A 109,248-nucleotide genomic window follows, 5' to 3' on the forward strand; every position below is an offset into this window, starting at 1 on the left:
CGGCCGAAGCGGAAGCCGATCTCGGCGATCTCTATGACGAGAACGGCGATTTCAAGCCGATCAGGGAATGGCCCGCCATCTGGCGGCAGGGGCTGGGGCGATCTACTGGCCCTAGTTCCGGCCAATTGCGCCGATATTGGCGCCCGTGCGCTGATCCTGAACCCGCCGGTTGATGATCCGCGATCCGAATATATGTGAGGCTGCCCCAAGCGCCAGCAAGGCCAAAGATCCCCCTACTCCCGGCAGGAAGATGTTGGCGGCGCCTGCCGCCAGTCCGATCAATGGGTCGACGAGATCGGGACGCGGGCCTACTTGCGAGGTCTGTTGGGAGGAATTCGATTGGTTGTAGAGTTTCTCCAGATCCTCGATCTTGATCCTCGCGGCAGTGACTTGTTCGGGTCTGAGCCCAAAGAAATTCCTGTACTGATCGGAACTAAAGCCGCTGATCAAATGAGCGATCTGCTGATCGACGGAAATTGGAGAATTCGTTGTGGCAGTCTGCGCGGCCGTTGCCGAACCACTGGATCCGCCGGCTCCGCGATAGTCGCCGAGCGTCGCGCTTCCCAGCCCAAGCGCGCCAAACACAGATGTGAGGATCGCGACGATTTTCGTCCGATCGGCGTTAAGGACGATTTGAGATCCCATCCGCCGCAGATCGTCGGCGCTGGCGTTCAGCCGGTCCTCGGATAGGGGGCGATTGGCCGCATTGGCGAGCATGTCCCATGTCGGGCCATCGACGGTGCCGATATGATCCGTCGGCACGTTGTAATCGATCTGAAAGGCCGCGACCGCACCGACGGTCATCGAACCGTAAATGCCGTCGATCTTGCCCACCTGATAATTGCGGCGGCTGAGGGCTTCCTGCAGGGCCTGAACAGCCGGCCCGCGATCCCCTGGCTTCAGCGCCAGTTGCGGCATCGGCGATATGGCGATCGGGGTCGGAAAAGGCTGCGGGGTCGAAACGCCCAGCCTCTCCCACAGCGCTTCGAGGATCTTCGTAATGTCCCGCTCCTCGCGGGGAATCTCTATTTGCTTGTCGTCCTGACCTGCAAGAATCCCGTCATATGCAGCAAGAATGGCGACCTCGGACACCTTCTGAAGGCTGGCCCATTCTGCGCGAAGCCCGGGGACGCTGCGCCCGCGCCGATTGATGAGCATCGTGGCGAGGCGATCCTGCAGATCCGGCGAATAGAGCTCGTTGCCAGTCCGGCCCAGTTGCGTTCTGAGGCCGCGCAGCGTCTTGCGAACGATCTGATAGCGGCCCAATGCCGAAGAATTCCACTTGTTGTCTGGGTTCTTGAGCATCAGCGTCTGAAGCGCATCGATCTGATTGAGGGTCATGTTCGTGAGCTTCTTTTCGCCGCCGATCAGCGCCCCGAAAGCGAGCGATGTATTATATCCGCCACCCGGCTGCTGAGCCGTACCCTCATGGTTGGCGATAAAATCCAGCAATACCCGAAAGCGTTCAATATGTATTACATCGACCATTGTTTCGGTCTCCCCAAACATCTCTTCTTCAAGCACCGGATCGATCGGGACATCCGCATCGAAATTCTCATCGTCTTCATCCGGCTTTGGAGAGACCTCCTCCGGCCTTTTGACCGTTCTGTTATCAAGCCCCCTGGCGAGTTCTTCGGGCGACACATTGATAAAGAAAAAGCCGGCGCTCTTTTTGGTGGGCCTGTCGCCTCCCCAGCCGAAGACCCGCTTCTTGTCGAGCGTTCGCACTGCCCTGATGGCATCGATCATATCGGCCGACATGTCGGTGTCTGCGGCATTCTCCAAGACATCGTGAGCTCTCTCCACTTGTGTCAGCTTGGTCGAGAACCACACTTTCCGTTTGTCGGTCGTTTGCCTCTGTGGATTTGAAGCAGTGTTGACATTCACGGCAATTCCAAATGATCGAAGATCATTCACAGTCGAATTCGCGACTTTGGGAGTGTATCCCGACGTCTCGCTTGGGCTTATCCTGTAGTTAAAGGAGTGCATGATAGCTTCGAGAGCGTCCCATGCTGATACAGTCGGCCTCGCGACTCGTATCAAAGCATCACCGAAATATATCTCGGTCATGAGCTCAATGTTATCTTCATAATCACGCCAGAACCGGCGTTGCTTGCTCTCTATCAACATCGCATCGCCTTTGTACTCATCAGAATGTGATGATGTTGCTATTTACGAAAGATCAAACTGAAACGTCATGATCGAGCGGTCTTAATCTATAAAGATATAATTTAGCACATACTTATACGATAGTCAATTCCAGCGTGCGGGAACTCAGAAAATTCAATTTCTACAGCGTAGCGCTAAGATTGCCGGAGACGTTCACACAAATTCTGCCCTGCTCCTGCTCCGGCCTTTTGCCCGTTCACCGCCGCAACCTTCTGCCGGTTATGGCTGCTCGCAAACCGGGGTGTATGACATGACGGAACTGACGGCGCGCCAGCAGCGCTTCGTGGAAGAATATCTCGTCGATGCAGTTGGCGCGCACGCGGCGATCAGGGCCGGCTATTCGCCGCGCGGCGCCAAGAAGAGGGCCTGGCTGCTCTTGAAGAAACCTGAGATCGCCGCCGCCATCGAAACGGCGACGGCGGAGCGCTCGGAGCGCACGAAAATCGATGCGGACTGGCTGCTGACGCGGCTTGCGGCCGAAGCGGAAGCCGATCTCGGCGATCTCTATGACGAGAACGGCGATTTCAAGCCGATCAGGGAATGGCCCGCCATCTGGCGGCAGGGGCTGGTGACGGACGTCGAAATCTCCGCGCTCTATGAGGGCACCGGCAAGGAGCGCAGACAAGTCGGCCATGTGAAGAAGGTAAAATTCGCCGAGCGGCTGCGCCGGCTGGAGTTGATCGGCAAGCATATCCGCATCAACGCCTTCAAGGAGATCGTCGAGCACAAGGGCCTTACCGCGCTCGCCGAGCGGCTGGAGCGGGCACAAAAGCGCAATGATGGCGGGGCGGAGTAGCGACGATGCTTCAAAAACCCCTGCCCGCCGTCTCGGGCGAAAGCCGCGATCCCAATGACGAGATCATCGCGCTCGCCGCCTCCTGCCGCTTCAGCCCGAAGCGCTGGAGCCGGCTCGCCTGGGATTGGGGTGTCGGCGAACTCTCGGGTTACGATGGCCCCCGTCCCTGGCAGGACGAGATCAACGATCTGATAGGCGCCCATCTTGCCGACCCAGCTACCCGCTTCCAGCCGCTGCAGATATCGGTCGCCTCCGGCCACGGCATCGGCAAATCGGCCGAAATGGGCATGCTCTCCAACTGGGCGATGTCCTGTTTTGCAGACTGCAAGGTGGTCACGACAGCCAATACCGAGGGCCAGCTGCGCACCAAGACGGCGCCCGAGATCGGCAAGTGGTTCCGGCTCTCCATCACCGCCCACTGGTTCGATGTGCAGGCCATGTCCATCAAGTCGCGCGATCCCGAGCGCAGCGAAAGCTGGCGGCAGGATTTCATCTCCTGGAGCGAGCACAATACGGAAGCCTTCGCCGGCCTGCACAACAAGGGCCGCATCATCCTGCTGCTCTTCGACGAGGCCTCGAAGATCCACGACAAGGTCTGGGAAGTGGCCGAGGGCGCGCTGACGGATGAGGACACCGTCATCATCTGGATCGTCTTCGGCAACCCGACGAGGAACAGCGGCCGCTTTCGCGAATGCTTCCGCCGCTTCCGTCACCGCTGGATCGGGCGGCAGATCGACAGCCGCTCGGTGCCCGGCACCAACAAGCAGTTCCTTCAACGGCTCGTGGACGATCACGGCGAGGACAGCGATATCGTCAAGGTGCGCGTGCGCGGCCAGTTTCCGAGCCAGTCCGCCATGCAGTTCATCTCCGCGGATGATGCCGACCGGGCACGATCAGTCCACCTGCGCCCCGAGCAATATGGCTTCGCGCCCGTCATCATCGGCGTCGACCCGGCCTGGACGGGCGACGACCCGACAGTGATCATGCTGCGCCAGGGGCTTTACGCGAAGCGGCTGGCGACCATCGCCCGCAACGACAACGACATCGAGGTCGCCAATCTCATTGCCCGGCTGGAGGATGAATATCAGGCCGATGCCGTCTTCGTCGATGCCGGCTACGGCACCGGCATCGTCAGCGCCGGCACGGTCATGGGCCGCTCCTGGCAGCTCGTCTGGTTCGGCTCGACCAGGGTGTTGGACCCCGGCTATTACAATATGCGCGCCTATATCTGGGGGCAGATGAAACGCTGGCTGAAGGCCGGCGGCGCGATCGACCCGGCCAATGAGGCTCTCTATCAGGATCTCGTCGGGCCGGAGACCGTGGCGCGGCTGGATGGCAGAATCCAGCTCGAAAGCAAGGACGACATGAAGGAACGTGGGTTGCCTTCGCCCAACGAGGGCGATGCGCTGGCGCTGACATTCGCGCAGCCGGTGGCGAAGAAGCCGCGTCACCGGGCGGGCACAGGGGCGAAGGCGGCGGTGGATTATGATGTTTATGGGTAGGTGGGAATGGCACGATACGGCGGCAGGCGTGGTTGGGTGACATGACCGGTTTTGTGCCACCGGTGGTCATTGCGCGCTGATAGACCGCCCCTATAATCATTCTACTGCGAGAGGCTGCCGATTTGAAGCTGGTACGAGTATCGAACCAATCTGAATGGGAGGCGTATCATCAGATTCGACGGCATGTGCTGTTCGATCTGCGCGGATTGTCTGGATACGACGATCACCATCCTGACGACAGAGAGCCGGAGCATCTTCCGCTGATTTTTGTCGACGGCAATGAGTACGTCGGTGCCGTCCGTCTTGATCTCGATGGGAACGGGAATGGGGTGGTTCGCACGGTTGCAATCGTTGCGGAGCGCCAGCGGCAAGGTATCGGCCGAGCCATGATGACCGCCGTTGAGAGACTAGCCATGGCTCACGAGGCAGTCAGGCTGGAAACCCACGCAGCGCCCGATGCAGTGGGTTTCTATTATAAAATTGGCTGGGAAATTATCGATGCACACCGGCCTAATCCCCTTATGGCAAAGCTTTTGAAATGACCGCCTATGGGCCGAGTAGCAATGCATCAATGGTTAGGCGGTGCTCGCGGCCAAACTCCGCTGAGGCCGGCGGGCTGTCGAATGGGACTGCACAAAGATCGGGAATACTCACTGAGGGATGAGGCAATGGACGATTTTCATACGAGACGCATGATCCTTGAATTCCTGAGAAAGCACAGCTTGGCGGTCATTGCTACCAGCCATCGCAATGGAACGCCGGAGGCGGCTGTGATCGACTTCTCGGTGCGCGACGATCTTGAGGCCGTGTTCAGCGCTTTCAAGGAAACGCGAAAGTTCGACAATATCGCGGAGCGTCCCGGCGTCGCGTTCGTCGTCGGATGGAACGACAACGTCACGGTTCAATACGAGGGTGAGGCAACAAGGGTTCCTGCCGCGGAAATCGAAGAATACCAGGAGGCCTATCTCGACAGCGTTCCGACCGCGAGGGAGTTCATCGAGAGAGGGGCAGTGATGTTCAAGGCGACGCCGCGGTGGATTCGATATTCCGATTTCAACAAGGAGCCTCCCGAGCAAATCGTGATTCAATTCTGACAGACGCAACGGCTTCCGCCGCCGTCCGCGGGCGTCGGCTAAATCGTGACACCCGCCTTGAGGGCGCGCTCCGCGCGATTTCACATACCCGCCGACAGCGCTTTCAGCGCCTTGATCGCGCGCGGGGCATTTGCCGCCGGCATGAAGATGTGATCGTGGTAATACCCCGCAACAACATTGGCGCTGATCCCTTCTCGCGTCAGTGCCGTTGCAAAGGCGGCGGTCAGGCCGACCGCCTCCAGCGCAGAATGAACATTGAGGGTGATCCAGCGCATCGGCGTGCCGATGACAAATCCCCGTTCCAGCGCAACCTCGACCGGCAGGATCACCGTCACGCCCTCCGCCTCGCGAAACAGCCCCAGCGGCTGCAACGGCTGACAAGCGGCAAGCGCCTCTTCCGAAATCGTACAGAAGACGAATTCCCCCTCCTGCAGTACGGGGTCCATCGTTGCCAGCAATGTCGCAAGGTCGGTCACGGCCGCCATATTCTTCCCCTTCGAAAACTGACGCAGGTCGTGCGGGAAGGCATTCCCATGCCGTCTACACCCATCCGACCTTATCATGCTTTCCGGAACCCTAGGCACCGACAGTGTGCTGAGGCCGCTTACCGGGCGAGATCAGATAGTAATTGAACACGCTGAGTATGCTGGTAGTCGATGGGTCACGCCAATGAGCCTCTCTACCAGGATCTGGTCGGCCCGGAGACCGTGGCGCGGCTGGACGGCAAGATCCAGCTCGAAAGCAAGGAAGACATGAAGGAGCGTGGCCTGCCCTCGCCCAACGAGGGCGATGCGCTGGCTCTGACCTTCACGCAGCCGGTGGCGAAGAAGCAACGTCACCGGGTGGGGATCGGGGTGAAGGCGGCGGTGGATTATGATGTCTATGGGTAGCGTGGAGATGGCGGATCGATTGCTGGGCCTGTCAGGAACCGGTCATGCTTGCGCTTTGATATGAAGCAGCCATGTCTCCATCTCGGCGACGAACTTCCTGTCGTGCGGCCTGCCAAGGTATTTTTCGGCCCATTCGCCCGTGACCACATATCGGCGCAACCAGGCCTCAAGTGCTTGCGCGTCCTCGCCCGTCTTGTCGAAAAAGCCAGAGAAATAGTTGCCGGCCTGCGCGGCTAGCTGGGCCATCTCCTCGAGCACTGCCTTCATCAATGGTGCATCGAAGAACGGCCCCATGACGACTTGGCCGCCACCCGTCGGCCGCATCAGCGTAAAGCCCTGCCACGTCGCATGCGAGGCATACTCGCAGAATAACTTGTACGCAGCGCCGCGCTTGCCTTCCTTGAAGTTATCGAAATTGTCGAGGAACCTACGAATCTCGATCGGTGCAAAAATCTGCCGGCGCTTCTTGTCGTCCGATTCCCGCCATTCAGTTATCTTGGCAGGATCGCGGTCGAACCAGCCCCATAAAAAGACAATCTCCATAACGTCGCGCAGGGTGGCCGCTGCAAGCTGATAGTAGCCTCGAGTGAGCTGACCATAAGCCGACCCTAGGTCGTTGAATATCCGGGCGCCGAGCAGTTGGATGGTTTCTTGATCGAGGTCGTCGGCATCGAGCTTCGCAAAGAAATCGATATGATCCATTACCGCTTCAATGAGTTCGACATGATTCAGAAGCGCTTCATCGGCCTCAATCGCGGCAATTGACCGCTTGCGGATCAACTCCTCGCCCTCATTGAGCCGTACCATGTTCTCAGGAGTTTTGCGGCGTTGGGCGGTCATGGGCGGCACCTTTCCAGTTCAGCCGAAAGCGGCTAGCCTCTTCAACATCGTGGGGGCGACGAATTTGCGCAATGTAATCATGATCGGGTTGATCGGAATATTGGTTTTTGTGCTGTGGCGCCTAGGGATGTTGAACGCGAGCGATATGCGCTGATAGTCGGCATGTGTCGCGACAAGAGCACCGCAGGCATAGACCTTAGCTGCCTCGAAACCGTCGAACCACGTCAGAACCGCCTCTGGGACATTTTCTACGGGCTGGCAAAATAAGAGCTGCTATCAATTTCGTGGTGGTAATAGCCGCGAGCCTGCGAGCACATGGAATATCAACAATTCGCCTATGCACCCCGCCCAGCCGTAGCTCGGTTATTGCAGCCCAAGGGAAGACATGAAGGAGCGCGGTCTGCCCTCACCAACGAGGGCGATGCGCTGGCGCTGACCTTCGCGCAGCCGGTGATGAAGAAGGTTCGTCACCGGGCGGGGACCGGGGTGAAGGCAGCGGTGGATTATGATGTGTATGGGTAGCGTAGAGATGGCAATGCGGTGGCAGGTGCAGCTGGGTGGCATGACCGGTTTGCACTAGAAGCGGTCGTTACTGCATAATTCCTTAAATCGGAATCGATTTAAGGATAAAATTATACGGCTGTTTGTTGCCAGCGTCACAATGCGAAAGGTGGGCATGTTGCTCGATCTGGAGCCTCAGCCTCCATCAGGTGCGATCGTATGTGAACGATGTCAGCAGCGTGGTGACAAAGTTACTCGCCTTTTCCTTGACAAGTAATTCCGTCCATTCGTTCGTGCCGCGCAGCCGCAGGTCGGAATAAATGCTGTCGACCGCAGCCTCTTCAATGCGCTTGATGTTCGCCAAAAAGGCAGCCTCTCCGTCCGCATGATAGATGTCGCGGATCACCATCCGCAGGATTTCCTGAATAGCGATCTGCCAGGCCGTGTTGATTGCCTGGAGTTCGCCGGGGGTTTCTGGCATGGAGGCTCCTTTCGGTTTGATGGGGCTTTGGCAGCAGTTTACGCCGTGCCGGCGGTCGCAGATTGCAAGAGACCGGAGAAACCGCTTGCCGCGCCGGGCGAAGGCCCGGCGGGCCGGATGCGGCAAACAACGTGGGCTTACAGGTCCGATCGGATGTCCGAAACCTGGACGCTAGGACCGCCTCGCCTTACGGTTGGCATAGCGCCGGTCGCGCTCAGCCTTGCGGATAGCCTCGTCTTCAAGCACCCGGGCGATGCGATCTCTTTCCGCCACCTCGCGCGCTTCGGTTTCCGCGCGCGCCGCAGCATCGGCAGCCGCCTGCTGCTCCGCGGCCTCGGCCACCCGGCGTTCGGCCTCGTCGCGCTTTGACCGTTCGCGTTCAAGGCGCCGCTCTTCCCTGGCAGCGGCGATGGCCATGCGTTCCGCTTGCCTCGCCAATCTGGCGGGTTCGGCGACACTTCTTGCCGCATGATAGGCCTTCAGGAGAGCGGATTTTGCTTCCGCAGCCGCAGTACGGCGATCGGAAAGGTCGTTGTTTCTGGTGTTCTTCAAATCGTTGTCCTGCAAATCGTGTTGAACGAGTCAGGCCTTCCTGGCTCGTTTAGCGATGAGAGAGGCGGTCGCCGCCTCCCGGTCCTTCAGTTCTTTTGCAAGGCGGGCTTCACGAAGCCGCCGGGTCTTTTCGTCCCGGGCCAGAACGAGGGAATCGAGTTCCTCGACGGCGTTGTTGCGAGCGAAGAATTGTGATTGGGCATTGCCGAAGGCAATCTCCGCCTTCTGACGGGATTTGCTGTGTGTCTGTGACATGGTCTTTTCCGGATTGGAGGCCGCAAGGTACCGCGGGAACAAAAAAGGCCAGGCAACCTGCCTGACCTTGCTGGTATCATGCTCTCGACAGTGCCAGTACATCCGTGGTCAACGGAGAGCGGATACCGTGATGATTCAGGCGGCCTGCAGGTTGCAGGCCGACATCTTGCCCGACTTGTTGTCGCGCTCCAGCTCATAGCCGATCTTCTGGCCTTCCACGAGCTCGCGCATACCGGCGCGCTCTACGGCAGAGATGTGAACGAACGCATCGGCGCCGCCATTGTCAGGCTGAATGAAGCCGAAGCCCTTGGTCGAATTGAACCATTTAACTGTGCCAGTGGTCATGATGAACCCTTTCATAGCAAGAAGAGAACCACAACGCTCAAGGCGCTGCGGACGGTGATAGCGATTTTTGAAAGAAAAGGTTCGTTCAGGGAGCGGTGTCAGACGCGCGATAACCAAAGCTCAGCAAGCAAATATCGACTATTGGTATATGGACCCTCCCTGTCGGGTTGTCAACTTTTAGTTTTTTCTCTTCGACCTCATCGGCGTTTGGTTGTGATTCCGCAAATCCTTTTCACAACCGGGACTACAGAGCCGAGCTACAGCATCGGCCCGAAAACCGGGATCGATTTTCGGGAAGCCTGATGCGTAGATTCAAAGAGTTAGAGAGCGTCCTTCGTGCGTCCGAATGGACGCACGGCGCTCCAGAAGAGTGACCCGACACATGCCAGTCTGCTTCTCCACCCCTTACCCGACATTTTCAGACCAGCCTTCTCATGACCGGTTCGCGCCGATGGTAGTCATTGCTCAGAAGCATCAAAAGCTGACAGGGCCTCCAATTACGAACCTGGCGGTTTCACAAGGCTTGCAGCAAAGCCTCTTGCCCGTTCAGTGAAGTCAAGTTCCAGCTCGGATTGTGGATTGAGGCCTGCTACATAGTTCTCGATACCCGTCAGGGCGCGTCGTCGAATGCCCGGATCAGTTTGACTTGCATGGTCTACCAAAGCCTGGATCACGGTGTTGAGCGCGAGCCGGTACGCGCCTTCGGCCGTGCCAAATTTGTCCGACTGTTCATTCATCGGCATGTGATGGAACCTCGTCTGTTAAATCGCTGCTGGGTGGTGAGAGCGTTTCCAGCGGAACTGGGCTCGGGGTGCGTCCGGAATAGGTCTAGTATTCTCCACGTTTCCGTCTGATCTCGCGGAGCATCCTGAGGTTTTCCCTGGCCTGCTGCGAACTGATCAGGGCTCTTTCCTGGTTCATCAGCTGTTCGCGATCGCGATGGAACTGTTGCTGGTTCATACACGCGGAATAGTGTCGCGAACCGTAGCAGGCTCGGCTGTCTTCGTAGTGTTGATCTTGAGCGGATACGCAACCAGCAAGTGCAAGAGCGATGAGGCTACCTCCGCACATCGTCGCTACAGCTTTGAGCATAGGCTTATGAGATTTCGTCATTTTTCATTCTCCTTTTGATCAGTCATTCCGCAGGTGTGATCTTCAATCCCGTCCAGTACGCGGCAAATGCGTAAAGATCGGCGTTCTGCGCGACGGCCTTGTCGGTCGGAAGGCCGCTCCCATGCCCGGCACGGGTTTCGATGCGCACCAGCCGCGGCTTGGGGCCAAGGTCGGCGGCCTGCAGTGCGGCGATGTATTTGAAGGTGTGAGCAGGAACGACGCGGTCGTCGGCATCTGCTGTGGTGGCCAAGATTGCGGGATAGTCCTCGCCATCCCTGATCGTGTGATAGGGCGAGTAGGTCAGCAGGTTGCGGAATGATGCCTTATCGGCAGGATCACCGTACTCGCCTCGCCAGAGCGCGCCGCCGGTGAACTTGTCATAGCGCAGCATGTCCATGACCCCGACACCCGGAAGTGCTACGTCGAACAGATCGGGGCGCTGGTTCGTAACGGCGCCGACAAGCATGCCACCGGCGGACTCGCCCTGGATGGCAAGTCCCTTCGGTGTAGTGACGCCCACGCGCTTCAGGAATTCGCCACCTGCGATGAAGTCGTCGAACGTGTTCTGCTTATTCTCGAGCTGACCTGCGCGATGCCACGCCCGGCCATATTCCCCGCCTCCGCGAATATTGGCGATCGCCAGCACGCCACCCTGCTCGACCAAGGAGAGGTACATGGGGTTGTAGATGGGAATCTGGCTGATGCCGAACCCACCATAGCCATAGAGCAGGGTGGGAGCCGGCCCTTTGACATCTTTGCGCCGGCTGATGAACATCGGCACTTCAGTATAATCTTTCGAACGATAGAAGCGTTGCTCGACATGGAATTTGCTGAGGTCGATCGGCACTTTCGGCTCCACCCAGGTCGTCACCGTTTCGGAGGCCGTGTCGTAGTGATAGATCGCGATCGGTGCGTCGTAGCTGGTAAAGACGAAGAAGGCTTCACGGGCATCGCCTTCGAGAAATCGGGCGCTTCCAACACCCGGTAGATTCACGGTGCCGTCCGGCTTTCCATCGAGCGTGAAGCGCCGCAGCTCCGTCTTGACGTCGAGCTGATAGTTCACCAGCAGTGTGTCGCCCGCAAGAACCGCGCTGTCCAAGACTGCGCCATCGGCTGCCTCGGCGATGAGCTCCTTTGGCTTCGGGTTGTCTTCAGCTAGATCGAGCGAGACAATGCGAACGCGCTCGGCCTCGTGTGTCGTGGCCAACAGAAGCCTTTGCTCATCATTGCCGATCACATACCAAGCAGAATCCATGTCGGCCACGACCGTCCGCGGCTTCCAGTCGTCAGACTGAAGATCGACGATGGTTAGAGAGCTTTCGTTCGTCCCTGGTGTCGAGGAGATAGTGAGGTAGCGTCCGCCAGAAACCCTGTCGGCTCCGTGCAACAGTTCGGGGCGTTCAGGGGTGGCGTAGATGAGGCGATCCTCCGCCTGGTCTGTTCCTAGCCTATGGAAGTAGACGGCGTGGTTGGCAACGACCGCATCGGCCCTGCCATCCGCTGGCTTCGGAACGCGGGAATAGAAGAAGCCCGATCCATCTGGCGCCCACGCAATGCGCGTGAAGCGCGCCATTTCAACGACGTCATCAAGTATCTCGCCGCTGTCGACGTCCAGCACCCTAAGTGTCCGCCAGTCGCTACCGTTTGTCTGGATGCCGAAGCCAACGAAACGACCGTCGTCGGATGCGCTCCATATGGCCAAGGCGTCGGCGCCGTCCTCCGACCAGCTATTCGGATCGATGAGCAATCGGCTATCGCCGAAGACCCCTTCACGGACATAAAGGGACGGCTGATTTTCATTCCCTTTGATTACATTGAAGAAGTAGCGGTCTCCCCGCTTTCGAGGGACGGTGTAGCGCTCATAGTCGAGCAACTCCGTCATCCGCTTGCGGAAGTGGTCCCGTCCCGGAAGCGTGTCCAGATAGGATCGCGTAACGGCATTCTGTGCCTCGATCCATGACCGGACTGCGCGGTCCTCGGCAACCTTGTTTTCCAGCCAACGATACGGGTCCGCGATCGTCTGACCGAAATGCTCTTCGGTCACGTCAATGCGCTTCGTCTCGGGATAGATCATACTTGGCACATTGCCCTCCAGTTGGTCGGCGGAATGGCTGGTGGCACAGGTGAGCAAAAGGGCGACGAGTGTGGCGGGCGTTCGCATGGGCAACTCCAATTTCCGATGGGCGAATAGCATGAAAAATATTTAGTGGCACTAAGTGTCATTATTGTGACCTTCCAAAAACCGTTGATGGTCCCTACATGGAAGCTTGCTCACTATAGATACGGCACTAAATGCCGTTTATATCTGTGATTTGAAATGCTTTCAGGAGCACGGATGAGCAGAACGATCCCGGACGATGCACATATTGAAGTGGCGCGCAGCGCCGCTCGCTTATTTCTGCAGAAAGGCGTTGCCGACACGACTGGCGACGAGATTGCGGAAGCCGCCGGCATCTCGAAGCGGACGCTCTGGCGCTACTTCCGCACTAAAGAAAGCTGTGTCGAACCGCTCTTCGCGCTGGCGTCGCAACGCCTCGCAGTCAGATTTCGCAATTGGCCGACCGACATCTCGGTGGAGCAGTTCCTGGAGATTGCTTACGACATGACCAAGATCGGCGCGCAGGAAAAGATAGATACTGGGCTCCTCATCCATCTGATCGCTCGCTTGGATGAAGAACCGGCGCTTCTTGGCCCTTGGCATATGTCTACTCGAAACACTGAAGAGACAATGGCCGAGGTCATTGCTACGCGGCTCGATCTCTCGCCAAAGGATTTCGATGTGATGCTCTGCGCCGCAACGGTCGCCGCGGCGATGCGCATCGTCGACGAGACCGTCAGCCGAGGCGCGGTAAAATACGGGCAGGCACCGACCGTAGCAGAGACGAACGACCGACTGGCCCAAGCGATACGACGCGCAAGCACGCTACCATTCTGCGATCCCGTCACGCCAAGGCCGAGGTGAAGGATAAGCAATTTTGGCTCGGGCCAATTACGATCGGCTGCCGCGACTTCACCTTTTCAGTTAAGCGCGCCCATATGTCCGCAAAGGGCCAAAAGCGGTCGCGGACTTAAACGGCGGGATACGGCGGCTGGTGCGGCTGGCGGCGTGACACTTCGCGCCGAAAGCGGTCATCGGCCAGACCTCAGCGCACAGCCATCCCATCCATGAACACTCCCACGAGACGCGCGATGTGGGCCTGTGGCGAACTCTCCTGCCCTGTGGCGAGCGAGATGGCGGTTGCTATGCATACGATGTCGTCGAAGCCGATGTCGTGCCGGATAACCCCCGCCGCCTGCGCATTTTCCAGAAGCCGCAGACCTTCCCTGCTGGTTGCCGCGCAGCCGGGCGTGCCGACCTGCAACACTGTTCCGAGCGACGCGGCGAGGCCACGATAGACGTTGGTGTGCTGAACGAGTTCTTCCAGATAAGAGCGCATCGCGTTCAGCGGATCACGTCCCGTGTCTCTTGATCGGCTGGTTTCGGCAAGGGCCAAAAAGCGAGAGCTGTAGGCCGCGGCCAGAAGCTCCTCTCGTGTCGGGAAGCGACGGTAAAGCGTCCCGATGCCGACGCCGGCGCGTTTTGCGACATCGTCCAGGGACACGTTGGCCCCTTTCTCGAGAAAGACGTCTTCGGCGGCGGCGAGGATGCGTTCCCGGTTTCGCTGGGCGTCGGCCCGCAATGGGATTTCGTCAGCCAAAAGATTCGCCTCCAAAGATTTGCCTCAACACGACTTGCTAAGTGGAGCCTACCTCCATATAGAAAGTGGAGCAATCCTCCACTTGATCAGGAAGCGAGCAACGACATGGCAAAACGGTTTGATAAAAAGGTTGTGGTGGTTACGGGCGGCACGGACGGCATCGGCCTGGCCACGGCAAAGGCATTCGCAGCCGAGGGTGCCCATGTATATGTCACGGGGCGCCGGCAGGAGCGCCTGGATGAAGCACTCGAGGAGATCGCGAACGGTGCCATCGGCGTTCAGGGCGATGTCAGCGATCCCTCGGCCCTCGACAGGCTCTACGCTCGGATAAAGCAGGATCACGGTCGCGTGGATGTGGTCTTCGCCAATGCCGGCATATCCGAGTCCGCCCCGATCGGCGGTATCGAGGAGGACCATTTCGATCGCGTTTTCGATATCAACGTCAAGGGGACCGTCTTCACGGTGCAGAAGGCTCTGCCGCTGATGTCTGCCGGCGGTGCCGTCATATTGGCCGGATCGGGCGCCGGCAGCAAGGGCTTCGCCAACCTTTCCGTCTACAGCGCGACGAAGGCAGCGATCCGCTCGTTTGCACGAACCTGGACAGTCGATCTGAAAAGCCGCGGAATACGTGTGAACGTCGTCTCCCCCGGCATGGTCCTGACCCCGGCAATGCAGACCTACCTTCAAGACAATGCCGGTGCCGAGGAATGGATGAAGCAGGCCATTCCTTTTGGCAGGCTCGCCGAGACCGCAGAGGTCGCCAAGGCGGTATTGTTCCTGGCATCGGATGAAAGCAGCTTCGTTGGCGGCGAGGAACTGCTCGTCGATGGCGGCTTCGTCGCGGTCTGACGCAGCCGGTCAGAGCGTCAGGCGCGATCCGCCAATGCGCACAAACGTTCAAGACCGTGACGCGGCCCTCGTGTTTCTTCCGGGTCTCCAGTCTTCCGGGTCACCAGGCCACCGGTGAGCCCGGATCTATTTGTCAAAGGCGAGAAAAATGAAAACAGTCAATCTCGAGGAAAAGCTCGGCTGCTTCTCCAGTCACTGGGATCCCCACGTCATTGCGGATTACAACGAAAATGACGTGATGGTCGTGAAATTCCTGGGGGAATATCCCTTTCACAAGCATGAAACGACCGACGATTTCTTCCTCGTGCTCGAGGGTGAAATCGAGATCGATATCGAGGGGGAGCCTTCCCGAACGGTCCGGGCCGGCGAACTGTTCGTCGTCCCCAGGGGCGTCGTTCACCGGCCGCGCGCCGCAAAGGAAGCCAAGGTCCTGCTGATCGAACCCAAGGGAGAACCCAACTCCGGCAATTCCGACCGGGCGCCTTCTCCGAAACCGCGGATCTGATTGCTGCGCTGGCAGGCGCCGCTCAAGCGACGTCACCGCCAATAACGGGCGGTCGTCCCGAAACGCGGCGCCATCACGGAGGCAAGCCGGGTCCGCATCTGGTTGCGATGTCCGATCCTCATTCAGCCTGCGGAAGGCCAGCCTGCTTTCGCTCATCCATGCGCTGCACGAGAAGCGAGTAGGCCACGTAATATTTGTAGATATTGCTGACATACTGAACGGTCTCACGACCGACGATAGCCGCAGCGCCGTTCTCGACGTTGCCGAACCAGACATTCGCATCGAGCCCCATCACCTTCGCCTTTTCACGGAATTTCCGCAGATTGCCAGGTCCTGCATTATACGCTGCGAAGGCGAAGAGCTGCCGATCTTTCGGCGTGAGCGTTTCGTCGTCGATATATGTCCGGATCAGATGGCGAAGGTATTTTGCGCCGGCCTCGACGTTCCGGTCGGGGTCCTTGTCGATGCCGCTGATCCCGATCACCTTGTCCTTGGCCGTCGAAGGGAGCATCTGCATGATCCCGACCGCTCCTCTCGGAGAGCGTCGGGATTGGTCAAGCTGGGATTCCTGATAACCCTGGGCCATCAGCATCAGGTAATCGAAGGAATAGGTGCCGCCATACTTGCGAAAGATTTCCACGAGCTTCTGGAAGCGTTCGACATCCGATGGCGAATAGGCGCGTTTGACGATCTTGTCCTGCTTGAAATAGCTGTTTCGCAGGATGTTGCCGAAGGTGGTGCCGATCTTGTGGGTGGCGACGAAGGCATTCAGCTCGGCCTTCAGTTGCGGACTGTTCTTCCGTAGCGCCCAGGCTATCTTTCCCTGCGACGAGAGGACGACGTCGTGGCGCACCTTGATGTCGGGAAACACGTGCGACCAGATGTCGGCCTTATAGGCGTCGACAATCGTGAAAGGCAGCAGGTCGGCGTTGGCCATCTCCATCAGGTCTTCGTCTTCCAGGCTTTCATCCATCGGATCGATGATGATCTCCGGCTTGCCGGCGGATGCGAGCTCCTTGTTCCGTGCAAGAAGATGTTGGTGATAGCTGCTGGAAGGCCGCACGGCGACATGCTTGCCCGAGAGATCGTCAATGCTCGCAACGACGGGGCTGCCGGGGGCCGCGACAAGAACCTCCTCCGCATCGCTGTACAACGGATCGGTAAAATCGACCTCTTGAGACCTTTCGTCGGTGACGGTCAGGTTGGCCATGACGATATCGCCGAGGCCATCGTTTAGAGCGGCTAGCAGCTTGTCGCGCGGCATGGGCACGAAGACGATGGTGATGTGGTCGATCTGCTTCTTGCGGTCCTTGTTCAGAACCTTCTCCAGTTCCCGTCCGAATTCTACTGCTGTTCCGAACTGACGTCCCTTGTCGACGAAGTAGATCGTCTTGCTGAAGGGAACGAGAATGCGCACGATACGGCGCGCTTTCATCGCATCGAGATCGATGACGTGCTGTTCGATCAGCGCGGGCTTCGACACCGGCACGGGAACCTGGGCGATTCCGACCGCGGGGATGAAGGCCGGAGCCAGAAGACATGCCCGAAGAAGATAAGCACGTTGCATTGCCATGTCAGCCTCCCAGGCGGCGAGAGGCCCAGGCGCCAGGATGCCCAGGCCTCGATGTGTTGTCAGGTGACCTTGATTTTCGGCGGCTGCCATGACCCGTCGAGGATTGGGTCCTTTCCCCAGTAGGAACGGATGTAGAGCGAAAACTTGCCGTCCGGTGCGGGCAGCCAGTTCATCTCCTTGTCTTTGCCGGGAGATTTGGCTCCGACATAGAGCGTCAGCGCGCCGTCACTGCCGCGTTTCAGGTTCTTGTTCTTGGTGCCGAGCGAGTATCGCTTCAGGTCGTTGGCATGGAACAGGTGCTTGTCGTTGTAGAGCGTCAGTGACCAGAACCCGTTGACCGGCGGCTCCTGCCCTTCCGGGAAGGTGATCGAATAGCTCCCGCTTCCGGACAGCTGTTTGCCGGTTTCGTCGAAGTCCGTATAGAAATACTGTGTCTCGTTCGGCCGGTTATCGAACATGTTCGATTTCGAGGTTCCGGTCCGGTTGAAATAGTCGAGGCCGAATTGTGCGTTATTGGTCGACCGGTTCCAGCCGTTGCCGGCCGGTCGGCCATTGTGTTTCCACTCGAAGAATGGCCCGATAACATCTTTCTCGGTCTCGACGGCTGTCTGTACGAGCAGCTTCTTGAGGTCGGCGTCCTTTTCCGACGCGTCCATCAACAGTCGGAATTGGCCGTACATCGCCTCTTCGCCCGGCAGCGGATCGACCATGGAGAGAACTTCGCCGAACTGATCGAAGAATTTTTCAGGGATCACCCACTTCGTCTCTCCCCCGCCCCCATCGGAGTCGGAGGATTGCGGCACAGGGATGTCCTTCACGGTTGCCCACTCGATCGTCTTCATCTCGCCGGTAAAATCCTCGAGCGGGTAAAAGACGACCTGGTTGATGGCGGACTGGATCGCCTTCTTGTCTTCCGGCGTATCGTCCTGGAAGATTCGCGGGATTGCGTTTGCCAGCGTCGTCGGGCATCGGATGATGTCGGTGATCCCGTTCGGCTTCAGGCCGTTCCATCTCGGGCCGACAAGCAGGTAAAAGCCGGGCTTGGTGCCGTAGGGTTTGCCTATGCGGCCGAATTGGTCCGTGCGTTGGTCATACAGCGCATAGACCCAGAAGCGGTCGTCGAAATCCGGTACCTGGGCGACCACCGGCTCCTCGTCCAGCAGAAAGAAGCCCAGCCCGTAGACGACATCCTGGTTGGGGCAGGTCACGAAGGTTTCCGAGGGTTCTATATAGTCGTGCAGCATACCGACCTGGCCGCGCGGCGCGGCAGGCAGAATGCCTCCCAGCAAACCCGGATACGGTGCCTGCGTTATCTTCGCCTTGCGGTTCAGCATGTTCACCATGGGCCAGCCCCAGACATAGGCCATCCGGGCTATCGTCCTGGCGTAGCCCGGGTGCATGTCGATGCCGGTGGCGGGCATCGTGACGTCATCGGCGGGCGCGGCAGCTCGTGCCTGCCCACCGCCGGCGAGCGCTACGGCCGGCGCGGCTGCGAAAGCGGCGGGCACCGACAAGCGCGCACCAAGGGTTGCCAGCGCAGCAGCGCCGAGGCTCGCCCTGATCGCTTCACGGCGATTGAGTTCGCCGCTGTTTTTCAACTTCGTGCTCATGCGATTTCCTCCACTTCTCAGAATGATCGAACTGCTGCGGCGCTACTTCAGCTTCACGAGATCATCCGGCTTCCAGCTCTGGTCGAAAAATTCGGTGCCGGTGCCGTAGAGACGGAGCGCCGCGAGGAAGTTGCGTCCCTCAACCGTCTGTATCCAGTTGCTGTCGGCAGCTTCCGCTGGCTTGCTCGGTCCGAAATAGAGATCGATCGAGCCGTCGTCGTTGGTCTTCACCTTGTTGAAGCCATTGATCGAAGGCATGAGCTGCTCGGCCGCCGTCATCGTTCCGTCGGTGATATTATAGGCCGTCACCGCCCAGAAGAGTGCGGCTGGCGGATGCGGAGGCAGGTGCAGCTTGTAAGAATTCGAGCCGTTCAGGAAGTCGCCGTCGGCATCGCGTATTGCAAACGGGTACTTCGAGCCCGCATCGAGGGTGCGCATCACCATCGCCGGAGCTGAAGAGTAGGCGATCTGGAAATAGGATGCCCGCTGGATGACATCGAGATAGCTGTCCTGCATCCATTCGGCGGTGGCGCCCGCCCATGTATTCACATACTGCCGGTCCTTGTAATAGAGATCGCGCTTGTCGGGGCGTCCGAGCTGGCGACCTGCCAGGATCATTTTGGGCGCCGTCTCGACGGCCTTCTGCAGCGCCGCCGTCTGTTTGTCCGTCGGAGCGAAAGCTTGCCCCTTGATGATGCCGATCGACGCGAGCACGCCTCGCGTCACGGGATCGATCGATGCGACGGGCTCGTAGTCGACGAATTCCTTCAGTTTCGTCCAATAGGTGCTACCGGTCGGATACATCATGTTGACGGTTTTGCCGCTGCCGTCGGGGAATTCCATCGGCTTGACATCCTTCTCCGAAGCCCAGAGCGGGTAGACGCGGGTGCGCTGCGCATTGACAACCGCAGGCACCGGGTCAGGTCCGTTTTCGCCCTTCGCCATGATCGTTCGGAAAAACAGGAAAACATTGTAGGTCGGCGACTTGAAGGCGAAATATCCCTTCGGGATTTCACCATCGAAATCCGGTGGCAGGAGCAGGTAAAGCCCGCCACGGGCGCGATCCGGGCCGATCGCGCCGACATCGGTGATCGTGCGCTGATAAAAATCCGTGAACATCCCGATGACGTTCGGAGGCGCGGCAACGACCAGAGGCCCGTCCTTCTTCAGGTCGAGGTAGCTCATCGAGTAGATGACGTCGGCGTTGGGTGTCGGCACCCAGGTGCGGCTGTCCATCCTCTCCTTCCAGATCGGCAGGACATTATAGCCGCCACCGAACACTGCCTCCGACCCGTCCCGCATGCCGATCGTGTTCAGGGCCGGAATCGTCAGGATGTGGGCCTGAATGGCGTTCTGGTAATAGAGCTCGTCGCGAAGCTGCTCGGCCTCCTGTTCAGCCAGCCAGTTGCCATTGTTGATCTGCTCCATCAGCGGCGGGATTTTGGAACTGGTGTCCTGCGCAGCGGCAAGGTTGTAGGGCAACACGGAGCCTGAAAGGCATGCCGTCAGAGCGGCCGAATATGCGAATGCTGTCAGTCTGGTCATGACGTTTCTCCCGGAAGAAGGAAAGTCCATTCAGATAGATGACTGCGTATTCGATAGATTGCGGCGAAATATGCGCCTCTGGATTTTTACTGGCTATGCGATTAGTGCCAATCTCAGAGCCACGTTTGCGACAGCTCCCTTCGATGTCGGGCCACCAGCGTTGCGCTCGGCTGTTCTCCGAAGACGTCGCGATACCAGCCCGACATACGCCCATGCTCGCCGATGCCCCAGCGATTGCTGCTCGCTACGATCGTCGTGCGTTGGTCTGACAGGAGGTCGCGCCGGATGCGGTGCAGGCGCAGTCTGCGGACATAGCTGTTCGGCGTTTCGCCAAGAACTTCGAGAAAAGAGCGATAGACGGTACGAACCGAGACGTCGCAGGCCGCAGCAAGGTCTCGCACACGAATGGGTTCGACGAGGTGTTCGCCGACATAGTCCCGTGCGGACAGGATAACGCGTTCGTGGGGAGCATGCTCGATAAAAGCTGGAAACCCGTCGTCTCTTTCGCAATGAGCCAGCATCTCGCTCAGAATGGAACGGCCAATGTTGAAGCCGGGAATGGAGGCTTCTCCGCCGTGCAGACGCAGCATTGCCGACGAGATCGCTTCGATCGACTGGCCGCCCAACGGCCTGCGATGGAACCCGCCTCGCGAGAACCTTCCGACAAGCCTGTGCCCGGCCGCAACGGTCGCCGCCACGTAGAGCGTTCCCGGCGCAAACAGCATATCGACCTCGTCGCCCGGCCTGACGACTCCAACACAGCCGTTCCAGGCAGGGTGAAGGCAAACGCGCGATCCCTTCCCGCAAGAGAGCCCAAGCCCGATGGTAACGGCGTCCTCTGAGAGGACGCCCCTGACCCACGCGTTTCCCTCGATCAGGCCGCTGCTGAAGATGACGCCGTTGGCGGCCGAAAATGCCAACGATCCGCCAATCCTGCGGCCTGCCATCTGGAGGGTATCGAGCCGTGCGCCGAGCACGAGGTTCCGCAGGTCCTCAATCTCTCGCACTTGAAAAAGCTGCCAATGGTCCTCACGCGGTTCCACCGGCGGCTGCACCAGCACACCTGCCATGGCTGCCCCCAAGCTTCGTCGCAGTTCATGTGCAGTATGCCCGGAAATGGGCGGCGACCTCTATGCGCTTAGTGCCAATCTAATGGATGACCATGCGCGGGACCGTGCGTTGCGCCTGAGCCAGGGTTTCGCTCGGCAACTCGTCGAACATCTCGCGATACCAGCCAGCAAGCCGGCCCAGCTCGCTCACCCCCCACTGATTGGCGACGATTGCGATCGTGCAGGTCCGTTCGCTATCGCTGGCCAGTCCCTGCCTGATCCTGTGGAGCCGCAATCGTCGGACGTAGCCCTGCGGCGTATCATCGAAGATGTCTGCAAATGCCCGGAAGAGCGAGCGACGCGAGGTATAGGCAGCCGCGGCAATGTCATCGAGCGCAATGGGTTCCGCCAGATTCTCCACGATGAAGGTCCTGGCCCGCTCGACGATCTTGGCATGAAGGTTGCCGTTGGATCTGACGGCATGGTCGTGCGGCGGGCGCCCCAGATGCTCGATCAATGCCCTCAACAGCAGCGAACCGCTGTCCGTTCGCGACGATTGGCCGTCGTGGATTTTTGCGAACTGTTGCTTCAGCCCCGCGCGCACCTGCTGGGACAAAACCCTGCCGTGGACCCGCGTGCCTCCGAGCGTGGCCCGGTCGAGAACAAGTTCTTCCTTGGCCGCCTCGTGTTCCAACCGGTCCAAGGATATCGTCGCCGTCGCATAAAGGGCCCCTGCCGTATAATAGGCGTCATGTTCGTCCCCACCGTGGAAAACTCCGACAGCCCCGTTTTCCACCTCCCGCAGCCAATGTCGGCAAGCCCCCTCGAGGTGCAGGACGGCGCCGATCGTCAGGGCACTTGCAGACAGCGGCCCCCTGAGCGCAACCCGGCCCTGGATGCTGCCCCCGCTATACACAATGCCCTTGTGTTCGCAGAAGATCAGGCTTCCGGTCATCCTGCCTGCAGACATCTGGGTGGCCTCGATGCCAGCCCCGTGCACTGCGTCCCCGAGGTCCTCCACCCTCGAGATGGTCATGCGGTGCCACGGTGAAACGATCGACGGATTGCCTGTCATTGCAGCCCTCCCCATCTGCCGGCGTCGATTGAAGGATATAGGTCATGTGCTCGAAAGGAGAATGAGGTCCTGGGGCGCGCAGTAACCATGCCGGCAACCATGAATACGCCGCCCTCGGGATAGGTCATGACAACCGCCGGCGCCCGCCCCTGGCGGCTACCGCTGCAGCCTCCAGAGGAGGCAGAAAACGTGACCATCTTGACACGTGACTATTTAGTCACCTATTGTTGTCACATGGATGAAATCTTCAACGCCCTGGCGCATCCGCTCCGGCGCGAGCTTCTGGACCGCCTGCGCGAACGCGACGGCCAGACGCTGAGCGAGCTTGAGCGCGACCAGCCCGTCACCCGCTTCGGGGTGATGAAGCACCTCGGCGTGCTCGAAGACGCCCATCTCGTCGTGACCCGTAAGATCGGCCGGGAAAAGCTGCATTATCTCAATCCGCTTCCGGTTCAGGAGATCGCGGATCGCTGGATATCGCGCTTTTCTGCGCCCTTCGCCCGCACGATGAGCGACCTTAAAACCGCTGTCGAGAGAAGGGACGCGACCATGGCACCTGCTGCACCGAAACATGTCTGGGAAATGTTCATTCGCGCCACGCCGCAAGAGGTGTGGGCCATCCTGACCGATGACGAGACAACGCCGCTCTGGCAGCACTACAATATGACCTCGAAAACGGAATGGGTCGCAGGCGGCGCCATTACCTTCCATGTCGGCGACCGCGCGATGATCGTCGGAAAGGTCCTTGACATCGATCCGCCCCGCCGCTTCGTGCATTCCTTCAGCGCGCAATGGTCGCCCGATGTCGCCGCGGATCCAGCCTCGCGCGTGACCTGGCTGCTGGAACCCGTCGGCGACAAGGCCTGCAAGGTGACGCTGACCCATGACGATTTCGGCGGGGAAACCGCCACCAGCAAGGCCGTCGGCGGCGGCTGGCCGGAAGCGCTGTCGCGATTGAAGACGCTCGCGGAAACCGGCGAGCCTTTCTATGTGCCGGCCCCTGTGTCGGCCTGATCGGGAACGAACGGATGGTCGCTTCCGCTCTTATCGCGTCAAGCCTTCACTCGGCCGAGAATTTGACCGTCACCCCGCGCTGACGGAAATAGGCCTGCATCAGCTTCCTGCCGGACCGGTTGTTCTGCACGAGCCTGGCGGGGTCGAAGACGGCCTCTTTCAGACCCGCGCGCGCCAAGGCTGCCTTGAGAGCGGCAATATGCAGGTCGATATCCTCATTATCGGCCCGCAGTGACTCGTAAATGCGGTTCGTCGCATCTTCTACCGTCGGTTCGCTCACCGTTACTCTCCCTTTGTTTTCTGGCGCTTGCCGCCCATCTCGGCCCGATCCTATTAAGGCGAAAAATGCCTTCGTCAATCTGAGACCTGGCTGGAAAGCTGCGTTCGCCTCAAGAAGGCGGCACGCAAAGATGAAGGCGGGGTCATCTCCACGCGGCCTGCCCTCGCCCAACGAGGGCGATGCGCTGGCGCTGACATCAGCGCAGCCGGTGGCAAAGAAGCTGCGTCACCGGGCGGGACCAGGGTGAAGGCGGCGGTGGATTATGACCCGTATGCGTAGCGTGGGGGAATGGCGGATTTGGTGTGCGTTTGCGCGTGTGGCCCCCTCACCCTAACCTGACCGGGGTCGAAACCCGTGGCGGGGTGATCATTGAGCTTCGGTCATCTTTCAGGGTTCTCCAACCGTGCGCGCAAAGTCGCGTTCTCGGTTTCCAATCGCTGCGGTTGTTCACGGAGAGGAGCGACAGCTTGTTCAACCTGCTGTTCGTTGCAGCGCGGCATGATGTGCTGTGGGCAATTGGATAAGGCATGCCTGTTCTCCCTGCCCAGGCAGGCTCGCATCGTCGTCTCACGGTGCGAGCCCGGATCTATCTTTGGATAGCCGAAATCAGTGCTTGGCATTTATATCCTTGAGATCACCGAGAGCAGACATCAGTCCTGCAAGGCCCAGTCTGCGACCTGCCAACGCATCTCCCCACGATCGGCGACGACACGGCCGAGCCCAGGGAACGGCATGTGCGTGGCAGCGATGAGTGCGCCCTCCGACGCGGCGCGCGGAAAGAAGCGATCACGCATGGCTTTCGCAGCGGCACGGTCCTGCTCAAACAGGAAGAACACGTCGGTCGCGGCCGGATGGACGACCGGAAAGACCATATCCGAAACCATGATCATGCTCTTGCCGCCATCTTCGACCCGCACGCCGATATGGCCGGGTGTGTGGCCGGTCAGGTCGACGATCGAAACACCGCGCATGATCTCGCGCTCTCCGTCGATCGCTTGGAGCCTCGGATATAGCCGCACGACCTCCTCCGTCATCTTGAAGCTCGCCTGCAGGTAATCAGGCGCGCCGTTGCGCTTGGCCGGATCGGTCCAGTGAGTGATGTCGCGACGATCGATGTAAAGCTCGGCTCCGGGGTAGTTGTTCTTGCCTCCCAGAACCAGCCCGCCCATGTGGTCCTGGTGCATATGCGTCACGATGACCGCGTCGATCTTGTCGGGCTGCAGACCGAGCGCGGCGAGTGCCTGTGGTAACTGTCCGGTCTGCCCGATCGAACCTGCCGCACCGGCGTCGATCAGGATGCGGCGCTCACCATCCTCGACGAGATATTGGTTGAAGAGAAACCGAACCCCACTCGGCCGGGCCGTAAACTGTGCGCTTGCCGCCCTCTCGACCTCGGACGCTGAGCGCCCCGGAAAGTAGTCATAGGGCATATCGGCATACCCGTCCGTCAGTGCCGTCACGGTGAACCGACCGATGCGGATCTGTGCGAGCGGGTTCACCGCAACAGGCGCCTTGGCAGCTTCCTGCGTCGCCGCACGGGCGGTGGTGTCGCCGAGCAGGCCTCCACCGAGGAGGCTTCCCCCGATGAGGCCGAGAGGCAGGGCGCCGGCAAAGGCGCGACGTGAAAGTTGAGGCATGACATCTTTCTCCGGGATCAGTAGCACGATGGGAGCTACCTCGAGCCCCTTGACGACGCGGATGCTATGACATCCGCAAACAACGCGGTATCGTGGCAATGTGGAAACATTCTTCCCATTTTATGGAAGGCTTCGATGGATCGTCTTGATGCGATGGCGGTGCTATTGGCGGTGGTCGACGCCGGCAGTCTTTCTGCCGGGGCACGGCGGCTGAATACGCCGCTCGCCACGGTAAGCCGCAAAGTGGCCGATCTTGAACAGCATCTCGGCGTCTGCTTGGTCGTGCGCACCCGCCGCGGCCTCGCCTTGACGGAGGAAGGGCGCGCCTTCGTCGCCGCGTCGCGTCGTATTCTCGAGGACCTGGACGCGGCGGAGCGACAGGCCAGCGGCGATTATGGAGCGCTGCGTGGCGGGCTGCACGTGACCGCGCCGATTGCCTTCGGCGAGCGCCATCTGCTGCCAATTGCGCTCGAATTCCTCAAGGAGCAACCCGATATCAACCTGCGGCTGACCCTGAGTGATCGGCAGCTAAGTCTGGCGGATGAGCAAGTCGATGTAGCCCTACGGATCGGGCACCTGCCGGACAGCGCGATTATCGCAACACGGGTTGGTGTCGTCCGCCGGGTGATCTGCGCGAGCCCTGACTATCTCGCCCGCCGAGGAGTGCCGCGTCAGCCGCAAGACCTCGCCCCGCATGATGGCATAAGCTTCCAGGGCTTCGAGACCGCCCCGGAATGGCGATACCGCCGGGACGGCGCGGCCTTCGCCGTCGAGCCGCGCCTCAAACTCGCAGTCAACACGACAGAGGCTGCCATTCAGGCTGCGCTGGCCGGGATCGGCATTATTCGCGTGCTTTCTTACCAGATCAACGAACATTTGCGCTCTGGGGCTCTGCAGGAATTGTTGGCGGAGTTCGCACCGGAGCCGCTACCCGTCAATGTTATTCACGGACCAGCCGATCCGCTGTCGCTGAAGGTGCGATGCTTCCTTGACTGGATCGGCCCACGCCTGCGCGCGCGGATGGCATCCTAGCGTTCCGCCTATCAGACGCGCCTCCGTTGATGGCTGTCAGGCTCACTGATCGTCGATCGTCCTGCATGACGACGCGCTGGCGCTGGACTTTGCGCAAGCTATGTCACGGGGTGATGTCTATGGGCAGATGGGCGGTACCGGGAGAGGATTAGACCAGCGGCCGCAGCAGGCTAATCACAATATACGGCGCCGATTTTATCCACAGGTTTATTTCTGGATTCCAGGCGTAAAAAATCCCGCAGAAGCTGGATTTTTTGCAGCGAACAGCCAAACTAATCCAACTGGTCGAATTGCTGCGCTTCGTGCCCGGGCGTCTAATTGTGATGTCGCGGTGGAGGGCACAGATGAGACAAGCACCGGGGCTGGGGCTCGTCTTGGTGCTGGGTGGCGAGCCCCAATATCTTCGCCAGTGATCTGATAAACTGCGTTAGAAAAAAGACTGCCTCGGGGGACGCTAAAGGATGAACTCCATCTTCAGAAGGTCCGCCAATGCCGCCATTGCTCGATGCCGACGACCCAAACAGCCTTGATATCGTCTGCGATGTCATCCTGGTAGACTGGTATAACGCAGGCGTAGACACCTTCGATATCAGAGACTTCCGGGAGGAAATGGAGCTGCACTATCAAGAGGTGGGCAGGCCCGTCCCTGCAGAGATTGCCGATCCCCAAAAACTCGTTCCAACCCTGCGGCTGCTGCAGGCGCGCATGCACATCGTCAAGCCGACGCGGATTACCGGTATCGAGTGGCAATTCCTGCGAAATGGTAACGGTAACGGGGATTGAAGGCGCAAGGGTGTGACAATATCAAGACTCCCGTCGGTCACTCCGGCGGCTTGACTCCCAGACCGAACGGAACATAATAAGAACATCTTACAAGGTGAGCGGGTCGCGCGGCTACGCCCTTGTTACACGCCCATAAGCGTTGCGCGGTATGCCAGAAACGTCACCAGTGATCGAAAAGATCCGAAGATCGGCCTCATCGCTCCGGGTCTGGCAAAACAGCGGGCTTTAGATATGCGCACGCGTTCCAGATTAATTTAAGCTGTGGCAGCTAGACGGCATCACATTGGCTTAATGATGCGTTATCCTTTCTGGCCCAAGGTGGACTTAAGCGCGGGAGGTAGAATGTCCGACTTTCTTGAATATTCTTTCCGCATTATCGGACCGAAGCCCGAGACGATCGCTATGTCTCGTCTGGCCGCCTACATGACTGAGCTTGCGAAACTTATTGGCGCGTCCGAGCAGGTTCATTTCAAAGAAGTACGTGACAAGAGCGTTAGCATCGTTGCCCTGGCTGATGAAGAATTGGTCGCCTTCATATCCCCTCGGATCCGGGAGGCCGCTCTTAATGACAATGACACGGATGCAGCGGCTCCTTGGCGCAAACTCAACGAGTACCTCGCTGAAGACGGGTGGACGGCCGAGATGCCGTTGCCCAAAGGTGGAGAGTTGATTTCTTTCCCAGGAGTGTCAAAAGCATCGAAACCTATTCGTATCGTTAATCAGCACACGTCGGTGCAAGGCAGGCTAATTCGTATCGAAGGAGCCGGGGATAAAATTAAGGTCGGCCTCGAAATTGACGGTGACCTGAATGCTCGCATCTCCATTGACTCTGTCCACGCCATATCGTTGGCTAGGCTCTTTCATCAATATGTCAGGGTGAGTGGTGACGGGAAGTGGCGGCGCGATACATCAGGGAAATGGTTCCTTGACAACCTCGCAGCAACATCCTTTGACGCCCTCGATGATGAGCCGCTCGTCGATACTCTTGAAAAACTGCGGGAAATCCTGCCCGATGAGGGCGGAGAGAATCTTATCAAAGCGCTGAATGAGCTACGCCGAGCATGATTGTCGTTGATTCAGTCTTTCTAGTCCTGATGATCGACCCCGAAAGCACGCAAGACAACGGTCGCGTCGGCAAGGTAAGACATTTCGTGCAAGGGCTATCCAAGACAAATAGCGTCATAATGATCCCGGCACCGGCAATAGCCGAACTGGTCGCTGGACGAGCGCAAAAAATCGAAGAGGTTGTCGAGACGATCAGGCGTCTCAAGGGTTTTACAGTTCAGCCGTTTGACGAAGTTATTGCCATCGAGACTGGAGAGAGGATCGCTTTTCATCAGGCCAACTTGAAACCGCAGGATCGCGCCGCGCACTGGAAGGTGACGATGAAATACGATGCTATGATCGCTGCAACAGCCATCGTAAGAGGCGCAAGCGATCTATACACTGACGATCCAAATTTAGGAAAGTATCTTAAAGACACTTCCGTAACGCTGCGTCTTATCGACGACCTACCTTCTCCACCGGAAGACCCGCAGCAAAAGTTCGACTTATAAACGCTTGCCGATCTTGGATCATCATGCAGACCCCTCTTCCCTCAATTCTGCGGCCTCGGCCCAGCCCAAGGATGCCCCTGCCTCTCAGTTATTTCTGCAGATTCGACGTCAGGGCCGTGTCGTACCGTTTTCACAATTTCGCGATGGCGTCGGCATCCGGCGAACTGCTTTGCGCGATGAGATTACGAGTTTCTTGAGGTAATGTTCGTATCCGGGCAGTGAGGCTGTCATGATCATTTTCGCCGTCCTGCCGCGGACGCAGCCTGCTCTTCTCTATAGCATGCAATTTTCCTGCGTCGACTGCGAACCAGCCTTGTCGGCATCTTTCGGCATTTCGCTGGAAAGCGCGGGTCTGCCGCGATAAGAACTTCGAAAGTTCGGCGCCCCCATGTGGGTTCAAACCCTGCCCCGAAACCCGACGAAAACGGTGCGCCAGCGCCCTACCCTGAGACCTCGCCTACCCCGGCGAGACGTCAGGCCCTCCGGCGGCTCTTTGAACCAGGCGGGCGACCACTTCAGTGCGGTTCTGCGCCTGCAGCTTGCGCATGATATGTTGCAGATGCATCTTCACCGTATGCCCCGACAGATTGAGTTTTCCGGCAATCACCTTGTTCGAGCAGCCGCTCTGCAACGCTGCCAGCACATCCGCTTCCCGCGGCGTGAATTCGGCGATCGCCAGGTATTGCGTCCTGTCATCCAGGCGTTTTTCGGCCTCGCTTCTCGCCGGAACATGCTCGTTCGCGCCGTTTGTCACCGCGCCCAACAACTGCGGGAAGAATGTTCCTCCTGCCAGAACGAGACGAAGACCGGCAAGCGCGATGTCGATGGGAAGCGAAGTCGAGAAAAAGCCGCGGATACCCATCTTGAGCGCCTGACGGGCTATGTCGACGTCGTCGGTTCCTGAGAGCAACGTGATAGGTGCCTCGGGAAACCGTGCAGCAATTGCCGCGAGATCATCTCGCAGGCTGGGGCTCTCGACACTTCTGCCGGCCAGATCCAGTGCGATCAAACGCACCTCGGCTCCAAGAGCCCGATCAAGGCTCTCGGTCGAGATCAGGTCGATAAAGTTCCACCCCGCGAGCTCATGCTGAAGAAGCTTCACGACGGTGGTGCGAGCCAGTGTAGAATGCTCAATTATGATCACAGTTGGTGCATTGCGCCCCATACGGCGCTTAGATTTAGCACTGTCGGACACTTGCGTGCTCCCCACAAGATTTGCAACCCAACAGCTACTCACATTATTCCTGTTCTCGCTTCATGTCATGAGAAAAAACGAGTGTATTGCCAGCCTCAATAGTCTGATCTCGCATGATAATTCTTATAGTCTATAAGATTCAGGTGAGAGACAACTGGGCCTGTAGAGCACTTTGGAAAGCGTATCTGCGAGAACTTGCCGGTTCGACTTGTCGCTGCAGACTGTCCAGTCTTCGCCGAATTCACGTATGGAAAGCGCCTCAACAAAGCTTTCAAAGGCACTGAAAAGGCGAGCGATCTGCTTCAGATCCATTGGGGAATGAGACGTTGGATGGAACGCCCTGGCGATCCGTTCGGTTTTCTTCCCACATCTCATGTCAAAGCAGCCGCTGACCTCGACGCCGAAACGTCCAGAGCGAAAAGCAAAAACAAGCCCGAGATGCCTGGTAACCCTTTATGATTACTGAATAACTGGGGGCCATTGACGCACCAGGACGCATTAATACCAGCTGGCCTCGTTTTCACTCAGGCAACACTGCGCCGGCACCGACAGATGTCGGCCTCTTCTATGACAATGCGGATAAGGTCATGGTGGAATGTTCGGTATCTCGATGAGCCGGCCGTGCCATGTCGGCCCAAACGACGAAAGCCGGGGGCTGAACGGGCATCTCGCCGCGAGGCTAGAGCTGCACACCCGTCAACAGCATACGTTTTAATGAAATTTGTGAAGGACAATCAGGCGCTCACCGTCGCGGCCCGTCCACTCGGATGCACTGTAGAAGAAGCAGCTTGGGTAATCTTCCAAGTAAGGCTTCTCTGACACATGCAAGTTTGAGCGGATCGACTTCCAAAATTCAAAACGTTCATTCAGCGGTATCCAGCGCAGCGGCCTGCCGACGTTAACTTCTAGAAATCTGATAGGGGCTTCTCGAAGCAGGTCGCGGATATCCTCTTCAGTGACGTCGTCCCTCACGCACTGACCGAACTCTCCTTTGTCATCCCACAACTTGGTAAGCGGCCCGCCCACATACTTGCGTTCTACATTTGTCATCTCATTCCTGCGATTCCGGCTTCACCGTGTGCCACCTTGTCACTGCAGCGCAACCTCACCCGAAAATGTCCGCGAAGAAAAGGCCTACGACACTCTGTCAACAGAACCCAGAGTTCCATGTTGGAGGAAAAATGGAAATGCCCTAGCTGTGCAGGAAGCCCATGATATCGTCGACGAGAGCCGAATGGGCGTCCGTGAGGTTGCCCACTCCGCCGTGTCCCCCGATGCCTGCCATCTGGAGCGCATGCTGATCATAAAGAACATGATCGATCTGCTGGGCGTCTGCCGTCCCGCCGGCGGGAACCGCGATGTTGATGGGATGGAAATAGGCGAAATTGGCGTCGACCATGCTGCCGGTCGACGATCCGACCCCGCCACCGCCACCCGCATGGCTGCCGGTAAAAATCGTGTCCGACGACAGGTTGAAGCCACCGCCATTGCCGCCGATGCCGGCGATCTGCACAGCGCCCTGATCGAAAATGACGTTGTTGGTCTGATGCGCCTGCGCCGAGCCGCCCGCGGCGCCGATGGCGATATTGATCGGCGAGAAGATGGCGATACTCACGTCGACGATGCTGCCGACGAAATATCCATTGCCGCCGTGGCCCGCATAAAAGTCGCCGGTCAATGTCAGCGATGTTCCCGGGCTCAGCGAGTCATGGCCCGCGACATTATGGTCTCCGCCAGAGCCGCCCATGCCGCCGATCTGGGTTGCGCCCTGCAGGAACAGGGCGTTGTTCGATTGGTCGGCGTGAGCCACCGCACCAGGGCCTGCAGCCACGGCGGCATTCACGGGGACAAACAGCGCGGTTTCGGTGCTGACGAGGCCACCGTAGAAGACCCCATTGCCGCCGCTGCCGGCATGACTGCCGCCGTCGCCGCCGCCGATAGCAACATTGCCGCTTCCGCCATTCCCGCCGATGCCGGCCATTTCGGTGGCATGCTGATTGATGAGCGCATTGTTGCCCTGAACGGCGTCGACAGAAGAATGAGGTCCCGCAATAGCGGCATTGGACGGCATGAAGACAGCCAATGCGTTGCTGCTGATCACGCCCTCACTGATCCCGTTACCGCCGCTGCCGGCTGACGTGTAACTCGGACCGGAAGCGACATCCAGCGGAAGCCAGGTCGGCACCAGCGCCAGATGACCCGCGGCCACATTGGAGGCGAGGTTCTGATCGGTGCCTGTCTTGGGCACGTCTTCCGACAAGGGACGATTTTCCGTCATTACCGTCTCCGTTCCGCGGCCAACCACGCGTCCATCAAGCGTGCAGTCTGAATTATCCAGGCCCTGAATTATCGGAGACATTGTGCCTCTGAACGTCGCAAAAGCGGAGCCTGCAATTCGTCTACATCCCCTCGGCTAGGACCGTAGCCATTTGGCCGTCATGGCCGCAGCCTCCCCCTGTCCGGGTTCGAGAGCACCAGATCCGCCTCCGCACGAGAGGTCTTGCAGCTTGCATCCCCTTTCTCGCGGCGGGACATGAACGTTTTCGGCCGGCACCGGATCATCAGGCATCAATCCAAAGCAACGCCACGTCGTCTCGAAGTATACGCCCAAAGGAACGTCGCCGAATATCTAGATAGTTAGAAGTTTAAATCGAAGGCAATATTCGCTCGCGGTTGTATTGGCTGGCGGTGACATCGAATACCCACGCCGTAAGGGGGACGCCGTAAAAGATTCACGGACGAAACGAAGTAGAAGGAGTGACATCAATGCCTATTCCACAAATGTCTGACACGATCTATCTCAACAACCCGGATGCGGGCGACGCCAATGCCGGCAACGGCGGTGATGGCAACAACCACGGCAACATCAACTACAATCCGGTTGCCTATGTGGACCCCTCACAAACGGTCTACGGGGCAGAGACCCATCTGCACAACGGCGATCACGTCTGGCAGACGGCAGGTTGGGACGCCGGCGGTGGCGGACCCGGCGGCTTCAGCCAGGCCCAGAACGGCTTCCTGGCATCGCTCACCAGCGGCGCCGGCGGCGCGGGAGGAGAAGCACACTCCAACGGCGATCAAGGCAATACGAGCGGCGGCGACACGGCTACGGTGAATGCGGCGACGACCGCGACACAATATACGCAGCTCGTGGCTGACCAGCATGCCACCATCCTCGCAGGCGTCGGCGGCAACGGCGGCAACGGAAACAACGCTCTGGGCGGCGATATCGCATCGGCTCTGGTTCACACCGATCCCGAAACGACGACGGTGAACAATTCACTCGATCATTTCATCAACGCCTTCGGCCATATCGACGTCAGCCATCTCGGCTCATGACCTCAGTCCCTGAGGGTCGCCGGCTCCGGCTGGCGACCCTCCTATATTGCCGAACCAGCAGGCAGCCCCTCCTTGTCAGTATCAAATGCAGCGAGATCTGATAATGGCAACGATCTCTACAAAGCTATCGCGCCCGCAGACACACCTCGTTGTTGCGCTCCGAGCCTGTGCCGGAGCCTTCGGCCTGGTCTTCCTTTACAGCTGCGGCTACAATCTCTTTCTTCTGGCGCCTTCCGTCTATCTCCTGCAGATCTATGACAGGGTCCTGTCCAGCCGAAGCGTCGACACGCTGCTGATGCTGACCTTGATCATCGCCGTCGCCGTGCTGGTCGGGTCCATGCTCGATATCGTGCGCAGGGCGGCTCTCTCGCGCATCGGCAGCTGGCTGGACCACAGGCTGCGGCCGATGGTGCTGACCGCATCATTCGAATATGCCACTCTTGCCGATACGGGAGCCGCCACGGAATGCTACCGGGATCTCGCCGCGCTGCGCCAGTTCCTGGATTCACCGGCCAGCTCGCTGTTCTTCGACGTTCCCTGGGCGCCGCTGTTCCTGCTCCTGCTCTTTCTCGTTCATCCGCTGCTTGGGACCATCGGGCTTCTGAGCGCATGTGCGCTTCTGCTGTTTGCGTTCCTGACGGAACTGGCGACGCGGGAGCCGCTCGGCCAGGCCAATCTTGCCCTTTCGAGAAGCTATCTCAGATTTTCGACCGCCCTCAAGAACCTCGAGGTCATCAGGGCAATGGGCATGCAGGATGGCGCAGCGCAGATCGTCTATCGCGATGCGGAAATGGCAAGACGGTCGCAGGACATCGCGATGCATCGCACGGAGATCATTCTTGGATTCTCCAAATCGGTCCGCACGCTCGCGCAGATCCTCATGATGGGATCGGCGACATGGCTGGTGCTCGAAAACAACGGCAGCCCCGGAATCATTTTCGTTGCCAGCCTGCTGCTCGGGCGCGGGCTCGCGCCGATCGAGGGCGCGATCGGGGCATGGCGAGCCTTTACCTATGCGCGCAATGCCTTCAACCGCCTGAACAATATGCTGATATCGGTCGCATCGGGATCCGACCCCCGAATGGTGCCGGTGCCGGAACCCGGCGGCCTCGTTCTCGACAATGTCAGCTATATCAGGCCATCAGCCAATGAGCCGATATTGACCGGCATCACCTTGCGCCTGGCACCTGGCGATTGCGTCGCGCTCATCGGCCCCTCGGGATCGGGAAAATCGACGCTCGGTCGCGTCATGGCAGGCGTCGTGCCGGCAACGAGCGGATGCGCCCTTCTCGGCGGGGTCGATATCTCGGCTCTGCGCCTTTGCGGCGGGACCCGCCACGTCGGCTACCTGCCGCAGGACATCGAACTCTTCGGCGGCGCAATCAAGGATGTGATCGGCCGTCTGGACGGAGGCGATCCCGGCAAGGCGATCGAGGCCGCAAAGCTGGTCGGATTGCACGAAGCGATCATGCGCCTGCCCCGCGGCTACGAGACCGATATCGGCGAAGGCGGAAACCTGCTCCTGCGCGCCCAGCGCCAGCAGCTCGGACTGGCGCGCGCAGCCTATGGAAATCCGTCCCTGATCGTTCTCGACGATCCGAATTCGAGCCTGGATTATGACGGAGAACGCATGCTGTTCCACGCGATCGAGCGCATGAAATCCCGTGGGATGACCGTCGTTATCATAACGCACCGGATGGGGATCCTGCCGGTCACCAACAAGATCGCCATCATCCGCAACGGAACGGTGGCTGCCTTCGGCGACAGCGAGCGGATCTATGAAACCTATCTTCAACCGCCATCTCGAACAGGAACATAGGGAGGGACGCCGACATGACCCTTGTTCAACTGGAGGCAAAGCCGGCGAGATTTTCAAACTGGTCAAGGGCGTGCCGGCAGTTCGCGCAACGATCGGCGGCGGCAGCCAGGCGGCGGACGAATTTTTCGCCTGTCATCGAACAGAACCAGCGCGGCATCGCTCCCCCTTCCCCCATGCCGGGGCTCAGAGGCGTCGTCTGGACGGGTAACCTGTTGATCCTCGTCTTCATCGTCGGATTGGGCGGCTGGTCGGTTCTGGCGCCGTTGAAAAGCGCTGCGATCGCATCCGGTGTCATCGAGCCGGAAACCAGCCGCAAGACCATCCAGCACCTGGAGGGCGGCATTATCAGGCGGATCCTCGTCAAGAACGGCGACAGGGTCATGGGCGGACAGATCGTGATCGAACTCGACGACACGAAGTTCCGCGCCGAGCGCGACAGCATTCAAGGGCAGCTCTGGGACGCCGAAGGAAGCCGCGCCCGCCTGTTTGCGGAGCAGACGGGCGGCGACCGTGTCGTCTATCCGCAAGACCTCAGGGCCGCCATGGACAGATATCCTTCGGTCGGCGCGATCCTGACCGGGCAGCAGAAAATCTTCGAGGCCCGTCGCCGGGTCATGCAGGCCGAAATCCAGATCGCCAATGAAAAGATCGCGCAGGTGCGGCAGGAAATCATCGGACTGGGCGCGCAGAAGGCCGCACTCGCCGACAGGGCCGCGATCTCGAGACAGGAACTGGATCAGGTGACGTCCCTCAACGCCAAGGGACTGGAAAAAAAGAGCAGGCTTCTCAACCTCCAGCGGGAAAAAGCAGATCTCGATGGCCAGCAGGGTCAGGTCGAGGCGCAGATATCCCGCGCCCATCAGGTGATCAGCGAGACACAGGCCGATCTCGCAAAGCTCGAGAGCGACCGGTTGAGCGAAGTCGCCCAGGGCATGCGCGATACGGAAAGCCGGATCTTGCAGCTGCGCGAGCGCCTGCGGGCGATCGACGACCAGCTCCTGAGGACCGATATCCGTGCCCCCGAGGATGGGACGATCATGAACCTGCGCATCCACACGGCTGGTGGCGTGGTCGGCGCGGGCGAACCGCTCGTCGATCTCCTGCCGCGCTCCGATCGCCTCATCGTGTCCGTCCACGTCAGACCGGAAGACATGAATCTCGTCCGTGCGGGGCTCGAGGCCCAGGTTCATCTGCTTCCCTACAATCAGCGGCGCGTTCCGCTCCTGAAAGGTCGGGTCGAATATGTATCGGCCGACCGCCTCACCGATCCACAGACCGGCCAGCCCTATTTTGCCGCGACAATCCGTGTGACGGACGAGCGGCTGGCGAAAATGAGGGATGTCGAACTGATCGCGGGCATGCCCGCACAGACACTGATCGAAACGGGTCAAAGCAGCGTGGCGCTCTATGCTGTCAGGCCATTGCTCGACAGTTTCAACAGAGCATTTCGCGAGGACTGAAGCGGTGATGGGCAAGAGAAAATTCGACGACGACCAGATTACGGGCATTCTCAGGGAGCACAAAGCCGGTGTGACGGTGGCCGATGTTTGCCACAGGTACGGCATCAGCGAGCCGACCTTCTATCGATGGCAATCCCTGCAGGTGCGAAATGTCGGGCTCGATGCCAAAAGGGTGAAAGCGCTGGAGGAAGAGAACCAGAAGCTCAAGAAGCTCCTGGCCGAAGCCATGTTCTCGGCGGCAACGCTGAGCGAGATGCTGGCGAAGACATCGAAAGGAAGCTGACGTGGAGGTACCACCGGTCAAGGCTGTGGCGTTCATGGCAGCTTTGCGCCAACAGCCGTCATCGAACCAGTAAAGCACCTAATGCGCTGGAAGCAGACGAGCGGTGAAAAACCGTTCGCCCTGCGGGCAACCGTTCCTCCCTGCGCGACACAGCGTTCCGTTGGTTGGCACTACGAGAGGCAACCTGGTGCTCTCAGATATTGTCTGCCGAGCCTATGGGATTCATCCCCGAGCTCGACAAATCCAACAATCGAACGAGGAACAGATGATCAATCTTGAGGGCAAACTCGCATTTGTCACAGGCGGCTCGCGCGGGATCGGAGCGGCAATCGCGCTCGCTCTGGCAGAGAACGGCGCCGATGTCGCATTCACATACCAGAACTCGGAGGAGAGAGCCAAAAATGTTACCGAATCCATCCAGCGCACGGGGCGACGTGCCTTTGCGATCCAGGCCGACAGCGCCGATCCGAAGGCCATTCAGCGGTCTGTGAATGAGGCGCTCGATAAGCTTGGTGGGCTCGATATTCTCGTCAACTCGGCTGCGGTCGGGATGAATGGCACGATCGCAGACCTCGATGTGGAAGCCTATCAGAAGATGATGGATATCAACGTCCGCGCACCTGTGCTGTTTGCAAAAGCGGCAATTCCGTATCTGAAGGCAGGTGGACGCATCATTTCCATCGGGTCGGGTCTCGGTGAACGTGTACCCTTCGCAGGCGTAACGGCCTATGCGATGTCCAAAGCGGCTCTCACCTCCTTCACGCGCGGCCTTTCGCGAGAGCTGGGGCCGAGTGCAATCACCGTCAACCTCGTGCAGCCTGGTTCGACCGACACGGACTCGAATCCGGCAAGCGGTCCCGCCGCCGAATTCCAGCGAGGCATGACATCCTTGGGACGCTTCGCCGAGGCCCGCGAAGTTGCGAACGCAGTTGTCTTTCTGGCCAGTCCCGCGGCGAGCATTATAACCGGCGCGATACTGACAGCGGATGGCGGTGCGATCGCCTGATCAGATACTCGCAAGCCGGAACGGAATGCGACCTTTCTCGCGAGTGCAGGACCATGCACAGATGGCGGCAAGGCCGCCGCCATCGCTGGCGACTTGCTTCGACAATGTGGTCGCCTCTCGGGCTCCTTTGCTTTAGCCTCAGCCCTTATCCAAATCTTGTGGCACTTGCTCCATGATGCCGCAAAAAAGGGGCACCTCGCGGCACCCCTTTTTCGCCCCCCCAAGAGCCGGCATCCCCTCCCCGGACCCCGGCCCTCCCCAAACAACCCTCTCCCCCCTCATCTCTGTGTTCCCGGCCCAGCCCGAGTTATCTCACAGAGATCAAGCGCCCACCCTTTTGGCCGCGGTGACTCCTACGCAGTCACATATGAACCATCACCGCAGAGCCGACGCCTGAATTCCTGTGACTTCCTTTGCGCCAGCACGCGGGCACAGGAATGAGGAAGGAAAGGGAATGCGCCCGGCAGATGGTGGCGACAAGACACCGTCGCCGGACCGCATTTCGATACCGCCATTGAAGAAGGGCTTCGGTTCCTGAAGCCCTTCTTCCGGTTCAGGACGTCGGATCAGCCGCGGTTGTGTCCGCCCTTATCCGAATTGCCATTGTCGGAATTGCCCTTATCCGAGTTGCCCTTGTCGGAGCCATTGTCCGAGCCGCTGCTGCCACCCTTGTCGGAGCCATTGTCGTTGCCCTTGTCGGAGCCGCCGCTGCCGTCCTTGTCGGAGCCACCCTTGTCGCCCCGGTCGGAGCCACCCTTGTCGCCCCTGTCCGAGCCGCCCTTGTCACCCCGGTCGGAGCCGCCCTTGTCACCCCGGTCGGAGCCGCCCTTGTCACCCCGGTCGGAGCCGCCCTTGTCGCCCCGGTCGGAGCCGCCCTTGTCACCCCGGTCGGAGCCGCCCTTGTCACCTCGGTCGGAGCCGCCCTTGTCACCTCGGTCGGAGCCGCCCTTGTCGCCCCGGTCGGAGCCACCCTTGTCACCCCGGTCGGAGCCGCCCTTGTCACCTCGGTCGGAGCCACCCTTGTCGCCCCGGTCGGAGCCGCCCTTGTCACCCCGGTCGGAACCGCCCTTGTCGCCCCGGTCGGAGCCGCCCTTGTCGCCCCGGTCGGAGCCGCCCTTGTCGCCCCTGTCCGAGCCGCCCTTGTCGCCCCGGTCGGAGCCGCCCTTGTCACCCCGGTCGGAGCCACCCTTGTCGCCCCGGTCGGAGCCGCCCTTGTCGCCCCGGTCGGAGCCGCCCTTGTCGCCCCTGTCCGAGCCGCCCTTGTCACCCCGGTCGGAGCCGCCCTTGTCACCTCGGCCCTTGTCGCCGCGATCACCGTGATCCTTGTCACCACGATCACCACGATCCTTATCGCCATGGTCCTTATCGCCATGGTGGTCGCGATCCTTGCCGCCGCGGTGGTCGCGATCCTTGCCGCCGTGGTGATCACGGTCCTTGCCGCCGTGGTGGTCGCGATCCTTGCCGCCGTGGTGATCACGGTCCTTGCCGCCGTGATGGTCACGGTCCTTGCCGCCGTGGTGGCCACCATGATGACCACCGTGATGATCGCCGGGGCCATCCCCGTCACCATCGCCGGAGCCGCCAGTGTTGCCGTCACCGCCGCCGTTGCCGTCGTTGCCGCCGCTGTTCTGATCACCGGAAGGATTCTGGTTCGACGCCTGTTTGCCAGAGCCGGTGTTGCTGCCGGAATTGCTGCCGGAGCTACCGCCGAAGCGGTTGCCGCTGCTGTCGTTATTGACCGTGCGGCTGTCATTGTCGGTACGGATGGATTTCGTCGGCAGGCACAGCCTGGCCTCGATCGAGCCTGGCGCAGCCGTGGCGCAGTTGACAACTGCCGGTGCGGCCATCGTGAGGCTGCTGCTTGCCAAGAGGTAAGCAACGGCGACGCTATACTTCGCTGCTTTGCGGATCATCTTTTTTCTCCCAAAGTTAACAAACCGTTAACTGAGGGGAATTCCTATATTAGCAAAAAGTTAATTCCAAGAATAAACTGTGGATACTGACACAGGTTCTTAATCTATAGTTAATTACGCAAGTAATAATTTTTATTAAAGTTTTAGTATAAACCGTGTTACCTTCTCACATGAACAATAGAGGGGTGATTCATGCGACGGCTTGTTTGTCTTGTTTCCCTTGTGTTCTTTCCCATGCAATTTCAGGCATTTGCCGGACAGCTGCTGCCGGTCGGCAGAAGCATCGGCGCGCCGGTGGGATTCGCGTCCGCCTGTGCCAGTTACCGCTGGCTTTGCCGTGGGACTCCCTCGCGAGCGACAGCCGAGCAGGCGGGCATGCCGCTTCTTCGCAAGGTCACCCGCACCGTGAACCTGCGCGTCCGCTCGACGGAGGACCGCTCCGCCGACGACTGGACCCTGCCCGTCGGCGGCCGGGGCGACTGCGAGGATTACGCTTTGCAGAAGATGAAGGACCTGATCGACGCCGGTTTTCCGGCAAACCGCCTGGCGCTCTCGGTGGTGATCGGCCTGCGTGACGAGAACCACGTCGTGCTGATCGCCCGCATGGACGACGGCGATTACGTGCTCGACAATCTCAACAACGCGGTGAAACCCTGGAGAGCCACGCCCTATACGTTTCTGGCGACGCAGGATTTCCGGGCAAAATCGACCTGGCGGGTGACGCTTGCCGGGCCGCGGGCGAACGAGTTTTCGTGACGGAAGATGGCGGGTGCGGTAGGCGCCCGAAGCCCCCTCCGGATCCGCCGCCACGAATTCCAGCGGCCGGAGACCGACGCAAACACCGCATCGCCACGCGGGTATTTCTCCATCGCCGCACCCTTCCTGACGCATCTCCGCAATAATGCTAAAGTAAAATCCTCAACCAATCGTCTGGGGAGCCAAGTATCCGGAGGGGATAGAATGAAGCTGACAAGAAAACAGTTCGGCATCGGCATGGTCGCCGCAGGTTTCGGGGCGGGAATGACTGCGCAGGCAACCGAAGTGCCGGGCCAGGCCGCCAAGCCTCCGGCCGGGAACAAGCCTGCCGAAAACCTGCCGACGACGCCGATGGCGGCGCATCAGGCGAGCTATTTCTTCAGGAATTCTGCCTTCGAATATGTGCTCCTGACCAGCCTCGGGCGCGCCTATCACCAGGGCGGCAATGTCGGCAAGGTTCTCTATCTCACGCGCCAGATCGAGGATGGCAATTTCGACAGCGCCTATGGCGCGATGATCGCTGCCGGCGACGAGGCGCGCGTCATTGCCGAGGATTCGCTCTCCGGCGGCCACCGGGAGAGCGCCCGGCAGGCGCTGCTCTGGGCGCAGAATTATTATGACAGCGCCACCTATTTCGCCGATGGCACCGGCGACCCCGGCAAGATCACCGCCGCCTGGCAGAAGATGGACGATTGCTGGCTGAAATCGCTTCCGCTCTTCGATCCGCCGATCGAAGAGGTGAGCATTCCCTATGAGAATACGGCGCTGCGCGGCTTCTATTTCCGCGGCAAGGGCAATGCGCAGAAGCGCCCGCTGCTGATCCTCGTCAATGGCAGCGATGGCTCGGCTCTCGACATGTGGATGATGGGGGCGGCCGGCGGCACCGCGCGCGGCTATGATTGCCTGACCTTCGACGGGCCGGGCCAAGGTTATGCGCTATGGAAACAGGGCATGCCCTTCCGCCCGGATTTCGAGCATGTGGTGACCCCGGTCGTCGATTTCGCGCTGACGCTGCAAGGGGTCGATCCCGGGCGCATTGCGATCCAGGGCATCAGCCAGGGTGGCTATTGGGTGCCGCGCGCCGTCGCCTTCGAAAAACGCATCGCCGCTGCGATCGCCGACCCCGGCGTGACCGATGTCTCCGCCTCCTGGACGGCCACCCTGCCGCCGCCGATGCTGGCGCTGCTGGATGCCGGCAAGAAGGAAGAGTTCGACGGCTATATGGCCAGGATGCTGGACCCCGCAACGAAGAACGCGCTCGCCTTCCGCATGCGACCCTATGGCACCACCTCCTATTTCGACGCCTTCAAGGCGACGATGGCTTACCGGCTGGATGATGTGGCTGACAGGATCACCTGCCCGATGCTGATTACCGAGCCCGCCAACGAGGCCTTCTGGCCCGGGCAATCGCAACAGCTCTACACGATGCTGACGGGGCCGAAGACGATGGCGGCTTTTGCGGCATCCGACGGGGCCGATCTGCATTGCGAGCCGGGCGGATACGGGTTGAGGGATTTGCGGGTCTTCAACTGGCTGGACGAGGTTTTGGGGTGAGAACCGGGGTCTTTCAACCGATAGAGCCTCAAAACCGACATCACCACGCGGAACACCTGGCCACCCAGCGGCGTTTCCCCATCTCGACCACCGGAGGAGGGTTTCCCATGAGCATTTTCGACCGCATCAAGCACGCTATTTTCGGCGAGGCACAAGCCACCGAGGCCGCAGCGCCCGCACCGGCGCCCACCGCCCCCGCCACCTCGGCGCCCACGGCGAGCGCACCGGCTTCGGCCGCGCCCGCCGCCCCCTCGCCGGCGCCGACCACCAATCCCTCACCTGCCCCGGCCAGGACGCAGCCTGTCGATATCGAGCAGATGCTGAACGCAGCCGTGAAAAAATCCGGCCAGAAGCTCGACTGGCGCCATTCGATCGTCGATCTCATGAAGGCGCTTGGAATGGATGCGAGCATGGCGGAGCGCAAGGAACTGGCCGGCGAACTCGGCTACACCGGCGATACCGGTGACAGCGCGAAAATGAACATCTTCCTGCACAAGGCGCTGATGAAGAAACTGTCGGAAAACGGCGGCAAGGTGCCGGCCGATCTCCTGGACTGAGTGCGAGCCGGATCGAGCGGCAGATGGCGCCGACGCTCAAGCACGCGCCATCAGCTTCAAATCTGCCCGGCCCTTCGCAGGCTATCGTCTCCAAGATTTTAAGACGCAGATATTGTCATCGACAGGCGCCGGCGCAGAGCCTACATTAGCGTCAGGTATTACCTTTGACTAAAGAGGCCCGTATGGCATCGCCGACCTCGCTCAAGCTCGATGATGAACTGAAGGGCCGCGTCCAGCATCTGGCCGAGCTTCGCCGTCGCTCGTCCCACTGGATCATGCGGGAAGCCATTGCACAATATGTGGCGCGCGAGGAAAAGCGCGAGGCGTTGCGACAGCAGACGCTGGACGCCTGGGACGAATTTCAGGCGACCGGACTGCATGTCACAGGTGACGAAGTCGAGACATGGCTTTCCACCTGGGGAACTGACGACGAGCTGCCCGCACCCGAATGCCACAAGTAGTCTTTTCGCCGGCAGCGATCCGCGACCTGCAACGGCTGCGGGATTTGCTGACGCCGAAAAACCCCTCGGCAGCAAGGCGAGCGGGGGAAACGATCCTCGCAGGTGTCAGAACGCTCTGCCTGCATCCGCATATGGGCCGCCTGATCGAGGACCTGCCCGAGCAATACCGCGAATGGCTCATCGATTTCGGAGACAGCGGATATGTGGCCCGCTACCGCTTCGATCAGAACACAGTCACGATCCTTGCGGTGCGGCACCAGAAGGAAGCAATGTTCTGATACGGTTGCCGTGAAGAGGTTCGGCACGCTTGGCGACCGGTATTGATCTACATCAGCCCGTAGGCCTCGCGCGCCGTCAGGCAGGCTTCGTCGCCGGGAAGGCAGGCGCGGCACACATCCGGCCTGATATCATAGACCATGCACGAGACATATGAGCCGACCGTGCCCGAGAGCGCAGAGCAGCGCTCTCCATCGCAACGCATGCCCGTCTGATCCGCCCAAACGAAATGCGCCGGCAGCAGATCCAGGTCGGCGTCGCTCTCGGTGGTGAACCTCGGCCATTCGCTCGAATAGGAACAGCACGCGCCGCAGGCCTGACAGTCTAGTTCTGTTGATGGGGTCATGGCTGGCTCTTAACACTTTCCCTGCCGGGGATGCAAAACCATCCTTGCAGTGCCGGAGATTTCGCATCCGCCGCCCCAGCCGCGCGCGGGGAGCCGCGCACGATCGTTGCCGCCAGCAGGGGCCAGCACGCCTACCATCTCCAAGTAGAGCCGCCGCAACAGATCGGGCTTGCGGCTGAAAATCTTACGGCCGGCGAGAACTTATTCTTTGTCTCATGCGTTTCGATGTCGGCTTGTCCTGGCAGTAACCGGTCCTAATTTCTTGGAAAGACGGAGGAAACATGGACGAAATTTCGAGAACGAAGGCAAAAACCGGCGTCGCTGGGCTGGACGATGTTCTTGCCGGCGGTTTCACGCGCAGTCACGTCTTTCTCCTCGAAGGGTCTCCGGGCACGGGCAAGACGACGATCGCGCTGCAGTTTCTCGTGGAAGGTGCCGCCCTTGGCGAGCGCTGCCTCTACATCAGCCTTTCCGAAACCAGGGAGGAATTGTGCGAGAGCGCCAGGTCGCACGGCATGAAGATCGGCGAGGAGATCGAGATTTTCGAGCTCGTGCCGCCCGAAAGCCTGCTCGATGCCGACCAGCAGCAGAGCCTTCTCTACTCCTCCGATCTCGAACTCGGCGAGACGACGAAGCTGATCTTCGAGTCCTTCAAGCGCGTCAAGCCGCAGCGGGTCGTCATCGACAGCCTCTCCGAGATCAGGCTTCTGGCGCAAAGCTCGCTGCGCTATCGCCGGCAGATCCTCGCGCTCAAGCACTTCTTCTCCGGCTCCGATGCCACCGTGCTGCTGCTCGACGACATGACCTCCGACACTCTGGACAAGACGGTCCATAGCGTGGTGCACGGGGTCATCCATCTCGAGCAGCTGGCGCGCAGCTATGGGCCTGAGCGCCGCAGCCTGCGGGTCATCAAATATCGCGGCCAGTCCTTCCGCGGCGGCTATCATGATTTCATCATCAGAACCGGCGGTGTCTACGTCTTCCCACGCCTGCGCGCCATCGAGCACAAGACGAGCTTTGCCCGCGCGGTACTGAAGAGTGGCATCCGGGAGTTCGACGAGCTTCTCGGCGGCGGCATCGAACGCGGGTCGAGCACGCTCTTGATCGGGCCGGCGGGCACGGGCAAGAGCCTGTTTTCGCTGCAATTCGTCGAGGCGGCCGTCAAGCGCGGCGAAAGGGCCGCAGTATTCGTCTTCGACGAGGAACTGGGCCTGCTGTTTGCCCGCACGAAGTCGATGGGCCTCGATCTCCAGAAGATGAGCCATGACGGAATGCTCCATATCGAACAACTGGATGCCGCCGAACTGTCGCCCGGAGAGTTTGCCCAGCGCGTCAGGGAGCGGGTGGCAGACTACGATGCCAAGACCGTCGTCCTCGACAGCATCAACGGCTACCAGCAAGCGATGCCGGAAGAAAACGCCCTCCTCCTGCACATGCACGAACTGCTGCAATATCTGAACCGGCAGGGCGCCAACACTTTCCTGACCGTTGCCCAGCACGGCCTCGTCGACGACATGAAATCGCCCGTCGATGTCACCTATCTCGCCGATACAGTGATCCTGCTTCGTTATTTCGAAGCACATGGCATGGTCCGCAGAGCCGTCTCCGTCATCAAGAAGCGGACCGGCAAACATGAGGAAACCATCCGCGAATACAAGATCACCCATGAAGGGCTGATCCTGGGCCAGCCGCTAACCGGCTTCCAGGGGATCCTTCGCGGGCTGCCGACACTCGTCGATGACCGTAAGCCGTTACTGCAATAAAGCGGGCACGCGGATGGCGACGATTCCTAATAATGATGCCATAGCCCTGATCCACGCGCCGCTTGGGCGTGATGCGCAGATTGCGGTCGCGCTTCTGCGGGAAGCCGGCATTCCGTCACGGGCGGTATCCGACCTCACCTCGTTCGTCGCCTGTCTCGGCGACGACACGGCGCTCGCCATCATTACCGAGGAGGCACTGCGCTATGCCGACCTGCGCGCCCTCTCGGCGTGGATCGAGGCGCAGCCGAGTTGGTCCGACCTGCCCTTCATTATTCTCACCAACCGCGGCGGCGGCCCCGAGCGCAACCCCGCGGCGGCCAGGCTGCTGGAAGTGCTCGGCAATGTCAGCTTCGTCGAACGCCCTTTCCATGCCACGACCTTCATCAGCGTCACGCGCGCGGCCCTGCGCGGACGAAGACGCCAATACGATGCCCGGCTGCGCATGGAGGCGCTGGATGAAGGTGAGCACCGCTTGCAGACGGCGCTCGCCGCCGGCCGGCTCGGCGCCTGGGAACTCGACCTTGCCACCGGGATTCTAACGGCCTCGGCCGCCTGCAAGGCCATTTTCGGCCACAGCCCAGACGAGGATTTCACCTATCGGGACATGATAATGGCAATCCACCCTAATGACCGTGCCCGCATGCTGGCCGCCGTAGAGAAAAGCGTGGAGATGGGATCGGACTATTCAATCGAATACCGGACGGTCTGGAAGGACGGCACCGTTCACTGGGCCGAAATCCGCGCCCAGCTTCACCGGGATCGCGCCGGCAGAGGGATGAAACTCGTCGGCGTCTCGGCAGATATCACCGACCGGCTCGAGGCCGAGGAACATCAGCGGCGGCTCAACGAGATCCTCGAGGAACGGGTGGCCGAACGCACCCGCGAACTCGAACAGGCCCATGCGACGATGGTGGCGGAAATCGGCCAGCGCCAGCGGGCCGAGGAGCAGCTGCGCCAGGCCCAGAAGATGGAGGCGATCGGCCAGCTGACCGGCGGCGTGGCGCATGACTTCAACAACCTGCTGATGGCCGTGCTCGGCAATCTCGAACTGCTGCGCAAACATGTCGGCGACAATACCAAGGCGATCCGCCTCATCGACGGCGCGCTGCAGGGCGCCAGGCGCGGCGCATCGCTGACCCAGCGGCTGCTCGCATTCGCGCGCAGGCAGGACCTTCACATCGGCCGGGTCGACATGACCGGCCTCGTGCTTGGAATGGCCGATCTTCTGCAGCGCTCCGTCGGCTCCACCGTGACGATCGAAACCGTGGTTCCCGACGAGCTTCCGCCGGTTTCGGCCGATGCCAACCAAATCGAGCTGGCGCTTCTCAATCTCGCCGTCAACGGCCGCGATGCGATGCCCGACGGCGGCACCATCCGCATAGAGCTGAAAGAGGCCCGCCGGGCTGCCGCCACCGATGAACTCGCCGCCGGGGATTATGTCGTCCTCTCCGTCACCGATCAGGGACACGGCATGGACAAGGAGACGCTGCGAAAGGCGGTGGAGCCGTTCTTTTCGACCAAGGAACTGGGGAAGGGCACCGGGCTTGGCCTTTCGATGATCCATGGACTGGCCCTGCAGCTGAACGGCGAACTAAAGCTTGCAAGCGAGCCCGGCAAGGGCACAACGGCAGAGCTGTGGATACCGGTTTCGCCCGCGCCCGCTGCCGTGCCGGAGCCCGCCGAAGGGCCAGCGGAGAATGCAGAACCGGCTTCCGGCCCGAAACGCATCCTGCTCGTCGACGATGACGTGCTGATCGCCATGAGTTCGGCCGACATGCTGGCCGATCTCGGGCATGAGGTGGTGGAAGCCCATTCCGGCAGGGAGGCGCTGGAGTGCCTAAGCAACGGCGCGGCTTTCGACCTGATGATCACGGATTATTCGATGCCGGGAATGACCGGCGGCGAGCTCGCCAGGGCAGCCCGCGAGATCGCCCCGCGCTTACCCATCCTGATCGCCTCCGGCTATGCCGAACTGCCGCCGGGCCTCGACCTCGATGTCGCAAGGCTCGGAAAACCCTATACCCAGGCTCAATTGGCCCAGCAGATCGGCAAGCTGATGATATCGGCATAGCCCTCTAACAGCCGGGGAAGGCCATGCATCCTTTTCCCTCCTCGGATGTTTCAATTCCCGCCAGCTCCGTTTCGTTCGAGCGCACCGTTCCGTTTGGCTTGATATTCGTCACGTCGAGTTCGATCGGAACGGTGATCATCCTGTCCCGTAAAACCAGATGCACCCACCCATGCGGGTGATATCCATGCGATGACCCGAGGCGTAGAGTTTTCTCCGGCTCTGATATCAGGAGAAGCAAGAGGAGGACGCAATGCCAACCATCCTGGCTCATCACGACGTCAAGGACGTCAAACACTGGCTCGCCTCGCCCCGTCGCAAGGAAATTTTCGAACCGATCGGCTGCACGAACATTCGCACCTTCGTCGATCCGCAATCGTCCAACAAGGTTGGCCTCGTCATGGACGTCGCCGACATGGGCCGCCTGACGGAACTCATGAAAAGCAAGCAAGCGGCTGATGCGATGGAATATGACGGCGTATTGCCCGAGACCCTGGTGATCCTCGTTCAGTCCTAGCTGTCAGGGATCAACCCGGCCGGTACCAAGTGAAAGCCCCTCCCCACAAGGGGGCGGGCTTTTTTTCTCCGCGGAGAACGTGAAGCCGGCGTGCGCGATACCCGTAAAACCCATGCATCCTTTTTCCGCGTCAAACGTTTGAACTCCGTCAGCGAATGAGGAGACCGAGATGGCGGGCAGCACAGGCAGAGACACGATCGAAGGCAAGGACGAGGTGAAGGATGCGGGCGAGCAGCCGCCGGCCGACCGCATCACGCCGACCGACCACGCCGCCCGTCATGAGGGTTTCGAGAGTGAGGCGGAATACCGCGCCTATCTGGATGCGGTCGCCGAGGATGCGCCGGTGGAAGAGATCGTCGTCGATGTCGAGCGCGCCGCCTCGCGCGCGGAGCTCGAGCGGCAGATCGAGGACGTGCGTTACGAGATCGACAATCTGCGCGCCCGCCTGCATATCATCCGCCATCAGGCGGGCAACGTGGTCGAAGAGAATATCCGCTGGGCGGATGCGAGCGCCCATGCGCAGCTCGGCGATCATCCCTGGCTGAAGCTTTCCACCGCCATGGCCGCCGCCTTCCTCGTCGGCAAGGCCCTGCAGAGCCTGCCCTTCGGTCCGTTCACCACCGCCCTGGCGCCGCTCCTTCTGGCCGTGGCGCGCGAGAGAGGAAGGTAGCGGAACCGTGACGTGTGAACGCACAGCGCTTTGGAGCATTCATTGGGGCGGCGCCGCTACCTCCCTTGTGAGCCATGAGGCACGAGGCTTCCCTATCCTCCCTCATTCCTGTGCTTGTCACAGGAATCCAGCAGCCGCGTGTCCACGCGGCGGGGGACCCTATGTCTGCAATGACCTCATAAGCCTATAAAATGTAAGAGTCTTTTCGGCTTGCAGACGCAAGCCGGCTGGATTCCTGTGGCAAGCACAGGAATGAGGGGGGTTGGGGTGGCGCCTTCATTCAAAAGGGAAGCGTCGTGGCCAAAAGGTGGTCGCCTCTCTAGGCTATCCCACCCGCTACCGCCGAAACGTCCGCCTCGCCGCCCGCATCACGCTTTCGGCAAGGATAACAAGACAGCCGGCGACGAGCAGCACCGCCCCCGCGGTCGGGCCGATGAGCATGGTTTCGACCGCAAGGCCGACCCCGAGCACGAGAAGCAGGCTGAAAAGCGCCAGCGCCCCGTCATCGATGAACATGCCGATGAGTTCCCTAAAGGCGATTTTCAGAATGTTCATCGGGCGACGGGCTCCGCGTGCAGATCGTAATACTGGCGCAGCCACCGGACTGCGATGAAGGAGAAGATGGCAAGCCCGCCGAAGAGCACGGGCAGCGAGAGGTCTTCGCCCGGCCATGGCGTGCCGATGCCCTCGCCCACCCAGAAGATGCCGAAAGCCGTCAGCAGCAGCCCGACGATGAATTTCAGCGTATTTTCCGGCACTGAAGACAGCGGCTTGTGAACCGCCAGGCCGATGACGAGCACGGCGATGCAGGCCACCAGCGCGCCGATGGCCGCATAGGGCAGCATGCCGGGCCGCGCACCTGTCGCGATGACGATGAATACCACTTCGATGCCTTCGAGCAGCACGGCCTTGAAGGCGGCCGTACCGGCCAGAAAATCGGCCCGCCGATCCGTCGACTGGCGGGCAAGCGCATCGGTTTCCGAGGCAAAGGCCTTCTCCTCGTCATGCAGCGCAATGAAGCCCGCGGCCCTGAGGATCGCTTTTCTCAGCCACCGCATGCCGAACAGGATCAGGAGCGTACCGATGACGAATTGCAGGATGTCGATCGGGATGAGGCCGAGCAGAGGCCCGAAGACCAGCACCAGCACCGCAAGCAGGGACAGCGCCAGCCCCGCGCCGATAAAGGCCGACCGCCAGCTCCGTGTGACGCCGACCGCAAGGATGATGGTGAAGGCTTCCACGACCTCCACGAAGGAGCCGAGGAAGGAGGCCGTCATCGTCGAAGTAATGCTTGTGATCGTCGTCATCGTCACCTCGGTCTTCCGCAGTCGATCGGGACAGGCAGGCACCAGCAATGCTCCGACCGCGAAAAGAATGCCAGCGGAAACCCCGGCCTGTCCACTGCCCTCATTGGCCTGCGGAAGACGTGAGTTGCTTGGGAGGGATTGGCACCGGCTCCTATGGAGCGAGATCGCCATGCGGCATTATTCGCGCAGGCTAAGCATCCCGTGACAATGCGCTCAGCAAGTTGGCCAGTTGATCGCTTTGGGCGATGTCGAGCTTGTCGCCAAGATGACGCTTTATCGCGGGCGCATAGACTTTCCACATTCTCGCCTGCATGGCGCGGCCGGCGTCGGTGATAACAACCCATCGGCCCCGCCCGTCCTCGGCATAGAGTTCGCGCACCACAAGTCCGCCCTTTTCCATCCGGTCGAGAAGGCGGGAAAGATTGTGTTGCGCAAGAAGCGTGCGCTGCTCGATCTCGTAAGGGCGCAATCGGCCGCCCTCAGTCCGCGAGAGTTCCAGAAGCACGTCATACCAGCCGAGCGGCGGGAGATCGGCGGCTTTGAGATCGTTTTCGATCGCCTCGAGAACCCTCTGCTGGGCGCGCATGAGCAGCACCCAGGCGCGCGTGGCGGAAGGAGACGGTTGAGCATCGTCGGGAGCGCAAGGATCATCCATAGATGCAATTACATCTATATTGACGGGGCGCGCAAGGGCTTATATAGATGCAATTACATCTACCTTATTAAGGACATCCTCGATGAATCAGGAACGCATGACCGATTATGCCGTCACACTGCTGCGCGTGAGCCTCGGCGTGATGTATCTCGCCCATTCCATCGTGCTCAAGCTCTTCACATTCGGCCTTGCCGGCACGGCGGGCTATTTCGCTTCCATCGGCCTGCCGGGATGGCTGGCCTATCTGACATTTGCGGCCGAGGCCGTTGGTGGTGTGATGCTGGTGCTCGGCATCTATGCCCGCTGGGTTGCCCTCGCATTGATCCCTGCCCTGCTCGGCGCGATCATCTGGGCTCATTGGGGCAATGGCTGGGTGTTCAACGCGCCGAACGGCGGCTGGGAATATCCGTTCTATCTCATCGTGCTGTCGCTTGCCCAGTTCCTGCTTGGCGATGGTCGCCATGCGCTTCGTCCCGCCCCCGCGTTTTGAGGTGCCAGTCATGTCCGATGCACATCTGATCCTCGTCAGCCATCATCTCTGCCCCTATGTCCAGCGCGCCGCCATCGCCCTTGCGGAAAAGGGCGTGCCCTTCGAGCGCCGCTCTATCGATCTCTCGGCAAAGCCCGACTGGTTCCTGACCATCTCGCCGCTCGGCAAGGTGCCGCTGCTGCTCATCAACCAGGCGGATGGAACGCAGGCGGTGCTGTTCGAAAGCGCCGTGATCTGCGAATACCTGGAGGAAACCCAACCGGGATCGCCGCTCCATCCCGCCGATCCGCTGAAGCGGGCTCGGCACCGGGGATGGATGGAGTTCGGCTCATCGATCCTCTCGGACCTCTGGGGCTTCGAGACAGCCAGGGATGCCGCCGCCTACGAGGCCAAACGATCGGCCCTGATCGACAAATTCAGGCGCGTCGAGGCGGAACTCGGCGCGGGGCCATTTTTCGCCGGCGAGACGTTCAGTCTCGTCGATGCAGTCTTCGCGCCGATTTTCCGCTATTTCGACGTGTTCGACACGATCGCACCCACCGGAATATTCGATGGGTTGTCCCGCACGGCCCAATGGCGCGCAGCATTGACCGAGCGCCGCAGCGTGCGCGAGGCGGTCGGCGACGACTATGGCGACCGCCTGCGGACCTTCCTCAGGCAGCACGATGCCTGGCTTTTGAAACTATCGGCATGATCCGAACCTGGAGCCCGCGGGCTCCCCGGACGTTCTACCGAATTCCGGAACTATCCTCCCATTCAAACCTGTGTCGTCGCTGTTTTTCAAGAGTCCTCTCGGCTTGCGGACGCAAGCCGGCTGGATTCCTGTGACAAGCACAGGAATGAGGGAGGTTGGGGGGCCGCCCCTCTGTCCATCACACTCCAGGCATCATGGGAGTCTGCCCTGTGGCTCCCACCAAGACCTGTCCTGCCGCACAAAGCTCTCCTGTGGTACAGCCCCCCCTCCTCTCCTCATTCCCTCCTCGTGCCGGCGCGAGGGATGTCACAGGAATCCAGCAGCCGCGTGTCTCCCATTGGATGCCAGGAAATATCTGCGATTATGGAGCACATGCCGCGGCTGGAAGCGTTGCGAGCGAGACGGCACATCGGCGCAAGGCTGCTCTTGTGGACTTGCAGTCCGTTGCAATTGGCCCTCTCGCGACTAATTTTCATGGCGGAGAGACGATGAAGGAAAGCAGCGCATGTGCCGAAATATAAAACCCCTGTTCAATTTCGATCCGCCGGCGACGGACGAGGAAATCCATGATGCGGCGCTTCAATTCGTGCGCAAGCTGAGCGGAACCACCAGGCCGTCGAAACGCAATGAGGCCGCCTTCGAGACCGCCGTCTCGTCGATCGCGAGGTGCGCCCATGAATTGCTCAATTCGCTGGAGACGTCTCAACCACCTCGCGATCGCGAGGAAGTCGCTGCCAAGGCGCGGGCACGAACGGCGGCCCGCTTCGCATAGGAAACGCCCTACGGCTGCTGGTTTCGAAGTACGCCGACGAGCGCCTTTCCGTCGGTGAAATAGGGATCGCCGCCCCCGTTGCGACCGTCCTTGGTCGCTCCGATGCCATCGATCTCATAGGTCGACAAAACTTGTCCGGCCTTGAGAAGATCGCCGATGACAAGGTCTCGCTCCGCATCGACGTCAGGGCCGATATGATGCGTGATCTGACCGGTATCGTGGCTGAAGCCGACGCCCCGATCGAAGCTTGCCGAGCCCAGCCAGTGCGGGCGGTCATTCGGGCCGGTTTGTCCGGTCAGCCAGAAGCGGACATGGTTGCGTTCGTCGGCACTTCTGCCCACGGGCTTTTCGAAAGCCAGATCCTGTTTTCTGCCCTCGAACAGCAGCGGGCTGACCGGCGCATCGAGATCAGGCCGATCGAGCACCACGCTCAGTCCGATATCGATCGATGTGCGCAGGGTGATCTTATCGGCAGCATCCCACCCGGCAGCCGTAAAGGCCCGGATGACCTCCTCCTTCGAACCAACGAGACCGACATTGATCGGGTCGCCGGGAATCCCCTGCTCTGTCGTCGTCACCATGTTGCCGACTTTGGCAACGCGATCGGCATCGTGAAAAATCCAGATCTCGGGAATGACGAAATAGGCAAGCAGCAAATAGATGAACAGCAGGACAGCCACTGTTCTCGTCGCCGCGCGGATCTTCGTGCGATGAAGCATTGGAAATCCCCCCAGATTGCCAGGCAGGATCATACGCCGAACATGCGGCGGCGACATCCAGAATTTGCAGTCGGCTTCGTAAGAACTCGAAAGTGGCGGACACAATTCCGCGCCAATTGTGCGACGTGACTTTTCCGGGCTCCGAGGAAAAGCGGGAATGCTCCAGAGATGAGGAGTTGGACCGGTCATGCGCATTCTCGTCGTCGAGGACGATCAAAAAACGGCCGATTACGTCGCCCAGGGCATGAGCGAGGCAGGCCATGTCTGCGATATCGTCGAGGACGGGCGCGATGCGCTGTTCCAGGCGAGCCACGAACAATATGATGTGCTCGTCGTCGACCGAATGCTGCCGGGCCTCGACGGCTTGTCGCTGATCAAGGCGGTGCGCGCGGCAGGGATCGGCACGCCGGCGATCTTCCTGACCTCCGTCAGCGGCGTCGACGACCGCGTCGAGGGGCTGGAGGCCGGCGGCGACGATTATCTCACCAAGCCCTTCGCCTTTTCCGAACTGCTCGCCCGCGTCCATGCGCTGGCACGGCGCCCGCCCGTGCAGGACCAGAAGACGGTGCTGCGCGTTGCGGATCTCGAACTCGATCTGGTGCGTCGGCAGGTGACGCGCCAGGGCCAGGCGATCGAGTTGCAGCCGCGCGAATTCACCCTGCTCGAAGTGCTGATGCGCGACGAGGGCCGCGTGCTGACGCGCACCATGCTGCTCGAACGCGTCTGGGATTTCCATTTCGACCCGAAGACCAGCGTCGTCGAAACCCATATCAGCCGCCTGCGCGCCAAGATCGACCGGCCCTTCGACGTGCCGCTTGTCCATACCGTGCGCAATACAGGATATAGCCTGCATGCGCCGTGCTAAAGCATCGGACCAAAAAGTGCGAAGCGGTTTTTGGATAATCCGATGCTTCAAGCAAAAGCCATCGGACCGAACAGTGTATAGCGGTTTTCGGATAATCCGATGCTGAAGAAAAAATGGAGACTATGGAGAAGCACGCCCTTCCGGCTGGCGCTCGCTTTCGGGCTGCTCTTCATCCTCGCCTTTCTGGTGGCTGATATCATCACCTATCAGCTACTGAAACGCGACCTGGCGGAAGCGCTCGACGATTCCGTGCGCGATACCTATTCGGTCGTCGCCTCCACCTATTCCTCCGAGGACGCGGAAGACTTCGTTGCCGGGGTGGCAACCTATGCCCGCCTCAACATCCCCGAAGACAGCATCTTCCTGCTGGTCGACGAAAAGGGCGAGCGGCTTGCCGGCAATGTTTCGCTGTTTACAGCAAAGGACGGCCTCTCGACCATTCACGCCGGCGATATCGGCCTGAAAGGCAATGACCGCATCCGCATCCAGGCGGGCACGGTCAGCGGCAACCGGCTGATCGTCGGCGAGAGCTATTCCGACACCGACGATCTGGAACATGTCGCCTTTATGAGCTTCGTCTGGGCCTCCGGCGTCATCGTCATCCTCGCCTGCGGCGGCGGCGCCTTTTTCGCCGCCCGCGCCCAACGGCGGCTCGACGGCATCGAGCGCGCGATGAGCGACGTTTCGGCCGGCAATCTGACCCGGCGGATTCCGCTCGAAGGCAATGGCGACGATATCGATGTCGTCGCAGCCCAGATGAACGAGGCGCTGGACCGGCTGTCGGCCCTCGTCGAAGGCATGCGGCAGGTGAGCGCCGATATCGCCCACGACCTGAAGACGCCGCTCAACCGGCTGCGCATGACCATCGAGCAGGCAATGCAGCAGAGCGGGCGCGGCGTGGACATCCAGTCCTTCCTGCTCGATGCCCGCGCGGAGAGCGATCGCATCAATGCCACCTTCGAGGCGCTACTGCGCATCTCGCAGATCGAAGCCGGCGCCCGGAAGGCGCGGTTCCGGCCGGTCGACCTCGGGGACATCATGAGTTCGGTTGCGGAAATCTACGGCAGCGTCGCCGAGGACAATGGCCAGTCACTCGCCTTCGCCACCCGGCCGGCCTCCCCCTGCATGGTCAATGGCGACCGCGAACTCCTGACCCAGCTCTTCGTCAACCTGGTGGAAAATGCCATCACCCATTGCCCGCCGAAGACATCGATCACGCTCGGCCTTGAGGCCGGCGACGGCGGCTTTGCCGCCACCGTTGCCGATGACGGCCCCGGCATTCCCGAGGAAGAGCGCGACCTGGTCTTCCGCCGCCTCTACCGCCTCGACAAGAGCCGCACGACGCCGGGCAGCGGCCTGGGCTTAAGCCTCGTCAAGGCGATCGCCGATCTGCACGGCGCTGAGATCACGCTCAAGGACCGGCATCCCGGCCTCGGCATCATCATCAGCTTTCCTGCCCAACCGCAGGCATAAGGAGGCTCAGCACTAAGGACAAGCAATGAAAAGACGCTGGAGGTTGCCCGCCGATTGCAAACTCCAAAAGAACAGACGGGCAGCCCCTCCGGGCCACCCGTTGTCCTGACCCGTTCTCGATCAGTTGCCTGGCTTGTTCCTGATCGCTGCGTCTATCTGCCTCTTCACGGCATCCAGGTTGAAGGAGGCCGGATCCTGCATTGGCGGATAGTCGACCGCCGTGAGCGCGAGTTTGGCGACTTCCTGCTGAACACTCACGAAGCGCCAGAATTCGCGGGCAAAGAAGTCGTTCATGTAGCCTCCACCGCACATCTTCGCCTTCGCCGCCAGATTGAAGGCCCTCGTCGATACACTCCGATGTGATAGGGACCCCGGCCTCGGAATGATCATCAGCTTTCCCGCCCGACCGCAGACATAATGGCCCAACATCGGGGATAAGGAATGAAAAGACGCGGGAAATTCCCCTCCAGGCAATGCCTGGAGCGCTGATGGAGAGGGAGGCGGGCACTGCCCTACCCTCCCTCACCTGTGCTCGGGCTTGTTCCGGGGATCATCACAGGAATCCAGCAGCCGCGCGTCCACGCCGCGGAAGCCTCCTATCCTCCCGACAACCTCACAACCCCATCAGATGCCAGAAGATATCCTCCCATTCCGAATTGTTCTCTTCGATGAGATTGAGCTTCGACTGTCGCGGCCATTTCTTGATCGTCTACTCGCGCGTGATCGCCGCCGTCACGGATTGGCATCCATTGCGCTTGCCCAGAGGTGGCGCCCCATCCGACATATTTCCGGTACTGGGTAGCAATTGCCACCGAGGACCGCTTTCAGCCCTTTGCGGTGATCCGCTACGTGCGATCAACTGAGACAGTTGAACGTTGCAGCCGCTTGTCCCGATGCTGACCCGATCCAGGAAGCAGCACATACGGGTTTCTCGAACTCAGAGAAGACCGATAAATGGGTAATATGGCGGCAGACCGCATTTGCATCACCAGCATCGAAAAACTGATCGATTTGATCAGCCCGAGGAAGAGGAAACTCATAGGTCGCAATATACGCGAGCTGGCCGGGCTGAACTTCGACCGGCATGACCGATAAGCTGTCGGCGGTTACACTGCCAAGCCAAAGCCTGTTTTCCTCCAAGTCTACCAGACCACAAATTCGAGGCGTATCGTGCTGATCGAACTCGCGGTCCAGACCGACGAGGACGCTCACGATCGCATCTCGTGGGGTGTTGCCTGCCTTTAAACGCTCGTAAATCGGGCGTGTGTGGGTGCCGTTCCCTACAACGGCAAAACGAGAATTCCAAATGAGGCATTCGTAGGCGATGTAAGGACTCTCAGATGTTGCATCTTCACTTCCGGCCTGTGCGACAATCCGTATGGTATCGCCGAGCTTTTCCGCATTTCTGTTGGGAAACGATCTGCTCGAAACCCGATACGCAGCGACCAGGTCCCCTTTTCGATCCCGACCTACCCCAACAATGCGACCGACATACATTTCGATGATTCTCCGAACCAATATGAACGCTAGCCATAGTACGCCCGAAGGCCGTGATCTCAATGCCCGCAGGGGGCAAAGCAGCCTTTCCAGACTGGTGGCAGTTGCTACCGGATTGAGCATATTTCCTGAATCAACAGATGATCTGCGGCATCGTTTGCGGTTATACCGGGCGGCCCCAAACCGCGTAACACAGAGTCCGCCATGCCCCTTCCCTATCGCAATTCCAGGCTGCTTCGCCGTTCCCGTGTCATCTGGGGATCCTTTTCGCTCTGGCGGCCGCGGCTCGTCTTCTGGTGCGGGGCGCTGGCGATCGGGCTTGTCAGCGTCGGTTTTGCAAGGCTCGCCGATCTGGCGCAGAGGGCCTTCGGCAGTCTCACATCCTCGGGCGAATGGTCATTCCTGCTGCCGCTGATCCTGAGCCCGCTCGGCTTCATGCTCTCGGCCTTCCTCGCCGCCAGGCTGTTTCCCAATTCGCAGGGCAGCGGCATTCCGCAGGCAATCGCCGCCCGGCATCTGCGCCATGAGGAAGACCGCACGCGGCTGCTGTCGCTGCGGATCGCCGCCGGCAAGATTGCGCTCACCGTCCTCGGGCTCTTCAGCGGCGCCTCGATCGGCCGCGAGGGGCCGACGGTGCAGGTCGGCGCGTCCATTATGCTGGCGGTCGCCCGGTTCAGTGGCATGGCGCAGGCGCGCGGCCTGATCCTGGCGGGTTCGGCAGCCGGCATTGCGGCTGCCTTCAACACGCCGCTTGCCGGTATCGTCTTTGCCATCGAGGAAATGAGTCGCACCTATGAATCGCGCGCCAATGGCCTGGTGCTGACCGCCGTCATCCTCTCGGGCCTTGCCGCCCTTGGTCTTGCCGGCAGCTACAATTATTTCGGCGAAGCTTCCGTTTCGCCAGCAGGCCTGAGCGACTGGGGGCTCGTGATCGTCTGCGGCATCGGCGGCGGCGCGCTCGGTGCTGCCTTCAGCGGCTTTGCCCTGCATTTCGGCCAACGCATCCGCCGCTGGGCACAACCGCAGCCCTTGCCGCGCATGGTCATGCTTGCTGGCATTTGCGGACTTGCAGTCGCCGTGATCGGCATCGCCTCTGATGGCACGACCTTCGGCACCGGTTATGACCAGGCGCGCGGCGCGGTCGAAGGCCATGCGCTGCCGCCCTTCTTCTTCATCGAAAAACTTATCGCCGGTTTCCTGTCGATGCTGTCAGGTATTCCGGGCGGCATCTTCGCCCCTTCGCTTGCCGTCGGCGCCGGCTTCGGCAGCACGGTCGGCTCGCTGCTCGGCACCAGCATCGCGCTGGCCGCGATCCTCGGCATGACCGGCTATTTCTCCGGCGTCGTGCAGGCACCGATGACGGCCTTCGTCATCATCCTCGAAATGACCGGCGACCATCAGGCCGTCATCCCGATCATGGCCGTCGCCATGCTCGGCTATGTCACCTCCCGCCTCCTTTCGCGCGAGCCGCTCTATCACGGCCTCTCGCGCGTCTTCATCGCCGCCGCCGTCAGGGCGCGGCGGGCGATGGAACGGGAAGAGGCTGCGGTCTAGAGCACTTTCGTTTTCTTCGAATCGCGAAAGTGCTCTATCTGCTTGTTTTTACGCAATTCCGGACGCAAATCCGCTGCACACTTATGCTGGAATTGCCCTAGAGCCGTCACGACCGCTCGCTCTGCACCTCATCGGCCGTCCGCGCGATGAACCGCTTCGAGACCAGCCAGCACAACAGCGCCCAGAGCGCGCCGGCGACCCAGCCGGCGAGCACATCGGTCGGATAATGGACGCCGAGATAGATGCGGCTGAGGCCGATGATGACGGCAAGGAAAATGCCAGCCCCCATGACGAAGATGCGGGTCGCACGGAAGCCCTGCGTGCGCGCCAGAAGCGCCCCGAGCGTGAGATAGGTGACGGCCGAGACCATTGCATGGCCGCTCGGAAAGCTGAAATCGTTGACGTCGACGAGATGCGGCACCACGTCCGGCCTGGCGCGGGCGACGATGATCTTCAGCCCCGTGCTCGCCAGCCAGCCGCTGAAAACCGATAGGAACAGGAAGACGGCAATTGTGGTCCTGCGGTCGAGCAGCAGATAGACGGTGGCCAGCAGCGTCAGGATCGCCAGCACGGTGACGCCGCCGAGGCTGGTAATGTCGCCCATCGCGTGGACAAGCCATGACGGGCCGATCGGCTGGCCGAGATCGCCGGGCTGGCGCAGCCAGAGCAGGATCGTCTGGTCGAAGCCCTGCGTCTCGCCCTCCAGCACCTCGCTCGTCAGCTGCTGCAGCAGGAAAAGGCCGCCGGCAAGGCAGGCGAAGGTGATGAGCGTCATCGGCTCATATTGGTTCAGCCAGGTCTTGATACGCTGCTGCATTCTTCTCCCATCCGAGATATCACGCACCGGGAAAGCCCCGGCGCAGGAACTCATCAACTGTGTTCAGTGGTTTGATTTTGCAAGGGGGTCCAAAGGACGTGTCGAGACCCGTGGCTCGACCCCGGTCGCGTTTGGGCAGGGTTCCCAGCGTCATGCAGCACCTTCACCTTCGGTCGCCACCCCGCCGCCAGCGAACCGATCAAAGCCTGATGGCAGTCTCCTCTTTCGCCGTCCGGATAACGATCATGGTGAAATAGCGGGCAACGTTGTTCTCGTCGCGGAAAAGGCGTTCGCACAGGCTATCGAACTCCTCCATATCGCGCAGGCGCAGCATCAGGACGACATCGGTTGCACCCGTGACGGAATAGGCCTGCGACACGGCCTCCTCGGCGATGGCGATGTCGAGAAAGCGGCGCATATGCGCCTCGCCGTGCAGCTTCAGTTCCACGGTCACCAGCGCCTTGATTCCACGTCCGGCTTTTGCCGGATTGAGGATGGCGACGATGCGGTCGATGACTCCAGATTTGCGCAGCCGCTGCACGCGGCGCAGACAGCTGGAGGGCGCCAGCCCCACCTCGTCGGCCATCTCGATATTCGTGCGCGATGCGTCGCGCTGCATCAGGTTCAGAAGTTTTCGGTCGATACGGTCCATTCCCGCAGCTTATCCGCCAGACACGCCTTTGCAATAAAATTGCAAGACGCTGCAATCTTTGACCGAAAATTCGAAGCGAACGGGTTTAGCAGATGGAGACATCGCAAAAGGAGTCTCACATGTCGTTCCTGTCGTTCATCCGGCGCAACACCAGCCAGACGCTGGGTATCTACTGGGTGCTTGTCCGCATCACCGTTCCGATCGCCATCCTGACGGAGCTTCTGTCGCGGATGGGAGCGGTCAAGGCGGTTGCACCCGCCTTTGCCCCTGTGATGAACCTGATCGGCCTTCCCCCAGAACTGGGACTGGCCTGGCTGACGGGCATGCTGGTCGGGATCTGGGGCGCCATTCCTCTCGTCTTCACCCTGATTCCCGTTTCCTCGCTCAGCGTCGCCGACGTCACGGTTTTCTCGGCCCTCATTCTGTTTGCGCACGGTCTGCCGATCGAGCAGAAGATTATCCAGAAGGCCGGTCCCGGCATGATCGCGACGACGGTGCTGCGCATCGTGGGCGGCCTGCTCTATGCCTTCATGCTGCACCATGTTCTCTCGGCGACGGGCTGGCTGTCCTATCCGGTCGATCCTGTCTGGCTGCCGATGAGCGCGACGCCCGACTGGGGCGATTACGCCTGGGGCCTTGCCGAGACCATGGTCTGGATGCTCGTCATCCTTCTTGTCCTGTCCTGGGGCCTTGAAATCCTCAAGGTGACCGGGCTCATGGAATGGATGATGAAGGCTCTTTCGCCTGTGCTGCGTCTTGCCGGCATCCGCGGCGAGGCCGGACATCTGACGGCGATCGGCCTGTTTCTGGGCATTTCCTACGGCGCCGGCCTGCTGATCCGCGAGGCGCAATCGGGCTCGGTGGCGCCGCGCCAGATCTTTCTGTCCTGCGTGTTCATGGGCTTCGCGCACAGCGTGATCGAGGATACGATCGTGGTGATGTCGCTCGGCGCCAATCTGCACGGCGTCCTGACCGGCCGGCTCGTCTTCGCGGTCGCGGCATGCGCCGTCATTGCGGCCCTGCTTCGCCGCTTGCCCGACAAGGCGTTCTTTGCGCAAATGTTCCGGATGGGAACCATGGAGGCCGCGCGCCGATAGACACGATCACATCGGTCTCACCGAACTTTGTACTCACCTCTTCATCTACTGCTTTCTCGACCTTCGTATAGTTACAAATCCCGGCTAACCCGGTGATCCTGATGCGGCTGAAGAACAGTCGCCGCCTGTCGCCACGGGAGCCTCTCCTGTTCAGGCACGGAGCAGCGGCGGAAAGGACCAAAAATGTCTGGAATGACGAAAAGCCTCGTGATCTCGTTCGGCCTCGCCCTGATCTCCCTATCGGTTGCAGAGGCAAAACCCATGTCGCCTGCCACGGTCGTGACAAGCGGACAACACAAGCTGTTGGCGGACGATAGCGGCCGATCGCTTTACACCTTCGACAAGGACCAGCCCGGCAAGTCCGAATGCACACTGCTCTGCGCCCTCGCCTGGCCCCCCTTCGAAGCGCCGGCCGGCGCCAAGGCCTCCGGTCCCTGGAGCATTGTCACGCGGCCGACCGGGGTAACCCAGTGGGCCTACAAAGGCTCGCCGCTCTACACCTATCACTTCGATTCCAATCGTGGCGATATCCACGGCGACGGGGCCGAAGGCGTTTGGCATCTTGCCAGGCCGTGACGGCATAACGCGTATCGAACTGGCGACAGGGCAAGTCGAGTCTTCTATACTGCCTCCGACAAACTTGCCCTGCTGCGCGATTCGTTCCAATGATGGCAAGCTCATGTTTGCGCCAAAGGCGCTGTAGGTGAGCGCCTTTGCATCCTCCCAAATCAGAGCCTGCGGAAAAGGGAAGAGAATGAAAAAGGTACCCGCCGCCCTTGCATTTGCGATTCTTGCTTACGGCGCGGGCGCACGGGCCGACGATATGGCCCCGCCATCCTATGCCGATACGACACTGACCGGCGATTGGCACGGCTATCGCAATTGGCTGCGGGATCAGGGCGTCACCATCACGATGTCGCAGACCAGCGACGTGCTCGGCAATGTATCGGGCGGTGTGAAAAGGGGAACGGCCTATGACGGTCTTTTCCAGTTGCAGGGCGATTTCGACATGGGCCGGTTGGCAGGCTGGACCGGCGGCAGCATTCATATCTCCGGTTATGCGATCCAGGGTCAGGGCCTGTCGGGCAAGGATGTCGGCAATCTTCTGACCGCAACCTCTGTCGAGGCCGATCCCGGCTTCAGGCTGGGCGAATTCTATCTCTCGCAGAGCCTCATGAACGATAAGGTGACGGTGAAGCTCGGGCAGATTCTGGCGGACCAGAATTTCGCGATCAGCAGCACGGCCAGCCTTTTCGTCAACTCGACATTCGGATGGCCCGGCATTTTTGCCGCGGATCTTCCAGGCGGCGGACCGGCCTATCCCTTCGCCGTTCCGGGCGCCCAGATCATCGTCAAGCCTGACGATGCCTGGACCCTGCAGGCCGCCGTCTTCAATGGCAGCCCGACCGGATCGGACCCGGACGGCAATGCAAACGGATTGGGGTTTCCGCTTGGCGATGGCGTCTTTGCGATTGCCGAGGCGGCCTATGCCTATACGCCTGGAAATGGCGATTGGGGCTTGCCGGGCACCTACAAGATCGGCGCCTGGTACAATTCCGAAGAGTTCGACAGCCTGTCCACCGCATCGAACGGCGTTTCGCTCGCCGATCCCCTGTCGAGCGGCAGCCCGCGCCGGCTCTCGGGCAATTTTGCGGTCTATGCCGTTGTCGATCAGACGCTGTGGCAGGAGCCCGGCAGCACGGATAGCGGCCTGAATGGATTCTTCCGCGTTGCGGTCGCGCCGCAGCAGGACCGCAACAGCATGAACTGGTATTTCGACATGGGCCTTGCCTATAAGGGGCTTCTGCCTGGCCGCGACGATGACACCGCCGGCGTCAGCTTTGCCTATGCCAGCATGAGTTCGGGCATGTCGGATCTGGCAAAGGCCGAGAATGCCTTCTCCGGGACGTCGCAGCCGGTTCCGAGTTCCGAGGCGGTGATCGAAGCCACCTATCAGGCTGCGGTCACGCCATGGCTGTCGGCCCAGCCCTTCTTTCAATATGTCATTCGACCGGGCGGCAATGCAGCCGATCCCGACAAGCCCGGCTCGCGGATCGAGAATGCGGCGATCTTCGGGTTCCGGGCCGTTACAACCTTTTGAGAGGGCGGCGCCCTTTCAGGCGCCGCTCTCCCTTTACACCAGCGGCCTGCGGCTCGTCGCCACCAGATCCTCTTCCTCATCCCGCTGATGCCCGCCGAACGCGGCAGCCGCAGCGGCGATGAAGGCGCCGACCAGCAGCGACAGCGAGCCGATCAAGGCCGAGGTCGCCGCAGCCTTGCGGGCCTCGTCGGCGGCAGCCTGCGCTGCGACCTTGGCGTCTTCGATCTGCTTCAGCACGGTATCGACCCGGGCGCGGGCATCGGCTTCGGAAAGCCCGGTGCGGGCCGAGACGATGCCGGCAATATAGGTCTTGTCGCCATCCGGCACCGAGCCGTTGACCGCCCCCTGCAAGAGGATGCGGGAGATTTCGGCAGCAGCCGCGCCATTGTCCTCGCTGGCGCGATTGGCGATATTCTGCGGCCGCAGCAGCGCGTCGGTGAAATAGGCGGTGGATAGGCCAGGCCCCGTCGAATCCGTGTCCGAAGCCGAGGCGGCGGCCCCGCCGGCGACGCCGGCCGCCATCGCAGCCTGGCCGGCAGCACTCGCCCCAGCGCCTGCAAGCGAGGTCAGCGACGATGCCAGGAAGCCGGCGACGAAGACGGTCGCGAGCGCCCAGCTGAGGAACCCGTGCGCCGTATCGCGGAAGAACACCTCGTTGGTATGGATGGCCGCCCACTTGGTACGCAGCCGTCCGGTCAGATAGCCGCCGAAGGCCGAGGACAGCCATTGCACGACGACCAGCCAGATCGCAGTGACGCCGACGGTTGTGGCCGAGCTGCTTTCGCCCGACCAGGGGGAGACCATCGTCAGACCGACGCCGGAGCCGAGCAGCAGCAGGATGAGCGTGATGCCCGTCGCCGCCACGGCGCCGCCGATGATCGGCCCCCAAGCCATGGCCGATTTCGATGATTCGACCGGCATCACACCGGTCCGCCCGCTTTCGAGGCCGGAGCCTCCGATAACGGTTCTGTCTTCAGCAAGAGACATGGCAGGCTCCTATCGCATGAAGAGAACGAGCAGGATGACGATTGGCAGCGGGATACCCAGAAGCCAGAGAAGAATACCGCGACCCATTTGAAAATCCTCCGTGAATTGAATGTGTTCGCGAGGACCGAACGCCGGCGGATGCTGTTTGTTCCTGAGGCGGACGTGGCGCTGGAGACAAGCCCTCGAATCTACCCCTCGATGGAACAGGCGAGTCCGCCCCGCGTTGCGTTTTTAGAGAAAAGGAGCGCCTCATGGCCCAGAAGACAAAACCGCTCGTCGAAGTCGCCGCAAAGACCGAGGACGGCCGCGTGCCGCTTGGCATCATGAACACCAAGCAGGCACTCGACCTGCCCGACGAGCTCGATGTGGAAATCTCCCATCCGGACAAGGAGCCCGGCGCAACCGATCACTTCATCGACAAGGAAGAGCTTCGCAGCGTCGGAAGAAAGGCCCGTGGCAAGCAGTAAGCCATGGGCTGCGAGCGGTTGAGGATTTCTCCTTGGATTAACCGCCGTTGATACCTGCGGCAAGCGAGCTATCTCGCCTGCATGGATCATCTCTTCGACGACGACACGCATCACAAGAGCCTGCGCGCGGGACTGCGACGCATCGAGCGGGGCGAAGGCCGTAAGGCCATGCTCCTGCAATTCGTCTTTACCGTCGTCGACATCGCCATCCTCGCCTTCTTCGTGCTCGGCCCCTATTTCCGCGCCGCCCCCACCTATCTCGTCATCGACTACGTCATCGCCGTCTGGATCGCCGCCGAGACCGCGGCGCGCGCCATCGCGGCACCCTCGCTGCGCAGCTGGATCCTGCGGCCGATGACCTGGATCGATTTCATCGTGCTGGCAACGCTGCTCTTCCCTAATGCGCTCTTCAACTTCGCCTTCCTGCGCGTCATGCGGCTCTGGGCGATCGGACGAAGCCCGCTGCTGAAGGTGGCGCTGCACCGGATGGGCTGCGGCTACGCGATCGATGTTGTGCGCGCGGTGATCAATTTCCTGGTCTTCCTCTTCCTCGTGACGGGCTTCGTCTACACCTCCTTCTTCTACAACCAGCCGGGCGGCGAAGGTTTCGTGGACGCGCTCTATTTTACTGTCGCGACCGTGACCACGACGGGCTTCGGCGACATCACACTGCCCGGCACGCTCGGCAAGCTCACCTCGGTAGTGACCATGATCGTCGGCATCTCGCTCTTCGTGCGCCTGGCGCAGGCGGTGGTGCGGCCGCACAAGGTGACCTTTGCCTGCCACCGCTGCGGCCTGCAGCGCCACGATGCCGATGCCGTCCACTGCAAGGCCTGCGGCGAAGTCCTCAACATTCCCGACGAAGGCGCGTAGGCCGAACGCGGCACGCTGAAAAGCGAGGATGGTCCTGGGCCGTGCCTACCGCGAGGCGCATCTCGCCATCATGCATGGCAGGCCGGAGCGCGGCAATTTCGCCACGCGCCGCTCCGTCTCCGTCGCTCACGCAGCCTATCAGGCCGCCACTTTCAGCCCCGCCAATCACAACTGGATTTCGCTCGGAACGGAAATTGCGACGACACCGGCCGACAAATGGACCTTCGAGCAGCCGGACCACTGGATCACCAGCTGGACGAACACGCCGCTGATGCTGCTCCATCTCATCCGCGGCGGCGCCGGCCGCGGTCTGCTGCCCTGCTTCATGGGCGATGCCGAGCCCGGCCTTGTCCGCGCCGGGCCGGTGATAGACAGCCTGACCTATGACATCTGGATCACTGTTCACGAAGATGAGCGTCAGCGGCCGGAAGTGCGAACTGTCATCGACAGGCTGAGCGCACTGTTTGCCGCGCATGCGGATCTCTTCGCGGGCAGATGCGAGCGCACCTGAAAAGGCGTCAGAGGGCGGCGGGTGCTGCTCCATGCCTCGGCCATTGCGGCAGTTGCACGGCGGGGTGCGCCACGCCCTCGCCAGCCGCGCACTATTCGCCCTCACCCCAAAGCGGAACGAACTTCACGCCTCGACTGTTACTCGACCGACAATATTACGAACGGAGCGCCCCATGCGACTATTGATGATAGTCCTGGCAGCAATGATCGCATCGGTCGTCGGCATATTGGGCGTCCAGATGTTCGATCGCGGCGGCAGCGGCAAGAGTGAAACACCACCAGCGGTCATCCAGCAGCCGGAGCCGAAATAGCGCCGCGCGGCTATTCCCTCGCTCAGCGCGAGCTTCTATCAAGGCGGTCTCGTTGGAATCCCTTTGCCGCTGGAATCCTACCGAGCTACTGCATAAGTGTTACAGCGTCCTTTGCGCGTCTTAAAAGACGCGCGGCGCTGTAATGAACCGGCTGGACGCGATCGCACGTCTCTAGAGCAGAGCTTTCGGAACGAAGGTTTGGCCCCTATCGGAATAACAGAGGGCCACCAGCCTGCCTCAAGCCGCGTGGCCGATTTCCTCGATGGCGTCGAGCTCTTCCTGCAGGGCAGGCGCTTCAACGCCGAGATCGTAGCTGGACTGCAGGTTCAGCCAGAAATCCGGCGTCGTGCGAAAGTATTTGGCGAGCCTGAGAGCCGTATCCGTTGTGACCGGGGTCTGCTCGGAGGCAAGCCGCTCGATCCTCGTGCGGGGAACATTCAGCTTTCGCGCGAGCGCACCGGCGCTCAGGGCGAGAGGTTTGAGATATTCCTCGCGAAGAATTTCGCCGGGGTGAACGGGCGTAAGAATTTTCAGCATTTTCTTACAGTGCCTCCTGGCAAAAAGGGCAAAATGACATCAAGCCCTCAATGGTGGTCAACGATTTCAACATCCTCAGCGCCGGCTTCAGTCCAAACGAAACATATGCGCCATTGATCATCGATTCTGATCGAATGCTGGCCTTGCCGATTGCCTTTCAGCGCCTCCAGCCGGTTGCCAGGAGGAGACCGAAGATCGTCCAGCACGGCTGCGGCATTCAGCATTGCCAACTTTCGCTGCGCCACACGCATGAGATCGGCCGGAAAACCTTTAGGCGCCTTCTGCGTGGTCGCGACCGTTTCCGTCATCGCAGTCTTGAACGATCGGATCACAGCCATCTCCTGAACGCACTTGTATCATAGCGCGATACGAGCCAGCGTCAAACGCAATGTATCACAACACGATACAAAGAACGGCTTCGCGCCTCCAACCATTCCCCGCCTCACCGCCAAAGCTTTTCTTCCGTATACACATCCATCCAGCGCCAGACCCAGGCCATGGCGAACATCGTCAGCAGCCATCCAAGCACGACGTCCGAAAGGAAATGAGCGCCGAAAATCACGCGATTGAACGCCACGAACAAGAGGCAGGGCAACAGTAGTATCGCGGCCGCCCACCTGAGCCTGGCGGGCACCAGAACCAGCAGCGACAGTGACGCCGCCGCGGCTGAAGCCTCGCCGGACGGGAAGGAGCAGTTGCGGCTGCACGCGGCGGAAAACTGCCACACCGGCGTAAAATCCATGGTTCCACCGAACTCGGCAAGGTCATGAGGCCGTACGCGCCCGATGAGAACCTTGAGCGTCTGGACCGTGAAGAGCGGGCCTGCGACAAAGCTCAGGAGCACGAACAAGGGCTTCTCGGGCGAGCAGAACCGCATGCGTTCCGGCAGAAGCATCCGCAGCGCGATCAGCACGATCATCGAGCCGATAAGCCAGGGTTGTGCGAGGCGGCTGATATCCCTTACCGCCAGCAGGAACGGATCGTCGGCCAGAATGAAGATCTGTCCGCTGGCAAACCAGCGCGAGACGATGAGATCGAGATTGGGAAAGACGACAAAGACGAAACTGACCCAGACGATCGATGTGCCGATCGCGGCGAGCGCCCGGTCAGCCTCGGATGGCGTTGCCGGCAAGCCCACGCCGCTGGAGGCAGAATTCCAGGAATCGAACACAAATTTTCGCATGCCGGCATCTCCGAAAGCTGCAGCATCGGCCCGAAAATCGGAATCGATTTTCGGAAAGCCTGATGCGCCAAATCAAAGGGTTAGAGCGTCCGTTGCGCGTCCGGACGGAGGCGCGGCGCTCTAATCGGCGGCAAGCTGATTTCGAATTGTCAAGAAATGGCGAGGAAGCGATCAAGGCGCTGTTGAGAACAGGTTGGGTGGTCGCTAAAAGCGCGCTTGCAAATTGCAGAAATCTCCTCCGTCCGCGATGGTGGACGTCCGGCGGCAAAGCCGGCAAAGGGAATTGAACAACCGCAGGGCATTGGGGTGGATAACAGTCTCGTTCTGATCGTTGAGGATGAACCGGCAATCGCGCAGATACTGGAAGGATATTTGTTGCGTGACGGGTTCCGTACCGTTCGCGCCGGCGACGGCGAAATAGCGCTTCAACATCATGCCCATCTGAAACCGGATCTTGTGCTGCTTGACGTGCGCCTGCCGAAACTCGACGGTTTCGACGTGCTCGCGCGCCTGCGCCAGGTCGGGTCAACGCCTGTCATCATGGTGACGGCCATTGCCGACGACATCGACCGGTTGGCTGGTCTGCGCCTCGGTGCCGACGACTATGTAGTCAAACCGTTCAACCCGCAGGAGGTCGTGGCCCGGGTCAAGGCCGTCCTGCGCCGGACGCGCGGAGAACACGCCAACGTCATCAAGCGGTTCGGACCCATAGAGGTCGATTTCACCAGCCACACAGCGTTTGTCACGAGCGACGAGCGCCGCACGCATCTATCCCTGACGCTCAGCGAATTTCGAATTCTCGCCTATATGATCCGCCACCCGACCCAGGCTTTCGCGCGCGCCGATATTCTCGACGCCTGCCTGCCGGAAAGCGACGCTCTGGTGCGCACTGTCGACACGCATATCTCCAACCTTCGGCGCAAGCTGGAAGAGTTGGGGCAGAACGGCTTCTTTCCTGCGGTGCCGGGAATTGGCTATCGTTTTTCGGATCCAAGATGAAGATATCAAGGCTCCCCTCGCTGCCGCTGGCAACGGTCACCGCCGTCACCATCGGCGTGATGCTGCTTCTCAGCGTCGGCATGACCTATCTCGGGGCCATATGGTATTCCACCTATCTCGAGGAAAGCATTATTGAAAACCTGCCGCCGAGAGCCGCGGCTGCTTATCGCGATCTGGACAATGGCGTCGTCCCCGACCAGGATTCGCTCAAGCTCCTCCTCGCCAACCTCAATGGGCTGCAGGAAGAACAGACAGATTTCCAGCTCCAGATCCTGATTCTGACCTGCGGCCTGCTTTCGGCCCTTGTCTGCGCCATCATCGGGATATTTCTGGCGCGGCGGATCGCAAGGCCTCTCGCAGAACTCACATCTGCTGCCGAAGGCCTGAAATCCGGCGACTTCTCAGTGAGCGTCGCTGCCTCGCGCCATGCCACCCGAGAAGTCTCCAGTCTTATGGACACCTTCAATGCGCTCGCAGCCAGCCTCGACAGCATGGAAAAAAGGCTGCGCTTCAACAACATGGCGGTCGCCCACGAATTGCGAACGCCACTGACGATCCTGCGGGGTTCGTTGCAGGGCATGCTTGACGGCGTTTTTCCGATGGACCGGAAGATAATCTCCGATCTCCTGGTCCAGGTGGAAGGCCTCGGGAGAATTGTCGAAGATCTGCGCACCCTGTCGCTGGCGATCGGTCAGAAACTCGTCATGGAGCGTGAATGGATCGACGTGTCGCAGGTGGTGGCAGCGGTGCTGACATCCGCCAAACCCATGCTGGAGACGAGCACGCTGACGCTTGAAACCGGGCTGCAACCCGCCTTCCTGTCGGTCGACTCCCCGCGCATTCGCCAGGCCGTGCTGGCACTTCTGGAAAACGCCTGCCGATACGCGGCAGACGGCAACTGGCTGCGGTGCGAAACGGAGCAATTGCCGGATGAGAGCGTCGTCATCCGTTTTCTGGATAGAGGTCCCGGATTTCCTGAAGGACTGGATGCGGTGGCCACGAACCCCTTCTGGCGCGGCGATCCCTCACGGTCTCGCGCAACGGGCGGTACGGGACTGGGACTATCGGTGGTGCAGGCCATCGCGGTTGCCCATGGCGGACACCTCGAATTCGCAAACCGGGAAGGCGGCGGCGCGTTGGTCGCAATCCACCTGCGTCCTGCGTGAGGCGCACGAGGCCCAGCCCCCTCAATGGAACAATTCGCCGATCATGTGGAACCGCGATTTGCTCCGGCTGCGCCCGTCCGTTCCGCCGATTGCTGACTTGGGCACCCTGAACCCGTAGATCTCTTCGGGCTCGGCAGAGCGCTCGGCCCAGAACGTGTCGATCGCCGACAGCATCATCGAGCGCCGTTTGCGGCGGCGGTACTGGATCGGCTGCCTGGCCCGCGAGACGGCCAGGAAATACGCCATGCCGCCTTCTACGGTCAGCCCCTGCAACACGATCAGGATAGCCTCCTTCGGGCGAACGCCTCGGAGATCGCGGGTCGCCTCGACGATCAGCCGCTTTCCATTGCGGGGCCCCTGCATGCTGCCGATGACGAAGGTGTAGCCGCCCTCAGAGCCCTGGCGAAGGAAGGTGAACCTGCCTGTGCACAGGAGAGCCTTGTCGCGTGTGCGGACAAGCTCGACGGCGAAGCCCCCTTCGTGACGTCCGCCGCAAAGATCGGCCAGTGCGATGCGGCACGTATAGGTCTCGTTGCGGCCGTTCACCACGCCGATATCGAGCCTTTCCCCCTGCCACAGCCGCATCATGGTTTCCCTGGCCAGGATCCTGTCTGCGACAAGGAAATGCTCGACGACACGTGCGAGCCGCAGGGATTTGGACATCCCGTAAACCAGGAACTTCGACAGCGGCTTCTGCAGCAAGGCGTCATGCGGGGCCGGAAACGCCCGTGCCGCTGCAAAACCCGCAAGGAAGCGCCACCAGCGGATGGTGAGGAGCGGATGGGCGGCAAAGCGAAACCAGAACAGGACGCCGCGCTTCCAGCGGGCTCGCAGAACGAAGGTCAGTATTCTCCACAGGACGAGAAATCGGAACTGCCGTGGTCCGTCAGCGATTTCGGGCGCTGAGTACGGACGAGGAGTGGCGGAAATTTCGCCTTCTGCCGCTGCGGCGATCACTTCATTCTGGATCATATTGTAAGCCCGCCGAATATGGTTGCGGCCAACCATCTGCGGCGGGACTATCAAGATCGTGGCAAGAAACCGTGGCCATCGCGGGAAGAGCGGCCGGGATGGCGGCCTGCTCAGGTCCTTGAGCGGGCGGGAAACTTCAGCGTTTCAGGTTGGCGTCATCCAGGTCGATACGGCCGGGGTTTGATCGAAGCCATCTACCGTGTGGCCCCCTCATCCGCCCTTCGGGCACCACACGGCACAGTCCAGCCTCTTCACATTAGCGAACATCCGTCGCCACCCCATGTCACCCCCACAACCTTTCACCCCGCAGGCTGCCTCCCATCGACGCCGAACCGGCTGGAGGCCACCCTCCTCCACCCGGTCCAACCGCTCAACCCTCACGATCGGATGACCCATGTGCATGTTCTCCTCGCCGCCGAAAGCCGAGCCGCCGCAGGCGCCGCCCGAATACGCCCAGCAGAAGACGCCCGATTATGCCGCCGCCCAATCCACCGCCGCACGCCGCGCCTCGGACAAGGTGAAGGGCGCGCCCTCCACCATCCTGACCTCGCCCTCGGGCGCACCTGTTCTCGCCGATACGCAATCGCCGTCGCTCTCGGGCAATACGCTCAAGAAGACGCTGCTCGGGCAATAGAGGCTGACATCATCTATGGAAAATCCTCGTCGCGACAACGAGACGCAAATTGCCTATCACCGCCGCCGGCTGGCGGAGCTGAAGGAGGTTCGCCAGCCCTGGGAGGCCGAATGGCGGGCGCTGGCAGAGCATATCGAGCCGACGCGGCTCAGGCTGCATTCCGACCGGGAAGGCCCGCGCTCGCGCGACAAGATCATCGACAGCACCGGCAGCCATGCCTATGAGACGCTGAAGTCAGGCATGCATTCGGGCCTCACCTCGCCTGCCCGGCCCTGGTTCCGGCTGACCACCTTCGATCCCGATCTGAAGAAGCAGGATTCCGTCAAAGTCTACCTCGCCGCCGTGCAGGACAAGATGCGCGAGGTCTTTGCGGCGTCGAACCTCTACCGCGCCTTTCATATCGGCTATGGCGATCTCGGCCAGTTCGGCCAATCCGTCGCCATTCTCGTGGAAGACGAGGAGACGGTCATCCGCGTGCAGCAGCTGGTGCATGGCCGCTTCTGGATCGCGAGGGATCACAAAGGCAAGGCCACCACGCTTTACCGCACCTTCCGCTGGAGCGTGCAGCGCATCATCGAGCGCTTCGGTTATGACAATGTGCCGGAGCGGCTGCGCAGCCTCTATGACTCGTCGAAATATGGCGAATGTTTCGACGTCTATCACGCCATCGAACCGCGCTATGACCGCGACCCAAGGCTGATCGACAAGCGCAACAAGGCCTTCCTCTCCAATTACTGGATCGACGAGCTCGGCGGCGATCTGCTCGAAGAAAGCGGCTTCGACTCCAACCCGATTATCGCGCCGGCCTGGGAGCTTTCCGAAGACGATCACTATGCGCTCTCGCCCGGCCAGAAGGCGCTCGGCGATATCAGGATGCTGCAGCTCGAACAGACGCGAAAGCTCGAGGGTATCGACAAGAAGGTGCGCCCGCCGATGAACGCGCCGACTTCGATGCTGAACAGCCCGGCCTCGCTGCTGCCGGGTGCGGTCAATTACGTTGATGACCCCACCGGCAAGGGGTTCCGCCCGGCGATGGAGGTGAACCTCAGCCTGGCGGAACTGCGCGAAGATATTCAGGAAGTGCAGAACCGCATCGAGAAGACCTTCTTTGCCGATCTCTTCTTCGCCATCACCAATATGGAAGGCGTGCAGCCGCGCAACCAGTTCGAGCTGACGCAGCGCAAGGAAGAGCAGTTGCTGCAGCTCGGCCCCGTACTCGAAAACGTCTTCGGCGATCAGCTCGGCCCGACCATAGACCGCACCTTCGATATTCTGGCGGCCCGTGACGAGCTGCCGCCACCGCCGCCGGAGCTGCAGGGAACCGAGCTGAAGGTGGAGTACATTTCCACGCTCGCCCAGGCGCAGCAGGCGGTGGCGACGGGCGCAATCGAGCGTGGCGTCGCCTTCATGGGCCAGGTCTCGGCGGTCAAGCCGGAAGCGCTCGACAAGCTCGATGTCGACGAGGCGATCGACCTCTATTTCGATGCGATCGGCGCCCCGCCCTCGATGATCCTCGCCGACGACAAGGTGGAGGATATGCGCGCCCAGCGGGCGCAGCAGATGCAGGCGGCACAGACGGCGCAGATGGCCTCGCAGGTGGCGCCTGCGCTGAACCAGGGCGCCAAGGCGGCACAGGTGCTGGCCGATGCCAATGACAACCCGAATGGCGCAGCACTTCTGCGCCAGCTGGGGCTCGCCTGATGGATCATTTTAAGGATCAACCATCCATCCCCCAGATCATTGAGCGAGACGAAATCACGATGGCGTTTCGCGAGGTCTTCGCGACCGCCTCCGGCAAGCGTGTGCTGTTCTGGATGCTGGAACAATGCGCCGTCTACCAGGAGGCCTATGCGGGAGAGCTTGGCAACGCGACGCATTACACGCTCGGAAAACAGGGCGTCGGCCGCCGGCTGATCGCCGAGCTCGATCGCATCGACCCGACGCTCTATCCGCGCCTGCTGCTCGCCGTCGCGGATCTCAAGGCAACAGACAAGGCAGCGGCGGCAAGCCGCGCCGAACAAGAGGAAGGCGAAGACCATGATATCGATGCTTAGCAGGATCTCCTTTCCGATCGTTCTGCGCAGCGCCGAGGGAACCGGCAGCGGTGGCGGCGATCTGGGCGAAAGCGCCGCACCGGAGACCATTCTGTTTCCGGATGATGCGTCATCACCGGACGGTGACAACGGTAGCGACGATCATGCCGACGCTGCCGATCATGACACCGGCAAACCCGACGATACCGCTGATAATGACCCTGATGATCGCGTCCCCGACGATGGCCGCTATTCGCTCACCATGCCCGAGGGCATCGAGGTGGATCAGGAACTGATCGATGCCCTCGGCCCTGATTTCCACGATCTCGGCCTGACCAACCGGCAGGCACAACAACTGGCCGACCGCTTCATCGAGATCCAGGGCCGGCGCGGCAAGGCGGCCAGCGAAGCCTGGGCCGGCCGCGTTCAGGGCTGGGCGGATGAAGCGCGCAGGGACCGCGAGATCGGCGGCGCAAAATGGGGCAGCACCGTGGGCTCCGCCCAGCGCGCGCTTTCCCGCCTCGGCACGCCGGCGCTGCGCGAGTACCTGAATACCAGCGGCGGCGGCAACCACCCCGAAATGATCAGAATTTTCGCAAAGGTCGGATCGATGATCCAGGAGGACAACCCACCGAATGGCGGCGCGGGCGGAAACGGCAGGAAAGCCGAAACCGCGCACCTGATGTTTCCCAAAGACGCACCGAAGGGCTGATAAGACATGGCCACCATTGGCAGCTACTACCCCAATCTCGTTGACGCATTCAAAGGCTCCGCCGAAGGCGCCGTCATCGAGCTTCTCTCGCAGCAGAACCCGATCCTCGACGACGCGATGGCCGTCGAATGCAACATGGATGCCGTGCACCGCCATATGGTGCGCACCGGCCTGCCCTCGGTCTCCTGGGGCCGGCTCTACCAGGGCATCAAGCAGTCCAAGGCCACCATGCAGCAGGTGGACGATACGACGGGCTTCGTGCATGCCCGCTCGGAAATCGACATGCGCCTGCTCGATCTGGCCCCCGACAAGGCCAAGGCCCGTCTCGTCGACACCATGCCCTTCATCGAGTCGCTGAGCCAGGAAATGGCGTCCGGCCTTTTCTATCATGATACGGCAACCACGCCGGAGAAGTTCAAGGGCCTCTCCGCCCGCTACTCCGCCTATAACCCCAACCTGCCGAACGTGGCGCAGCCGAACATCGCCAACCAGGTGGTCAATGGCGGTGGCACCGGCGCCGACAACACTTCCATCTGGTTCGTCACCTGGGGCGACCACGCCACCCACCTGCTCTACCCCAAGGGCACCAAGGCCGGCGTCAAGATCGACGACAAGGGCGAGCAGCGCGTGCTCGATGCCAACGGCGACCCCTACTATGCCAAGGAAACGCTCTACACCTGGCATATCGGTGCCGCCGTCAAGGACTGGCGCTACAACGCCCGCGTCGCCAATATCGACGTCTCCGACATGATGGCCGGCAGCGTCGATCTCTGGTCGCTCTTGCGCAAGGGCTACTACCGCCTGCAGTCTCGCCGCCTGAACGCCAAGGCGAGCCGCATCGCCATCTACATGAACAAGGATGTTCTCGAAGTGCTCGACGTGCAGTCGTCAGACCGCGCGCTGACCTCCGACCGGCAGAACACGGTGCACCTGACCACGCAGTTCGTCGAGGGCCAGGAAGTGAAGTTCTATCGCGGCATCCCGATCCGCGAAACGGACGCCATCCTCAACACCGAAGCCGCCGTTCCGGCGCTCGCCTGATCGTCTTCCTCAAGCCCGCCGTGATGAGCGGCGGGCAACCCTCTCTTTCACTGCCCGATCCGCGACCAACGGGTAGCGGGCGAATCCCAGAAAGGTACATCCCATGATTTTCGACCGGCAGACGCTGCTTTCGGACGCACAGGCGATCACCACAACCGGCCCCAGCACCAATGTCATCCATCTCGGCCCGATCAAGGCCGGCCTCACCCGCGACATCGGCAAGGGCGAACCGATCCCCTTCCTGATGCAGGTGGTGGAAAGCTTCAACAACCTGACCTCGCTCGCTGTGATCATCCAGACCGACGACAACGAGGCCTTCTCCTCGCCGAAATCAGTGATCACGACGACGCTCAACCTCGCCGATCTCAAGGCTGGCAAGATCATCCCGCCGAGCCATATTCCGCGCGGCACGGACGAGCTCTACCTGCGCCTGCTTTATACCGTGACCGGCACGGCCCCGACCACGGGCAAGATCACCGCCGGCTTCACCGCGGGGGTTCCCTCGCATGGTTGATGTCGTGGCCATCGAGCCAGGCTATTTCGGCGGCGCCAGGCGCGACCCCGGCGAGCGTTTCAGCGTGGCCGACGCGCTCTGGAAGGACGAAAAGCGCCGCCCGAAATGGGTGCGTCTTGCCCGATCCGGCGACAAATCAACCGGCAAGGCGGAAGCGGAACCGGCCGATAAAAAGCCATCCGCAAAGCCCGCCAAACCCACCACGCCTCCCGAGCCTCCCGAGCCTCTCGGCAACGGCGTGCAGGAAGCGCTCGGCGGCCCCGCCCCGGACTGGATGCCGCCGGAAATCCAGGACTCCTCCCAGCCTGTCGATTGACCCCCTCTGATCGACAGGCCACCTCTGGGGCGCCGTGCGTCCATTCGGACGCACAAAGGACGCTCCAGCTCTTTTATTCGACGCATCAGGCTTCCGAAAATCGATTCCGATTTTCGGGCCGATGCCGTAGCGGCTTCGGCCGCTCCTTTTTCTCTTCGAGCGAAGGCAGAGCGCAGCGATGGCGAAACTCTATAATATGCAGCGCGTCCAGGGCGTCGTCATCGTTCCCGACGGCACGCGCATGTTCAACAACCGCCCTGTCATCGGCATCCGCGATGTGGGCGACACCACCCTCTTCGTCGATAACAAGCCTGTCCTTGGCGTCGAGATCGTCACCGATGGCGCGACCGTCCATAACGATCTGCCCGTGCTCGGCGCCGTCAGGATATCGGATGGGCGCAGCCTCTACGGCAATGCGCCTGTTATCTCCGTCAAGGGCGGTGGAGAACCCGTCGACCCCGAGCGCTATATGTTCTTCGCTTCTCGTGGCTCCCGCATGCCCTCGGGTTATGCCGTCGATACCACCAGCATCGGCTTCACCTATTTCGCCAGCAAGCTCAAATTCGGCAATGCGCCCTACAAGACGAAGGCGCCGCGCTTCCACTTTTCGGGCTTTGCCATGAACGAGGGTTTCGGTCCGCAGGAAACGATCGTGGCCGGCAACGATGTGGTCATCGACGGCGTGGACCTCGTCGTCAAGGGCGTCACTTACCAGTCGGACTTCTCCGGCAATCCGGGGGCGACGATATCATCGGGCTCCAAAGGCGCTTTCTGCGACTTTCCGGCCTTTACCGGCGAGCTCGACCCGCTGGAGGATTTCCTCGTCATCACCCGCTGGCACATCGCCTCAGTCGGCCAGAAATTCATCGGTCCCGCCCGCATCCAGAAGCACCGGGGCGAGAAATACTGGGCCGCAGCCGACGCCGCAGCCCTCACAGCCCTCATAACCTCCGATGCGCCCACGACGGCCATCCTCGACAATTTCTATGCCGTCGCCCCCGGCAACCAGACGAACAGCCAGCTCATCTGCTACGGGCCGGACCTCATGCTCGCCAAGGGCGGCTGGGACGGCAGGCCCGTCGTCCTCGGCACCGGCGACAGCATCGGCTACGGCCGCCAGGAAGTCTCCGCCTCTGCCGATCTCAGGGGCAATCTCGGCTGGTTCAGCAAATGGCTGGATCTCGACGGCGGCCCCGGCCGCATCCCCCATCTCTTCATCGGCTGCCCCTCGGCGCAATCCGCCCGCGAGCTGGCGACCAGCGCACTGCTGCGCTGGGATATCCTCGATGACATCAAGGCCTTCAACGGCGGCAAATATCCCTTCACCATCGTCATCAACCAGATGGGCACCAACGACGCCAACACCACGACCTCGACATGGAAATCCCGTCTGGTCAGCCTCATTGGTCGCATCAAGACGCGGCTCGGAGCCGACATGAAGGTGATTCAGTGCACCATTCCGCCGCAGAACAGCTCCACCGCCGCCTATTCCACATCAGCCGCCATCACCGTCAGCGCTCCCGTCTGGACGACAGGACGGGCGAGCATCAACGACGATATCCGCACCAATAACGGCTTCGGCCACGACGGCTATCTCGATGTCGACCAGGCATGGACCGACCCGGCAAACCCCGACAAATTCCGCGCCGCCGTGGATCTCGGCCAGATCGGCACCCTGCTCTCCGTCACGCCGGGTGACGGCTCCAGCACGCACCCGACGGGAACGGCCGATTTCCAACCGAAGATCGGCGATGCCATCCTCATCGAATACCAGCCGGGGCTTTATGCGAACCGGGTGGTGATCGATGTCAGCGATGTTGGCAATGGGACATATTTCGTGACCTTCGCCAATACCTACAACACGGCGTTTCAGGCCAATGCCCGTGTGTATTGGGCCGTGAGTTCGGAAGGGATTCATCCACAGCCCGGCTATGTGGATCATTGGATCGTGCCGAGGTTGGCGCAGGCGGATAAGGGGAAGTTGGTGGGGTGATGGGGCGGCGTGCGGAGCGGGAGGGCGGACTGCCGCGCCTGCGAACCACGCATCATCGCCGGGCTGACACAACAACGCCGCGGGCCTGCGTTAATACGACAGAGCTTCTTCCTTCCAGTAGTGCAAATCCCATCGCCTTTTCGTCAGGAGTACTGCGGCATCGCAATGGGATGAATTTGCAACCTGATCTGATTTTTTTGCAACCGGCGAAGGATTCGTGTTTCACCCGGCTATTCGCCAGTGTAAACACCCCCAGTGAAGGCGAGGGTTCATTTGATGGCAAAAAAAGTAGAAATTCGCGCGCTGACAGGTTTTCGTGGTGTCGCCGCATTAATCGTAGCCTTATATCATTTTTCTCGAGCGTTAGGGAGCGACCGGATATTCTCGGTAGGGCCAGGCTACATCGCAGTTGATGCTTTCTTTGTGCTTAGTGGATATGTGCTCGCCTATAATTATGCCTCGATTTTTTCCGCCAGATTTAGCTCGTCCGATTATCGAGAATTTCTAATAAAACGCGTATGCCGAATATATCCCGCCTACCTCGCGATACTCTTGATAGCCGCGATGAAACTGCATCTGAATATGGGCGGTGGCGAACAGGTCGCTCTTCAAGCGTGGGATGCGTTCTGCAATATCTTCATGCTGACAGGATGGGGGCTCCATGCGACGCCGATCATCGGGGTCTCGTGGTCGGTGAGCGCGGAGTTGTTTTGTTACATTTTGTTCCCGCTCATCGCGCTGATAGCGGCCCAAGGTACGGCGATCCTGGCCGTCATCGCCGTTGGCACGCTGGCCGTTGTCGTTTGGCTATCTCACATGGGCCTCGGCGTGCAGGGACCGATGGACATCGTATCACCTGATCACTCCTTCTCCCTGATCAGGGCGCTTTGCGGCTTCATTCTCGGCGTCATCGGCTACTCGCTCTCTGAGCGGGCGGGCTCTGGGCGGCTGCGGATGGCAGACTATCTTCTCCCGGTTTCCGTTGTGGCACTGGCCCTGAGCTGGCTGTGGGATGCCACTGATCTCCTGAGTTACCTGATCATCGTACTGATCGTCTGGCTGATTGCCCAAGGGTCAAGGGTTGGAGAAGGGCTGTTTGGCAACAAGCCTGTCTATTACTTGGGCCAAATTTCCTATTCGCTTTACCTGATCCACCCGCTGCTGGTTTCCGGCTTCACCAAGATCGCCAAGCGACTGTCACCGTCGATCGGGTTGGAGCTAAGTGTCGCTCTGGCTTTGTGTGCCTATCTCGCCGTTGCGATTGCGCTGGCTCACCTATCCTGGTTCGTTTTCGAGAAGCACGGACAGCGTGTGATGCTTCGCATCCTGATGCCGGGCCGACGCGCTGCCGCCTAGATCTGCCCGATCCCCGTCATCTGTGGATAGAAGACCGGGCAGACCAACGCACACGGGCCGAGTTCGCGCAGACTTCAATCCACGATCCAATGCGGCTCCAAAGACATCGACAGGACGCCCCCCGGAGCGAACTAAAGACCGCATTGTATTTCGGGACGCGATGATCGCTAAAACGGAAAAAGGCCTCGCAGATACGCGAGGCCCCCAATCCGGGCATAACATTCATAGGCGCGATCAACATCGTTTGAGTTGGCGAAGCTCGCAATATGCAACTTTTCACGGTATAAAATGAGGGCTCAATCCGCCATGTCGTCGTCCGGTGACATTGGAACCGACACATCGATTAGCCTTTGTCGGCTAAAACGGGATCACAAGCCGCACCATCATTTCAAATCCCGGATTCCTGATCGGTATCACACCGGCGCTTGCTGAGCACGAACTGACAGTTGCTTCCCGAACCGCTGGAACGGCTGTTCGATCCACCTGTAAGACAGGTAGGAAAGGAAGACCGTGCCGAGAACGGTGATGATCAGCAGCGATAAAGCGTGCATGATCGGCTGCTCTATTCCAGCATCCTGCAAAGCAGCCATTCCGATCGTGAGCGGGATCATGTGCGCCAGATAGACGGAATAGGACCTCTCCCCGATCCACAAGGCGATCGGGCTGGTCAGCATCTTCGAAAACCTCGACTCATATCCATTGGTGTGCGCCATCACGCAAGCCGAAACGGCAACCCAGATCGAGATCGGAAGCGCGCTGCTCAGCTTGAGGAGGATCAGGGCGCCGATGGCGATGATGGCGACGGCAGCAATTGTTGAGACGGGTATCTGATGTGTTCTTTGCCAGCTGATGAGGTGGTGCGTTGCAATGCCGATCGCGAAGAAGGCGGCATACTTGCCGACAAATCCCATGGGCATGGCCCTGCCTATGAAGGCCAGAACCACAAGCACCGCCAGAAGTCCGAGCGCCGCCGTCCATGATCGCCTTGCCGCCAAAAGTGCCAGAATGGCAAAGGGGGCGATCAGGTAAAATTGCCATTCAAGCGAAATGCTCCAAGCCTGACCAAGGAACGCAAACTCGCCTTGGGGAATGATGCGATTGGGAATGAGGCTATGAAGCGCGGCGATATGGGTGGCGATGTTCGGCCAAAAATTGGCGATCGACGAAGCGAGAATGTCCGCTCTAGCCTCTTTCATCGCCCCAGCGGGCGCATCCTGCCAAACGGAGGGCAAGAGCAGGGCCACGGCTATCGATGCTGACAGATAGACCCAATAGACGGGGAATATGCGCAAAACCCGGCGTGCGATGTAAATGCCGTAAGGCTCGCGAGACCGGTCGATCAAGGCGGCGATCGCAAACCCGCTGAGGATGATGAACACATCGACTGCTTGCCGGTTGGACAGGTTTGCCGGGATGTGTGGGATGGAAAGAAAGATGGACGCGGTAAAATGACCAAGCAAAACCCAAACGGCCATTATCCCGCGAAGTCCGTCATATTCCCTGATGTGTCGCACGTGGGGCTCCCGGCTGTTTCATCTCAGAACACAGCCTTGATATTGCATCGCAACAAAAAAGCATAGTCCAAATTGAGTAATCCCCATACTCCACAATCTTGCGGCGGTATCACAGCACCGTTGCGGATGACGGCATCGCTGAATCCGGCATTTCTGTCGCGTCGACAATTGCGGGCTGTTTACTGGTCTGAGATCAGCGCCTCTGAGCAACCATTCGGGCGTTGTCGATGGTACCAAGCTCACCGAACAGTCTGATAAAGAAAGTTCCGCGATAGATTCTTCAAATATCCGCACGGCGGACCAGAAGATCCCAATAATTGGTATGCGCTTGAACACTATCAAGCCTTTTATTCTCTAGGGATTATTGAGGTTCCAAGATAGACGTATCTCGATACTTAATGTCCCGAGTCTCGCCATGATGGACCCTCAACTGCTTCGCGTGCTCTCCCTGATTAAGGAAGAGGGCTCTCTTTTCGTGTTCGAAAACTGTGATCCGGATGAGGAGTTCCCCGGCATATCGAGAGCGGAGGATGGCGGTCTCGTATCGCGTCACCTGAGTTCTGCCGGCGTGTATTTCGAGTTCACGGCAGCTGGCCGCGAGATCATGGGAATTCCACCGACTTTTGGCGACAGGCTTGTGCGGTATCTGCAGGCGATCGGTATTCTTCCGAGGCCGAAAGTCAGAGCCTGATGCATTCACAGCCCACGACCCCGTCATCAAGTGATGGGGTGCCTGATGACAAACTGTCTGCAATTCCTGATCGCCGTATGGCGGAAAAACCCACAGATATTCAGCGGGACATTCTTGAGGGGCCGCTCGATGACCGCGAGCTGATTTTCAGCGACATCCTCCATCGCCACGGCCAACTCGGGTCACTTGCCGTCAAAACCGATAGGATCAAGCGTTTGAGAGAGCGTGGCCTGATCGCGCTGGAGAGATCCGAAGCTGGCATCGGCTACTATGCTATGATCGACAAAGACTGGCTGACGCTGTGGTAAAGCCGCACGTCATAAGATATCATTGGCCGCGAATGGCCCGCCACGCGTCACTGGTTTGCGAGCAGGATGTGACGGTCGTTATATCTTTTAACGGAAAGCCGGACTAGGAAAGTCGGGAAGAATCCAGGTTCGTCTCCTGCTGATTTTGCAGCATCAGCAGCGGGCAAGTGAGAGTGGACAGCAGGAAAGTCCAGTGGAACTTGCGGACTGCAACCGACTGAAGAAAGCCGCTGCTCAGGTGAAAAGCTCGCCTGCTGACGACACTCTATGAAACCGCTGCATTACCTCTTGATCATCTTCGTTGTGCCGCCGCTCATTGCGCTTGCGCTCGGCATTATTTTCGTCATCGCGACGTCGCGCGATGATGAACGGCCGGACCCGCGTCCAACTGGAACGCTCGGGATCAAGAAAGGCGGCAGGATCGGCAGCCCCAGCGATACGCCGGCACTTCCCCGATCCGGCGGTGACTTTCGATAGTCTTGCCGAAAGTGGGGACGCGCCCTCGCCCCATCGCTGTCAGCGCTGGTTCAGCGCGAGCCTGATCCTGTAGAAGTTCTCAGCGTCCGGCTTGGCCTTCACGTCGCATTGCTTCGTGCCGACTGCCACGGTCGCGATCTCACGGACATCGGTGCTCAACCAGATCGGCGCCTCGCGGGTATAGGAACGGCCAGGCAGCGCGCGCCAGTTGGCGTAGAAAATCCCCACCTCCTGGCCGGCTGCATTGAGGAAACTCGCGACGACGCAGACCTGATCGTCGTCTTCGGGGTCTTCGTTCCGCAGCGTGATGCGGGACGTGACGGAATTGGTCTCCGGGTCCGAGCGGAATGAGAAACTGTAATATTGCGGCCGCTTCCAATCCCACTTGTCCTGGACGATTTCGCAAAAACCATCCTCGACATCAAGGCATTGTTGTGCCGCGTGAACGCGCCAGACGTAATTTACCCAGCCATCCTCATTGGGAACGGGAGATTGGTCACTGGTGAGCAGGCCTAAGGCAATGGAGAGTTGCTTGAGAGTCGGCATGCCCGATGCTGACTAAATTTGCTGCAGCGCGCAAGACGTCCGCGCATTCTCCCGCCGCTCCCGGTCAGGATTTCCGCGCCAGCGGCGGCAGGGGAACGAATGGATTGTCGGGATCGTAGCTCATCTTCGGCTTGCCCTTGCCGGTCTTCAGCAATCCCGGCGCAAGCTGGCCCTTGGGTCCGAAGAGATAAGCGCTTCCCGCGCAGAGATGGGCAAGCGCACGGTAGTCGAAATAGCGGAAGGTGCTGTCAGCAAGGAAGGCAGCTTCGTTATAGGCCTTGCCCTTGATGTCTGCAAAGCCAGTCTCGGTCATATAGGAATAGAGGGCTTTCTTGTTGAGCGACGCGCCGCTGCAGAGTTTGCCGAGCGCATCCGCTAGCTTCACGACCCTCAATGTCTGGGCATCCGAGTTCGCGAGCGGCTTCATCGCCTCCGCGACATAATAATTCGTCGCCGGATCGTTGGTCATGGATTTCTTCCAGGACGCCGGCATCTCTTCCGCCGTCGCAAAGCCCGCAGAAGCAATCATGAGACTTGCGGCGAATAGGCAGGATCTGAAACTATGGGCCAAGATATCCCCCATCTGGGCAATTCAGATTGGCTTCGATTCGCAATGCAATACAAGGTCAAATTTTGGGCGCCCGGGTTGAAAACTCCGGTCAAGACGTGCCAGCCTCAAGTTTAGTTTTCAACCATCGCGGCTCCAACTTCGCGACATGCACTGAACCCGGTGCGAACACGAAGGGAAACAATCGATGAGCAAATTCGACATCTATCTGAGCCGCAGCGGCACGAACGCAATCTCGGGCGCAAGCCTGCCGATTTCGCTGGCCGATATCGAGGGCCACAATAACGCGGACGCAACCACGACGGCACTCGCCGTGCCGGTCGAAGCCGTCAGCGACGAGCAGTTCTGGACCGTGACGGCCACTGATGCGGCAATTCGCGTCGACTTCCGCACGCCTGTCACCGCGACCACCGGCTGGTTGGTTCATGCCGGCGAAACGCGCTATTTCGGCGCCCGGATCGGCCAGTCGCCCTCCGTTATCCTCGCCTGACCCTGGATCGTGGGCAGTTCGCCGTCTCTTTCACTACAGCGATTAACAAGGAGAGCATTCACCATGCTTGGCCTTTCTCTCGGCTTGTCCCTTGGGACGTCCACAAACACCTCGAACAGTGGCGGCGGGGTTGAACCCAACCGCTACATGTTCTTCGCCTCCCGCACCCGCATGCCGTCGGGCTTCCTGATGCCCGCGGCAAGCGGCCTCAACTACTTCGCAAGCAAGCTGAAATTTGGAAACGCGCCCTACAAGACGCGCGGCTTCCGCTTTCACTTCTCGGGCTTCGCCCTGAACGAGGGCTTCGGCCCTCAGGAAACGATTCTGCCCGGCAATGACGTCGTGATCGACGGCGTCGATCTCGTCATTGGCGGCGCGGCCTATCCTGCTGTTTTCAGCGGCAGCCCCGGCGTCACGATTGCGTCGGGCACGAAGGGCGCCTGGTGCGATTTCCCGACTGCGCCCGCGCTCGACGCCGAGGCGGATTTCATCGTCATCACCCGATGGCATGTGAACGCCGGCCAGAACTTCGTCGGCCCCTACCGCATCCAGAAACATCGCGGCGAAAAATTCTGGGCCGCCGCCGATCCGTCAGCACTCCAAGCCCTTGTCGGCGCTGACGCTCCCGTCACGCCTTCGCTCGATGTCTTCTATGCCGTCCCGCCCGGCAATCAGACGAATTCCCAGCAGATCTGCTACGGCCCGGACATGATGGTCGCCAAAGGCGAATGGGATGGCCGGCCCGTGGTTCTCGGCACCACCGATAGTATCGGTTACGGGCGCCAGGAGGTCTCCGCCACTGCCGATATCAGAGGCAATCTCGGCTGGGAAAGCAAATGGCTCGATGCCGATGGCGGTCTTGGCCGCATTCCGCATATGATCATCGGCTGCCCCTCGGCCCAGTCGGCACGGGAATTGACGACGAGCGCCTTTCTACGCTGGGATATCCTTGACGACATCAAGGCCTTCAACGGTGGTAAATACCCGTTCACTGTCGTGCTTAACCAGATGGGGACGAACGACAACAACACCACCACGTCGACCTGGAAATCTCGCATGACGGGCCTGATTTCGCGCATCAAAGCGCGGCTCGGCATCGACATGAAGGTGATCCAGTGCACCATCCCGCCGCAGAACAGCTCCTCGACGGCCTTTGCGACTTCGGCGGGCATCACCGTCAACGCTGCAACATGGATCACCGGGCGCAACAGCATCAACGGCGATATCCGCAGCAATAATGGCTTCGGCCACGACGGCTATGTCGACGTCGACCAAGCCTGGACCGACTATCCCGCAAACCCTGACAAGTTCCGCGCCGCCGTGGATCTCGGCCAGTTTGGCACGATGCTGTCCTACACGCCGGGCGATAGCGTTTCGGTTCATCCCTCCGGGATCTTGAATGCCGAAGTGAAGGTCGGCGATGTCATCCTTGTCGAGTACCAGCCAGGACTATACGCCAACCGGGTCGTCTTCGACGTCACGAACCTGGGTGACGGGACATATTTTGTAACCTTCGCCAATACCTACAACACGGCATTCCAGGCAAATGCCGTTATCTATTGGGCAATCACCCCGGAGGGCGTTCATCCGCACCCCGGTTACATCGATCACTGGATTGTGCCTCGTCTGTCCCAATCGGAAAAAGCACGACTGGCGCTCTAGATCCGCCACTCGCTGAACGATGACAGATCCAGCATTGGTCAGCTGACTTTTTTTGGACCTTTGACGCCCGGCCGGAGCTCCCGATTTACGTGCATTTTGCAACCTGATAAAAAGTTCATTCAGGTCGGGTACATCTTGGACAGAATATGGCCGATTCCGTTAGCGAGTCTGCAGCAATACCCGCTGCAAGGGGCGATCGTCTCTTGCAGCGGCCGTCAAAACCACGTTTTCTGAAATGGTTCGGCAGGCTTCTCAGCAACCTTCTCGCTGCTGCGACAGGTCACTTTCAAGACCCGGACGGACCGGCAGTCGTTGCTCCAACTTCCGAAGATTGGGACAAGGTGCGCTCGTGGATGAACGAAATCCGCATGAGCGTCTTGTGGCAACCGGCGGGAATCATCGAGCTTGGCCCGCTGGAGTACGACGAATTGGCCGAGGAACGGCACTTCCGTTTGGCAAAACAGAATGGCCTTGTGACATCAACGGCGCATTTTGACCTCACCGCAGATTGGCACCACATCGAGATCACTGAAAAAGGCAGGAGCTTCCTGATGGCATCCGTGCCTTTGACGACCGGATCGCCTCCGCGTAATCCACATCAGGCGCTTTGACGGCACCGCTACCGCTCTCTTAACCGGGATGAAGCCCGGCGGCGGCGTGGAGCCTCGCATCAAAGGCGCCAATGCCCGCGGCAGTGGTTGCCTAAAGCGTCGCGAGCGAATCTGAGAGATCGCGACATGCTTAGGCATCAGGGCCGAAAGCTCGCGTTCAATCAACGGGAGAGGCAGCGCGAAAATCTCCATCTTCGATTCGTCGAAGGTGGGGCGAGATCGTCCTGGATCCAAAAAGGAAACAAACCGTGAGGACCGTTGCGCCAATCCATATCAATGTTCCAGGCGGCGACAGGCCAGCCACCTTTGTGATCACGAATGTGAACAGCAAGATGAAGATCGGGTGATAAATATAGATGCCGAGGCTATCGTCTCGCCCCATCTCGGCAAGGCGTGCCGGCAGTACTTGCTTCATGGATATAGTCGCGCCAAGGATGCCGGCTGCCATGAACAAAGTGCTGAACAGGAACTGTGCATCGCGCGCTGCACCGCCAAGCCCCTTGATCACAAATATCTCTGCGATGCACAGAGCCGCGGACACCAGAAGCAGTAGTGTATAAAAGCGGCTTTCGCCGTGCCTACGCAGCCAGACACCAGCCATGATGCACGGCACACCGATAAAGGTCCTGAAAATCAACAATATATCAAAACCACGATGTTTCAATGAAAACATATAGTTGATCCCGATATATCCTATCAGCACGAACGCGGAAAAAGCGACAAGCGGCCTGTAGGCGTCAATCTGCCTGAAAGCGGGTATCACCACAAACGCGACAAGCAATGCGCTCAGGTACCACATATGACCTGCCGGACCACGCAGGATGAGCCCCAGGTCAGCGTCCCCGACCCCGTTACGGTAAAGGTAGATCGGCAGATAGATCGCAAATGCCAGGCCATAGAGCGACGCTATGCGCGCGATGCGAGGCACGGTGATGTCAGGAAAACGTCGTCCTCTATCGGCAAGCAGATAGCCCGTGATCATCAGAAACACCGGGACGCACCAGCGAAGGAAGCTTTGCAGGACGTCGACGGCTAACCGCGGTAACTCTGGAAACGTCCCAACGTGGAGCGAAACAACGCCAACGGCTGCGATGAGTCGAAGTGCATCAATGTTTGTGTCTCTGGACATTACAATCTCCGCATCTGCAAGGCTATCTATTCAGACGAGGAATAAGGTCAACCGTATTGACGGAATAAGTTATCCTGCACAGACCGTCATCGCTCCTGCATCAATAGAAAGCCTGCGAAGATATGTGGTGATGTCGGCTGCGACCATTCATCCACCGCCATCAGGAAAACCGGTTGCGGCGGCAGAGAACCTCTCTAAATATGCCAAGGCTCCTTCGCAAAACCGACAAAAATATCCAGCTTGCGTCACGGAAATGGTTTCAGTCTCACTCGAACGGCGAGCAAATTACGACAATTGACCGCGCTTACCGACGACTATGCGAAGCAGTTTCTGGGCACTTCCTTGCGCGCCTTCGACTGAACGCGGAAACGCATCGCGGATATGGCGCGTGTAATACCAGCCAGGCGACGTCGCCGTGATCAGGTTTTCGTAGACGACCGGCGGCACGTTGAAATACCTGCGATTGCCCTTGAGGCGAATCTCGATGTCGAGGACTCCGGTTGACGGATCGTAGGCAACGGATTTCACGAGCTTTGACGAGAGTTCCATTGTTGCTCCTATGCTGCATCGCACAATGGAAACATTCCTGATAAGATAGTCAAGCATTTGTAAGGTATCGGGACACATTACCTCACAAGCCTTGCCTGACGTGAATGCCGCTCTAACAGGACTGCATCGGCAGACGACCGCTTTGCAGCATTTTGCCACGCCTCCCTTATCGCCAATTCCATTTCCCATTGAACCTGCCAGAGTTCTCCCGCTATATAGGAGAAAACGCAAAATCTCGGAGAGACTCATGCGGCAGGACGATATCGAGGAAACTGTCGCCGAGAGCGGTTACAGGCAGATCAGGGCCGATATCATCTTCGGGCGGCTTGCGCCCGGGCAGAAGCTGAAACTCGAAAATCTCAAAGGCACCTATGAGACCAGCGTCAGCACCCTGCGCGAAATCCTCAACCGGCTGACGTCGGAAGGGCTTGTTGTCGCCGAAGGGCAGCGGGGCTTTGAGGTGGCGGGGGTTTCCGTCGCGGACCTGCGCGAGATTGCTGCACTTCGCCTGCTCCTGGAAGAACATGCGCTGGAGCAATCCTTCGAGCAGGGCGATGTGGAATGGGAGGCGCAGCTCGTCTCGGCCCATTACAAGCTGGCGCGCATGGAAAAGGTCATGGCATCGGGCGATACAGCCCAAGCGGAGGACTGGAAGCGCTATGACTGGGAGTTCCACCAGGCACTGATTGCCGCCTGCGGCTCGAGGCTCCTGATGGAGACGCACTCGGCCGTTTTCGACAAATATCTGCGTTACCAGATGGTGGCGCTCTCCTATCGCGGCGGGGTGGCCGAAGAAGAGCATAAGCAGCTGCTGGAAGCGGCCCTGCAGCGCGACAGCAAGACGGCCAAGACGATCCTGCAGCGCCATATCGAGGGCGGTGTCGAACATGCGCTCGGCAGGGGCCTGCTTTCGACCCCGGCGAAGCAGGCGAAATAGACCATGGCTGGCCCGCGCAGGACAGAAAAACAGATGCTCAAGACCACGGCCGAAGCCTCCGAAACCATCAGCGACGTCGTCTTCCGGCAGATCCGGCAGGATATCATCTCGGGTGCGCTGGCGCCGGGCGCCAAGATCAAGCTGGAACAGGCCAAGGAGCATTATTCGATCAGCATCTCCTCGCTGCGCGAGATCCTGAGCCGCCTTGCCATGGAAAACCTCGTTCTCGCCGAAGGCCAGCGCGGCTTCGAGGTGAGCCCGGCTTCGCGTAAGGAGCTCGAGGAGCTTGCCGATCTCAGGACCGTGCTCGAAACCCACGCGATCGGCCTCTCCTTTGCCGCCGGAAACCTGGAATGGGAAGGCCGCATCGTCGCCGCCCATCACAAGCTTGCGGCGGCCGAAAGGAAGCTGCTCGCGGGGGATGCGTCACGCACCGTCGACTGGGTGCGCTATGACTGGGAGTTTCATCAGGCGATCGTCTCTGCCTGCAATTCGGCGACGCTGATGGCGACGCTGTCATCGGTGTTCGACCGGTTTCTGCGCTATCACATGCTGGCGCGGAGCTTTCGCGGGCAGGCAGTGGTGGATGACCACAAGCTGCTGTTCGAGCTGGCGCTGAAGCGGGATATTGAGGGCGCGCGGGCGGTGATACGGCGGCATGTGCAGAGTGGGGTGCAGCATGTGCTGACGAGTGGAAGGATTGGGTGAGAGTGGGATCGTCCTTCGATCCTGCCAGACTAATCGTGTTGTGCCCTCTGGCCCCCCCGCCTTACGTCAAGCAGACCCAGCCCTTACCCCGCATCCTTCGGAATCCCCTCCGGCCGCATCTGCTTCTTCAGCGCGGCAATCCTAAAAATCGCATTCGCCGCCCCATAGCCGCGATAGCTCCGCCGCTCCACCACCTCGAAGAAGAACCCCTCCCCATAGGTCCCGCTGTAGAGCTGGAAATACTCGCCGTCCCCATCGCGGTCATAGAGAATGTTCTCCGCCTTCAGCCGCTCGGTCAGCTCCGGGTCCAGCCCGAAGCGGGCTTCGACGTCGTCGTAATAATTCGGCGAGATCGGCAGCGGCTTGAAGCCTTTGGCGCGCAGGCGTTCGGCGGTCGCGAAGATGTCCTCGGTCGAAAAGGCCAGATGCTGGATGCCCGAGCCGAATTTTTCGGCGATGAAATGGCCGGCGAGCGTGCGGCGGTTTTCGGCGCCGTTCATGGTGATGCGCAGCGTGCCGGCCTCGTTTTCGATCACCTGGCTGCGCACCACGCCGGAGGGATCGATGATATCCACCACAGGGGTTTTGCGGGTCTCGAAGATCGAGGTGTAGAAGAGCAGCCAGGTCAGCATCTCGTCATAGGAGACGGTCTGGGCGATATGGTCGATCTGTAAGAGGCCGGCATCTGCAGCGTCGCCCTCCTCCGCGACAGGCTCGAAATCGATCTCGGAGAAACGGCCGAGCGGGCTCTTCTCGTCGATGAGATAGATCAGCCCGCCGCCGACGCCGCGGATGGCAGGCAGCTGCAGCTCGCCCTCGGCCACGGCCTGGGTGAATGGTTCGGCATCGAGCGCCAGCGCGCGGGCGTAGGCCTCAGCGGCATCATCCACCACCAGCGCCATGGCATAGGCGAAGGTGCCGTGCACGGCATAGGCGGCATTGGCGAAACCGGCGGGATCGACATTGATGAGGATGCGGATGTTGCCCTGCTGGAACAGCGTCACTCTCTTGGAGCGATGCACCGCCACCTTGCGAAAACCGAGCGCTTCGAGAATGCCGATGAGTTCTACCGCCTCCTCATCGTCAGTGGCAAATTCGATGAAGCCGACGCCCTTGACGGCGGCCCGCGCCGGCATCTCCACGCCGATCGGGGTGTCGACCTTGCGGCGGATCTGGTCGGCGAGATAGATCAGCGAGCGGTGGCCGTCTGCGGCAATCGCCCGTGTCGAGCCACCGCGGAACTGGTCGTTGAAAATCTCCAGCGAGAAGAAGCCGTCATAGCCTGTCGAGGCGACGGCCTCGGTAAATTCGGTGACGGGAAGATCGCCCTCGCCCGGCATGTTGCGGAAATGCCTGGACCAGTAGAGCAGGTCCATATCGATCAGCGGCGCATCGGCGAGCTGCACGATGAAGATCTTTTCCTTGGGGATGGAGCGGATGGAATTGATGTCGATCCTGCGCGACAGCGAATGGAAACTGTCGAGGATCAGCCCGACATTCTCGTGATCTGCACGCCGGACGATCTCCCAGGCATCGCGATGATCGTTGACGAAGCGACCCCAGGCGAGCGCCTCGTAACCCACCTTCAGCCCGCGCTTGGCCGCCCTCTCCCCCAGCTCGCGAAAATCGGCCGCCGCCCGGTCGATACCGCCAAGGGCGGCCTGCGAGACATTGGAGCAGACGAGCACCATGTCGGTGCCGAGCTCCTGCATGATATCGAACTTGCGTTCGGCGCGGTCGAAGGTGCGCCCCCGCAAACTGTCCGGCATGCCCTCGAAATCGCGGAAGGGCTGGAAGAGCGTGATGGTGAGGCCGAGATCCCGCGCCATCTTCCCCACATCGGCAGGGCTGCCATCGAAGGCCAGGAAGTCGTTCTCGAAAATCTCCACGCCGTCAAAGCCGGCCCGCGCAATCGCCTCCAGCTTTTCCGGCAGCTCGCCCGAGATCGTCACAGTCGCAATCGAGGTCTTCATATCAGGCAATCCTCCTCGTTCAGGCCGCTTTTCGGCTGAGGCCGGCGACCCTCCTGACGGCATTATGGCGAATGTCGTGAGGATTTCAATTCAATTGACCAAATGAAAAGTCTCATATGATTTTCAAAAACTATGTTGATTTATGGCTTCCCCTCTGGCAAACATTGTTGCGAACAGTCGGGAGAGGATGACTGTGGGCCGTTGTAACGGCATCAAAAGGAGGAGAATTCCAATGCTGAAGTCTTTGCTGACGCGGCGTGGCGCCATGCTGGGTGCTGCCGCTCTCGTGGCCGCCATCGGGCTTGCAAACCCGGCCGCGGCCGTCACCCCGGAAGAAATCAAGGCCCGCGGCAAGCTGATCGTCGGCATCCAGGGCGATAACCCGCCATGGGGCTTCGTCACCAGCGCCGGCAAGCAGGATGGCCTGGATGCCGATATCGCCACCCTCTATGCCAAGGAGCTCGGCGTCGAAGTCGAATTCGTGCCGCTGGAAGTGAACAACCGCATTCCGGCGCTGACGACCGGCCGTGTCGACGTGCTCTTCGCCACCATGGCCATGCTGCCGGACCGCGCCAAGGCCGTGCAGTTTTCAAAACCCTATGTCGCCAATGCCATCGTGCTGATCGGCGCCAAATCCGCCTCGATCAAGACCAATGAGGATATGGCAAACCTGACGATCGGCGTCGCCAAGGGTGCCGCGCAGGATACACAGGTCACGAAGAACGCGCCGCCCACCGCCACGATCCGCCGTTTCGATGGTGACGCGGCAAGCGTCCAGGCGCTCGCCTCCGGCCAGGTGCAGGCGCTCGGCGGCAACATCTTCTACATGGACCGCGTCGAAAAGGCCCGCCCCGGCGAATTCGAAAACAAGCTGGAATTCCAGAAACTCTACAATGGCGCCTGCACGCGGCTCGGCGAAAAGGAAATCAACGCCTCGATCAATACGTTTATCGACAAGATCAAGGCCAATGGCGAACTGAAAAAGATCTACGACAAGTGGATGAAGGTGCCGGTTCCGGAATTCCCGGAAAAGCTCGAGGGCATTCCGTTTACGGCGGGCTGAGCGACAGGTTTCCAACAATCCGATTACCAAGGCGGGCATTTCGATGCCCGTCCACGTCACCCCTATGCCAAGACCAAGCCTGAAGCCCAGCCCCGTTTGAGGTGCGCGACATGACCAGAACCATCTTCGTCCTCAACGGACCGAACCTGAACCTGCTCGGCGAGCGCGAGCCCACCATCTACGGCTCCACGACGCTTGCCGATATCAGGCAGATGTGCCTCGCGAGAGCAAAGACCCTCGGCTTCGAAATCGACTTCCGCCAGACGAATTTCGAAGGCGAGTTGGTGGAAAGCATCCATCAGGCCCGAAAGGAGGCCTGCGGCATCATCATCAATCCCGCCGCCTACACCTTCACCTCGGTTGCCCTGCTCGATGCCCTGAAAACCTTCGATCCGCCGAAGATCGAGCTGCATATTTCCAATGTCCATGCCCGCGAGGAGATCTACCATAAATCCCTCGTCTCGCGCGTCGCCACCGCCATCATGATCGGCTTCGGCGCCCGCGGTTACGAGCTGGCGATCGAGGCTATGGCCGGTATGGTGGGAGCGGCGAAAGCGGCATGAATTATCAACTGGATTTCACGCCCGTCATCGACGGGTTGCCGAGCCTGCTGCTCGGCTGTCTCGGCACCTTCCTGCTGGCGATCTGCGGCATGGCGCTTGCCATCGTCATCGGCGTCGGCGGCGTGGCGCTCAGGGATTCGCATATCAAGGCGGTGCGTTTTCTGGTGATCGGCTTCGTCGAGCTCATCCGCAACACGCCCTTCCTGGTGCAGATCTTCTTTCTCTTCTTCGCCTTGCCGCTGATCGGCATCCGCCTCGATCCGACGCCGACGGCGATCATCGCGCTCGGCATCAATGGCGGCGCCTATGCGATCGAGATCATCAGGGGCGGCGTGCAATCCATTCCCAAGGGTCAGATGGAAGCGGGCCTGGCGCTCGGCCTGCACAAGGCCCAGGTGTTCCGGCTGATCATCCTGAAGCCGGCGCTGAGGGCCATCTACCCGTCGCTGACCAGCCAGTTCGTGCTCTTGACGCTATCGACCAGCATCTGCTCGGCCATCTCGGCCTATGAGCTGACCTCGGTGGCGCAGCGCATCGAATCCGACAGCTTCCGCAGCTTCGAGGTCTATTTCACCGTGACCGTGTTCTACCTCGTCATTTCCTGGCTGATGATGCGCCTCTTCGCGCTCTTCTCGGCCCGTTATTTCACCTATCCGGTCAAGTGAGGGCACCATGGGCAGCGAAGAATTCATCTTCCTTCTGATCGGCCTTAAATGGACCGTTCTTCTCTCCGCCGTCGGCTTCGTCTGCGGCTGCATTGCCGGCCTTGCCGTGGCGCTGGCCCGCACCTCGGGCATGCCGTGGCTGGAGCGACTGACCTCAGCCTATATCGCCGTCTTCCAGGGCACGCCGCTCCTGATGCAGCTCTTCGTCACCTATTACGGGCTGGCGCTGATCGGCTTCAAGCTCGATGCCTGGGAAGCGGTGGCGATCGGCCTGACGCTGCATGCCAGCGCCTATCTCGGCGAGATCTGGCGCGGCTCCATCGAGGCCGTGCCGCGCGGCCAGACGGAGGCGGCCAAGGCCCTCAGCCTCAAATATGTCTCGCGCATGAAGGATGTGATCCTGCCGCAGGCAATCCGCATCTCGCTGCCGGCAACGATCGGCTTCCTGGTGCAGCTCATCAAGGGCACGTCGCTCGCCTCCATCGTCGGCTTCACGGAACTGACGCGCGCCGGCAACATCATCTCCAACCAGATCTTCCAGCCGCTGACCGTCTTCGCCATCGTCGGAGCCCTCTATTTCCTGATGTGCTGCCCGCTGACGATCATCGGCGCGCGCCTGGAGCGGCGCTTCAACGCCGCCCATGCACGCTAGGCACACTGCGATCGGAACCAACACCATGACCATAGCAACCGCACCCGCTCTCAACGCCGCCACAGGCGAAACCATGATCACCATGAGCCATGTGGAGAAATGGTACGGCGCCTTCCAGGCCCTGCACGACATCAATATCGAGGTGCACAAAGGCGAGCGCATCGTGCTCTGCGGCCCCTCCGGCAGCGGAAAATCGACGCTCATCCGCTGCATCAACCATCTGGAGACCTATGAGAAGGGCGAGATCCGCGTCGGCGGCATCCTGCTCGGCAACCAGGCCAAGGCGATCGATGCCATCAGGCGCGAAGTCGGCATGGTCTTCCAGCAGTTCAACCTTTTCCCGCACCTGACGGTGCTGGAAAACTGCATGCTGGCGCCGATGCGCGCTCTCGGCGTGACCAAAGCGGAAGCCGAAGAACGCGCCCGCACGCTGCTCGCCCGCGTCAAGATATCCGAACAGGCGGAGAAATATCCGGTGCAGCTTTCCGGTGGCCAGCAGCAGCGCGTGGCGATCGCACGCGCGCTCTGCATGCGCCCCAAGGTGATGCTCTTCGACGAGCCGACCTCAGCACTCGATCCCGAGATGGTCAAGGAAGTGCTGGATACGATGATCAGCCTTGCCGAGGAAGGCATGACGATGATCTGCGTGACCCATGAAATGGGCTTTGCCCGCCAGGTCGCCAACCGGGTAATCTTCATGGCGAGCGGCGCGATCGTGGAAGAAGCCCCGCCGGCGGAATTCTTCACCAATCCGCGCCATGAGCGCACCCGCAAATTCCTCGGCGAAATCCTTCGCAATTAGGATCGGAAGGACGCTGTCATGCCCGAACCGTTTCGCACACGCCCGCTCGAAATTGCCGTCATGGGAGCCGGGCTGATCGGCCGGCGCCGTATCGTCAGCGGCCACGAGGGGCTTGCCGCACTTGAAGTCATCGAGGCGACCAAGCAATCCGCCCGATCAGGCAAGACCGTCTTCCCCAAGAGAGCGGCGGGATCACATCCATGATTAGCGGCACCACACGGCTGATCGCCCATCTCGGCTACCCGACGGAAAGTTTCAAGGCGCCGCTGATCTACAATCCCTATTTCGAGGAACAGGGCATCGACGCCGTCGTCGTGCCCATGGGCTGCAAGCCCAGGGATTACCCCGATTTCCTGAGGCTGCTCTTCCGCCTGTCAAACATCCACGGGGCGCTGATCACCATGCCCCACAAGATCACCACGATGGGCCTGCTGGACGAGATCTCCACCAACGCCCGCGTCGCCGGCTCCTGCAACGCAGTCAAGCTCGGGCCGGATGGCCAATTGATCGGCGACATGTTCGACGGCGAAGGCTTCGTGCGTGGCCTCAGACGCAAGGGCCAGGCAATATCAGGCGCCAGCGCCCTCATGATCGGCGCCGGCGGCGTCGGCTCGGCCATCGCAGCCTCACTCGCCGGCGCCGGCCTCACCCACCTGGCACTCCACGACGACAACGAGGCGGCGCTGGACGGCCTGAAGACCCGCCTCAACACCTGGTATCCGGCCATGCAGGTCACGACCGGCGGGAGTGACCCGGATGGATTCGACATCGTCATCAACGCCACGCCGCTCGGCATGCGCAAGGATGATCCGCTGCCGCTGGATGTGACCCGGCTTTCGGCCGGTACCTTCGTGGGTGAAGTGGTGATGAAGGAGGAGATTACGCCGTTTCTCGCCGCAGCAAGGGAGAGAGGATGCCGGTATCAGGTGGGGACGGATATGCTGTTTGAGCAGATACCGGCTTATCTGGAGTTTTTTGGGTTTGCGACGACGACTGCGGAGGAGTTGAGGCGGGTGGCGCGGTTGTAGAGGGGTAATTTGCGGTTAGCGAAGCGCAAGTCGGCTTGGGACTGAAGCTCTCAGCGCCCCATAACAGGGCGGTTGGGTGGTCCTTTGGGGGATTACTCGTTGTTGACTGCGTAGATGAACAGAGCGGTCCACGCTGAGCCAATTACAAATATCACTGACCAGAGCCACATTGCCTCTTTTAAGGCGCGCTCGTTCTTCCTTAGGAGGCGCAATAACAGAGACAATATAATTAGAGGGTAAATTTGCGGGGCGACTAAAAGAATTCCAACTAACGCCCCCCCCTGAATTGAAGGGCATCCGAAATTACATCATAGATGTTTTGATAATACCAGTCTGGCCAAATTAAAATATTGAATGATATGAAGAAAATGATAAATATTATTATCATTGATTTTCTTATTAGATGTATCTTATTCACGGTTATATCCCGCAGATGACCCAGTTTTATGTTGAATTTTAATGCTTCGTCGAAGCAAAACTATCCTGCGGGCGTCGATATGAAAAATGCCCAATAGCGTGATATGGAATTCAGCGAAGCACTATAGGGCGCTGTGGCATTGTTTTCCGTTCGAGGCTCGCGGCGACATATGGATTTCAAAGGTTGATGGAAGGTTCATGAGGTGATCCGACAACACTTTCAGCCGTGGCAATTTTCGTCCGATAAATCGCAGAAGCTTACGATTATGATGCCCCGAACGTTGAGCCGCCGGCGCCAGATGAGGTCCACGAACAATTGGGGCTGCTAGAATGGTCCCCGCTTAGCACCCGCCGCACCATCATCCTGAGCTATGGATCTAATCGACGGTCTCGACCGAGTCTGAAAAATCCATTATTGAGTTTAGCACCAGAGAATACTCCAGAAGAATATTGTGAGTAAGCTTTCCGTCCTTAACACGGGTGAGTACGCAAGAGACGTTGCTTTGAATGAGGCCGCGGCCTTCAATTTTGCATCGTCCTCGAATTTCATGGGGTTCGCTGCCTGTCAGACGGGCTGCATCAGAAATTCCACGCTCGGGGAATGTAACATTGATCAAGCCGCGATTGTCGTAGAGCAGCAGCGCTAACAACGGGAGTGCCAACAGGACGTAGAATTTTTTCCGTGGGTTGTTGCTCATTGGCTTAGCAGAGAATTTGCCCCCATCGTCCGAACGGTATGGGCCGCCCCCGCCCCATCATCATCTGCTGGTCGTGCGGCTTCTTATCACATGGCAGGTGATATCGCCGTCACGATCCGGGAAGAGGATTACTTCGACTTTGTATCCGAGTTCGATAGCTTCCCGCTCCTCTTCTAAGCACTCGGCAACGAGTTCTTCTCTAGAGCGGGATGATTTTAGATGGAATCGAAAAGGGGATTCCCTTTTTCCCGCAAATCAGCTTCACCATTGAGACCGGTAAAGGAGGCCGGTCTTTATGGCAAAACCTTTTTCCGATGATTTGCGGGAACGCGTTGTCGGCGCGGTGACGCGCGAAGGATTGTCCTGCCGGGCAGCGGCGAAGCGCTTCGGGATTGGCATCAGCACCGCGATCGATTGGGTGCGGCGCTTTCGCCAGACGGGCAGCGCAGCCCCCGGTCAGATGGGCGGGCACAAGCCACGGGCGATTTGCGATACGCATCGGGAGTGGCTGCTCGAGCGCTGCCGCACACGGGCTTTTACCCTGCGCGGGCTGGTCGCGGAACTGGGCGAGCGTGGCCTGAAGGTCGATTACCGCTCCGTGTGGACCTTCGTGCATGATGAAGGGTTGAGTTATAAAAAAAGACAATGGTCGCCGACGAGCGCGAGCGGCCCGATGTCGCCGCCCGACGGAACCGCTGGCTGAAGCATCGCTATCATGTCGATCCGGCCCGCCTCGTCTTCATCGATGAAACCTGGACGAAGACGAATATGGCGCCGCTCCGGGGCTGGGCGCCGCGCGGCGAACGGTTGCCCGGTCAGGCGCCCTTCGGCCATTGGAACACCATGACGTTCATTGCCGCCCTGCGCGCCGACCGCGTCAGCGCGCCATGGATCATCGACGGCCCGATCAATGGCGAGCGGTTCCTGATCTATGTGGAAAAGGTGCTGGTGCCCGAACTCAAGCCAGACGATATCGTCGTGATGGACAATCTGGGCTCACACAAGGCAAAAGCAATCCGCGCCGCGATCCGCAAGGCTGGGGCCAAACTGTTCTTCCTGCCCAAATACTCCCCTGACCTCAATCCCATCGAAAAGCTCTTTGCCAAGATCAAGCACTGGCTACGCGAGGAACAGGCCAGAACTCGCCACGCGATCGACGAGGCCATCGCAGCCATCCTCAAGACAGTTTCACCACAGGAATGCCAAAACTACTTCAAGGAAGCCGGATATGAACGGACTTAAAATCATCCCGCTCTAGTCATTTCGATGTTCCTTCTGTTGTTGAAGAAGCATCATTTTACACCCGATGATCTGGCGAAATAAGAGGGCGACCGTTGGCGACTAGTCGCGATCGTTCAGGGCCACGGCTTGTATGGATAGCAAGCTGCGTTGTCACATAGCGAAGTGCTTGAGGTCCATCTATCGTATCTCAAAGCGCCAATCCCATTGGTTGTCTGCACTTCATATCGAAACAACCACGCGAACATGGCAGCCCAAATGATGCCGACTATTAAAATGGCTCGCCCTATATCCATTCCGCCCTCCTGGATCATTTGTCGATCATAAGAACGGTATTGGCGCAGCGCAAACCCCACCACCCCATAAACGGGTGAGAAATATGGGGCCGCTTCAGTGTGTGTGACCGTGGTTATGCAAAGGCGGATACTTTTATGCTAGATCACTACTTTAGCAAAATCTACTTTGTTAGGCACCAATGCGAATTCGGTGGATGATACTAGTGACCATGACGAGCCTGTTGATGTGGGCCAGTCTGATTGAGGTAGCCTCCGTGCTTCTCCGAGCCACGGTGCGTCAGAACCTGGAAATTGCACAAATCGAGTGCCGGCTTTACCGGAACTTCATCTGAAACCCAACCGCCCCATCATCGTCTGCTGGGTACTCTACATCGTGAAAGACTCAGATCCCCTCCGGCATCTGGCGGTAGCTTTTGGGCTGGTGAACATTCCTCACCTCAAATCAGTCATTCACCGCGCAGACGCGCGGTGGCTGGATCTCTGTGACAAGCACAGAGATGACGGAGAAGAGGTTACCGCCTCGCCGCTCCTGCCGGCAGCTTCCCCCCTCCTCACCCCTCACCTACAACTTACACCCCTTCGAAAGCGCAGCACTCTCCATCGCCGACACTTTCCCCTTCGACACCGCAACCTCGCCTTCCTTGTCCCCGCCGGCCACGCTCCCGATCGGCACGCCGACCAGAAACACCCCGAAAGCATCCCCATTGGCCGCCGAGATCTGCTGCTTCGACAGGTCGTCGAGCTTCTTCTTTTCCGTGGTGTGTTCCTGAGCGATCCGCTCACAGCTGAGATTGGTATAGGCCTGCATCGGGATGTCGGCCTGGACGATGGCGTCAGGTCTTTTCGCGCAGGAGGTGAGTGCTGCGGCAAGAGCCGCGGCGAGAATGATTTTTTTCATGAGATAACCCCAGTTAGCAGCCGATCTCTAGCATTGCCGCCCGCCTGGCGCGAGTAACGCACAAGAACAACCACAGAAGAATTCCGGGGCGCGGCGGGTAGCGCCGGGCAGCCTCTTGTCCGGCAATGGCAGGTCTTCGCCACTTGAGCGCCCGGATGACTGGCCGGATGACTGACTTGTGCGGATCCTCAAAAAGCAGTTAGCTGCGAGCGTTGGGGACGCTCATTCCTGCGCGGCCGGAAAGCCCGGATAGGCCCGGGCAGATGATACGGCGCTGAAACGCGTCCGCTTTTCGAGGGAAAGCGCGTGCACTGGTCCAAACCCCTGAGGTTGCATCTCGGCGTGCTGGTCGTGGCATCGCTGCTCTGCACGTCGATACCGATCATCTGGATGGCGTTCCGCAGCGGAAGCGACGCGGCGGTGCAGGCCGGCGCCCGGCAGATGCGCGAGATGAGCCAGTTGCTGATCGAGGGATACCGCAATACGCTGCAGCGCGGCGTGGAGGCGGTGGCCTTCGCCTCCGCCCTGCCGCAGCTCACCTCCCCGCCCCCGCAAAATATCAGGGCAAAACAGGAATTCTTCCTGGAAGTCCTGCGCAATGTGCCTGACGCCACGAGCGTCTATGCCGGCTACCCTGACGGCTCCTACCTGCAGTTCATCAACACCGGAAGGCAGGATGTCAGGCGCACCCTCGCCGCGCCCGAAGGCACAGCCCTCGCCATCCGCACGATTGCCCGCAGAGACAGCCCCGATCCCATATCGACGCTCCAGTTTCTCGATGGCGAATCGAGCCTGCTCGAGACGCGGGATGTCGACTATGCCTCCTTCGATCCGCGCGAGCGCCCCTGGTATCAGGCCGCCGTCCAGGATCGCGCGCCGGTTTCCGTCGGCCCCTATGTCACGGGAACGCTCAACGTTCCGACGCTGACGATCGCCGCCCCGATGAAGGACGATATCGAGGTGATCGTCGGCATCAACATTCACCTGCAGACCGTCAGCCGCCTGCTCGATGCGCGCTCGATCTCGCCGCGTGCCCGCGCCTATATCATCGATGCCGGCGGCGATCTCGTCGCCCATTCCGATCCCGACATCATGAACAGGATCATCGACATCTGGTCGAGACGCGCCGGCTCCCTGCATGCGACGGCCAACGGCTTCGATACGAGCCTCGCGAAGGTGGACGGGCTGCGGCAGGATCCGGCCTTTGCCACTGGCGGGCTCGCCCGCATCGATCTCGATGGCGAGACCCATCTAGTGCAGATCGCCCCGGTCAGCGTCGACGGCCTGTTCAAGGCAAGTGCCGCCGCCATCATCGTGCCGATGGAGGATCTGGTGGCGGAAGCCAACCGGCTGCTCGTGCGCAACCTGCTGGTCGCGAGCGCCTTCCTGATCGCCGGTGTCGCCGCATCGGTCACACTGGCGCGCATCGTCAGCCGCTCTCTCAATCGGCTGGCTGACGAGGCCCGCCGGATCGGCGATCTCGATTTCGGCGAGAAGCCTCCGACGCATTCCTGGATCACCGAGATCAACACGCTGGGGACCGCACTCGCCGCCAGCCGCCATGCCATCAGCCAGTTTGCCCTCTATGTGCCGCGCGAAGTCGTGAGGCGGATCGTCAACCCCGAAGGGCGAGCGGTCGCCAAGGCCAGGCGCCAGGACGTGACCGTGCTCTTCACCGATATCAGGGATTTCACCACCATATCCGAACAGCATTCGCCCGAAGACGTGGTCGATACGCTGTCGGCCTATTTCGAGATCCTGAACACAACAGCCGAACGCAATGGCGGCACAGTCGTGCAATATCTCGGCGATTCCATCTTCGTCATGTGGAACGCCCCCGTCGAAGATGTTGATCATGCCGAACACGGCTGCCGCTGCGCGCTCGCCATGAAAGCCGCGATCGACGATCTGAACGAGGAAAACAGAGCAAACGGCCGCCCCGAACTCGTCACCCGCTTCGGCCTCCACACCGGCCCCGCCGTCGTCGGCAGCTTCGGCGCGCTCTCGCGCCAGCAATATACGGCCATGGGCGACACGATCAACGTCGCCTCGCGGCTGGAAGGGCTGAACAAGCAATACGATACGTCGATCCTGGTGAGTGCCGCCATCCGCGATGCGGTGGGCGAACGGTTCGAGCTGCGGTCGCTGGGTCTGGTGCAGCTCAAGGGGCGGGCCGAGAAGGTCGATCTCTGGGAGCTGATTGGGGAAAGCGGTGGCCGCAACTGACGTCCATGCTGTCGGGCGACGCTCGGCTTGAGCGGAACCTGCCCGAGCACGAAAAAGCCGCCAACGGATGTTGGCGGCTGATCAGGAGAAAGAATTGAAAAGGGTGTTCCGACTCAAGAAAAGGCACCCTTTTCGCGCTGATCCTGGAGTCGTCAGCCGGACAAAAATAAACCGCCAGATCGCCGCCTTCAATCGGACCAAAGTCCCACCTTTCATATCGGCTCGCCGACCAGCGCATCAGAACCGCCCCGCGCCCCATATTATCTCCCTCCCACGGCCACGCGCGCCCTAACGTCCCGCGTGATCGAAAAGGGAGGCGGAAAATTGCTATTGCGCAGGAAATTTTGCTTCTACCTTTGACGCAGACGCGCTGATCTTGTCGCCCTTTTTGAACTCTTCGTCGTAAACGCGTCCGTCCTGCCACACCCAGAAATAGCCAGGCTTTTTCTGCATTTTCAGTCCAAGGGCTTGCTTGGCTTTCTTTTTGCCGCCATCGGAACCCGGCCCGAACCGAGCTTCCCAACAGCGGTCCGTTGTCGGCTCCCCCATCCCGGTGCTGGTTCTGACATCGTTCGACCAGCAAAGCGCGCCGTCCTTGCTTGTCCAAGTGCCATGTCCGGTCTGAAAGTCGCCCTTGTCACCTTTCCAAACAGCAGTGAATTTCCCATCTGGAGCGAAGTAGGCGCCACAACCTTTGCAGGGCCACAGCCATGACCGTCCAGAGAAGAATTTCTGAATTTCGGAGGCAGGCGCAGGTTGACCGCCGCCCTCAAACGTGAAGTCCGCCCAAGCCGTCGTTGCTGCCAGGTGCGTAACGAGTACTGTCGCTGCTGCCAAGCGAAGTGGCCGATGCAGTAGATTTCCCATGACTCCCTCCCAGGTTGAGGCTGACCCCGCAGTTAAGCCGCTGAGGTTGTTGGCTGTCAATTCGCCAAATGGTAGTACGGAGATCGGATGGACACGAGAAGGTTCGCCAATCGCTCCTCGTCGGCCCGTCAAATGATCACCGTCAGGCGAGGACGCGGGTCCGGCCACATGATGAGCCGCAGCAGGTCGCGGGCGGAGGACTGCCCGAGCTTCGATGAAATAAACTATTCGACCGTCGAGACAGCATGCACCTGCATGTCATCCCGCACTTCATAGAACTTGTTCCCGTCGACATAGATAGCGTGGCAACTGGGCTTCTCGCCTTTGGGGGTCGAGCAAGCCTTGTCGCCCTTGAATGTGAGCTTTGTCTTCACGTCAATCATCTTGCCACCGACATCAGCCTTTCCGGTGATGGTACCCTTCTTCCAACTCCAGACGAGATCAGCGATGACGGGCTTCTCAAAGTCGAAAATCTCGACCTTCACATGCTTGCCGTCGGCTAAGGCTTTGAACTCTTCCATCGTGACTTTCTTGGCCCCGGATGGAAGGTCCATGGCATGCGCATTTCCACCTGATAACGACAACGCCAGCGCACCGATGAACGAAAGAAACTTCCTCATGGCGAGATCCCCTACCCTGGGAAAAGACGGCTAATTTACCATCCGGCGCTAGGCCCTTCAACGAAGCGCACCTCCGCCTTTTTGATAGGGTGACGACATGAAATTTAGGCGCCGGCTAACCCATCGCCCACAGCCCCGTCACGACAAATTTCCGACCGGCGATGAACGCCAATGCCGGTGCTGCCAGATCACTCACAAAAATATGACGAACGCAAGTTCATTGCCAATCATCGAACACCATCAGCGAAAGGGCCGGCAGCGCCATCTTATCGGCTGACCGTTTTTAGACTGCAATCAGCGAACGTCATCGCCCTCCTCACGACAGCGCAAAAATCCTCACCTGCCGCCCGATGCCCCTGTGAAAAATTGACGGGTTCTGTCATTCCACTCACACAGTCCTATATCTTCAACACCGGAGCAGACCACCGCACACCGGGCACCTCCCGCAAATGGTGTCGCAATGACATATGAAGCCGACATGGTGATAGTGTGGGATCAGGTCTCACGAGGAGTAGCGATTGTCTTTCGGGGTAAGCCACACTATCTGGACGGGCCTTTCTCGGACAAAAGGAGCGGGATACGTGCTGCAGAATGGTACTGCACCCGATTGGGATGGCGTGACGCAAAGGTTAAACGACGTCCGGTGCCTGCCCCAATCATCATTTGAGCGAGAACGAATACGCCTACGGTCTGCTCGCTCTGTGACCCTATTATTCGACTGGCCGCAAATTCGACTGGCTGCCTAGCAAAAAGCCTGAACGCGTAACAGGTAATCCATAGCGCAACGTCTGCTGTCATAAATACTCGCCAAGAGCGCCTTCTCCGATTCCGCTGGAAAACAGTTGACCCCGCGTCCTCCGACAATCGCCGTCTGACTGACGAGTTGCCGGGTTATTTTGTCGACTCTGTTTTCGGCGAACTTTAGATTTTTCTTTTGGGAACGTTGATTTTTCATCTGCTTGATTGGCCGGAAAGCCATCTGACTACGGTCATTCATCTGAAAGACTTCCTCCTTTGTTTCGAAGAAAACGGTTTAAGTTGGCGGCGCGGGCTCCAGGACGCTCAGGTGCCGGAACAGAATCACAGACGGACCACGCACGACGTCAACCACGTCCCGTATGCCGGCGAACGACTTCGGCTGCCCCTTAGAGCCACGACCATAAGCAACGGGCGTTATCGGAGTTGCGAGATCCCGAGTTTGATAACCTTGATCAAATCCGTCATCCGCTCGCCGCGGCTATTCTGGTATTCTTCCAAGCTCGGGATACTGAGGGTGGCATCGGCGAGCGCAGAAATATGATTGTCTTGCACAACCTTGGCGCCCAGAGCCCAAATCCGGTCAAAGAGTAGCCGGTCTAATTCTTTATCTGACATATGATCCACTGGCTGCTCCATCGTGAAGAGGAAGTCGGGCGAGGAAAAAGGTTACGAGCAGCCCAGAGGAAGTGAACACGACCGAGTTGACTGCGCGGCCATTTTGCTCACGGCACGCGATACATCCAATGGTCCTCACCGAAGGCTTGGTCAAATCATAGGTATCGTCACAACAAGGACGCCGATGAGCGCAGCTGTAAGCACCGATGTTTCGATCAGAAAGACTGCGACTTGCCTTCCCGTCAGGCCAGGAAAAAATTGCTGCATGATTTATTCCTTCTTGAAAAATTTTATTCTACAAGCGCACCGTATCATTGTTTGGCGCCAAATATTTTTTTATTTTCGAAAATACTAAAGTTTTTTAGCGGCAAACGTTTGGCTGCTGCTCGCGGACCGGTCCGACGACGCGGCGCTCACGACAGCGCAAAAATCCTGACTTCCCGCCCGATGCCATGAAGCTCCTCCATCCGCGACACCGAACTGATGCCGCCGTCGCGCAATATTTCGGTGACCTGCTCGTTGCCGACCACCGCCTCCGTCGTCAGGATCACATGCGGTTCGGCGAGCTCCTGCACGCGTGAGGCGATGTTGACAGTCTGGCCGAAATAGTCCTGCCGGTCGTTCATATTGACAGCAAGGCATGGTCCCTCATGGATGCCGATCTTCAGGAGAAGATCCTCGCTACCGCGCTCAGTGTTCAGCTGCAGCATGGCTTCGCGCATCCGAAGTGCTGCCGCCACCGCGCGGTCCGGGCTCGGGAAGGTCGCCATCACGGCGTCGCCGATGGTCTTGACGACGGCGCCAGCCTCGGCCGCGACGATCTCGTTCAGAACCCTGAAATGCGTGCGCACCAGATCGAAGGCCGAGAGATCGCCGACGCGCTCGTAAAGGGCGGTCGAGCCCCTGAGGTCGGTGAACAGGAATGTCAGGCTGGTGATCTTCAGGCGCTGGTCGACGTCGAGCGTATCGGTCCGGTAGATGTCGCGAAAACTCTGGTTCGTCAGAAGCCGCTTGGCCGTTAGGAAAGGCCGCCTGTGGCCCAATATGTCGTGCAGTTCGTCTCCCGCGATGCAGACATTCGGCAGCACCCGGCGATCGGTGTGGTTTTCCACCGTCAGCCGCAGCGGGCCGGGGCGCAGCGAAATCGTTTCGTTCGGCGCATGCCCGTTGCTGAGGACCATCGAGAGGGTCTGCCGTTCGTCCGTCGGTTCGCCCTGCACGTCGATGAACTGCGCAGAATGCGTCACCGCATCGAAGATAATGACGAACGCCGCCGGCAGATGCAGCGAGACGAGAGCCCTCTCGCCCGGCTCCAGCTCGACCTCCTCCAGAAGGACGTGCGCGAACCTTTCTTCGAGATTGTCAGGCAGGTCGACGCCGGTGCTGAAGAAGATCTGGCGGTAATATTCGAGCGAAGGCAGCCGGTCGGGATCGTGGGCGGCGATCCTGCGCACCCGCGGGCTGATGGTGAAGGTGACCTCGACCATCTCGTCGAGGGTCGGTTCGTAGCCGGCAGCGCAGAGCGCGCAGTGATAGCATTCCCGGTCGACGGTTTTGAGCGTCGCGCCGCTGTCGAGCACGCCGCCGCATCCGGGGCAAAGCACGTTCCAGGTCATCTCGAACGCGCCCATGCGGGCCGCATGGAGGAAGGCCGCGATCACTTTCTCTTCATCGAGATGATGCGCCCCAGCGAAGGCGAGCGCATTGATGCGGTTAAGATCGCGATCGGCGCCGTGCCTGACGACATTTTCGATGCAGTCGACCGTCTCGGGATCGGCCGCCTGTCGAAGGGCTGCAAAAAGCACGTCCATTTCGCTCATCGGACAAGTCTCTGTGGGCGCTACGCCACGCCGGACGGCGCCGGCGATAATTATAACACGAGAGTTTCCTGATAGAAATCTTAGCCGGATGTAGCGCTCAAACTTGGAGGCGCCAATCTCTTCATTGCGCTGAATCAAGGTCGAAACGACAAGGTTTCGGCAAGCTGAGGATCGGCATTGCGCCGGGAACCGGTGCGACCCACGTCCCGTGTCTACAGTAACATACGTGGCAGTCGCGCCGGTTCATGCATAATTGCAGGGTCTGTCTCGCGGGCATATCCGGGCGGCGACCGGACACTACAGCATCGGCCCGAAAATCGGGATCGATTTTCGGAAAGCCTGATGCGCAGATTCAAAGAGCTAGAGTATCCTCTGTGCGTCCGAATGGACGCACAGCGCTCTAAGGGGGCCGAACATGGGCTGGAACCGGCTGTATAGCCTGAAGAGCTACATCAAGTCGTCGCTGTGGCTGGTGCCGTTCATAGCCCTGCTCCTCTATATCCTGGCGATCCGCACCGTCTCTCTGCTGGAGCCGTGGCTTGGCTGGATCGAACCTTGGCCTTGGGGCATGGATGGCACCCAAAGGCTGCTCGAGACGATCGTTACGATGACGCTGACATTCGTCGTCTTCACCTTCGGCTCGCTGCTGGTGGCGATCCAGATTGCTGGCGGCCAGCTGACGCCGAGGATCATTGCGACGACGTTGCTGAGCGACAACGCCATCCGCTTAACCGTCGGGCTTTTTACATTCACCCTGCTCTTTTCGACAGGCGCACTGATACGGCTGGAAGCCGCCGTACCGCAGACCATCGTGGAGATCGTGGCCTTTCTCGGTTTTCTGTCCATCGCCGCCTTCCTCTATCTGATCGACTACGCCGCCCGTCTGCTGCGTCCCGTCAGCATCGTCCTGCGCGTCAGCGAGGAAGGTCGCGCTGTCATCGAAGACGTCTATCCCGCGATGGCAAAAGCCGAAGCCGACACGGTCACCACGCACCTGCGCCCCGACACCCAGCCGGACAGGGTCATCCTCTACCGGGGGCGGCCTGCCATCGTGCTTGCCGTCAACAAAAGCCGCCTTCTTGCGCAGGCAGAGAAAACCCGCTCCGTCATCGAGCTCGTCCCGCGCATCGGCGATTTCGTCGCCTCCGGCGAGCCCCTCTTCCGGCTGTACGGCATCCTGTCCCCGGACGAAGACAAGCTGAAATCGCTGATTGCCTTCGGGCCGGAACGCACCCTCGAACAGGACGCGACCTTCGCCTTCCGGATCATCGTCGACATCGCGATCAAGGCGCTTTCGAAAGCCATCAACGATCCGACAACGGCCGTGCTCGCGATCGATCAGCTGCAGCGCCTGCTCTGCTTCGTCGGCAAGCGCGACCTCGGTAGGGAGGAGATCTTCAATCCGGCCGGCGAATTGCGGCTCATCTGCAGGACCCCGGACTGGGAGGATTTCGTAAAGCTGACCTTCAGCGAAATCAGGCTCTACGGCGCCGAAAACTTTCAGATCGCCCGCCGCCTGCGGGCCGTGCTGGAATATGCGCTGCAGGTCCTGCCCGAATTCCGCCGGCCTGCCCTTGAAACGGAAATGGCTCTGCTGGATCGCTCGCTCGCCGAGGTCTACACCTTTCCGGAGGATCTGGAGCTTGCCAGAATAGCCGACACGCAGGGCCTCGGCGGTTCGAAATCCCTTCCCCCGAAAGCGCAATCCGCAACCGGTTCCGTCACCCCTTTTCGCCCTTTGTAGCGGGCAGGAGCACACACGCAAAAGGCCGGGTACGAAAGCAGCTTCCAGACCCGGCCTCCCTTTAAGTCCCGACGCCTATTCCTGAATAT

119 protein-coding genes and 5 pseudogenes (2 of these 124 running past the window's edge) are annotated in these 109,248 nt (G+C 60.1%); 72 read left to right on the forward strand and 52 right to left on the reverse strand.

Going from position 1 to position 109,248, the window contains the following annotated elements; all coding sequences use genetic code 11:
- Positions 1-173 carry the final stretch of a terminase small subunit gene (locus KQ933_RS10145; RefSeq protein WP_216758653.1) on the forward strand. It extends 223 nt beyond the left edge of the window, so the window shows 173 of its 396 coding nt (coding positions 224-396); its start codon lies beyond the left edge, outside the window; its stop codon occupies positions 171-173.
- Here KQ933_RS10145 and KQ933_RS10150 read toward each other — a convergent pair.
- The gene (locus KQ933_RS10150; protein WP_216758654.1) at positions 112-2,130 is read right to left on the reverse strand and encodes a peptidoglycan-binding protein; all 2,019 of its coding nucleotides are present in this window, start codon (positions 2,128-2,130) and stop codon (positions 112-114) included. The two genes, KQ933_RS10145 and KQ933_RS10150, sit on opposite strands and share 62 nt — an antisense overlap.
- Before the next feature lie 289 nt (positions 2,131-2,419).
- Between KQ933_RS10150 and KQ933_RS10155 the strand changes: the two genes are divergently transcribed.
- From KQ933_RS10155 to KQ933_RS10170, 4 genes are all read left to right on the forward strand, one after another.
- On the forward strand, positions 2,420-2,965 hold the full coding sequence (locus KQ933_RS10155; RefSeq protein ID WP_216758655.1) for a terminase small subunit: 546 nt from the start codon (positions 2,420-2,422) through the stop codon (positions 2,963-2,965).
- A gap of 5 nt (positions 2,966-2,970) precedes the next feature.
- Complete coding sequence (locus KQ933_RS10160; RefSeq protein WP_216758656.1) at positions 2,971-4,467, forward strand: terminase; 1,497 nt, start codon at positions 2,971-2,973, stop codon at positions 4,465-4,467.
- Positions 4,468-4,589: 122 nt separating this feature from the next.
- Positions 4,590-5,009 carry a GNAT family N-acetyltransferase gene (locus KQ933_RS10165; RefSeq protein WP_216758657.1) on the forward strand — a complete coding sequence of 140 codons (420 nt, stop codon included), beginning with the start codon at positions 4,590-4,592 and terminating at the stop codon, positions 5,007-5,009.
- A 6-nt stretch (positions 5,010-5,015) separates the two neighbouring features.
- Positions 5,016-5,561 carry a pyridoxamine 5'-phosphate oxidase family protein gene (locus tag KQ933_RS10170; RefSeq protein WP_253958308.1) on the forward strand — a complete coding sequence of 182 codons (546 nt, stop codon included), beginning with the start codon at positions 5,016-5,018 and terminating at the stop codon, positions 5,559-5,561.
- Between the two features lie 80 nt (positions 5,562-5,641).
- Here the strand turns inward: KQ933_RS10170 and KQ933_RS10175 are convergent, their stop codons facing one another.
- Positions 5,642-6,046, reverse strand: a complete 405-nt coding sequence (locus KQ933_RS10175; RefSeq protein WP_216758658.1) for an ACT domain-containing protein — start codon at positions 6,044-6,046, stop codon at positions 5,642-5,644.
- A gap of 171 nt (positions 6,047-6,217) precedes the next feature.
- On the opposite strand from KQ933_RS10175, the gene KQ933_RS10180 reads away from it, so the two are divergent.
- On the forward strand, positions 6,218-6,451 hold the full coding sequence (locus KQ933_RS10180) for a hypothetical protein (RefSeq protein WP_253958309.1): 234 nt from the start codon (positions 6,218-6,220) through the stop codon (positions 6,449-6,451).
- Between the two features lie 42 nt (positions 6,452-6,493).
- On the opposite strand, the gene KQ933_RS10185 is transcribed toward KQ933_RS10180, so the two are convergent.
- The 8 genes from KQ933_RS10185 to KQ933_RS10220 all read right to left on the reverse strand — a co-directional run bounded on the left by KQ933_RS10185 (position 6,494) and on the right by KQ933_RS10220 (position 12,699).
- Positions 6,494-7,291, reverse strand: coding sequence for a hypothetical protein (locus tag KQ933_RS10185; RefSeq protein WP_216758659.1), 798 nt, complete (start codon positions 7,289-7,291; stop codon positions 6,494-6,496).
- Positions 7,292-7,997: 706 nt separating this feature from the next.
- Positions 7,998-8,273: a hypothetical protein gene (locus KQ933_RS10190; protein WP_216758660.1), complete on the reverse strand. Its 276-nt coding sequence runs from the start codon at positions 8,271-8,273 to the stop codon at positions 7,998-8,000.
- 171 nt (positions 8,274-8,444) lie between these two features.
- Positions 8,445-8,825 (reverse strand): DUF6481 family protein, encoded by a 381-nt coding sequence (locus KQ933_RS10195; protein ID WP_216758661.1) that lies wholly within the window; start codon positions 8,823-8,825, stop codon positions 8,445-8,447.
- Positions 8,826-8,855: 30 nt separating this feature from the next.
- Positions 8,856-9,080: a hypothetical protein gene (locus KQ933_RS10200; protein WP_216758662.1), complete on the reverse strand. Its 225-nt coding sequence runs from the start codon at positions 9,078-9,080 to the stop codon at positions 8,856-8,858.
- 135 nt (positions 9,081-9,215) lie between these two features.
- Positions 9,216-9,425: a cold-shock protein gene (locus KQ933_RS10205; protein WP_109459583.1), complete on the reverse strand. Its 210-nt coding sequence runs from the start codon at positions 9,423-9,425 to the stop codon at positions 9,216-9,218.
- A gap of 497 nt (positions 9,426-9,922) precedes the next feature.
- Entirely contained in the window at positions 9,923-10,168 is a 246-nt protein-coding gene (locus KQ933_RS10210; protein ID WP_253958310.1) for a hypothetical protein, read from the reverse strand.
- An 85-nt stretch (positions 10,169-10,253) separates the two neighbouring features.
- Entirely contained in the window at positions 10,254-10,538 is a 285-nt protein-coding gene (locus KQ933_RS10215; protein ID WP_216758663.1) for a hypothetical protein, read from the reverse strand.
- A 22-nt stretch (positions 10,539-10,560) separates the two neighbouring features.
- Complete coding sequence (locus tag KQ933_RS10220; RefSeq protein ID WP_253958311.1) at positions 10,561-12,699, reverse strand: prolyl oligopeptidase family serine peptidase; 2,139 nt, start codon at positions 12,697-12,699, stop codon at positions 10,561-10,563.
- 174 nt (positions 12,700-12,873) lie between these two features.
- Here KQ933_RS10220 and KQ933_RS10225 point away from each other — a divergent pair, with 174 nt between their 5' ends.
- Positions 12,874-13,500 (forward strand): TetR/AcrR family transcriptional regulator, encoded by a 627-nt coding sequence (locus KQ933_RS10225; protein WP_216758664.1) that lies wholly within the window; start codon positions 12,874-12,876, stop codon positions 13,498-13,500.
- Between the two features lie 181 nt (positions 13,501-13,681).
- Here the strand turns inward: KQ933_RS10225 and KQ933_RS33740 are convergent, their stop codons facing one another.
- Positions 13,682-14,236, reverse strand: coding sequence for a TetR/AcrR family transcriptional regulator (locus tag KQ933_RS33740; RefSeq protein ID WP_216758665.1), 555 nt, complete (start codon positions 14,234-14,236; stop codon positions 13,682-13,684).
- Positions 14,237-14,341: 105 nt separating this feature from the next.
- Here KQ933_RS33740 and KQ933_RS10235 point away from each other — a divergent pair, with 105 nt between their 5' ends.
- Both KQ933_RS10235 and KQ933_RS10240 read left to right on the forward strand, forming a co-directional pair.
- Entirely contained in the window at positions 14,342-15,085 is a 744-nt protein-coding gene (locus KQ933_RS10235) for an SDR family NAD(P)-dependent oxidoreductase (RefSeq protein ID WP_216758666.1), read from the forward strand.
- 148 nt (positions 15,086-15,233) lie between these two features.
- Complete coding sequence (locus KQ933_RS10240) at positions 15,234-15,590, forward strand: cupin domain-containing protein (protein ID WP_216758667.1); 357 nt, start codon at positions 15,234-15,236, stop codon at positions 15,588-15,590.
- Between the two features lie 118 nt (positions 15,591-15,708).
- Here the strand turns inward: KQ933_RS10240 and KQ933_RS10245 are convergent, their stop codons facing one another.
- The 5 genes from KQ933_RS10245 to KQ933_RS10265 all read right to left on the reverse strand — a co-directional run bounded on the left by KQ933_RS10245 (position 15,709) and on the right by KQ933_RS10265 (position 22,442).
- On the reverse strand, positions 15,709-17,163 hold the full coding sequence (locus KQ933_RS10245; RefSeq protein ID WP_253958312.1) for a lytic transglycosylase F: 1,455 nt from the start codon (positions 17,161-17,163) through the stop codon (positions 15,709-15,711).
- A gap of 59 nt (positions 17,164-17,222) precedes the next feature.
- On the reverse strand, positions 17,223-18,773 hold the full coding sequence (locus KQ933_RS10250) for a DUF1254 domain-containing protein (protein ID WP_216758668.1): 1,551 nt from the start codon (positions 18,771-18,773) through the stop codon (positions 17,223-17,225).
- 42 nt (positions 18,774-18,815) lie between these two features.
- The gene (locus KQ933_RS10255; protein ID WP_216758669.1) at positions 18,816-20,318 is read right to left on the reverse strand and encodes a DUF1254 domain-containing protein; all 1,503 of its coding nucleotides are present in this window, start codon (positions 20,316-20,318) and stop codon (positions 18,816-18,818) included.
- 113 nt (positions 20,319-20,431) lie between these two features.
- Positions 20,432-21,388, reverse strand: a complete 957-nt coding sequence (locus KQ933_RS10260) for a helix-turn-helix domain-containing protein (RefSeq protein WP_216758670.1) — start codon at positions 21,386-21,388, stop codon at positions 20,432-20,434.
- 79 nt (positions 21,389-21,467) lie between these two features.
- The gene (locus tag KQ933_RS10265) at positions 21,468-22,442 is read right to left on the reverse strand and encodes a helix-turn-helix domain-containing protein (RefSeq protein WP_253958313.1); all 975 of its coding nucleotides are present in this window, start codon (positions 22,440-22,442) and stop codon (positions 21,468-21,470) included.
- 234 nt (positions 22,443-22,676) lie between these two features.
- Between KQ933_RS10265 and KQ933_RS33385 the strand changes: the two are divergent.
- Positions 22,677-22,928, forward strand: a pseudogene (locus KQ933_RS33385) (ArsR/SmtB family transcription factor); the annotation flags it as partial.
- Between the two features lie 21 nt (positions 22,929-22,949).
- Entirely contained in the window at positions 22,950-23,456 is a 507-nt protein-coding gene (locus KQ933_RS33390; protein ID WP_367882517.1) for an SRPBCC family protein, read from the forward strand.
- A gap of 46 nt (positions 23,457-23,502) precedes the next feature.
- Here the strand turns inward: KQ933_RS33390 and KQ933_RS10275 are convergent, their stop codons facing one another.
- The 3 genes and pseudogenes from KQ933_RS10275 to KQ933_RS10280 form a co-directional block, all read right to left on the reverse strand.
- Positions 23,503-23,736: a hypothetical protein gene (locus tag KQ933_RS10275; RefSeq protein WP_216758671.1), complete on the reverse strand. Its 234-nt coding sequence runs from the start codon at positions 23,734-23,736 to the stop codon at positions 23,503-23,505.
- Positions 23,737-24,116: 380 nt separating this feature from the next.
- A pseudogene (locus tag KQ933_RS33395) lies at positions 24,117-24,254 on the reverse strand (pyridoxamine 5-phosphate oxidase); the annotation flags it as partial.
- 132 nt (positions 24,255-24,386) lie between these two features.
- Positions 24,387-25,373, reverse strand: coding sequence for an MBL fold metallo-hydrolase (locus KQ933_RS10280; protein WP_216758672.1), 987 nt, complete (start codon positions 25,371-25,373; stop codon positions 24,387-24,389).
- Between the two features lie 135 nt (positions 25,374-25,508).
- On the opposite strand from KQ933_RS10280, the gene KQ933_RS10285 reads away from it, so the two are divergent.
- From KQ933_RS10285 to KQ933_RS10300, 4 genes are all read left to right on the forward strand, one after another.
- Positions 25,509-26,405 carry a LysR family transcriptional regulator gene (locus KQ933_RS10285; RefSeq protein ID WP_216758673.1) on the forward strand — a complete coding sequence of 299 codons (897 nt, stop codon included), beginning with the start codon at positions 25,509-25,511 and terminating at the stop codon, positions 26,403-26,405.
- A 489-nt stretch (positions 26,406-26,894) separates the two neighbouring features.
- Positions 26,895-27,188, forward strand: a complete 294-nt coding sequence (locus KQ933_RS10290; RefSeq protein WP_216758674.1) for a hypothetical protein — start codon at positions 26,895-26,897, stop codon at positions 27,186-27,188.
- Positions 27,189-27,530: 342 nt separating this feature from the next.
- A complete protein-coding gene (locus KQ933_RS10295; RefSeq protein WP_216758675.1) occupies positions 27,531-28,253 on the forward strand; it encodes a hypothetical protein in 723 nt (240 codons plus the stop codon).
- A complete protein-coding gene (locus tag KQ933_RS10300; protein ID WP_216758676.1) occupies positions 28,250-28,744 on the forward strand; it encodes a type II toxin-antitoxin system VapC family toxin in 495 nt (164 codons plus the stop codon). The genes KQ933_RS10295 and KQ933_RS10300 overlap by 4 nt, the downstream gene beginning before the upstream one ends.
- A 457-nt stretch (positions 28,745-29,201) precedes the next feature.
- Here KQ933_RS10300 and KQ933_RS10305 read toward each other — a convergent pair whose 3' ends face one another.
- The 3 genes from KQ933_RS10305 to KQ933_RS10315 all read right to left on the reverse strand — a co-directional run bounded on the left by KQ933_RS10305 (position 29,202) and on the right by KQ933_RS10315 (position 32,217).
- Entirely contained in the window at positions 29,202-29,909 is a 708-nt protein-coding gene (locus KQ933_RS10305) for a response regulator transcription factor (RefSeq protein ID WP_216758879.1), read from the reverse strand.
- A 741-nt stretch (positions 29,910-30,650) separates the two neighbouring features.
- A complete protein-coding gene (locus KQ933_RS10310) occupies positions 30,651-30,989 on the reverse strand; it encodes a hypothetical protein (protein WP_216758677.1) in 339 nt (112 codons plus the stop codon).
- Positions 30,990-31,131: 142 nt separating this feature from the next.
- Positions 31,132-32,217, reverse strand: coding sequence for a hypothetical protein (locus KQ933_RS10315; RefSeq protein WP_216758678.1), 1,086 nt, complete (start codon positions 32,215-32,217; stop codon positions 31,132-31,134).
- A gap of 488 nt (positions 32,218-32,705) precedes the next feature.
- Here KQ933_RS10315 and KQ933_RS10320 point away from each other — a divergent pair, with 488 nt between their 5' ends.
- The 5 genes from KQ933_RS10320 to KQ933_RS10340 all read left to right on the forward strand — a co-directional run bounded on the left by KQ933_RS10320 (position 32,706) and on the right by KQ933_RS10340 (position 37,846).
- A complete protein-coding gene (locus tag KQ933_RS10320) occupies positions 32,706-33,278 on the forward strand; it encodes a PE-PGRS family protein (protein WP_216758679.1) in 573 nt (190 codons plus the stop codon).
- A gap of 103 nt (positions 33,279-33,381) precedes the next feature.
- Positions 33,382-35,097 (forward strand): type I secretion system permease/ATPase, encoded by a 1,716-nt coding sequence (locus tag KQ933_RS10325; RefSeq protein WP_216758680.1) that lies wholly within the window; start codon positions 33,382-33,384, stop codon positions 35,095-35,097.
- A 14-nt stretch (positions 35,098-35,111) separates the two neighbouring features.
- Entirely contained in the window at positions 35,112-36,557 is a 1,446-nt protein-coding gene (locus tag KQ933_RS10330; protein ID WP_216758681.1) for an HlyD family type I secretion periplasmic adaptor subunit, read from the forward strand.
- Between the two features lie 7 nt (positions 36,558-36,564).
- Positions 36,565-36,840 (forward strand): transposase, encoded by a 276-nt coding sequence (locus tag KQ933_RS10335; RefSeq protein WP_216758682.1) that lies wholly within the window; start codon positions 36,565-36,567, stop codon positions 36,838-36,840.
- Positions 36,841-37,105: 265 nt separating this feature from the next.
- Entirely contained in the window at positions 37,106-37,846 is a 741-nt protein-coding gene (locus tag KQ933_RS10340; protein WP_216758683.1) for an SDR family NAD(P)-dependent oxidoreductase, read from the forward strand.
- A 566-nt stretch (positions 37,847-38,412) separates the two neighbouring features.
- Here KQ933_RS10340 and KQ933_RS33400 read toward each other — a convergent pair.
- Positions 38,413-39,759 (reverse strand): hypothetical protein, encoded by a 1,347-nt coding sequence (locus KQ933_RS33400; RefSeq protein ID WP_253958314.1) that lies wholly within the window; start codon positions 39,757-39,759, stop codon positions 38,413-38,415.
- 192 nt (positions 39,760-39,951) lie between these two features.
- Between KQ933_RS33400 and KQ933_RS10350 the strand changes: the two genes are divergently transcribed.
- From KQ933_RS10350 to KQ933_RS10370, 5 genes are all read left to right on the forward strand, one after another.
- A complete protein-coding gene (locus KQ933_RS10350; RefSeq protein WP_216758684.1) occupies positions 39,952-40,515 on the forward strand; it encodes a transglutaminase-like cysteine peptidase in 564 nt (187 codons plus the stop codon).
- Between the two features lie 204 nt (positions 40,516-40,719).
- On the forward strand, positions 40,720-42,069 hold the full coding sequence (locus tag KQ933_RS10355) for a S9 family peptidase (protein WP_216758685.1): 1,350 nt from the start codon (positions 40,720-40,722) through the stop codon (positions 42,067-42,069).
- 107 nt (positions 42,070-42,176) lie between these two features.
- Entirely contained in the window at positions 42,177-42,626 is a 450-nt protein-coding gene (locus KQ933_RS10360) for a DUF3597 domain-containing protein (protein ID WP_216758686.1), read from the forward strand.
- 182 nt (positions 42,627-42,808) lie between these two features.
- Positions 42,809-43,087: a CopG family ribbon-helix-helix protein gene (locus KQ933_RS10365; RefSeq protein WP_216758687.1), complete on the forward strand. Its 279-nt coding sequence runs from the start codon at positions 42,809-42,811 to the stop codon at positions 43,085-43,087.
- Positions 43,075-43,365, forward strand: coding sequence for a type II toxin-antitoxin system RelE/ParE family toxin (locus KQ933_RS10370; RefSeq protein ID WP_216758688.1), 291 nt, complete (start codon positions 43,075-43,077; stop codon positions 43,363-43,365). Before KQ933_RS10365 ends, KQ933_RS10370 begins: the two co-directional genes overlap by 13 nt.
- Before the next feature lie 47 nt (positions 43,366-43,412).
- On the opposite strand, the gene KQ933_RS10375 is transcribed toward KQ933_RS10370, so the two are convergent.
- Positions 43,413-43,709, reverse strand: coding sequence for a YkgJ family cysteine cluster protein (locus tag KQ933_RS10375; RefSeq protein WP_216758689.1), 297 nt, complete (start codon positions 43,707-43,709; stop codon positions 43,413-43,415).
- 281 nt (positions 43,710-43,990) lie between these two features.
- Between KQ933_RS10375 and KQ933_RS10380 the strand changes: the two genes are divergently transcribed.
- The 4 genes from KQ933_RS10380 to KQ933_RS10395 all read left to right on the forward strand — a co-directional run bounded on the left by KQ933_RS10380 (position 43,991) and on the right by KQ933_RS10395 (position 48,727).
- A complete protein-coding gene (locus KQ933_RS10380) occupies positions 43,991-45,472 on the forward strand; it encodes an ATPase domain-containing protein (protein WP_216758690.1) in 1,482 nt (493 codons plus the stop codon).
- A gap of 13 nt (positions 45,473-45,485) precedes the next feature.
- The gene (locus KQ933_RS10385) at positions 45,486-47,543 is read left to right on the forward strand and encodes a hybrid sensor histidine kinase/response regulator (protein WP_216758691.1); all 2,058 of its coding nucleotides are present in this window, start codon (positions 45,486-45,488) and stop codon (positions 47,541-47,543) included.
- Positions 47,544-47,793: 250 nt separating this feature from the next.
- The gene (locus KQ933_RS10390) at positions 47,794-48,057 is read left to right on the forward strand and encodes a hypothetical protein (protein WP_216758692.1); all 264 of its coding nucleotides are present in this window, start codon (positions 47,794-47,796) and stop codon (positions 48,055-48,057) included.
- 169 nt (positions 48,058-48,226) lie between these two features.
- On the forward strand, positions 48,227-48,727 hold the full coding sequence (locus tag KQ933_RS10395) for a hypothetical protein (RefSeq protein ID WP_216758693.1): 501 nt from the start codon (positions 48,227-48,229) through the stop codon (positions 48,725-48,727).
- Positions 48,728-49,063: 336 nt separating this feature from the next.
- Here the strand turns inward: KQ933_RS10395 and KQ933_RS10400 are convergent, their stop codons facing one another.
- From KQ933_RS10400 to KQ933_RS10410, 3 genes are all read right to left on the reverse strand, one after another.
- Complete coding sequence (locus KQ933_RS10400; protein ID WP_216758694.1) at positions 49,064-49,282, reverse strand: hypothetical protein; 219 nt, start codon at positions 49,280-49,282, stop codon at positions 49,064-49,066.
- Positions 49,279-50,034, reverse strand: a complete 756-nt coding sequence (locus KQ933_RS10405; protein ID WP_216758695.1) for a COG4280 domain-containing protein — start codon at positions 50,032-50,034, stop codon at positions 49,279-49,281. Before KQ933_RS10405 ends, KQ933_RS10400 begins: the two co-directional genes overlap by 4 nt.
- 190 nt (positions 50,035-50,224) lie before the next feature.
- Positions 50,225-50,689 (reverse strand): MarR family winged helix-turn-helix transcriptional regulator, encoded by a 465-nt coding sequence (locus KQ933_RS10410; RefSeq protein WP_216758696.1) that lies wholly within the window; start codon positions 50,687-50,689, stop codon positions 50,225-50,227.
- An 82-nt stretch (positions 50,690-50,771) separates the two neighbouring features.
- Here KQ933_RS10410 and KQ933_RS10415 point away from each other — a divergent pair, with 82 nt between their 5' ends.
- The 3 genes from KQ933_RS10415 to KQ933_RS10425 all read left to right on the forward strand — a co-directional run bounded on the left by KQ933_RS10415 (position 50,772) and on the right by KQ933_RS10425 (position 52,645).
- Positions 50,772-51,179, forward strand: a complete 408-nt coding sequence (locus KQ933_RS10415; protein WP_216758697.1) for a DoxX family protein — start codon at positions 50,772-50,774, stop codon at positions 51,177-51,179.
- A gap of 10 nt (positions 51,180-51,189) precedes the next feature.
- Positions 51,190-51,873, forward strand: a complete 684-nt coding sequence (locus KQ933_RS10420; RefSeq protein WP_216758698.1) for a glutathione S-transferase family protein — start codon at positions 51,190-51,192, stop codon at positions 51,871-51,873.
- Between the two features lie 505 nt (positions 51,874-52,378).
- On the forward strand, positions 52,379-52,645 hold the full coding sequence (locus KQ933_RS10425; protein WP_216758699.1) for a DUF2277 domain-containing protein: 267 nt from the start codon (positions 52,379-52,381) through the stop codon (positions 52,643-52,645).
- Positions 52,646-52,653: 8 nt separating this feature from the next.
- On the opposite strand, the gene KQ933_RS10430 is transcribed toward KQ933_RS10425, so the two are convergent.
- A complete protein-coding gene (locus tag KQ933_RS10430) occupies positions 52,654-53,364 on the reverse strand; it encodes an LssY C-terminal domain-containing protein (protein WP_216758700.1) in 711 nt (236 codons plus the stop codon).
- 187 nt (positions 53,365-53,551) lie between these two features.
- On the opposite strand from KQ933_RS10430, the gene KQ933_RS10435 reads away from it, so the two are divergent.
- Positions 53,552-54,229 (forward strand): winged helix-turn-helix domain-containing protein, encoded by a 678-nt coding sequence (locus KQ933_RS10435; RefSeq protein WP_216758701.1) that lies wholly within the window; start codon positions 53,552-53,554, stop codon positions 54,227-54,229.
- Positions 54,230-54,328: 99 nt separating this feature from the next.
- Positions 54,329-55,702 carry a HAMP domain-containing sensor histidine kinase gene (locus KQ933_RS10440; RefSeq protein ID WP_216758702.1) on the forward strand — a complete coding sequence of 458 codons (1,374 nt, stop codon included), beginning with the start codon at positions 54,329-54,331 and terminating at the stop codon, positions 55,700-55,702.
- A 120-nt stretch (positions 55,703-55,822) separates the two neighbouring features.
- On the opposite strand, the pseudogene KQ933_RS10445 reads toward KQ933_RS10440, so the two are convergent.
- From KQ933_RS10445 to KQ933_RS10450, 3 genes and pseudogenes are all read right to left on the reverse strand, one after another.
- Positions 55,823-56,008: pseudogene (locus tag KQ933_RS10445) on the reverse strand (arylsulfatase); the annotation flags it as partial.
- 307 nt (positions 56,009-56,315) lie between these two features.
- Positions 56,316-56,438 (reverse strand): annotated as a pseudogene (locus KQ933_RS33405) (GIY-YIG nuclease family protein); the annotation flags it as partial.
- Positions 56,439-56,557: 119 nt separating this feature from the next.
- The gene (locus tag KQ933_RS10450) at positions 56,558-57,199 is read right to left on the reverse strand and encodes an IMP cyclohydrolase (RefSeq protein ID WP_216758703.1); all 642 of its coding nucleotides are present in this window, start codon (positions 57,197-57,199) and stop codon (positions 56,558-56,560) included.
- Positions 57,200-57,403: 204 nt separating this feature from the next.
- Between KQ933_RS10450 and KQ933_RS10455 the strand changes: the two genes are divergently transcribed.
- On the forward strand, positions 57,404-58,753 hold the full coding sequence (locus tag KQ933_RS10455) for a chloride channel protein (protein ID WP_216758704.1): 1,350 nt from the start codon (positions 57,404-57,406) through the stop codon (positions 58,751-58,753).
- Between the two features lie 106 nt (positions 58,754-58,859).
- On the opposite strand, the gene KQ933_RS10460 is transcribed toward KQ933_RS10455, so the two are convergent.
- Both KQ933_RS10460 and KQ933_RS10465 read right to left on the reverse strand, forming a co-directional pair.
- Entirely contained in the window at positions 58,860-59,570 is a 711-nt protein-coding gene (locus tag KQ933_RS10460) for a phosphatase PAP2 family protein (protein WP_216758705.1), read from the reverse strand.
- Positions 59,571-59,769: 199 nt separating this feature from the next.
- Positions 59,770-60,222 (reverse strand): Lrp/AsnC family transcriptional regulator, encoded by a 453-nt coding sequence (locus KQ933_RS10465; protein WP_183806270.1) that lies wholly within the window; start codon positions 60,220-60,222, stop codon positions 59,770-59,772.
- Between the two features lie 119 nt (positions 60,223-60,341).
- Between KQ933_RS10465 and KQ933_RS10470 the strand changes: the two genes are divergently transcribed.
- The 3 genes from KQ933_RS10470 (at position 60,342) to KQ933_RS10480 (ending at position 63,420) form a co-directional block, all read left to right on the forward strand.
- Complete coding sequence (locus tag KQ933_RS10470) at positions 60,342-61,319, forward strand: nucleoside recognition domain-containing protein (RefSeq protein WP_216758706.1); 978 nt, start codon at positions 60,342-60,344, stop codon at positions 61,317-61,319.
- Positions 61,320-61,502: 183 nt separating this feature from the next.
- Positions 61,503-61,895 carry a hypothetical protein gene (locus KQ933_RS10475; RefSeq protein WP_216758707.1) on the forward strand — a complete coding sequence of 131 codons (393 nt, stop codon included), beginning with the start codon at positions 61,503-61,505 and terminating at the stop codon, positions 61,893-61,895.
- Positions 61,896-62,073: 178 nt separating this feature from the next.
- On the forward strand, positions 62,074-63,420 hold the full coding sequence (locus KQ933_RS10480) for a carbohydrate porin (protein WP_216758708.1): 1,347 nt from the start codon (positions 62,074-62,076) through the stop codon (positions 63,418-63,420).
- Positions 63,421-63,453: 33 nt separating this feature from the next.
- On the opposite strand, the gene KQ933_RS10485 is transcribed toward KQ933_RS10480, so the two are convergent.
- Positions 63,454-64,341 carry a hypothetical protein gene (locus KQ933_RS10485; RefSeq protein ID WP_216758881.1) on the reverse strand — a complete coding sequence of 296 codons (888 nt, stop codon included), beginning with the start codon at positions 64,339-64,341 and terminating at the stop codon, positions 63,454-63,456.
- 317 nt (positions 64,342-64,658) lie between these two features.
- Here KQ933_RS10485 and KQ933_RS10490 point away from each other — a divergent pair, with 317 nt between their 5' ends.
- The 4 genes and pseudogenes from KQ933_RS10490 (at position 64,659) to KQ933_RS10505 (ending at position 66,568) form a co-directional block, all read left to right on the forward strand.
- On the forward strand, positions 64,659-64,874 hold the full coding sequence (locus KQ933_RS10490) for a hypothetical protein (RefSeq protein WP_216758709.1): 216 nt from the start codon (positions 64,659-64,661) through the stop codon (positions 64,872-64,874).
- Between the two features lie 81 nt (positions 64,875-64,955).
- Complete coding sequence (locus KQ933_RS10495; RefSeq protein WP_183735808.1) at positions 64,956-65,747, forward strand: potassium channel family protein; 792 nt, start codon at positions 64,956-64,958, stop codon at positions 65,745-65,747.
- Positions 65,748-65,793: 46 nt separating this feature from the next.
- Positions 65,794-66,258 (forward strand): annotated as a pseudogene (locus tag KQ933_RS10500) (LysR family transcriptional regulator); the annotation flags it as partial.
- A gap of 172 nt (positions 66,259-66,430) precedes the next feature.
- Positions 66,431-66,568, forward strand: a complete 138-nt coding sequence (locus KQ933_RS10505; protein WP_216758710.1) for a hypothetical protein — start codon at positions 66,431-66,433, stop codon at positions 66,566-66,568.
- A gap of 237 nt (positions 66,569-66,805) precedes the next feature.
- Here the strand turns inward: KQ933_RS10505 and KQ933_RS10510 are convergent, their stop codons facing one another.
- From KQ933_RS10510 to KQ933_RS10520, 3 genes are all read right to left on the reverse strand, one after another.
- Positions 66,806-67,105: a HigA family addiction module antitoxin gene (locus tag KQ933_RS10510; RefSeq protein ID WP_216758711.1), complete on the reverse strand. Its 300-nt coding sequence runs from the start codon at positions 67,103-67,105 to the stop codon at positions 66,806-66,808.
- A 47-nt stretch (positions 67,106-67,152) separates the two neighbouring features.
- Positions 67,153-67,437, reverse strand: coding sequence for a type II toxin-antitoxin system RelE/ParE family toxin (locus tag KQ933_RS10515; protein ID WP_216758712.1), 285 nt, complete (start codon positions 67,435-67,437; stop codon positions 67,153-67,155).
- Positions 67,438-67,547: 110 nt separating this feature from the next.
- Positions 67,548-68,288 carry a phosphatase PAP2 family protein gene (locus KQ933_RS10520; protein ID WP_216758713.1) on the reverse strand — a complete coding sequence of 247 codons (741 nt, stop codon included), beginning with the start codon at positions 68,286-68,288 and terminating at the stop codon, positions 67,548-67,550.
- A gap of 306 nt (positions 68,289-68,594) precedes the next feature.
- On the opposite strand from KQ933_RS10520, the gene KQ933_RS10525 reads away from it, so the two are divergent.
- Both KQ933_RS10525 and KQ933_RS10530 read left to right on the forward strand, forming a co-directional pair.
- On the forward strand, positions 68,595-69,287 hold the full coding sequence (locus KQ933_RS10525; RefSeq protein ID WP_216758714.1) for a response regulator: 693 nt from the start codon (positions 68,595-68,597) through the stop codon (positions 69,285-69,287).
- Positions 69,284-70,453, forward strand: coding sequence for an ATP-binding protein (locus KQ933_RS10530; RefSeq protein WP_216758715.1), 1,170 nt, complete (start codon positions 69,284-69,286; stop codon positions 70,451-70,453). Before KQ933_RS10525 ends, KQ933_RS10530 begins: the two co-directional genes overlap by 4 nt.
- A 21-nt stretch (positions 70,454-70,474) precedes the next feature.
- On the opposite strand, the gene KQ933_RS10535 is transcribed toward KQ933_RS10530, so the two are convergent.
- The gene (locus KQ933_RS10535; RefSeq protein WP_253958315.1) at positions 70,475-71,425 is read right to left on the reverse strand and encodes a DUF535 family protein; all 951 of its coding nucleotides are present in this window, start codon (positions 71,423-71,425) and stop codon (positions 70,475-70,477) included.
- Between the two features lie 394 nt (positions 71,426-71,819).
- Between KQ933_RS10535 and KQ933_RS10540 the strand changes: the two genes are divergently transcribed.
- From KQ933_RS10540 to KQ933_RS10580, 9 genes are all read left to right on the forward strand, one after another.
- Positions 71,820-72,059 carry a hypothetical protein gene (locus KQ933_RS10540; RefSeq protein WP_216758717.1) on the forward strand — a complete coding sequence of 80 codons (240 nt, stop codon included), beginning with the start codon at positions 71,820-71,822 and terminating at the stop codon, positions 72,057-72,059.
- Positions 72,060-72,074: 15 nt separating this feature from the next.
- A complete protein-coding gene (locus KQ933_RS10545) occupies positions 72,075-73,760 on the forward strand; it encodes a portal protein (RefSeq protein ID WP_216758718.1) in 1,686 nt (561 codons plus the stop codon).
- Positions 73,760-74,113, forward strand: a complete 354-nt coding sequence (locus tag KQ933_RS10550) for a hypothetical protein (RefSeq protein WP_216758719.1) — start codon at positions 73,760-73,762, stop codon at positions 74,111-74,113. Before KQ933_RS10545 ends, KQ933_RS10550 begins: the two co-directional genes overlap by 1 nt.
- Complete coding sequence (locus tag KQ933_RS10555; RefSeq protein ID WP_216758720.1) at positions 74,097-74,804, forward strand: hypothetical protein; 708 nt, start codon at positions 74,097-74,099, stop codon at positions 74,802-74,804. The genes KQ933_RS10550 and KQ933_RS10555 overlap by 17 nt, the downstream gene beginning before the upstream one ends.
- A 6-nt stretch (positions 74,805-74,810) precedes the next feature.
- Positions 74,811-75,845, forward strand: a complete 1,035-nt coding sequence (locus tag KQ933_RS10560) for a major capsid protein (protein WP_216758721.1) — start codon at positions 74,811-74,813, stop codon at positions 75,843-75,845.
- A gap of 103 nt (positions 75,846-75,948) precedes the next feature.
- A complete protein-coding gene (locus KQ933_RS10565) occupies positions 75,949-76,359 on the forward strand; it encodes a Bbp16 family capsid cement protein (protein ID WP_216758722.1) in 411 nt (136 codons plus the stop codon).
- Positions 76,352-76,675 carry a hypothetical protein gene (locus KQ933_RS10570; RefSeq protein WP_216758723.1) on the forward strand — a complete coding sequence of 108 codons (324 nt, stop codon included), beginning with the start codon at positions 76,352-76,354 and terminating at the stop codon, positions 76,673-76,675. The genes KQ933_RS10565 and KQ933_RS10570 overlap by 8 nt, the downstream gene beginning before the upstream one ends.
- 178 nt (positions 76,676-76,853) lie before the next feature.
- Positions 76,854-78,668, forward strand: coding sequence for a hypothetical protein (locus KQ933_RS33410; RefSeq protein WP_253958316.1), 1,815 nt, complete (start codon positions 76,854-76,856; stop codon positions 78,666-78,668).
- 276 nt (positions 78,669-78,944) lie between these two features.
- Positions 78,945-80,024: an acyltransferase gene (locus KQ933_RS10580; RefSeq protein ID WP_216758724.1), complete on the forward strand. Its 1,080-nt coding sequence runs from the start codon at positions 78,945-78,947 to the stop codon at positions 80,022-80,024.
- A gap of 413 nt (positions 80,025-80,437) precedes the next feature.
- On the opposite strand, the gene KQ933_RS10585 is transcribed toward KQ933_RS10580, so the two are convergent.
- Positions 80,438-81,538, reverse strand: coding sequence for an acyltransferase (locus KQ933_RS10585; RefSeq protein ID WP_216758725.1), 1,101 nt, complete (start codon positions 81,536-81,538; stop codon positions 80,438-80,440).
- Between the two features lie 415 nt (positions 81,539-81,953).
- On the opposite strand from KQ933_RS10585, the gene KQ933_RS10590 reads away from it, so the two are divergent.
- The 3 genes from KQ933_RS10590 to KQ933_RS10600 all read left to right on the forward strand — a co-directional run bounded on the left by KQ933_RS10590 (position 81,954) and on the right by KQ933_RS10600 (position 83,014).
- The gene (locus tag KQ933_RS10590; protein WP_216758726.1) at positions 81,954-82,229 is read left to right on the forward strand and encodes a hypothetical protein; all 276 of its coding nucleotides are present in this window, start codon (positions 81,954-81,956) and stop codon (positions 82,227-82,229) included.
- Positions 82,230-82,267: 38 nt separating this feature from the next.
- A complete protein-coding gene (locus tag KQ933_RS10595) occupies positions 82,268-82,537 on the forward strand; it encodes a hypothetical protein (RefSeq protein WP_216758727.1) in 270 nt (89 codons plus the stop codon).
- A gap of 267 nt (positions 82,538-82,804) precedes the next feature.
- Entirely contained in the window at positions 82,805-83,014 is a 210-nt protein-coding gene (locus tag KQ933_RS10600) for a hypothetical protein (RefSeq protein WP_216758728.1), read from the forward strand.
- A 39-nt stretch (positions 83,015-83,053) separates the two neighbouring features.
- Here KQ933_RS10600 and KQ933_RS10605 read toward each other — a convergent pair whose 3' ends face one another.
- Entirely contained in the window at positions 83,054-83,560 is a 507-nt protein-coding gene (locus KQ933_RS10605; RefSeq protein ID WP_216758729.1) for a hypothetical protein, read from the reverse strand.
- A gap of 64 nt (positions 83,561-83,624) precedes the next feature.
- Positions 83,625-84,029 (reverse strand): hypothetical protein, encoded by a 405-nt coding sequence (locus tag KQ933_RS10610; protein ID WP_253958317.1) that lies wholly within the window; start codon positions 84,027-84,029, stop codon positions 83,625-83,627.
- A 286-nt stretch (positions 84,030-84,315) separates the two neighbouring features.
- On the opposite strand from KQ933_RS10610, the gene KQ933_RS10615 reads away from it, so the two are divergent.
- From KQ933_RS10615 to KQ933_RS10625, 3 genes are all read left to right on the forward strand, one after another.
- Positions 84,316-84,618: a hypothetical protein gene (locus KQ933_RS10615; RefSeq protein ID WP_216758731.1), complete on the forward strand. Its 303-nt coding sequence runs from the start codon at positions 84,316-84,318 to the stop codon at positions 84,616-84,618.
- 63 nt (positions 84,619-84,681) lie between these two features.
- Complete coding sequence (locus KQ933_RS10620; RefSeq protein ID WP_216758732.1) at positions 84,682-86,280, forward strand: hypothetical protein; 1,599 nt, start codon at positions 84,682-84,684, stop codon at positions 86,278-86,280.
- Between the two features lie 146 nt (positions 86,281-86,426).
- Complete coding sequence (locus KQ933_RS10625) at positions 86,427-86,891, forward strand: hypothetical protein (protein ID WP_216758733.1); 465 nt, start codon at positions 86,427-86,429, stop codon at positions 86,889-86,891.
- Between the two features lie 157 nt (positions 86,892-87,048).
- Here KQ933_RS10625 and KQ933_RS10630 read toward each other — a convergent pair whose 3' ends face one another.
- Entirely contained in the window at positions 87,049-88,020 is a 972-nt protein-coding gene (locus KQ933_RS10630; RefSeq protein WP_216758734.1) for an acyltransferase, read from the reverse strand.
- Here KQ933_RS10630 and KQ933_RS10635 point away from each other — a divergent pair.
- Positions 88,001-88,318: a hypothetical protein gene (locus KQ933_RS10635; protein WP_216758735.1), complete on the forward strand. Its 318-nt coding sequence runs from the start codon at positions 88,001-88,003 to the stop codon at positions 88,316-88,318. The two genes, KQ933_RS10630 and KQ933_RS10635, sit on opposite strands and share 20 nt — an antisense overlap.
- Here the strand turns inward: KQ933_RS10635 and KQ933_RS10640 are convergent.
- Positions 88,306-88,569, reverse strand: coding sequence for a KTSC domain-containing protein (locus KQ933_RS10640; RefSeq protein ID WP_216758736.1), 264 nt, complete (start codon positions 88,567-88,569; stop codon positions 88,306-88,308). The two genes, KQ933_RS10635 and KQ933_RS10640, sit on opposite strands and share 13 nt — an antisense overlap.
- A 247-nt stretch (positions 88,570-88,816) precedes the next feature.
- On the opposite strand from KQ933_RS10640, the gene KQ933_RS10645 reads away from it, so the two are divergent.
- Entirely contained in the window at positions 88,817-89,506 is a 690-nt protein-coding gene (locus KQ933_RS10645; protein ID WP_216758737.1) for a GntR family transcriptional regulator, read from the forward strand.
- Positions 89,507-89,539: 33 nt separating this feature from the next.
- Positions 89,540-90,214 carry a GntR family transcriptional regulator gene (locus KQ933_RS10650; RefSeq protein WP_216758738.1) on the forward strand — a complete coding sequence of 225 codons (675 nt, stop codon included), beginning with the start codon at positions 89,540-89,542 and terminating at the stop codon, positions 90,212-90,214.
- Positions 90,215-90,297: 83 nt separating this feature from the next.
- Here KQ933_RS10650 and KQ933_RS10655 read toward each other — a convergent pair whose 3' ends face one another.
- Complete coding sequence (locus KQ933_RS10655) at positions 90,298-92,187, reverse strand: bifunctional sugar phosphate isomerase/epimerase/4-hydroxyphenylpyruvate dioxygenase family protein (protein WP_216758739.1); 1,890 nt, start codon at positions 92,185-92,187, stop codon at positions 90,298-90,300.
- Positions 92,188-92,419: 232 nt separating this feature from the next.
- Here KQ933_RS10655 and KQ933_RS10660 point away from each other — a divergent pair, with 232 nt between their 5' ends.
- The 7 genes from KQ933_RS10660 (at position 92,420) to KQ933_RS10690 (ending at position 96,960) form a co-directional block, all read left to right on the forward strand.
- Positions 92,420-93,250, forward strand: coding sequence for a transporter substrate-binding domain-containing protein (locus tag KQ933_RS10660; protein WP_216758740.1), 831 nt, complete (start codon positions 92,420-92,422; stop codon positions 93,248-93,250).
- 110 nt (positions 93,251-93,360) lie between these two features.
- A complete protein-coding gene (gene aroQ, locus KQ933_RS10665) occupies positions 93,361-93,813 on the forward strand; it encodes a type II 3-dehydroquinate dehydratase (protein WP_216758741.1) in 453 nt (150 codons plus the stop codon).
- Complete coding sequence (locus KQ933_RS10670) at positions 93,810-94,478, forward strand: amino acid ABC transporter permease (protein WP_216758742.1); 669 nt, start codon at positions 93,810-93,812, stop codon at positions 94,476-94,478. Before aroQ ends, KQ933_RS10670 begins: the two co-directional genes overlap by 4 nt.
- A 7-nt stretch (positions 94,479-94,485) precedes the next feature.
- The gene (locus KQ933_RS10675; protein WP_216758743.1) at positions 94,486-95,130 is read left to right on the forward strand and encodes an amino acid ABC transporter permease; all 645 of its coding nucleotides are present in this window, start codon (positions 94,486-94,488) and stop codon (positions 95,128-95,130) included.
- 73 nt (positions 95,131-95,203) lie between these two features.
- A complete protein-coding gene (locus KQ933_RS10680; protein ID WP_216758882.1) occupies positions 95,204-95,932 on the forward strand; it encodes an amino acid ABC transporter ATP-binding protein in 729 nt (242 codons plus the stop codon).
- A gap of 18 nt (positions 95,933-95,950) precedes the next feature.
- The gene (locus tag KQ933_RS10685) at positions 95,951-96,136 is read left to right on the forward strand and encodes a hypothetical protein (protein ID WP_216758744.1); all 186 of its coding nucleotides are present in this window, start codon (positions 95,951-95,953) and stop codon (positions 96,134-96,136) included.
- A complete protein-coding gene (locus tag KQ933_RS10690; RefSeq protein ID WP_216758745.1) occupies positions 96,133-96,960 on the forward strand; it encodes a shikimate dehydrogenase in 828 nt (275 codons plus the stop codon). The genes KQ933_RS10685 and KQ933_RS10690 overlap by 4 nt, the downstream gene beginning before the upstream one ends.
- Before the next feature lie 794 nt (positions 96,961-97,754).
- Here the strand turns inward: KQ933_RS10690 and KQ933_RS10695 are convergent.
- Positions 97,755-98,075 carry a hypothetical protein gene (locus KQ933_RS10695; protein ID WP_216758746.1) on the reverse strand — a complete coding sequence of 107 codons (321 nt, stop codon included), beginning with the start codon at positions 98,073-98,075 and terminating at the stop codon, positions 97,755-97,757.
- A gap of 295 nt (positions 98,076-98,370) precedes the next feature.
- On the opposite strand from KQ933_RS10695, the gene KQ933_RS10700 reads away from it, so the two are divergent.
- Positions 98,371-99,317, forward strand: a protein-coding gene (locus KQ933_RS10700) for an IS630 family transposase (protein WP_253958318.1) whose coding sequence is annotated in 2 segments (ribosomal slippage) — positions 98,371-98,709 and positions 98,712-99,317 — 945 coding nt in all. Because the reading frame shifts where the segments join, the coding sequence is not laid out codon by codon here.
- An 855-nt stretch (positions 99,318-100,172) separates the two neighbouring features.
- Here KQ933_RS10700 and KQ933_RS10705 read toward each other — a convergent pair.
- Complete coding sequence (locus KQ933_RS10705; protein WP_216758748.1) at positions 100,173-100,508, reverse strand: hypothetical protein; 336 nt, start codon at positions 100,506-100,508, stop codon at positions 100,173-100,175.
- A 306-nt stretch (positions 100,509-100,814) separates the two neighbouring features.
- On the opposite strand from KQ933_RS10705, the gene KQ933_RS10710 reads away from it, so the two are divergent.
- Positions 100,815-102,734, forward strand: coding sequence for an adenylate/guanylate cyclase domain-containing protein (locus KQ933_RS10710; protein ID WP_216758749.1), 1,920 nt, complete (start codon positions 100,815-100,817; stop codon positions 102,732-102,734).
- Positions 102,735-103,061: 327 nt separating this feature from the next.
- Here KQ933_RS10710 and KQ933_RS10715 read toward each other — a convergent pair whose 3' ends face one another.
- From KQ933_RS10715 to KQ933_RS10735, 5 genes are all read right to left on the reverse strand, one after another.
- A complete protein-coding gene (locus tag KQ933_RS10715; protein WP_216758750.1) occupies positions 103,062-103,601 on the reverse strand; it encodes a DUF995 domain-containing protein in 540 nt (179 codons plus the stop codon).
- Positions 103,602-103,825: 224 nt separating this feature from the next.
- A complete protein-coding gene (locus KQ933_RS10720; protein ID WP_216758751.1) occupies positions 103,826-104,221 on the reverse strand; it encodes a hypothetical protein in 396 nt (131 codons plus the stop codon).
- A gap of 742 nt (positions 104,222-104,963) precedes the next feature.
- Positions 104,964-105,218, reverse strand: a complete 255-nt coding sequence (locus KQ933_RS10725) for a hypothetical protein (RefSeq protein WP_216758752.1) — start codon at positions 105,216-105,218, stop codon at positions 104,964-104,966.
- Positions 105,219-105,394: 176 nt separating this feature from the next.
- Positions 105,395-105,604: a hypothetical protein gene (locus KQ933_RS10730; protein ID WP_216758753.1), complete on the reverse strand. Its 210-nt coding sequence runs from the start codon at positions 105,602-105,604 to the stop codon at positions 105,395-105,397.
- Positions 105,605-106,008: 404 nt separating this feature from the next.
- Positions 106,009-107,415: an adenylate/guanylate cyclase domain-containing protein gene (locus KQ933_RS10735; RefSeq protein ID WP_216758754.1), complete on the reverse strand. Its 1,407-nt coding sequence runs from the start codon at positions 107,413-107,415 to the stop codon at positions 106,009-106,011.
- Between the two features lie 415 nt (positions 107,416-107,830).
- On the opposite strand from KQ933_RS10735, the gene KQ933_RS10740 reads away from it, so the two are divergent.
- A complete protein-coding gene (locus KQ933_RS10740; protein ID WP_216758755.1) occupies positions 107,831-109,159 on the forward strand; it encodes a DUF2254 domain-containing protein in 1,329 nt (442 codons plus the stop codon).
- A 75-nt stretch (positions 109,160-109,234) separates the two neighbouring features.
- Here the strand turns inward: KQ933_RS10740 and KQ933_RS10745 are convergent, their stop codons facing one another.
- Positions 109,235-109,248: the 3' portion of an SRPBCC family protein gene (locus KQ933_RS10745; protein ID WP_216758756.1), read on the reverse strand. The gene runs 430 nt beyond the window's last position; only the last 14 of its 444 coding nucleotides appear in the window; the start codon falls outside the window, past its right edge; its stop codon occupies positions 109,235-109,237.

The sequence above is a fragment of the Rhizobium sp. WYJ-E13 genome (genome assembly GCF_018987265.1).
Taxonomy (GTDB): Bacteria; Pseudomonadota; Alphaproteobacteria; order Rhizobiales; family Rhizobiaceae; genus Rhizobium.

What these genes read in the sequence shown, in the direction of transcription:
- KQ933_RS10605 (WP_216758729.1), bottom strand. Translation starts at nt 83,560, where the DNA reads ATGCCGACTCTCAAGCAACTCTCCATTGCCTTAGGCCTGCTCACCAGT.
- KQ933_RS10430 (WP_216758700.1), bottom strand. Translation starts at nt 53,364, where the DNA reads ATGCTTCATCGCACGAAGATCCGCGCGGCGACGAGAACAGTGGCTGTC.
- KQ933_RS10400 (WP_216758694.1), bottom strand. Translation starts at nt 49,282, where the DNA reads ATGAACATTCTGAAAATCGCCTTTAGGGAACTCATCGGCATGTTCATC.
- KQ933_RS10490 (WP_216758709.1), top strand. Translation starts at nt 64,659, where the DNA reads ATGGCCCAGAAGACAAAACCGCTCGTCGAAGTCGCCGCAAAGACCGAG.
- KQ933_RS10355 (WP_216758685.1), top strand. Translation starts at nt 40,720, where the DNA reads ATGAAGCTGACAAGAAAACAGTTCGGCATCGGCATGGTCGCCGCAGGT.
- KQ933_RS10450 (WP_216758703.1), bottom strand. Translation starts at nt 57,199, where the DNA reads ATGTATGTCGGTCGCATTGTTGGGGTAGGTCGGGATCGAAAAGGGGAC.
- KQ933_RS10205 (WP_109459583.1), bottom strand. Translation starts at nt 9,425, where the DNA reads ATGACCACTGGCACAGTTAAATGGTTCAATTCGACCAAGGGCTTCGGC.
- KQ933_RS10295 (WP_216758675.1), top strand. Translation starts at nt 27,531, where the DNA reads ATGTCCGACTTTCTTGAATATTCTTTCCGCATTATCGGACCGAAGCCC.
- KQ933_RS10220 (WP_253958311.1), bottom strand. Translation starts at nt 12,699, where the DNA reads ATGCGAACGCCCGCCACACTCGTCGCCCTTTTGCTCACCTGTGCCACC.
- KQ933_RS33410 (WP_253958316.1), top strand. Translation starts at nt 76,854, where the DNA reads ATGGCGAAACTCTATAATATGCAGCGCGTCCAGGGCGTCGTCATCGTT.
- KQ933_RS10520 (WP_216758713.1), bottom strand. Translation starts at nt 68,288, where the DNA reads ATGCGAAAATTTGTGTTCGATTCCTGGAATTCTGCCTCCAGCGGCGTG.
- KQ933_RS10255 (WP_216758669.1), bottom strand. Translation starts at nt 20,318, where the DNA reads ATGACCAGACTGACAGCATTCGCATATTCGGCCGCTCTGACGGCATGC.
- KQ933_RS10660 (WP_216758740.1), top strand. Translation starts at nt 92,420, where the DNA reads ATGCTGAAGTCTTTGCTGACGCGGCGTGGCGCCATGCTGGGTGCTGCC.
- KQ933_RS10550 (WP_216758719.1), top strand. Translation starts at nt 73,760, where the DNA reads ATGGATCATTTTAAGGATCAACCATCCATCCCCCAGATCATTGAGCGA.
- KQ933_RS10175 (WP_216758658.1), bottom strand. Translation starts at nt 6,046, where the DNA reads ATGGCGGCCGTGACCGACCTTGCGACATTGCTGGCAACGATGGACCCC.
- KQ933_RS10640 (WP_216758736.1), bottom strand. Translation starts at nt 88,569, where the DNA reads ATGGAACTCTCGTCAAAGCTCGTGAAATCCGTTGCCTACGATCCGTCA.
- KQ933_RS10555 (WP_216758720.1), top strand. Translation starts at nt 74,097, where the DNA reads ATGATATCGATGCTTAGCAGGATCTCCTTTCCGATCGTTCTGCGCAGC.
- KQ933_RS10675 (WP_216758743.1), top strand. Translation starts at nt 94,486, where the DNA reads ATGGGCAGCGAAGAATTCATCTTCCTTCTGATCGGCCTTAAATGGACC.
- KQ933_RS10180 (WP_253958309.1), top strand. Translation starts at nt 6,218, where the DNA reads ATGGGTCACGCCAATGAGCCTCTCTACCAGGATCTGGTCGGCCCGGAG.
- KQ933_RS10160 (WP_216758656.1), top strand. Translation starts at nt 2,971, where the DNA reads ATGCTTCAAAAACCCCTGCCCGCCGTCTCGGGCGAAAGCCGCGATCCC.
- KQ933_RS10695 (WP_216758746.1), bottom strand. Translation starts at nt 98,075, where the DNA reads ATGAGCAACAACCCACGGAAAAAATTCTACGTCCTGTTGGCACTCCCG.
- KQ933_RS10535 (WP_253958315.1), bottom strand. Translation starts at nt 71,425, where the DNA reads ATGATCCAGAATGAAGTGATCGCCGCAGCGGCAGAAGGCGAAATTTCC.
- KQ933_RS10650 (WP_216758738.1), top strand. Translation starts at nt 89,540, where the DNA reads ATGCTCAAGACCACGGCCGAAGCCTCCGAAACCATCAGCGACGTCGTC.
- KQ933_RS10725 (WP_216758752.1), bottom strand. Translation starts at nt 105,218, where the DNA reads ATGAATGACCGTAGTCAGATGGCTTTCCGGCCAATCAAGCAGATGAAA.
- KQ933_RS10690 (WP_216758745.1), top strand. Translation starts at nt 96,133, where the DNA reads ATGATTAGCGGCACCACACGGCTGATCGCCCATCTCGGCTACCCGACG.
- KQ933_RS10335 (WP_216758682.1), top strand. Translation starts at nt 36,565, where the DNA reads ATGGGCAAGAGAAAATTCGACGACGACCAGATTACGGGCATTCTCAGG.
- KQ933_RS10410 (WP_216758696.1), bottom strand. Translation starts at nt 50,689, where the DNA reads ATGGATGATCCTTGCGCTCCCGACGATGCTCAACCGTCTCCTTCCGCC.
- KQ933_RS10330 (WP_216758681.1), top strand. Translation starts at nt 35,112, where the DNA reads ATGACCCTTGTTCAACTGGAGGCAAAGCCGGCGAGATTTTCAAACTGG.
- KQ933_RS10155 (WP_216758655.1), top strand. Translation starts at nt 2,420, where the DNA reads ATGACGGAACTGACGGCGCGCCAGCAGCGCTTCGTGGAAGAATATCTC.
- KQ933_RS10480 (WP_216758708.1), top strand. Translation starts at nt 62,074, where the DNA reads ATGAAAAAGGTACCCGCCGCCCTTGCATTTGCGATTCTTGCTTACGGC.
- KQ933_RS10420 (WP_216758698.1), top strand. Translation starts at nt 51,190, where the DNA reads ATGTCCGATGCACATCTGATCCTCGTCAGCCATCATCTCTGCCCCTAT.
- KQ933_RS10625 (WP_216758733.1), top strand. Translation starts at nt 86,427, where the DNA reads ATGGCCGATTCCGTTAGCGAGTCTGCAGCAATACCCGCTGCAAGGGGC.
- KQ933_RS10365 (WP_216758687.1), top strand. Translation starts at nt 42,809, where the DNA reads ATGGCATCGCCGACCTCGCTCAAGCTCGATGATGAACTGAAGGGCCGC.
- KQ933_RS10465 (WP_183806270.1), bottom strand. Translation starts at nt 60,222, where the DNA reads ATGGACCGTATCGACCGAAAACTTCTGAACCTGATGCAGCGCGACGCA.
- KQ933_RS10475 (WP_216758707.1), top strand. Translation starts at nt 61,503, where the DNA reads ATGTCTGGAATGACGAAAAGCCTCGTGATCTCGTTCGGCCTCGCCCTG.
- KQ933_RS10540 (WP_216758717.1), top strand. Translation starts at nt 71,820, where the DNA reads ATGTGCATGTTCTCCTCGCCGCCGAAAGCCGAGCCGCCGCAGGCGCCG.
- KQ933_RS10425 (WP_216758699.1), top strand. Translation starts at nt 52,379, where the DNA reads ATGTGCCGAAATATAAAACCCCTGTTCAATTTCGATCCGCCGGCGACG.
- KQ933_RS33390 (WP_367882517.1), top strand. Translation starts at nt 22,950, where the DNA reads ATGAGCGACCTTAAAACCGCTGTCGAGAGAAGGGACGCGACCATGGCA.
- KQ933_RS10705 (WP_216758748.1), bottom strand. Translation starts at nt 100,508, where the DNA reads ATGAAAAAAATCATTCTCGCCGCGGCTCTTGCCGCAGCACTCACCTCC.
- KQ933_RS10615 (WP_216758731.1), top strand. Translation starts at nt 84,316, where the DNA reads ATGAGCAAATTCGACATCTATCTGAGCCGCAGCGGCACGAACGCAATC.
- KQ933_RS10685 (WP_216758744.1), top strand. Translation starts at nt 95,951, where the DNA reads ATGCCCGAACCGTTTCGCACACGCCCGCTCGAAATTGCCGTCATGGGA.
- KQ933_RS10395 (WP_216758693.1), top strand. Translation starts at nt 48,227, where the DNA reads ATGGCGGGCAGCACAGGCAGAGACACGATCGAAGGCAAGGACGAGGTG.
- KQ933_RS10415 (WP_216758697.1), top strand. Translation starts at nt 50,772, where the DNA reads ATGAATCAGGAACGCATGACCGATTATGCCGTCACACTGCTGCGCGTG.
- aroQ (WP_216758741.1), top strand. Translation starts at nt 93,361, where the DNA reads ATGACCAGAACCATCTTCGTCCTCAACGGACCGAACCTGAACCTGCTC.
- KQ933_RS10150 (WP_216758654.1), bottom strand. Translation starts at nt 2,130, where the DNA reads ATGTTGATAGAGAGCAAGCAACGCCGGTTCTGGCGTGATTATGAAGAT.
- KQ933_RS10250 (WP_216758668.1), bottom strand. Translation starts at nt 18,773, where the DNA reads ATGAGCACGAAGTTGAAAAACAGCGGCGAACTCAATCGCCGTGAAGCG.
- KQ933_RS10485 (WP_216758881.1), bottom strand. Translation starts at nt 64,341, where the DNA reads ATGCCGGTCGAATCATCGAAATCGGCCATGGCTTGGGGGCCGATCATC.
- KQ933_RS10470 (WP_216758706.1), top strand. Translation starts at nt 60,342, where the DNA reads ATGTCGTTCCTGTCGTTCATCCGGCGCAACACCAGCCAGACGCTGGGT.
- KQ933_RS10225 (WP_216758664.1), top strand. Translation starts at nt 12,874, where the DNA reads ATGAGCAGAACGATCCCGGACGATGCACATATTGAAGTGGCGCGCAGC.
- KQ933_RS10735 (WP_216758754.1), bottom strand. Translation starts at nt 107,415, where the DNA reads ATGAGCGAAATGGACGTGCTTTTTGCAGCCCTTCGACAGGCGGCCGAT.
- KQ933_RS10235 (WP_216758666.1), top strand. Translation starts at nt 14,342, where the DNA reads ATGGCAAAACGGTTTGATAAAAAGGTTGTGGTGGTTACGGGCGGCACG.
- KQ933_RS10740 (WP_216758755.1), top strand. Translation starts at nt 107,831, where the DNA reads ATGGGCTGGAACCGGCTGTATAGCCTGAAGAGCTACATCAAGTCGTCG.
- KQ933_RS10680 (WP_216758882.1), top strand. Translation starts at nt 95,204, where the DNA reads ATGATCACCATGAGCCATGTGGAGAAATGGTACGGCGCCTTCCAGGCC.
- KQ933_RS10265 (WP_253958313.1), bottom strand. Translation starts at nt 22,442, where the DNA reads ATGACAGGCAATCCGTCGATCGTTTCACCGTGGCACCGCATGACCATC.
- KQ933_RS10610 (WP_253958317.1), bottom strand. Translation starts at nt 84,029, where the DNA reads ATGACCAACGATCCGGCGACGAATTATTATGTCGCGGAGGCGATGAAG.
- KQ933_RS10300 (WP_216758676.1), top strand. Translation starts at nt 28,250, where the DNA reads ATGATTGTCGTTGATTCAGTCTTTCTAGTCCTGATGATCGACCCCGAA.
- KQ933_RS10350 (WP_216758684.1), top strand. Translation starts at nt 39,952, where the DNA reads ATGCGACGGCTTGTTTGTCTTGTTTCCCTTGTGTTCTTTCCCATGCAA.
- KQ933_RS10455 (WP_216758704.1), top strand. Translation starts at nt 57,404, where the DNA reads ATGCCCCTTCCCTATCGCAATTCCAGGCTGCTTCGCCGTTCCCGTGTC.
- KQ933_RS10340 (WP_216758683.1), top strand. Translation starts at nt 37,106, where the DNA reads ATGATCAATCTTGAGGGCAAACTCGCATTTGTCACAGGCGGCTCGCGC.
- KQ933_RS10510 (WP_216758711.1), bottom strand. Translation starts at nt 67,105, where the DNA reads ATGCTGAAAATTCTTACGCCCGTTCACCCCGGCGAAATTCTTCGCGAG.
- KQ933_RS10560 (WP_216758721.1), top strand. Translation starts at nt 74,811, where the DNA reads ATGGCCACCATTGGCAGCTACTACCCCAATCTCGTTGACGCATTCAAA.
- KQ933_RS10315 (WP_216758678.1), bottom strand. Translation starts at nt 32,217, where the DNA reads ATGACGGAAAATCGTCCCTTGTCGGAAGACGTGCCCAAGACAGGCACC.
- KQ933_RS10620 (WP_216758732.1), top strand. Translation starts at nt 84,682, where the DNA reads ATGCTTGGCCTTTCTCTCGGCTTGTCCCTTGGGACGTCCACAAACACC.
- KQ933_RS10655 (WP_216758739.1), bottom strand. Translation starts at nt 92,187, where the DNA reads ATGAAGACCTCGATTGCGACTGTGACGATCTCGGGCGAGCTGCCGGAA.
- KQ933_RS10590 (WP_216758726.1), top strand. Translation starts at nt 81,954, where the DNA reads ATGATGGACCCTCAACTGCTTCGCGTGCTCTCCCTGATTAAGGAAGAG.
- KQ933_RS10325 (WP_216758680.1), top strand. Translation starts at nt 33,382, where the DNA reads ATGGCAACGATCTCTACAAAGCTATCGCGCCCGCAGACACACCTCGTT.
- KQ933_RS10530 (WP_216758715.1), top strand. Translation starts at nt 69,284, where the DNA reads ATGAAGATATCAAGGCTCCCCTCGCTGCCGCTGGCAACGGTCACCGCC.
- KQ933_RS10380 (WP_216758690.1), top strand. Translation starts at nt 43,991, where the DNA reads ATGGACGAAATTTCGAGAACGAAGGCAAAAACCGGCGTCGCTGGGCTG.
- KQ933_RS10645 (WP_216758737.1), top strand. Translation starts at nt 88,817, where the DNA reads ATGCGGCAGGACGATATCGAGGAAACTGTCGCCGAGAGCGGTTACAGG.
- KQ933_RS10215 (WP_216758663.1), bottom strand. Translation starts at nt 10,538, where the DNA reads ATGACGAAATCTCATAAGCCTATGCTCAAAGCTGTAGCGACGATGTGC.
- KQ933_RS10630 (WP_216758734.1), bottom strand. Translation starts at nt 88,020, where the DNA reads ATGTCCAGAGACACAAACATTGATGCACTTCGACTCATCGCAGCCGTT.
- KQ933_RS10460 (WP_216758705.1), bottom strand. Translation starts at nt 59,570, where the DNA reads ATGCAGCAGCGTATCAAGACCTGGCTGAACCAATATGAGCCGATGACG.
- KQ933_RS10240 (WP_216758667.1), top strand. Translation starts at nt 15,234, where the DNA reads ATGAAAACAGTCAATCTCGAGGAAAAGCTCGGCTGCTTCTCCAGTCAC.
- KQ933_RS10200 (WP_216758662.1), bottom strand. Translation starts at nt 9,080, where the DNA reads ATGTCACAGACACACAGCAAATCCCGTCAGAAGGCGGAGATTGCCTTC.
- KQ933_RS10495 (WP_183735808.1), top strand. Translation starts at nt 64,956, where the DNA reads ATGGATCATCTCTTCGACGACGACACGCATCACAAGAGCCTGCGCGCG.
- KQ933_RS10635 (WP_216758735.1), top strand. Translation starts at nt 88,001, where the DNA reads ATGTTTGTGTCTCTGGACATTACAATCTCCGCATCTGCAAGGCTATCT.
- KQ933_RS10370 (WP_216758688.1), top strand. Translation starts at nt 43,075, where the DNA reads ATGCCACAAGTAGTCTTTTCGCCGGCAGCGATCCGCGACCTGCAACGG.
- KQ933_RS10305 (WP_216758879.1), bottom strand. Translation starts at nt 29,909, where the DNA reads ATGGGGCGCAATGCACCAACTGTGATCATAATTGAGCATTCTACACTG.
- KQ933_RS10435 (WP_216758701.1), top strand. Translation starts at nt 53,552, where the DNA reads ATGCGCATTCTCGTCGTCGAGGACGATCAAAAAACGGCCGATTACGTC.
- KQ933_RS10715 (WP_216758750.1), bottom strand. Translation starts at nt 103,601, where the DNA reads ATGGGAAATCTACTGCATCGGCCACTTCGCTTGGCAGCAGCGACAGTA.
- KQ933_RS10280 (WP_216758672.1), bottom strand. Translation starts at nt 25,373, where the DNA reads ATGCCTCAACTTTCACGTCGCGCCTTTGCCGGCGCCCTGCCTCTCGGC.
- KQ933_RS10320 (WP_216758679.1), top strand. Translation starts at nt 32,706, where the DNA reads ATGCCTATTCCACAAATGTCTGACACGATCTATCTCAACAACCCGGAT.
- KQ933_RS10245 (WP_253958312.1), bottom strand. Translation starts at nt 17,163, where the DNA reads ATGGCAATGCAACGTGCTTATCTTCTTCGGGCATGTCTTCTGGCTCCG.
- KQ933_RS10440 (WP_216758702.1), top strand. Translation starts at nt 54,329, where the DNA reads ATGCTGAAGAAAAAATGGAGACTATGGAGAAGCACGCCCTTCCGGCTG.
- KQ933_RS10580 (WP_216758724.1), top strand. Translation starts at nt 78,945, where the DNA reads ATGGCAAAAAAAGTAGAAATTCGCGCGCTGACAGGTTTTCGTGGTGTC.
- KQ933_RS10360 (WP_216758686.1), top strand. Translation starts at nt 42,177, where the DNA reads ATGAGCATTTTCGACCGCATCAAGCACGCTATTTTCGGCGAGGCACAA.
- KQ933_RS10670 (WP_216758742.1), top strand. Translation starts at nt 93,810, where the DNA reads ATGAATTATCAACTGGATTTCACGCCCGTCATCGACGGGTTGCCGAGC.
- KQ933_RS10170 (WP_253958308.1), top strand. Translation starts at nt 5,016, where the DNA reads ATGGGCCGAGTAGCAATGCATCAATGGTTAGGCGGTGCTCGCGGCCAA.
- KQ933_RS10210 (WP_253958310.1), bottom strand. Translation starts at nt 10,168, where the DNA reads ATGCCGATGAATGAACAGTCGGACAAATTTGGCACGGCCGAAGGCGCG.
- KQ933_RS10390 (WP_216758692.1), top strand. Translation starts at nt 47,794, where the DNA reads ATGCCAACCATCCTGGCTCATCACGACGTCAAGGACGTCAAACACTGG.
- KQ933_RS10405 (WP_216758695.1), bottom strand. Translation starts at nt 50,034, where the DNA reads ATGACGACGATCACAAGCATTACTTCGACGATGACGGCCTCCTTCCTC.
- KQ933_RS10570 (WP_216758723.1), top strand. Translation starts at nt 76,352, where the DNA reads ATGGTTGATGTCGTGGCCATCGAGCCAGGCTATTTCGGCGGCGCCAGG.
- KQ933_RS10375 (WP_216758689.1), bottom strand. Translation starts at nt 43,709, where the DNA reads ATGACCCCATCAACAGAACTAGACTGTCAGGCCTGCGGCGCGTGCTGT.
- KQ933_RS10260 (WP_216758670.1), bottom strand. Translation starts at nt 21,388, where the DNA reads ATGGCAGGTGTGCTGGTGCAGCCGCCGGTGGAACCGCGTGAGGACCAT.
- KQ933_RS10565 (WP_216758722.1), top strand. Translation starts at nt 75,949, where the DNA reads ATGATTTTCGACCGGCAGACGCTGCTTTCGGACGCACAGGCGATCACC.
- KQ933_RS10720 (WP_216758751.1), bottom strand. Translation starts at nt 104,221, where the DNA reads ATGAGGAAGTTTCTTTCGTTCATCGGTGCGCTGGCGTTGTCGTTATCA.
- KQ933_RS10190 (WP_216758660.1), bottom strand. Translation starts at nt 8,273, where the DNA reads ATGCCAGAAACCCCCGGCGAACTCCAGGCAATCAACACGGCCTGGCAG.
- KQ933_RS10290 (WP_216758674.1), top strand. Translation starts at nt 26,895, where the DNA reads ATGCCGCCATTGCTCGATGCCGACGACCCAAACAGCCTTGATATCGTC.
- KQ933_RS10310 (WP_216758677.1), bottom strand. Translation starts at nt 30,989, where the DNA reads ATGACAAATGTAGAACGCAAGTATGTGGGCGGGCCGCTTACCAAGTTG.
- KQ933_RS33400 (WP_253958314.1), bottom strand. Translation starts at nt 39,759, where the DNA reads ATGATCCGCAAAGCAGCGAAGTATAGCGTCGCCGTTGCTTACCTCTTG.
- KQ933_RS10185 (WP_216758659.1), bottom strand. Translation starts at nt 7,291, where the DNA reads ATGACCGCCCAACGCCGCAAAACTCCTGAGAACATGGTACGGCTCAAT.
- KQ933_RS10545 (WP_216758718.1), top strand. Translation starts at nt 72,075, where the DNA reads ATGGAAAATCCTCGTCGCGACAACGAGACGCAAATTGCCTATCACCGC.
- KQ933_RS10285 (WP_216758673.1), top strand. Translation starts at nt 25,509, where the DNA reads ATGGATCGTCTTGATGCGATGGCGGTGCTATTGGCGGTGGTCGACGCC.
- KQ933_RS10385 (WP_216758691.1), top strand. Translation starts at nt 45,486, where the DNA reads ATGGCGACGATTCCTAATAATGATGCCATAGCCCTGATCCACGCGCCG.
- KQ933_RS10600 (WP_216758728.1), top strand. Translation starts at nt 82,805, where the DNA reads ATGAAACCGCTGCATTACCTCTTGATCATCTTCGTTGTGCCGCCGCTC.
- KQ933_RS10505 (WP_216758710.1), top strand. Translation starts at nt 66,431, where the DNA reads ATGCGACTATTGATGATAGTCCTGGCAGCAATGATCGCATCGGTCGTC.